The 115,033-nt window shown below is 68.4% G+C and carries 94 protein-coding genes and 2 tRNA genes (1 of these 96 running past the window's edge); 65 read left to right on the top strand and 31 right to left on the bottom strand.

Annotation, left to right across the window (positions count from 1 at the left end; translation table 11 throughout):
• Positions 1 to 16: 16 nt before the first annotated feature.
• Positions 17 to 91, top strand: a tRNA-Cys gene (locus LIN44_RS01095).
• Between the two features lie 327 nt (positions 92 to 418).
• Positions 419 to 862 (top strand): GNAT family N-acetyltransferase, encoded by a 444-nt coding sequence (locus tag LIN44_RS01100; RefSeq protein ID WP_227313189.1) that lies wholly within the window; start codon positions 419 to 421, stop codon positions 860 to 862.
• Positions 863 to 898: 36 nt separating this feature from the next.
• Here the strand turns inward: LIN44_RS01100 and dmeF are convergent, their stop codons facing one another.
• Together dmeF and LIN44_RS01110 are read right to left on the bottom strand one after the other, a co-directional pair.
• Positions 899 to 1,885, bottom strand: coding sequence for a CDF family Co(II)/Ni(II) efflux transporter DmeF (gene dmeF / locus LIN44_RS01105; protein ID WP_227313190.1), 987 nt, complete (start codon positions 1,883 to 1,885; stop codon positions 899 to 901).
• Between the two features lie 430 nt (positions 1,886 to 2,315).
• Positions 2,316 to 3,776, bottom strand: a complete 1,461-nt coding sequence (locus LIN44_RS01110; RefSeq protein WP_227313191.1) for a PLP-dependent aminotransferase family protein — start codon at positions 3,774 to 3,776, stop codon at positions 2,316 to 2,318.
• A gap of 324 nt (positions 3,777 to 4,100) precedes the next feature.
• Here LIN44_RS01110 and LIN44_RS01115 point away from each other — a divergent pair, with 324 nt between their 5' ends.
• The 4 genes from LIN44_RS01115 to LIN44_RS01130 all read left to right on the top strand — a co-directional run bounded on the left by LIN44_RS01115 (position 4,101) and on the right by LIN44_RS01130 (position 9,010).
• Positions 4,101 to 5,432, top strand: a complete 1,332-nt coding sequence (locus tag LIN44_RS01115; protein ID WP_227313192.1) for an aspartate aminotransferase family protein — start codon at positions 4,101 to 4,103, stop codon at positions 5,430 to 5,432.
• Positions 5,433 to 5,553: 121 nt separating this feature from the next.
• Entirely contained in the window at positions 5,554 to 7,071 is a 1,518-nt protein-coding gene (locus LIN44_RS01120) for a CoA-acylating methylmalonate-semialdehyde dehydrogenase (protein ID WP_370641595.1), read from the top strand.
• Positions 7,072 to 7,088: 17 nt separating this feature from the next.
• Positions 7,089 to 7,439, top strand: a complete 351-nt coding sequence (locus tag LIN44_RS01125) for a VOC family protein (RefSeq protein ID WP_227313193.1) — start codon at positions 7,089 to 7,091, stop codon at positions 7,437 to 7,439.
• A 173-nt stretch (positions 7,440 to 7,612) separates the two neighbouring features.
• Positions 7,613 to 9,010, top strand: coding sequence for an amino acid permease (locus LIN44_RS01130; RefSeq protein WP_227313194.1), 1,398 nt, complete (start codon positions 7,613 to 7,615; stop codon positions 9,008 to 9,010).
• A 14-nt stretch (positions 9,011 to 9,024) separates the two neighbouring features.
• On the opposite strand, the gene LIN44_RS01135 is transcribed toward LIN44_RS01130, so the two are convergent.
• A complete protein-coding gene (locus LIN44_RS01135; RefSeq protein ID WP_116294121.1) occupies positions 9,025 to 10,434 on the bottom strand; it encodes a PLP-dependent aminotransferase family protein in 1,410 nt (469 codons plus the stop codon).
• A 202-nt stretch (positions 10,435 to 10,636) separates the two neighbouring features.
• Here LIN44_RS01135 and LIN44_RS01140 point away from each other — a divergent pair, with 202 nt between their 5' ends.
• From LIN44_RS01140 to LIN44_RS01160, 5 genes are all read left to right on the top strand, one after another.
• Complete coding sequence (locus tag LIN44_RS01140) at positions 10,637 to 10,975, top strand: DUF2917 domain-containing protein (RefSeq protein WP_227313195.1); 339 nt, start codon at positions 10,637 to 10,639, stop codon at positions 10,973 to 10,975.
• 282 nt (positions 10,976 to 11,257) lie between these two features.
• Complete coding sequence (gene icmF, locus LIN44_RS01145; RefSeq protein ID WP_227313196.1) at positions 11,258 to 14,557, top strand: fused isobutyryl-CoA mutase/GTPase IcmF; 3,300 nt, start codon at positions 11,258 to 11,260, stop codon at positions 14,555 to 14,557.
• 140 nt (positions 14,558 to 14,697) lie between these two features.
• Positions 14,698 to 15,135, top strand: a complete 438-nt coding sequence (locus LIN44_RS01150; RefSeq protein ID WP_227313197.1) for an HIT family protein — start codon at positions 14,698 to 14,700, stop codon at positions 15,133 to 15,135.
• Between the two features lie 45 nt (positions 15,136 to 15,180).
• Entirely contained in the window at positions 15,181 to 16,035 is an 855-nt protein-coding gene (locus tag LIN44_RS01155) for a 3-hydroxybutyryl-CoA dehydrogenase (protein WP_227313198.1), read from the top strand.
• Between the two features lie 517 nt (positions 16,036 to 16,552).
• Complete coding sequence (locus LIN44_RS01160) at positions 16,553 to 16,894, top strand: hypothetical protein (protein WP_227313199.1); 342 nt, start codon at positions 16,553 to 16,555, stop codon at positions 16,892 to 16,894.
• Positions 16,895 to 17,288: 394 nt separating this feature from the next.
• Here LIN44_RS01160 and LIN44_RS01165 read toward each other — a convergent pair whose 3' ends face one another.
• The 3 genes from LIN44_RS01165 to LIN44_RS01175 all read right to left on the bottom strand — a co-directional run bounded on the left by LIN44_RS01165 (position 17,289) and on the right by LIN44_RS01175 (position 19,626).
• Positions 17,289 to 18,311 carry an IS110 family transposase gene (locus LIN44_RS01165; protein ID WP_227312327.1) on the bottom strand — a complete coding sequence of 341 codons (1,023 nt, stop codon included), beginning with the start codon at positions 18,309 to 18,311 and terminating at the stop codon, positions 17,289 to 17,291.
• Between the two features lie 222 nt (positions 18,312 to 18,533).
• The gene (locus LIN44_RS01170; protein WP_227313200.1) at positions 18,534 to 18,956 is read right to left on the bottom strand and encodes a DUF3293 domain-containing protein; all 423 of its coding nucleotides are present in this window, start codon (positions 18,954 to 18,956) and stop codon (positions 18,534 to 18,536) included.
• 1 nt (position 18,957) lies between these two features.
• Positions 18,958 to 19,626: a Crp/Fnr family transcriptional regulator gene (locus LIN44_RS01175; RefSeq protein ID WP_171514353.1), complete on the bottom strand. Its 669-nt coding sequence runs from the start codon at positions 19,624 to 19,626 to the stop codon at positions 18,958 to 18,960.
• Positions 19,627 to 19,906: 280 nt separating this feature from the next.
• Here LIN44_RS01175 and LIN44_RS01180 point away from each other — a divergent pair, with 280 nt between their 5' ends.
• The 7 genes from LIN44_RS01180 to LIN44_RS01210 all read left to right on the top strand — a co-directional run bounded on the left by LIN44_RS01180 (position 19,907) and on the right by LIN44_RS01210 (position 28,757).
• On the top strand, positions 19,907 to 21,865 hold the full coding sequence (locus LIN44_RS01180; RefSeq protein WP_227313201.1) for a long-chain fatty acid--CoA ligase: 1,959 nt from the start codon (positions 19,907 to 19,909) through the stop codon (positions 21,863 to 21,865).
• 22 nt (positions 21,866 to 21,887) lie between these two features.
• The gene (locus LIN44_RS01185; protein WP_227313202.1) at positions 21,888 to 22,850 is read left to right on the top strand and encodes an ABC transporter ATP-binding protein; all 963 of its coding nucleotides are present in this window, start codon (positions 21,888 to 21,890) and stop codon (positions 22,848 to 22,850) included.
• 91 nt (positions 22,851 to 22,941) lie between these two features.
• Entirely contained in the window at positions 22,942 to 23,856 is a 915-nt protein-coding gene (locus LIN44_RS01190) for a branched-chain amino acid ABC transporter permease (protein WP_227313203.1), read from the top strand.
• Positions 23,857 to 23,880: 24 nt separating this feature from the next.
• On the top strand, positions 23,881 to 24,957 hold the full coding sequence (locus LIN44_RS01195; RefSeq protein ID WP_227313204.1) for a branched-chain amino acid ABC transporter permease: 1,077 nt from the start codon (positions 23,881 to 23,883) through the stop codon (positions 24,955 to 24,957).
• 110 nt (positions 24,958 to 25,067) lie between these two features.
• Positions 25,068 to 26,405 carry an ABC transporter substrate-binding protein gene (locus tag LIN44_RS01200; protein ID WP_227313205.1) on the top strand — a complete coding sequence of 446 codons (1,338 nt, stop codon included), beginning with the start codon at positions 25,068 to 25,070 and terminating at the stop codon, positions 26,403 to 26,405.
• A 203-nt stretch (positions 26,406 to 26,608) separates the two neighbouring features.
• On the top strand, positions 26,609 to 27,424 hold the full coding sequence (locus LIN44_RS01205) for an ABC transporter ATP-binding protein (protein WP_018003769.1): 816 nt from the start codon (positions 26,609 to 26,611) through the stop codon (positions 27,422 to 27,424).
• An 82-nt stretch (positions 27,425 to 27,506) separates the two neighbouring features.
• Positions 27,507 to 28,757: a phenylacetate--CoA ligase family protein gene (locus LIN44_RS01210; protein ID WP_227313206.1), complete on the top strand. Its 1,251-nt coding sequence runs from the start codon at positions 27,507 to 27,509 to the stop codon at positions 28,755 to 28,757.
• 197 nt (positions 28,758 to 28,954) lie between these two features.
• On the opposite strand, the gene LIN44_RS01215 is transcribed toward LIN44_RS01210, so the two are convergent.
• The 8 genes from LIN44_RS01215 to LIN44_RS01250 form a co-directional block, all read right to left on the bottom strand.
• Positions 28,955 to 29,398, bottom strand: coding sequence for a YbaN family protein (locus LIN44_RS01215; RefSeq protein ID WP_227313207.1), 444 nt, complete (start codon positions 29,396 to 29,398; stop codon positions 28,955 to 28,957).
• Positions 29,399 to 29,440: 42 nt separating this feature from the next.
• Positions 29,441 to 30,418, bottom strand: coding sequence for a nitronate monooxygenase family protein (locus tag LIN44_RS01220; protein ID WP_227313208.1), 978 nt, complete (start codon positions 30,416 to 30,418; stop codon positions 29,441 to 29,443).
• Between the two features lie 107 nt (positions 30,419 to 30,525).
• Positions 30,526 to 31,974, bottom strand: coding sequence for a two-component system sensor histidine kinase CreC (gene creC, locus LIN44_RS01225; protein ID WP_227313209.1), 1,449 nt, complete (start codon positions 31,972 to 31,974; stop codon positions 30,526 to 30,528).
• Between the two features lie 9 nt (positions 31,975 to 31,983).
• Positions 31,984 to 32,679 carry a two-component system response regulator CreB gene (gene creB, locus LIN44_RS01230; protein ID WP_304524181.1) on the bottom strand — a complete coding sequence of 232 codons (696 nt, stop codon included), beginning with the start codon at positions 32,677 to 32,679 and terminating at the stop codon, positions 31,984 to 31,986.
• Positions 32,680 to 32,685: 6 nt separating this feature from the next.
• Positions 32,686 to 33,810, bottom strand: a complete 1,125-nt coding sequence (locus LIN44_RS01235) for an NAD(P)/FAD-dependent oxidoreductase (RefSeq protein ID WP_227313211.1) — start codon at positions 33,808 to 33,810, stop codon at positions 32,686 to 32,688.
• Positions 33,811 to 34,039: 229 nt separating this feature from the next.
• A complete protein-coding gene (locus LIN44_RS01240; RefSeq protein WP_227313212.1) occupies positions 34,040 to 35,365 on the bottom strand; it encodes a sigma-54 dependent transcriptional regulator in 1,326 nt (441 codons plus the stop codon).
• Positions 35,366 to 35,373: 8 nt separating this feature from the next.
• Positions 35,374 to 37,371 (bottom strand): ATP-binding protein, encoded by a 1,998-nt coding sequence (locus LIN44_RS01245; protein ID WP_227313213.1) that lies wholly within the window; start codon positions 37,369 to 37,371, stop codon positions 35,374 to 35,376.
• 76 nt (positions 37,372 to 37,447) lie between these two features.
• Positions 37,448 to 38,749 carry a dicarboxylate/amino acid:cation symporter gene (locus LIN44_RS01250; protein WP_227313214.1) on the bottom strand — a complete coding sequence of 434 codons (1,302 nt, stop codon included), beginning with the start codon at positions 38,747 to 38,749 and terminating at the stop codon, positions 37,448 to 37,450.
• Between the two features lie 390 nt (positions 38,750 to 39,139).
• Between LIN44_RS01250 and LIN44_RS01255 the strand changes: the two genes are divergently transcribed.
• From LIN44_RS01255 to LIN44_RS01280, 6 genes are all read left to right on the top strand, one after another.
• Complete coding sequence (locus tag LIN44_RS01255; RefSeq protein WP_012351580.1) at positions 39,140 to 39,460, top strand: ferredoxin; 321 nt, start codon at positions 39,140 to 39,142, stop codon at positions 39,458 to 39,460.
• Positions 39,461 to 39,628: 168 nt separating this feature from the next.
• Positions 39,629 to 40,282 (top strand): alpha/beta hydrolase, encoded by a 654-nt coding sequence (locus LIN44_RS01260; RefSeq protein WP_227313215.1) that lies wholly within the window; start codon positions 39,629 to 39,631, stop codon positions 40,280 to 40,282.
• A gap of 63 nt (positions 40,283 to 40,345) precedes the next feature.
• Positions 40,346 to 41,545: a D-alanyl-D-alanine carboxypeptidase family protein gene (locus LIN44_RS01265; protein ID WP_227313216.1), complete on the top strand. Its 1,200-nt coding sequence runs from the start codon at positions 40,346 to 40,348 to the stop codon at positions 41,543 to 41,545.
• Between the two features lie 61 nt (positions 41,546 to 41,606).
• Positions 41,607 to 41,915: a YbeD family protein gene (locus LIN44_RS01270; protein WP_012351583.1), complete on the top strand. Its 309-nt coding sequence runs from the start codon at positions 41,607 to 41,609 to the stop codon at positions 41,913 to 41,915.
• Positions 41,916 to 42,138: 223 nt separating this feature from the next.
• Entirely contained in the window at positions 42,139 to 43,335 is a 1,197-nt protein-coding gene (locus LIN44_RS01275) for a class I SAM-dependent rRNA methyltransferase (protein ID WP_227313217.1), read from the top strand.
• Positions 43,336 to 43,478: 143 nt separating this feature from the next.
• Positions 43,479 to 44,591: an IS481 family transposase gene (locus tag LIN44_RS01280; RefSeq protein WP_227312018.1), complete on the top strand. Its 1,113-nt coding sequence runs from the start codon at positions 43,479 to 43,481 to the stop codon at positions 44,589 to 44,591.
• Between the two features lie 157 nt (positions 44,592 to 44,748).
• On the opposite strand, the gene LIN44_RS01285 is transcribed toward LIN44_RS01280, so the two are convergent.
• Together LIN44_RS01285 and LIN44_RS01290 are read right to left on the bottom strand one after the other, a co-directional pair.
• Positions 44,749 to 45,435: a response regulator transcription factor gene (locus tag LIN44_RS01285; RefSeq protein ID WP_227313218.1), complete on the bottom strand. Its 687-nt coding sequence runs from the start codon at positions 45,433 to 45,435 to the stop codon at positions 44,749 to 44,751.
• Complete coding sequence (locus LIN44_RS01290) at positions 45,432 to 46,838, bottom strand: cache domain-containing protein (RefSeq protein WP_227313219.1); 1,407 nt, start codon at positions 46,836 to 46,838, stop codon at positions 45,432 to 45,434. The genes LIN44_RS01285 and LIN44_RS01290 overlap by 4 nt, the downstream gene beginning before the upstream one ends.
• 403 nt (positions 46,839 to 47,241) lie before the next feature.
• Here LIN44_RS01290 and LIN44_RS01295 point away from each other — a divergent pair, with 403 nt between their 5' ends.
• From LIN44_RS01295 to LIN44_RS01305, 3 genes are all read left to right on the top strand, one after another.
• On the top strand, positions 47,242 to 49,314 hold the full coding sequence (locus tag LIN44_RS01295) for a carbon starvation CstA family protein (RefSeq protein WP_227313220.1): 2,073 nt from the start codon (positions 47,242 to 47,244) through the stop codon (positions 49,312 to 49,314).
• Between the two features lie 24 nt (positions 49,315 to 49,338).
• Positions 49,339 to 49,533 carry a YbdD/YjiX family protein gene (locus LIN44_RS01300; protein WP_012354346.1) on the top strand — a complete coding sequence of 65 codons (195 nt, stop codon included), beginning with the start codon at positions 49,339 to 49,341 and terminating at the stop codon, positions 49,531 to 49,533.
• Positions 49,534 to 49,756: 223 nt separating this feature from the next.
• A complete protein-coding gene (locus LIN44_RS01305; protein WP_227313221.1) occupies positions 49,757 to 50,215 on the top strand; it encodes a hypothetical protein in 459 nt (152 codons plus the stop codon).
• A 269-nt stretch (positions 50,216 to 50,484) separates the two neighbouring features.
• On the opposite strand, the gene LIN44_RS01310 is transcribed toward LIN44_RS01305, so the two are convergent.
• The gene (locus LIN44_RS01310) at positions 50,485 to 50,775 is read right to left on the bottom strand and encodes a hypothetical protein (protein WP_227313222.1); all 291 of its coding nucleotides are present in this window, start codon (positions 50,773 to 50,775) and stop codon (positions 50,485 to 50,487) included.
• 200 nt (positions 50,776 to 50,975) lie between these two features.
• On the opposite strand from LIN44_RS01310, the gene LIN44_RS01315 reads away from it, so the two are divergent.
• Complete coding sequence (locus LIN44_RS01315) at positions 50,976 to 51,917, top strand: LysR family transcriptional regulator (RefSeq protein ID WP_227313223.1); 942 nt, start codon at positions 50,976 to 50,978, stop codon at positions 51,915 to 51,917.
• A 78-nt stretch (positions 51,918 to 51,995) separates the two neighbouring features.
• On the opposite strand, the gene LIN44_RS01320 is transcribed toward LIN44_RS01315, so the two are convergent.
• From LIN44_RS01320 to LIN44_RS01335, 4 genes are all read right to left on the bottom strand, one after another.
• Entirely contained in the window at positions 51,996 to 54,695 is a 2,700-nt protein-coding gene (locus LIN44_RS01320) for a DNA topoisomerase III (protein WP_227313224.1), read from the bottom strand.
• Between the two features lie 158 nt (positions 54,696 to 54,853).
• A complete protein-coding gene (locus tag LIN44_RS01325; protein ID WP_227313225.1) occupies positions 54,854 to 55,258 on the bottom strand; it encodes a thioredoxin family protein in 405 nt (134 codons plus the stop codon).
• A gap of 81 nt (positions 55,259 to 55,339) precedes the next feature.
• The gene (gene dprA / locus LIN44_RS01330; RefSeq protein ID WP_227313226.1) at positions 55,340 to 56,530 is read right to left on the bottom strand and encodes a DNA-processing protein DprA; all 1,191 of its coding nucleotides are present in this window, start codon (positions 56,528 to 56,530) and stop codon (positions 55,340 to 55,342) included.
• A gap of 7 nt (positions 56,531 to 56,537) precedes the next feature.
• Positions 56,538 to 57,719 (bottom strand): LysM peptidoglycan-binding domain-containing protein, encoded by a 1,182-nt coding sequence (locus tag LIN44_RS01335; protein ID WP_227313227.1) that lies wholly within the window; start codon positions 57,717 to 57,719, stop codon positions 56,538 to 56,540.
• Between the two features lie 160 nt (positions 57,720 to 57,879).
• Here LIN44_RS01335 and def point away from each other — a divergent pair, with 160 nt between their 5' ends.
• The 11 genes from def to LIN44_RS01390 all read left to right on the top strand — a co-directional run bounded on the left by def (position 57,880) and on the right by LIN44_RS01390 (position 68,791).
• Complete coding sequence (gene def / locus LIN44_RS01340) at positions 57,880 to 58,386, top strand: peptide deformylase (protein ID WP_018005004.1); 507 nt, start codon at positions 57,880 to 57,882, stop codon at positions 58,384 to 58,386.
• A gap of 153 nt (positions 58,387 to 58,539) precedes the next feature.
• A complete protein-coding gene (fmt, locus tag LIN44_RS01345; protein ID WP_227313228.1) occupies positions 58,540 to 59,553 on the top strand; it encodes a methionyl-tRNA formyltransferase in 1,014 nt (337 codons plus the stop codon).
• A 178-nt stretch (positions 59,554 to 59,731) separates the two neighbouring features.
• Positions 59,732 to 60,592, top strand: a complete 861-nt coding sequence (gene htpX, locus LIN44_RS01350; RefSeq protein WP_018005006.1) for a zinc metalloprotease HtpX — start codon at positions 59,732 to 59,734, stop codon at positions 60,590 to 60,592.
• Positions 60,593 to 60,734: 142 nt separating this feature from the next.
• A complete protein-coding gene (gene rsmB / locus LIN44_RS01355) occupies positions 60,735 to 62,174 on the top strand; it encodes a 16S rRNA (cytosine(967)-C(5))-methyltransferase RsmB (RefSeq protein WP_227313229.1) in 1,440 nt (479 codons plus the stop codon).
• A 9-nt stretch (positions 62,175 to 62,183) separates the two neighbouring features.
• A complete protein-coding gene (locus tag LIN44_RS01360; RefSeq protein WP_227313230.1) occupies positions 62,184 to 63,080 on the top strand; it encodes a DUF4390 domain-containing protein in 897 nt (298 codons plus the stop codon).
• Positions 63,077 to 65,509 (top strand): PAS domain-containing sensor histidine kinase, encoded by a 2,433-nt coding sequence (locus LIN44_RS01365; RefSeq protein ID WP_227313231.1) that lies wholly within the window; start codon positions 63,077 to 63,079, stop codon positions 65,507 to 65,509. The genes LIN44_RS01360 and LIN44_RS01365 overlap by 4 nt, the downstream gene beginning before the upstream one ends.
• A gap of 52 nt (positions 65,510 to 65,561) precedes the next feature.
• On the top strand, positions 65,562 to 66,272 hold the full coding sequence (locus tag LIN44_RS01370) for a response regulator (protein WP_227313232.1): 711 nt from the start codon (positions 65,562 to 65,564) through the stop codon (positions 66,270 to 66,272).
• 60 nt (positions 66,273 to 66,332) lie between these two features.
• Positions 66,333 to 66,408 (top strand) — tRNA-Phe (locus LIN44_RS01375).
• A 325-nt stretch (positions 66,409 to 66,733) separates the two neighbouring features.
• Complete coding sequence (locus tag LIN44_RS01380) at positions 66,734 to 67,084, top strand: BrnA antitoxin family protein (protein WP_227313233.1); 351 nt, start codon at positions 66,734 to 66,736, stop codon at positions 67,082 to 67,084.
• Positions 67,085 to 67,285: 201 nt separating this feature from the next.
• The gene (locus tag LIN44_RS01385) at positions 67,286 to 67,777 is read left to right on the top strand and encodes a hypothetical protein (protein WP_227313234.1); all 492 of its coding nucleotides are present in this window, start codon (positions 67,286 to 67,288) and stop codon (positions 67,775 to 67,777) included.
• A gap of 297 nt (positions 67,778 to 68,074) precedes the next feature.
• Positions 68,075 to 68,791 (top strand): MIP/aquaporin family protein, encoded by a 717-nt coding sequence (locus LIN44_RS01390; protein ID WP_227313235.1) that lies wholly within the window; start codon positions 68,075 to 68,077, stop codon positions 68,789 to 68,791.
• On the opposite strand, the gene LIN44_RS01395 is transcribed toward LIN44_RS01390, so the two are convergent.
• On the bottom strand, positions 68,775 to 70,421 hold the full coding sequence (locus LIN44_RS01395) for a carbohydrate porin (RefSeq protein WP_227313236.1): 1,647 nt from the start codon (positions 70,419 to 70,421) through the stop codon (positions 68,775 to 68,777). The two genes, LIN44_RS01390 and LIN44_RS01395, sit on opposite strands and share 17 nt — an antisense overlap.
• Before the next feature lie 500 nt (positions 70,422 to 70,921).
• Between LIN44_RS01395 and LIN44_RS01400 the strand changes: the two genes are divergently transcribed.
• From LIN44_RS01400 to dinB, 3 genes are all read left to right on the top strand, one after another.
• Positions 70,922 to 72,058, top strand: a complete 1,137-nt coding sequence (locus LIN44_RS01400) for a TRAP transporter substrate-binding protein (protein ID WP_227313237.1) — start codon at positions 70,922 to 70,924, stop codon at positions 72,056 to 72,058.
• 164 nt (positions 72,059 to 72,222) lie between these two features.
• Positions 72,223 to 73,128 (top strand): EamA family transporter RarD, encoded by a 906-nt coding sequence (gene rarD / locus LIN44_RS01405; protein WP_227313238.1) that lies wholly within the window; start codon positions 72,223 to 72,225, stop codon positions 73,126 to 73,128.
• A 58-nt stretch (positions 73,129 to 73,186) separates the two neighbouring features.
• Positions 73,187 to 74,266 (top strand): DNA polymerase IV, encoded by a 1,080-nt coding sequence (gene dinB / locus LIN44_RS01410; RefSeq protein ID WP_227313239.1) that lies wholly within the window; start codon positions 73,187 to 73,189, stop codon positions 74,264 to 74,266.
• A 75-nt stretch (positions 74,267 to 74,341) separates the two neighbouring features.
• Here dinB and LIN44_RS01415 read toward each other — a convergent pair whose 3' ends face one another.
• Entirely contained in the window at positions 74,342 to 75,361 is a 1,020-nt protein-coding gene (locus LIN44_RS01415; RefSeq protein WP_227313240.1) for a DUF2272 domain-containing protein, read from the bottom strand.
• A gap of 240 nt (positions 75,362 to 75,601) precedes the next feature.
• Positions 75,602 to 75,880 (bottom strand): HU family DNA-binding protein, encoded by a 279-nt coding sequence (locus LIN44_RS01420; RefSeq protein WP_012354324.1) that lies wholly within the window; start codon positions 75,878 to 75,880, stop codon positions 75,602 to 75,604.
• Between the two features lie 1,159 nt (positions 75,881 to 77,039).
• On the opposite strand from LIN44_RS01420, the gene LIN44_RS01425 reads away from it, so the two are divergent.
• The gene (locus tag LIN44_RS01425) at positions 77,040 to 77,558 is read left to right on the top strand and encodes an SET domain-containing protein (protein WP_227313241.1); all 519 of its coding nucleotides are present in this window, start codon (positions 77,040 to 77,042) and stop codon (positions 77,556 to 77,558) included.
• A 25-nt stretch (positions 77,559 to 77,583) separates the two neighbouring features.
• On the opposite strand, the gene LIN44_RS01430 is transcribed toward LIN44_RS01425, so the two are convergent.
• The 4 genes from LIN44_RS01430 to phhA form a co-directional block, all read right to left on the bottom strand.
• Positions 77,584 to 79,212: a sensor histidine kinase N-terminal domain-containing protein gene (locus tag LIN44_RS01430; RefSeq protein ID WP_370641597.1), complete on the bottom strand. Its 1,629-nt coding sequence runs from the start codon at positions 79,210 to 79,212 to the stop codon at positions 77,584 to 77,586.
• Positions 79,213 to 79,364: 152 nt separating this feature from the next.
• Entirely contained in the window at positions 79,365 to 80,069 is a 705-nt protein-coding gene (locus LIN44_RS01435) for a response regulator transcription factor (RefSeq protein WP_012354320.1), read from the bottom strand.
• Positions 80,070 to 80,227: 158 nt separating this feature from the next.
• Positions 80,228 to 80,527 (bottom strand): 4a-hydroxytetrahydrobiopterin dehydratase, encoded by a 300-nt coding sequence (locus LIN44_RS01440; protein ID WP_026164049.1) that lies wholly within the window; start codon positions 80,525 to 80,527, stop codon positions 80,228 to 80,230.
• Between the two features lie 176 nt (positions 80,528 to 80,703).
• Complete coding sequence (gene phhA / locus LIN44_RS01445) at positions 80,704 to 81,633, bottom strand: phenylalanine 4-monooxygenase (RefSeq protein WP_227313243.1); 930 nt, start codon at positions 81,631 to 81,633, stop codon at positions 80,704 to 80,706.
• A 169-nt stretch (positions 81,634 to 81,802) separates the two neighbouring features.
• Between phhA and LIN44_RS01450 the strand changes: the two genes are divergently transcribed.
• The 5 genes from LIN44_RS01450 (at position 81,803) to LIN44_RS01470 (ending at position 92,438) form a co-directional block, all read left to right on the top strand.
• Positions 81,803 to 82,288: an Lrp/AsnC family transcriptional regulator gene (locus tag LIN44_RS01450; RefSeq protein ID WP_227313244.1), complete on the top strand. Its 486-nt coding sequence runs from the start codon at positions 81,803 to 81,805 to the stop codon at positions 82,286 to 82,288.
• A gap of 107 nt (positions 82,289 to 82,395) precedes the next feature.
• Entirely contained in the window at positions 82,396 to 88,467 is a 6,072-nt protein-coding gene (locus LIN44_RS01455; protein WP_227313245.1) for an MG2 domain-containing protein, read from the top strand.
• Positions 88,464 to 89,168 (top strand): lysoplasmalogenase, encoded by a 705-nt coding sequence (locus LIN44_RS01460; RefSeq protein WP_227313246.1) that lies wholly within the window; start codon positions 88,464 to 88,466, stop codon positions 89,166 to 89,168. Before LIN44_RS01455 ends, LIN44_RS01460 begins: the two co-directional genes overlap by 4 nt.
• Positions 89,165 to 91,390, top strand: a complete 2,226-nt coding sequence (gene pbpC / locus LIN44_RS01465; protein ID WP_227313247.1) for a penicillin-binding protein 1C — start codon at positions 89,165 to 89,167, stop codon at positions 91,388 to 91,390. The genes LIN44_RS01460 and pbpC overlap by 4 nt, the downstream gene beginning before the upstream one ends.
• 94 nt (positions 91,391 to 91,484) lie before the next feature.
• A complete protein-coding gene (locus LIN44_RS01470; protein WP_227313248.1) occupies positions 91,485 to 92,438 on the top strand; it encodes a delta(1)-pyrroline-2-carboxylate reductase family protein in 954 nt (317 codons plus the stop codon).
• On the opposite strand, the gene LIN44_RS01475 is transcribed toward LIN44_RS01470, so the two are convergent.
• Positions 92,439 to 93,101 (bottom strand): TetR/AcrR family transcriptional regulator, encoded by a 663-nt coding sequence (locus LIN44_RS01475; RefSeq protein WP_227313249.1) that lies wholly within the window; start codon positions 93,099 to 93,101, stop codon positions 92,439 to 92,441.
• Positions 93,102 to 93,286: 185 nt separating this feature from the next.
• On the opposite strand from LIN44_RS01475, the gene LIN44_RS01480 reads away from it, so the two are divergent.
• Both LIN44_RS01480 and LIN44_RS01485 read left to right on the top strand, forming a co-directional pair.
• Positions 93,287 to 95,272, top strand: coding sequence for an alkyl/aryl-sulfatase (locus tag LIN44_RS01480; RefSeq protein WP_227313250.1), 1,986 nt, complete (start codon positions 93,287 to 93,289; stop codon positions 95,270 to 95,272).
• Between the two features lie 269 nt (positions 95,273 to 95,541).
• A complete protein-coding gene (locus LIN44_RS01485) occupies positions 95,542 to 96,264 on the top strand; it encodes an OmpW family protein (RefSeq protein WP_227313251.1) in 723 nt (240 codons plus the stop codon).
• A gap of 65 nt (positions 96,265 to 96,329) precedes the next feature.
• Here LIN44_RS01485 and LIN44_RS01490 read toward each other — a convergent pair whose 3' ends face one another.
• Positions 96,330 to 96,530 carry a heavy-metal-associated domain-containing protein gene (locus tag LIN44_RS01490; RefSeq protein WP_112775950.1) on the bottom strand — a complete coding sequence of 67 codons (201 nt, stop codon included), beginning with the start codon at positions 96,528 to 96,530 and terminating at the stop codon, positions 96,330 to 96,332.
• A 216-nt stretch (positions 96,531 to 96,746) separates the two neighbouring features.
• On the opposite strand from LIN44_RS01490, the gene LIN44_RS01495 reads away from it, so the two are divergent.
• From LIN44_RS01495 to LIN44_RS01505, 3 genes are all read left to right on the top strand, one after another.
• Positions 96,747 to 99,272 (top strand): heavy metal translocating P-type ATPase, encoded by a 2,526-nt coding sequence (locus LIN44_RS01495; RefSeq protein ID WP_304524182.1) that lies wholly within the window; start codon positions 96,747 to 96,749, stop codon positions 99,270 to 99,272.
• Entirely contained in the window at positions 99,272 to 99,691 is a 420-nt protein-coding gene (gene cueR, locus LIN44_RS01500; RefSeq protein ID WP_227313252.1) for a Cu(I)-responsive transcriptional regulator, read from the top strand. The genes LIN44_RS01495 and cueR overlap by 1 nt, the downstream gene beginning before the upstream one ends.
• Positions 99,692 to 99,793: 102 nt before the next feature.
• On the top strand, positions 99,794 to 100,726 hold the full coding sequence (locus LIN44_RS01505) for an alpha/beta hydrolase (protein WP_227313253.1): 933 nt from the start codon (positions 99,794 to 99,796) through the stop codon (positions 100,724 to 100,726).
• Here the strand turns inward: LIN44_RS01505 and LIN44_RS01510 are convergent.
• Positions 100,723 to 101,610 (bottom strand): LysR family transcriptional regulator, encoded by an 888-nt coding sequence (locus tag LIN44_RS01510; RefSeq protein WP_227313254.1) that lies wholly within the window; start codon positions 101,608 to 101,610, stop codon positions 100,723 to 100,725. The two genes, LIN44_RS01505 and LIN44_RS01510, sit on opposite strands and share 4 nt — an antisense overlap.
• A gap of 286 nt (positions 101,611 to 101,896) precedes the next feature.
• Between LIN44_RS01510 and LIN44_RS01515 the strand changes: the two genes are divergently transcribed.
• The 12 genes from LIN44_RS01515 to LIN44_RS01570 form a co-directional block, all read left to right on the top strand.
• The gene (locus LIN44_RS01515; protein WP_370641635.1) at positions 101,897 to 103,393 is read left to right on the top strand and encodes a CoA-acylating methylmalonate-semialdehyde dehydrogenase; all 1,497 of its coding nucleotides are present in this window, start codon (positions 101,897 to 101,899) and stop codon (positions 103,391 to 103,393) included.
• A 26-nt stretch (positions 103,394 to 103,419) separates the two neighbouring features.
• Complete coding sequence (locus tag LIN44_RS01520; protein WP_227313255.1) at positions 103,420 to 105,111, top strand: GMC family oxidoreductase; 1,692 nt, start codon at positions 103,420 to 103,422, stop codon at positions 105,109 to 105,111.
• Between the two features lie 349 nt (positions 105,112 to 105,460).
• Positions 105,461 to 106,237 carry an ABC transporter ATP-binding protein gene (locus tag LIN44_RS01525; RefSeq protein WP_227313256.1) on the top strand — a complete coding sequence of 259 codons (777 nt, stop codon included), beginning with the start codon at positions 105,461 to 105,463 and terminating at the stop codon, positions 106,235 to 106,237.
• A gap of 16 nt (positions 106,238 to 106,253) precedes the next feature.
• On the top strand, positions 106,254 to 106,979 hold the full coding sequence (locus tag LIN44_RS01530; RefSeq protein WP_227313257.1) for an ABC transporter ATP-binding protein: 726 nt from the start codon (positions 106,254 to 106,256) through the stop codon (positions 106,977 to 106,979).
• Positions 106,980 to 107,058: 79 nt separating this feature from the next.
• The gene (locus tag LIN44_RS01535) at positions 107,059 to 108,267 is read left to right on the top strand and encodes an ABC transporter substrate-binding protein (protein ID WP_227313258.1); all 1,209 of its coding nucleotides are present in this window, start codon (positions 107,059 to 107,061) and stop codon (positions 108,265 to 108,267) included.
• A gap of 283 nt (positions 108,268 to 108,550) precedes the next feature.
• Entirely contained in the window at positions 108,551 to 109,435 is an 885-nt protein-coding gene (locus LIN44_RS01540) for a branched-chain amino acid ABC transporter permease (protein WP_227313259.1), read from the top strand.
• The gene (locus tag LIN44_RS01545; RefSeq protein ID WP_227313260.1) at positions 109,435 to 110,490 is read left to right on the top strand and encodes a branched-chain amino acid ABC transporter permease; all 1,056 of its coding nucleotides are present in this window, start codon (positions 109,435 to 109,437) and stop codon (positions 110,488 to 110,490) included. The genes LIN44_RS01540 and LIN44_RS01545 overlap by 1 nt, the downstream gene beginning before the upstream one ends.
• A gap of 317 nt (positions 110,491 to 110,807) precedes the next feature.
• A complete protein-coding gene (locus LIN44_RS01550) occupies positions 110,808 to 111,344 on the top strand; it encodes a hypothetical protein (RefSeq protein WP_227313261.1) in 537 nt (178 codons plus the stop codon).
• Positions 111,345 to 111,433: 89 nt separating this feature from the next.
• Entirely contained in the window at positions 111,434 to 112,195 is a 762-nt protein-coding gene (locus LIN44_RS01555) for a TSUP family transporter (protein WP_227313262.1), read from the top strand.
• A 290-nt stretch (positions 112,196 to 112,485) separates the two neighbouring features.
• Positions 112,486 to 113,634: an ABC transporter substrate-binding protein gene (locus tag LIN44_RS01560; protein WP_112777012.1), complete on the top strand. Its 1,149-nt coding sequence runs from the start codon at positions 112,486 to 112,488 to the stop codon at positions 113,632 to 113,634.
• Between the two features lie 256 nt (positions 113,635 to 113,890).
• The gene (locus tag LIN44_RS01565) at positions 113,891 to 114,943 is read left to right on the top strand and encodes a branched-chain amino acid ABC transporter permease (protein WP_227313263.1); all 1,053 of its coding nucleotides are present in this window, start codon (positions 113,891 to 113,893) and stop codon (positions 114,941 to 114,943) included.
• Positions 114,944 to 114,946: 3 nt separating this feature from the next.
• Positions 114,947 to 115,033, top strand: the 5' portion of a protein-coding gene (locus LIN44_RS01570) for an ATP-binding cassette domain-containing protein (protein ID WP_227313264.1). Its footprint extends 1,755 nt past the window's final position; only the first 87 of its 1,842 coding nucleotides appear in the window; it begins with the start codon at positions 114,947 to 114,949; its stop codon lies off the right edge, out of view.

Raw genomic sequence — 115,033 nt, forward strand, 5'->3', positions numbered from 1 at the left:
CCGGCGCGAGGTCAGCGGCGGGGTGGCAGAGTGGTTATGCAACGGCCTGCAAAGCCGTGTACGACGGTTCGATTCCGGATCCCCGCCTCCATCTTCCCGGCCGGGCGCATCGCGCCCGGCGCCATCGCGCATGCGCGCGCGATCGCTTCTACGTCCTCTTCGCTGTCCTTTTTTTCACGCGCCTGTCATCGGCCTGCGCCATGACTGCGCCCGGCCGTGCCGCGCGTGCCCTGACCGTATGCCGCATGGGTTTCGGACACCCGCTTATCCCCAATAGATCAACGACAGCGAATCGGGTAATGTTGCCCGACAGGCCGCTGGCCTGCATGCAACCCGTGCCGCCAGTTGGCGGCACCGCCATGTCCGGGCTTCCATGGCGTTTCCCCTAGCGAGGCAGTGTGACAAAGAGAGGCTCCAGATGATGAAAGACCTGCGCATCCGCGTGGCCGTGGCGACGGACGCAGCGGCCGTGGCAGAGGTGCTGGAACGGTGCGGGCTGCCGGTGGACGGCGTGCCGCGCCTGCTCGAACATTTCCACGTTGCCATCCTTGGCGCGCAGATCATCGGCTGCGCCGCCGGCGAGCGCTGCGGCGACACCGTGGTGATCCGTTCCGTGGCCGTGCTGCCCGAACACCGCGACCAGGGCGTGGCCACCCATGTGGTGCGTGCCGCGCTGATGCGCGCCCGCGCCAACGGCGCGCGGCGCGCGGTGCTGCTGGCCTCGAGCTGCCCCAGCTACTTCGCGCGCTATGGCTTTACGCTGGTGCCGGCCGCGAAGCTGCCGCCCGAGGTCATGGCATCGAGCGAATTCCACCGCGCCGCGGACACGCCGCCGCTGTGCATGTGGTGCGAGCTGAGCTGATCCCCTGCAAGCCGATGGCGAGCTTCTATGCTCGCCTCAGTGAACACCGTCGCAGCGGCTGATCTCCACCGTCACGTGCACCAGTTCCTCGTGCACCGACAGCGCCTCGCGCACGCGCTGCGGCGTCAGCGCGGCATCATGCGTGACCAGGCAGACGATGCAGGCAAAGTGCTGCCGGCCCACGCGCCACACATGCAGGTCTGACACGCGGGTGCCTTCATCGCCGTGATCCAGGCCGGCCAGCACCTCGCGCACTTCGTCGACCACCGGGTGGTCCATCTCGCGGTCCAGCAGCACCGTACCGGTCTGGCGCAGCAGGCCGATGGCCCAGCGGCCGACCAGCACCGCGCCCACCAGTCCCATCACCGGGTCCAGCCAGTTCCAGCCCAGCCACCAGCCGCCCGCGAGCGCGACGATCGCCAGCACTGAGGTCGCGGCATCGGCCAGCACGTGCACATAGGCGGCGCGCAGGTTGAGGTCATGGTGGTGGTGATGATCATGGCCGTGATGGTGACCGTGATGGTGACCGTGGTGATGGCCATGGTCGTGTCCATGGTCGTGGCCATGCGCATGGCCGCCGAGGATCAGCGCGCAGCCGAGGTTGACCAGCAGCCCCAGCGCGGTCACGCCCATCGCCTCGCGATAGTGGATGGCCTGCGGCGCGAACAGCCGCTCGACCGATCCCGCCGCCATCAACGCGGCAATGCCCAGCAGGAATACCGCGCTGGCAAAGCCCGCCAGCACTTCGATCTTCCAGGTGCCGAAGGCAAAGCGCCAGTCGCCGGCGTAGCGCCGCGCGGCGGCGTAGGCGAAGGCGGACAGGCCGATGGCGAGCGCGTGCGAACTCATGTGCCAGCCATCGGCCAGCAGCGCCATCGAGTTGAACCAGAGCCCGGCGGCAATCTCCGCCACCATGGTGATGGCGGTGATCACCATGACCAGGCGCGTGCCGCGTTCGGCGGCGCGGTTGCCCGCGTCGAAGGCGTGGGTGTGGGTCCAGGCGGACAGGTCTTGGCTATGCATGGGGAAAACGTGCGTTGCGCTTGAGTTCTGGGTGAGTCGTCTGGCACGGGGCCGGGCAGGCCCAAGGGTAGCAGAGACCCGTGCGCATGCCGCGGCATCCCCCGATGGCATCAGGGGCGGGTGCCATGGCGCAGGTGTGCCTTATGCACAACAAGATGCCCGTGATAGTGGTAAGGAATCTTTTCTTTCGCTTACATACATTCATGAATGGATGTATGATTCGGCGAAAAAATTCACGTCCCCGTCATATCTTTGTTGACCGTACCGAGATGAGCTATCGCTTTATTGCCACATGTCTTGCCGCCTGGGTCGGCGTTTGCGCCACCGCCGGCTGGCTGGTCGAGCGTCTCTGGAGCTGAGCGCCGGCCTGGCAGCGGACCGGTCGCGGCCTGGTCTTTTCCGCGCCGTCGCCGGTCCGCCACCTTCCACCTCAAGCCGCCTGCCGCGCCTGCGCCAGGCTGTCAAAGAACTGCCACAACTGCGGCGCATCGCCGGTGGCCACGTTGAAGCGGATCCACGGCGAGTCGGTTTCGTCCGGCTCGAAATACGATCCGGGCGCCAGCCAGATGCCATGCTCCAGCGCCAGCGTGGCGAGGCCGTTGCCCAGCAGCGGGCCGCCGCGGCGCCTGGCCAGCCAGCGCGCCTGCACCGCCTCGTTCAGGCGCGCCCACGCGAACATCCCGCCTTCCGGGCGCAGCAGCACCTCCAGCCCATGGGCTTCCATCTTTTCCGTGACGCGGTCCTGCTGCGCGCGCAGCCGCTCGGACAATGCCGCCACATGGCGACCGTAGTGGCCGCTGGTCAGCACCGAATACACCAGCCGCTCCGTCACCTCCGATGAGGTCAGGCCGACCGCCATCTTGGTGCGCGCGAAGGCCTTGGCCAGGTCCGGGCTGGCCGCCAGGTAGCCGACCCGCAGCGACGGCGTGATGGTCTTGGAAAAGCCGTTGACATAGACCACCTGCGACAGCCCGTCCATGGCCGCCAGCATCGGCGAGCCGGCCGGCGCCAGTTCGCGGTAGATATCGTCCTCGACCACCAGCAGCCGGTGCTGCTCCGCCAGCTGCAGCACGCGGAAGGCGTTCATGCTGGTCAGGCTGGCGCCGGTCGGGTTCTGCAGCACGGTGTTGACGAACAGCGCGCGCGGCGCGTGGGTGCGCAGCGCATCCTCCAGCGCGTCGGTGTCCAGCCCCGCCGCCGTGCGCGGCACGCCCACCACGCGCAGCCCGGCCAGGCGCAGGATCTGCAGCAGGTTGCAGTAGCAGGGCGATTCCACCAGCACGGTATCGCCGGCGCGCAGCAGCGTGCGCACCACCAGGTCCAGCGCCTGCGTCGCGCCCTGGGTCAGCACCACCTGCTGCGCCTGCAGCGGGATGCCGTACTGGCCCAGGCCCGCGGCGATGTGCTCGCGCAGCGGCGCAAAGCCATAGGGATGGCCGTAGCCCGACAGCTGCGCCGCCGGCACGCGGGCCGAGGCGCGCATGGCCTGGTGCAGGCCTTCCTCGTTGAGCCAGTCACCCGGCAGCCAGCCCGCGCCGGCCTTGATCGGTACCGAATGGTCGGCAAAGACGTCCGACAGCAGCCAGGCCGCGTTCAGTCCCGGCGCCTCCCATTGCGGCGCGCGCGCATGCCCGGGGGGCGCGTGGCGGTGCGCCACGGTGTAGCCCGAGCCCGGCCGCGCGGCCAGGTAGCCGAGCGCGGTGAGCCGCCCGTAGGCCTCGGCCACGGTGAAGGTGCTGACGTGGTGGTGTTGCGCAAAGCGCCGCACCGACGGCAGCGCCGCGCCGGCCCGCAGCGCGCGCTGCTCCACCAGCGCGGCGATGCCGGCGACGATCTGCTCGGTCAGGGTGTCGCCGTCGCGGCGGCTGCGGGTCAGGTTCAGGGTCAGCATCGGGCACTCGGGCGGGCGTGAACCTGTACAGTTTAGCGGCTGCCGGCATGCGCGCGGCCGATGGCGTTCCATCACCCGAACATTGCCGCAGTGCAGCGTCGCATGCCATGTGGCTGGAGGGGCGGCTGGCGAAGGAAGCGTCCGGGACTGGCATCGGCTCGCCGCTTGCCTGTACGGTTTGGCGTGCTCAAACTGTACGGTAAGGCGCGCTTGTCCGGACTGTATATTTTGTCGGCCAGTCGGCGCCGGTAGAGTGGCCCTCATCGTCGCCGCCGTGCTCAGGGCGGCGCCGCCAACCGACCCGATTTCCCCCAAGGAGAACGTATGGACGCCGCCAAGACCGTGATTCCCGATCTCGATGCGCTGTGGATGCCCTTCACCGCCAACCGCCAGTACAAGGCGGCGCCGCGCCTGCTGGCGTCGGCCAGCGGCATGTACTACACCACCCACGACGGCCGCCAGATCCTGGACGGTTGCGCCGGCCTGTGGTGCGTGGCGGCCGGCCACTGCCGCAAGGAAATCGCCGAAGCGGTGGCGCGCCAGGCGGCCACGCTGGACTATGCGCCGCCGTTCCAGATGGGCCATCCGCTGTCGTTCGAGGCCGCCACCAAGGTGGCGGCGATCATGCCGCAGGGGCTGGACCGCATCTTCTTCACCAACTCAGGCTCGGAGTCGGTCGACACCGCGCTGAAGATCGCGCTGGCGTATCACCGCGCGCGCGGCGAAGGCCAGCGCACGCGCTTTATCGGCCGCGAGCGCGGCTACCACGGCGTCGGCTTCGGCGGCATGGCGGTGGGCGGCATCGGGCCGAACCGCAAGGCCTTCTCGGCCAACCTGATGCCCGGCACCGACCACCTGCCGGCCACCTTCAACCTCGCCGAGGCCGCCTTTTCCAGGGGCCAGCCGCAATGGGGCGCGCATCTTGCCGACGAACTGGAGCGCATCCTCGCGCTGCATGACCCGGCCAACGTCGCCGCGGTGATCGTCGAGCCGCTGGCGGGCTCCGCCGGCGTGCTGGTGCCGCCGGTCGGCTACCTCGAAAAGCTGCGCGAGATCACCAGCCGCCACGGCATCCTGCTGATCTTCGATGAAGTGATCACCGCCTTCGGCCGCCTCGGCGCGGCCACCGCGGCCGAACGCTTCAAGGTGACGCCGGACCTGATCACCATGGCCAAGGCGATCAACAACGCCGCGGTGCCGATGGGCGCCGTCGCCGTGCGCCGCGAGGTGCATGACGCCGTGGTCAATTCGGCCGCGCCGGGAACCATCGAGCTGCTGCACGGCTATACCTACTCGGGCCACCCGCTTGCGGCGGCGGCGACGATCGCCACGCTGGACCTGTACCAGCGCGAAAACCTGTTCGGCCGCGCCGCCGAACTGGCGCCGGTATTCGAGGCCGCGGCGCATGGTGTACGCGGCGCGCCGCACGTGAAAGACATCCGCAACTACGGGCTGGTGGCGGGCATCGAGCTGGAATCGCGTCCCGGCCAGCCGGGTGCGCGCGCCTACGAGGCCTTCCTCAAGTGCCTGGAGCTGGGCGTGCTGGTGCGCTACACCGGCGACATCCTGGCGTTCTCGCCGCCGCTGATCATTTCGGAAGCGCAGATCGGCCAGCTGTTCGATACGGTGAAGCAGGCGCTGCAGGACATCAAGTAAGGGACATCAAGCAAGCGGCCCGCGCCGCCTCCCATTGCCGCCGGGCCCGCGGGCCCGGCCTCCCTGATTGCACGCCGGGGCGCGCTGTGTTGCGCGCCGCGGCCATCGAAGGAAACCCCAAGTGAGCATCGCAGAAAACCGGCAACTGGCCGAAATCCACCATTTCATCGGCGGCACCGTGCGCCGCGCCGGCGGCCAGCGCCAGGCGGATGTGTTCAACCCCGCCACCGGCGCAGTGTCCGCGCGCGTGGCGCTGGGCACCGCGCAGGACGTGGCCGATGCCGTCGCCGCCGCCAAGGCCGCCTTCCCGGCGTGGGCGGATACGCCGCCGCTGCGCCGCGCGCGCATCCTGTTCAAGTTCAAGGAGTTGCTGGACCAGCACCACGACGACCTCGCCGCGCTGATCACGCGCGAGCACGGCAAGGTGTTCTCCGATGCCAAGGGCGAGGTCACGCGCGGCATCGAGGTGGTGGAGTTTGCCTGCGGCATCCCCAACCTGCTCAAGACCGATTTCACCGACAACATCGGCGGCGGCATCGACAACTGGAACCTGCGCCAGCCGCTGGGCGTGGTGGCCGGCATCACCCCCTTCAACTTCCCGGTGATGGTGCCGATGTGGATGTTCCCGGTGGCGCTGGCGTGCGGCAATACCTTCGTGCTCAAGCCGTCCGAGCGCGATCCGTCGCCGAGCCTGCTGATCGCCGATCTGCTGCGCCAGGCCGGCCTGCCCGACGGTGTGTTCAACGTGGTGCAGGGCGACAAGGAAGCGGTCGACGCGCTGCTGGCGCACCCGGACGTGCAGGCGCTGTCGTTCGTCGGCTCGACTCCGATCGCCGAATACATCTATACCGAAGGGACGAAACACGGCAAGCGCGTGCAGGCATTGGGCGGCGCCAAGAACCACCTGGTGGTGATGCCCGACGCGGATCTCGACCAGGCCGTCGATGCACTGATCGGCGCCGCCTATGGTTCGGCCGGCGAGCGCTGCATGGCGATCTCGGTGGCGGTGGCGGTCGGCGAGGTGGCCGACCAGCTGGTGCCGCGGCTGGCCGAACGCGCCCGCGCGCTGAAGATCCGCAACGGCATGGACGCCGATGCCGAGATGGGCCCGCTGGTGACCGGCGCGCACAAGGCCAAGGTCGAAGGCTACATCGCCAAAGGCGTGGAAGAGGGCGCGACGCTGGTGACCGATGGCCGCGGCCACCAGGTCGACGGCCACGAGAATGGCTTCTACGTCGGCGGCACGCTGTTCGACCACGTGAAGCCCGACATGACGATCTACAAGGAAGAGATCTTCGGCCCGGTGCTGTCGGTGGTGCGCGTGCATGACTTTGCCGAGGCGGTGGCGCTGATCAACGCGCACGAGTATGGCAACGGCGTGTCTTGCTACACCAGCGACGGCGGCATCGCGCGCGCGTTCGCGCGGCAGATCCAGGTGGGCATGGTCGGCATCAACGTGCCGATCCCGGTGCCGATGGCGTGGCATTCGTTCGGCGGCTGGAAGCGCTCGCTGTTCGGTGACCACCATGCCTATGGCGAAGAGGGCGTGCGCTTCTACACGCGCTACAAGAGCGTGATGCAGCGCTGGCCGGACTCGATCGCCAAGGGCGCCGAGTTCACCATGCCGGTGGCGAAGTAAGCGCCGGGGCCCGGGGCATGAAGGTCAACCGCATCGTTGCCAACATCGGCACCGCCGACCCCGGCCAGGCCCGCGTGTTCTACCAGGACGTGCTGGGCCTGGAGCTGCTGATGGACCACGGCTGGATCCGCACCTACGGCAGCGATGCCGCGGCGCGGACCCAGGTCAGCTTTGCCGTGGAAGGCGGCAACGGCACGCCGGTGCCGGCGCTGTCGATCGAAGTCGACGATGTCGACGAAGCCCACCGCCGCATGGTGGCCGCCGGCTTTGCGGTGGAATACGGCCCGGCCGACGAGCCGTGGGGTGTGCGGCGCTTCTTTGTGCGCGATCCGTTCGGACAGCTGGTCAATATCCTCGCGCACGCCTGAGGGCGGGCCTTGTCTGCCATCAGTGCCGGCCTGGGCCGGCTTTCCTATCATTCCTGCAACGTGCTGGCCGCGCGCAAGTGATGTATGCGCCCGGCCAGCGGCGTACACTAGCGCCCTTTTTTCCGGGCCCGCGCGTTGCCGCCGCGGCCCGGCCATTGTTGCAGGGAGTCTGAATGAGCTTGTTCCGCACCAAGGACATCGACGCGATGCTGGCCGTCGCGCGCGATGACGGCCTGAAAAAAGTGCTGGGTCCGGTCGACCTGGTGCTGATGGGCATCGGCGCCATCATCGGCACCGGCATCTTCGTGCTGACCGGCACCGGCGCGCTGACCGCCGGGCCGGCGCTGACGGTGTCGTTCGTGATCGCGGCGCTGGCGTGCGGGTTTGCCGCGCTGTGCTACGCGGAGTTCGCCTCGGCGATCCCGGTATCGGGCTCGATCTATACCTACAGCTATGCCACGCTGGGCGAGATCGTCGCATGGATGATCGGCTGGGACCTGCTGCTCGAATACGGGCTGGCGACGTCGGCGGTGTCGGTGGGCTGGTCGGGCTATTTCCAGTCGCTGATGGCGGGCTTCGGCATGAAGCTGCCGGCGGCGCTGAGCGCGGCGCCGGGCTCGGTGCCGGGCGTGCACACCGTGCTGAACCTGCCGGCGTGCCTGATCATGCTGGCCATCACCTGGGTGGTGTCCTACGGCGTGCGCGAGTCCGCGCGCGTCAACAACCTGATGGTGGCAGTGAAGATCGGCGTGGTGCTGCTGTTTATCGCGGTGGGCGTGTGGCACGTGCAGCCGGCCAACTGGCAGCCGTTCGCACCGTTCGGCTTTGCCGGCATCTTCAATGCGGCGGCGCTGGTGTTCTTCGCCTTCATCGGCTTCGATGCCGTGACCTCGGCCGCGGAAGAAGTGCGCAACCCGCGCCGCGACCTGCCGATCGGCATCATCGGCTCGCTCGCGGTGTGCACGGTGCTGTATGTGGTGGTGGCGGCGATCATGACCGGCATCGTGCCGTTCGCGAAGTTCGCCGGCGTCGACCACCCGGTCTCGCTGGCGCTGCAGTTTGCCGGGCAGAACTGGGTGGCGGGCTTTGTCGACCTGGGCGCGATCCTGGGCATGACCACGGTGATCCTGGTGATGACCTACGGCCAGACCCGCGTGATCTTCGCCATGTCGCGCGACGGGTTGCTGCCCGAGCGGCTGTCGTCGGTGCATCCGGTCCATGCCACGCCGTATTTCGCCACCTGGACCGTCGGTGTGGTGTTTGCCGCGATTGCCGCCTTTGTGCCGCTGAAGGTGCTGGCGGAGCTGATCAATATCGGCACGCTGGCCGCCTTTACGCTGATCTCGGTCGCGGTGCTGGTGCTGCGCAAGACCCGGCCCGAGCTGCCGCGCGCGTTCCGCTGCCCGGGCGTGCCGGTGGTGCCGCTGCTGTCGATCGGCTTCTGCCTGTTTCTGATGGCACACCTGCAGGCGCTGACCTGGGCCGCCTTCCTGGTGTGGCTGGCGCTGGGGCTGGTGATCTACTTTGCCTATGCGCGGCGCAATGCCGTGCTGCATAACCACGGCGGCTGACCGGTGGCGCAGCGTCAGCGCGCGCCGCGCTCCGCTGCCGCCTTCATGAACGCCACCGCGCGCGGCTCGTTGGCATAGGCGGCGTTGATGCGGATCCACGCCGAGGTCTCGCCGCCCGGGCGGAAGTAGTTGCCGGGCGCCAGCGTCACGCCGAATTCCTCGCCCAGCGTCACCAGTTCGCGCGAATCCTCGATGCCGGGCGGGCGTGCCCACAGGAAGTTGCCGCCAGAGGGCTGGCAGAACACCTCCCAGCCGTTGCCGTGCAACTGGCGCACCGCGTTGGCGACGGCTTCGCGCACGCGCAGCCGCAGCCGTTCCACGTATTTGCGGTAGCCGCCGCGCTCCAGCAGCGCCGCGGTCACCGCCTCGGCAAAGTGCGAGCCGGCCACGCTGGTCAGCACCTTCACATCGACCAGGTCCTTGACCAGCGCCTTGTCGGCCACCAGGTAGCCGATCCGCAGCGACGCCGACACCGTCTTGGAAAAGCCGCCGATGTAGATCACGTGCTCGAGCTGGTCCAGCGTCGCCAGCCGGTCGGTGAAGTGGGTCTGGAAGTCCGAGAAGATATCGTCCTCGACGAAGCGGAAGCCATGCCGGCGCGCCAGCTCCAGCAGCCGGAACGCCACCGGCGGCGCCAGCGTCGAGCCGGTCGGGTTCTGCAGCACGCTGTTGGTGAAGAACAGCTTGGGCTTGTGCTGGCGCAGCAGCGCTTCGGTGGCGTCGGGGTCGGGGCCGTCGGGCGTGTGCGGCACGCCCACCAGCTGCACGCCGTGCAGCCGCAGCAGGCCGAACAGGTTGTAGTAGCCGGGGTCTTCGACGAACACCGTGTCGCCCGGCTTGAGCAGGTGCCGCACCACCAGGTCCAGCGCCTGGCTGGCGCCGGTGGTGATCAGCACCTGCGGCAGTTCCGCGGCGATGCCGAGCTGGCGCACGCGCAGCAACACCTGGCGGCGCAGTTCCGGATGGCCCATCGGGGTGGCGTAGTGGATCACGCTGTCGATCTCGTTGCGCGAGATCGCGCGGATCGCCTGCGTCAGGCCTTCCACGTCGCGCCAGTTCTCGGGGACGAAGCCGCCCGCGAGCTTCAGCGTGCCGCTGGGATGGTTGAACTGCTCGAGGATATGGTCGGACAGGTCCTCGGCCAGGCTGGGGTCCGACCAGCCGCGCGCCGAGCGCCCCGCCAGCGGACTGTCCGCCACATAGAAGCCCGAGCCCTGGCGCGAATCGAGCAGCCCCTGCGACACCAGCCGGTCATAGGCCTCGATCACCGGGAAGCGGCTGATGCCGTTCTCCGCGGCCAGCTGCCGGATCGACGGCAGCCGCGCACCGGGGCGTGCCTCGCGGTTGCCGATCCACGCCTTCACGCCCTCGACGATCTGCTCGGTCAGCGGAATTCCGGTGGAAGCATCTAAGATGAGTTTCATGAGCGGAGCTGCCGGGGAGGGCTGGCGAGGGCGCAACTGTCAGGAAAAACTACTGAACAGTTCATCGAAAACTGTTCACAACTGTACATGGGATTGTAGTGAGGGATGCGAATAATGGAAGCGTGGCGGAGGAAGGCGCCGGCATCCGCGTCCAGCAGAGCCCGGCACCCGAGATGACCGCCGGGCTGACAAGGAGTGCAACATGCGCGAACTACGGACTTTCGAACTGGACCAACCCGGACTGCCGGTAAGCTGGCGCGCCGGTTACGGGCAGACGGTCTGCGCGGTGGCGGGCAAGCTGTGGGTGACGGTGGAAGGCAATCCCAACGATATCTGGCTGGCGCCGGGCGACGAACTGGCGCTGCCGGAGGGCTACCGCGTGTGGCTATCGGGCGACGGCGCCGGGTCGCGCTTCACGCTGGCACAGGTGCCGGCGCCGTGGTCGCTGCGGCGCCTGCTGGCCTGGCTGCGCGCGCTGCGCCATCGGGTGGACGAGCACAGCACCGATGCATTCGGCGAGTGCCCGCGGATCTGGGCCTGAGCAGCGCCCGCTTCCTGCCGGAACAGGCCACCTGCGGGTGGCCTTTTGCTTGGCGGTGGCGCCTACTCTATAAGGACGGAGCGAGGCGGCGCTCGGGGTTCCGCCCCATTGCTTTACGTTAACGTCAACGTCATATAATCGATCGGCCCCGGATCCCGGGGCAACAGCCCGCGCGCTTGCCGCCAAGCCGGCACAGAACGGCACAATGCGGCACAGAACGGCACCAGACAGCATGACGGCGCACGCCGCGGTGGCAGCGAAACACCAGAGACGGTGGAGACAATGACCGACCTTTCCGATGTCCATGATGTGCGCCGCGGTGCGCCCCAGCCCAAGCCGGCGGTGCCGGGCACCGGCCCGGCCAACAAGGTGCGCTTCGTCACGGCGGCGTCGCTGTTCGACGGCCACGATGCCTCGATCAACATCATGCGCCGCATCCTGCAGTCGCACGGCTGCGAGGTGGTCCACCTTGGCCACAACCGGTCGGTCGAGGAGATCGTCACCGCGGCGCTGCAGGAAGACGCGCAGGGCATTGCCATCTCCAGCTACCAGGGCGGCCATGTCGAGTACTTCAAGTACATGGTCGACCTGCTGCGCGAACGGGGCGGCGAACACGTGCAGGTCTTCGGCGGCGGCGGCGGCGTGATCGTGCCCGACGAGATCCGCGAGCTGCAGGCCTATGGCGTGGCCCGGATCTACAGCCCCGAGGACGGCCAGCGCATGGGCCTGGCCGGCATGATTGCCGACATGGTGCAGCGCTGCGACATCGACCTGTCGCGCTACGCGCCCACCTCGCTCGACCCCGTCGCCGCCGGCGACCGCCGCGCGCTGGCGCAACTGATCACCGCGCTCGAAAACGGCAAGGCCGATGCGGCGCTGGTGGCGGCGATGCATGCGCAGGCGCAGCAGGCATCGATTCCCGTGCTCGGCATCACCGGCACCGGCGGCGCCGGCAAGTCGTCGCTGACCGACGAGCTGATCCGCCGCTTCCGGCTGGACCAGCAGGATGCGCTGTCGATCGCCGTGATCTCGATCGACCCGTCGCGGCGCAAGTCGGGCGGCGCGCTGCTGGGCGACCGCATCCGCATGAACGCGATCAACCACCCCAACATCTTCATGCGCTCGATGGCGACGCGCGAGGCCGGCTCCGAGATCTCGCAGGCGCTGCCGGACGCGATCGCCGCGTGCAAGGTGGCGGGCTTCGACCTGGTGATCGTCGAGACTTCCGGCATCGGCCAGGGCGACGCCGCGATCGTGCCGCACGTGGACCTGTCGTTGTACGTAATGACGCCCGAGTTCGGCGCGGCGAGCCAGCTCGAGAAGATCGACATGCTCGACTTCGCCGACTTCGTCGCCATCAACAAGTTCGACCGCAAGGGCGCGCAGGATGCCTGGCGCGACGTGGCCAAGCAGGTGCAGCGCAACCGCGAGCAATGGCACGGCAGGCCCGAGGACATGCCGGTGTACGGCACCCAGGCCTCGCGCTTCAATGACGACGGCGTCACCATGCTGTACCAGGGCCTGCGCGAGGCGCTGGCCGGACATGGCCTGAAGGTGAAGGCGGGTACGCTGCCGGTGCTCACGGGCCGCATCTCCACCGGCCAGAACGTGATCGTGCCGCCGGCGCGCAGCCGCTACCTGGCCGAGCTGGCCGACACCGTGCGCGCCTACCACCGCCGCGTGGCCGAGCAGAGCCGCATTGCGCGCGAGCGCCAGCAGCTGCGCGAATCGAGCCGCATGCTGCAGGCGGTGCAGGGCCAGGGCGATGTCGGCGCCGCGCTCGATGCACTCGCAGCGGAACGCGACAGCGCGCTCGGCCAGGTCGAACGCAAATTGCTTGCGATGTGGCCGCAGATGCGCGAGGCCTACAGCGGCGACGAATACGTGGTGAAGATCCGCGACAAGGAGATCCGCACCGGGCTGGTCACCACCACGCTGTCGGGCACCAAGGTGCGCAAGGTGGTGCTGCCGCGCTTCGAGGACGACGGCGAGGTGCTGAAGTGGCTGATGCGCGAGAACGTGCCCGGCAGCTTCCCGTACACCGCCGGCGTGTTCGCCTTCAAGCGCGAAAACGAAGACCCGACGCGCATGTTCGCCGGCGAGGGCGATGCCTTCCGCACCAACCGGCGCTTCAAGCTGGTATCCGAGGGCATGGACGCCAAGCGCCTGTCGACCGCATTCGATTCGGTCACGCTGTACGGCGAAGACCCGCACGTGCGCCCCGACATCTACGGCAAGGTGGGCAACTCGGGCGTGTCGATCGCCACGCTCGACGACCTGAAGGTGCTGTACGACGGCTTCGACCTGACCAGCCCGAGCACGTCGGTGTCGATGACCATCAACGGCCCGGCGCCGACCATCCTGGCGATGTTCATGAACACCGCCATCGACCAGCAGCTCGACAAGTTCCGCGCCGACAACGGCCGCGACCCCACCGCCGACGAAGAGGCCAAGATCCGCGCCTGGGTGCTGCAGAACGTGCGCGGCACGGTGCAGGCCGATATCCTGAAGGAAGACCAGGGCCAGAACACCTGCATCTTCTCCACCGAGTTCTCGCTCAAGGTGATGGGCGATATCCAGGAGTACTTCGTCCACCACCAGGTGCGCAACTTCTACTCGGTGTCGATCTCCGGCTACCACATCGCCGAGGCCGGCGCGAACCCGATCTCGCAGCTCGCCTTCACGCTGTCCAACGGCTTCACCTATGTCGAGGCCTACCTGGCGCGCGGCATGCACATCGACGACTTCGCGCCCAACCTGTCGTTCTTCTTCTCCAACGGCATGGATCCGGAGTACAGCGTGCTGGGTCGCGTCGCGCGCCGCATCTGGGCCGTGACCATGCGCGACAAATACGGCGCCAACGAGCGCAGCCAGAAGCTGAAGTACCACATCCAGACCTCGGGCCGCTCGCTGCATGCGCAGGAGATCGACTTCAACGATATCCGCACCACGCTGCAGGCGCTGATCGCGATCTACGACAACTGCAACTCGCTGCACACCAATGCCTACGACGAGGCCATCACCACGCCCACCGGCGAATCCGTGCGCCGCGCGCTGGCGATCCAGCTGATCATCAACCGCGAGTGGGGCGTTGCCAGGTGCGAGAACCCCAACCAGGGCAGCTTCCTGATCGAGGAGCTGACCGACCTGGTGGAAGAAGCGGTGCTGCAGGAGTTCGAGCGCATCGCCGAGCGCGGCGGCGTGCTGGGCGCGATGGAGACCGGCTACCAGCGCGGCAAGATCCAGGAGGAATCGCTCTACTACGAGCAGCTCAAGCACGATGGCACGCTGCCGCTGATCGGCGTGAACACCTTCCGCAATCCGGACGGCGACCCGGTCCCGCAGAAGCTGGAACTGGCGCGCTCCAGCGAGGCCGAGAAGCAGAGCCAGCTCGACCGCCTGCAGGCGTTCCAGCAGGCGCATGCCGATGAAGCCCCGGCGATGCTGCAGCGGCTGCGCCAGGCCGTGATCGACAACCAGAACGTGTTCGCGGTGCTGATGGACGCGGTGCGGGTCTGCTCGCTGGGGCAGATCACGCATGCGCTGTTCGAGGTCGGCGGGCAGTATCGCCGCAATATGTAGACCCGCCGGCACCGCGCAGAAAGCGTGCCCGATTACCGCGCAGGGCGGCCGCAGTGACGAGCCGCCCTGCGTTACACTCGAAGGCTGCGCCGGCGGCCGCGCCGCGGCTATCGTATTCCAGACAACGCAAGCCCGAAACCATGGACACCCAGTACAGCCCGAACAACATCTTTGCCAAGATCCTGCGCGGCGAAATGCCGTGCATCAAGGTGTACGAGGACGACGACACCATCGCCTTCATGGACATCATGCCGCAGGCCGACGGCCATACGCTGGTGGTGCCCAAGGAAGCCGCGGTCAATCTGTTCGACCTGTCGGAGCGCGGCGCCCAGGCCGCCATTGTCGCCACGCAGCGCGTGGCGCGCGCGGTGCGCGCGGCCTTCAGCCCCGACGGCATCTCGATCGGCCAGTTCAACGGCGCGGCGGCGGGCCAGACCGTGCCGCACATCCATTTCCATATCGTGCCGCGCTACAACGACCAGGCGCTGCGCGGCCACGCGCGCGACATGCAGGAGCCGGAAGTGCTCAAGGGCCATGCCGAACGCATCATCGCCGCGCTGCGCGAGCAGGGCGTCTGAGGCCCCGCATCCAGGCATTCAACCAAGCAAGCAGAGGAAGACAAGATGGCAATCAAGACGGTAGGCATCGTGGGTGCCGGCACCATGGGCAACGGCATTGCCCAGGCCTGCGCAGTAGTGGGCCTGAAGGTGGTGATGGTCGATATCAGCGACGCCGCGGTGCAGAAGGGCGTGGCCACGGTGTCGGGCAGCCTGGACCGGCTGATCAAGAAGGAAAAGCTGACCGAGGCGCAGAAGGCCGACGCGCTGGCGCGCATCCAGGGCAGCACCGCGTATGACGACCTCAAGGCCGCCGACATCGTGATCGAGGCCGCCACCGAGAACTACGACCTCAAGGTCAGGATCCTCAAGCAGATCGACGGCATCGTCGGCGACAACGTGATCATCGCGTCGAACACCTCGTCGATCTCGATCACCAAGCTGGCCGCCGTGACCTCGCGCGCCGACCGCTTTATCGGCATGCACTTCTTCAACCCGGTGCCGGTGATGGCGCTGGTCGAACTGATCCGCGGCCTGCAGACCAGCGACGCCACCCACGCCGCCGTCGAAGCGCTGGCGAGGGACCTGGGCAAGTATCCGATCACGGTCAAGAACAGCCCGGGCTTCGTCGTCAACCGCATCCTGTGCCCGATGATCAATGAAGCCTTCTGCGTGCTGGGCGAAGGCCTGGCCTCGCCGGAAGAAATCGACGAAGGCATGAAGCTGGGCTGCAACCACCCGATCGGGCCGCTGGCGCTGGCCGACATGATCGGCCTGGACACCATGCTGGCGGTGATGGAGGTGCTGTACGCCGAATTCGCCGATCCGAAGTACCGTCCGGCGATGCTGATGCGCGAGATGGTGGCGGCGGGCTACCTGGGGCGCAAGACGGGGCGTGGGGTGTACGTGTACAGCAAGTAAGTCGGGACCTGGACCCGCCCCGCTAGCGGGCGGGTCTTGCCTGAGCGAGGCCGGCGGCTGGACTTTGAGTCAGCGCCGGCCTTTTACGTTGCTGGCGCCGATGGCGTATCGGAACGCCACATTCCATAACAATCCTGTCGGTTGATTCGGTTAGTCTATTGCACTGGCATTGCGCAGGGGCCTGATTGAAACTTTTCGGGATCGTGCGAACAAGGAATTTGTAGAAGACCTCAGTCTATGACTACTGGCGAACTGATTCTGTACACCACCGAGGATGGAGGGACTCGGATCCGGCTGCGGGCGAGCGCCTGGCCGCGGACGCTGAGGATGTCGCGGCGCTGGAACGGCTAGAGCAGCAGCTTGACCCTACCGTGGTCAAGAAACGGTGACCATCGCCTCCTTCCCCGGCTCGCCGTAATCCCGCTTACACCGCGTTATATGCCGAAACACTCCGCCGCATCTGGTAACAGGAATGCGCGGTAGAGTGCACCCATTCCGTTTACGACAACACCGCATCATGGCTCATCCGGTTCTCTTTGCAGCGCTGCTCGCCGGCGTCATGTCCCTGCTGGCGGCGCGTTCGGCGATGGCGCATGTGGATGTGGGGGTGCATATCGGCGCACCGGTCTATGCCGCGCCGGCGCCGGTCTATGTGGCGCCGCCGCCGCCCGTGGTGTACGCGCCGCGCTATCACGGCTGGCATGGCGACCGCTATTGGGACGGCCGGCGCTGGTATGGGCGGCACGAATGGCGCGGCCGGCATCACCATTACCGGCACCATCATCATCACCGTCACCACCACCGGCATCATCACTACCGTCACCATGGGCGCCACGGGCACCACGGGCACGGCCATTGAGTGCTGGCGGTTTTCTCCCCTCTCCCGCTCGCGGGAGAGGGGCCGGGGGTGAGGGCAGGCGGCGGCATACCGCCGGTCTGACTTCATGGAGAAGGCTGGCCCTCACCCAGCCCTTATATGAACACCGCCCCGGTTGCAAGGTTTTGGAACCAGCTTGACGTCGCAGGATGGGGCTGCTGCCTTATATCCGGCCTGGAGCGAGTACTTGTTCTCGCGGGCCACAATGGAAGCTGCTGAGAACCGTCCTCAATCTCTCGCCACGGGCTTGTAAGCCGCTTGGGTTGGGGCAGGTTTGGGTTCCCACGGTCCTACCTGTTTCGTCATTGCTGTTTCTTGCCTGTGCAGCCGTGAAGGTTAATCAAGCGCTGGTTAAGGGAAGGTGATGCCCCCCGGCTCAGGCCGGGCGCAAGCTCACATGTCCGGGATCGTATTGGCGCCCATGGGCCATTAATGCCCAGGCTGTCCGGGCGATCTTGTTGGCCAGCGCCACGACCACCACGTTCTTGGGGCGCCGCTGCAGCATGGACAGTGCCCAGGCCGGCGGATGTTTGGTGCGCGTGAGCATCGTGCGTCCGGCGTTGACCAACTGTCGTCGCACGTAAGCGTCGCCGCGCTTGCTGATGTGACCGAGCCGTACGTTGCCGCCCGTGCCGGTCTGCGCGGGAACCAGTCCCAGGCTTGCAGCGAAGGCTCTGCCTGAGCGGAAGGCCTGGGCACAGCCCATGGTCGCGACCAAGGCGGTGGCGGTAATGGGGCCGACGCCGGGAATCTTCTCCACGATCTGCGCGGCCGGATCAGACCTCAGCCATTCCTGGAGGTCACGCTCAACCAGTTGGATCTGTTCGTCGAGTTCGCGCAGCGCACAGACCTGCCGCTCCAGCGCGCGCATCAACAAGGGCGGTACGACCTGAGCGACCTCAGCCCAGCGCTGGCGCAGCTCGGCCCGGAAGGCCAGCCGCCCCGTGCGGAAGTGCAGGCCATATTCGCCCAGCAGCCCGCGCATCTGGTTGCTCTGCCGGGTGCGCGTCTTGACCAGCCCGTCCCGTATACGATGCAACGAGAGCACAGCCTGCTGCGCTTCGGTCTTGACCGACACGACCGGCATGTCGGGTTGCCGGGCTGCAGTCCAGATGGCTCGGGCGTCCGCCGCGTCGTTCTTGTTCGTACGCACGAAGGCGCGTACGTAACCCGGGTTGAGCAACACCACTTCGTGGCCAAGGCTCTGGATCTTGCGCGCCCACCAGTGGGCACCGCCACAGGCCTCCAGTGCGATCTGCCCAGGCTGGCAATTGGACAGGAATTCGATGAGCGCGGTGCGGCTGAATCGCCGGTTCTGGGGCTTCCCCGTAATGGGGTCTATCCAGTACATCTGGAACACTGTCTTTGCAATGTCCAGCCCATATGTCATAGCATTCATTTGGGCTCTCCTCGACCTTGAGTGTTGGATCGAACTTTCACTCTGGCACATCGATGCCGTCGGTCAAGCGAGAGCCCCTTTGTTTTCTAGGCCGCGGCCTGGCTTGGCGGTAGATGGGCGGTGTTCATTCCATCTCTCCCGCAAGCGGGAGAGGGAGCACGCAACGGTTAGTGGAAGACCGTGGTGCTGTTGCCAATTGCGGTGGGCAACCGGTTGCAATGCTCAGCGCAACAGCACCAACCGCGGCACCGCGTCGGCGCCGCTCCAGACCACGGCGTTCTGCTGGTAGGCCTGGCCCAGGGCCCGCGCCTCGGCCAGCGGCAGCCCGGGCACCAGGAAGCTCGGTTCGGCCGGCCAGCCATTATCGGGATGCGCGCCGGCGGCCTCGATCGCGCGCCAGCCCAGCGCGCTCAGATCCTGCGCCAGGGCCTGTTGCCGGCGCGCGTTGGCGGCGTCGTCGCAGCGCTGGCTGAACGGGTTGGCCGCGGTGAGGAAGGCGCTGCAGTCCACCCCCAGCGCGCGGTGCAGCGCCGCCAGTGCGGCGCTGGGCTGGTCGATGCGCAAGGTCATCGGCGTGTCGCCCAGCACCCGGTAGTGCGTTTCGCGATACGCGCGCAGGGTCTCGGCGTCGATGGCGCTGGCCACGCTACTCCCCGTACTGGCGCAGTCCCTCGAGGTCGAGCACCTCGATCACGCCATAGTCCACCCGCACCAGACCCTGCTGTTCCAGCACCTTGAGCGCCTGGTTGGCGCGCTGCCGAGAGATGCCGGCGAGCAGGCCGATTTCTTCTTGCGAAATCTCCAGCGTCTTGCCGATGCCGGGATACAGGTGCTCGTTGAACAGTGACGACACCGCTCGCGCCACGCGCGAATCGATGTCGAGCAGCCGTTCATATTCCACCGCCGCAATGAACTGCCCCAGGCGCTCGTTGAACTGCGTCAGCAGGAAGCGCGTGAACGGCAGGCTGGTATCCAGCAACCACTGAAAAGTGTCGCGCGGCAGGAAGGCGATGGTCGAGCGGCGCAGCGCCATCACGTCGTACTTGCGGATCTCCGACTTCAGCACCGCGCCTTCGCCGAACCAGCCGCCGGTGGGCACGCCGGTGAAGGTCACCGACTTGCCCGACGGCGATACCGTGGTGATCTTGACGATCCCTTCGAGCACGCCCATCCAGTGCTCGGCCTTGTCGCCCTTGTGGCAGACGTAGTCGCCCTGGCTGTACTCGTGCACGAACATGGCGCGGCGCACGCGCTCGCGCTGTGCCGGACTCAGGTCTGCTGCCCACACGCAGCGGTCGACAAAATCGTTCAGCATGGCCTCGCGAAAGCTCCGGTAGGGATTAACCCGGAATTGTCACCGGCGTGACAACCGGGGGTGTTGGCATGGGCTATCGTACGATCACAACGGAACCGCGGGTGCCACCAAGGGCACGCCGGGAAGGCAGAAGACGCTTCTCCCGGCCCCTGAAGACAAGGCACAGACGGGCTTGATGCAATGCGGCAGATGCCGCCGGGCAAAGCAAGCCAAGTATAACGACCGGACCGGCGCTTGACACCGGGCGTGGACCCCCACGCCGGAGGGACAGGAGACAGCGATGCAGGAATCGTCGGCGACGACCTTTCCGCGATGGCTGCTGGCGCACGCCCAGCAGCGGCCGGACCATCCGGCCTACCGCGAAAAGGATCTCGGCATCTGGCAGACATACAGCTGGGCCCAGGCGGCACAGCAGGTGAGGGCGCTGGCATGTGGCCTGGCCGCGCTCGGTTTCAAGCGCGGCATGAACCTGGCAGTGGTGGGCGACAACCGTCCGCGCCTGTACTGGGCCATGACCGCGGCACAGGCGTTGGGCGGCGTGCCGGTGCCGCTGTACCAGGACGCCATCGCCAACGAGATGGTGTACGTGCTCAACGATGCGGAGATCGAGTTCGCCATCGTCGAGGACCAGGAGCAGGTCGACAAGCTGCTCGAGGTCGAAGCGCAGCTGGCCGAGTCCGGCCGCGCCGTGCGCCACGTCATCTTCGAAGATCCGCGCGGCCTGCTCGACTACGACCATCCGTCGCTGATGTCGTACGAGCGCCTGCAAGAGCTGGGGCGCGAATTCGACCAGGCCCACCCGGGCTTCTATGACGAGGCCATCGCCGCCGGTCAGCCCGACGACACCGCGATCATCCTCTATACCTCGGGCACCACCGGCAAGCCCAAGGGCGTATGCCATTCGCACCATGGCCTGATCGGCTCGGCGCGCAACGGCTGCGCCTTCGACAAGCTCAGCGCCGACGACGATGTGCTGTCGTACCTGCCGATGGCGTGGGTCGGCGACAACCTGTTCTCGTATGCACAGGCGATGGTGGCGGGCTTCACCGTGAACTGCCCCGAGTCGCGCGAAACGGTGATGACCGACCTGCGCGAGATCGGCCCGACCTATTACTTCGCGCCACCGCGGATTTATGAAGGCCTGCTGACGCAGGTGATGATCCGCATGGAGGATGCCGGCTGGATCAAGCGCAAGCTGTTCCACTGGGCCATGGACGTGGCGCGCCGCTGCGGCACCGCCATCCTCGACGGCCAGCCGGTATCGCTCGCCGAGCGCGCACGCTATGCGCTGGGCGAAGCGCTGGTCTACGGCCCGCTGCGCAACGTGCTGGGCATGAGCCGCATCCGCGTGGCCTATACCGCGGGCGAGGCGATCGGCCCGGACCTGTTCCGCTTCTACCGCTCGATCGGCGTGAACCTGAAGCAGTTCTACGGCCAGACCGAGACCTGTGCCTATGTGTGCCTGCAGCCCGACGGCAAGGTCAAGTTCGATTCGGTGGGGCCGGCCGCGCCGGGCATGGAAATCCGCATCGCCGACAACGGCGAGGTGCTGGTGCGCGGCGTGGGCCTGCTCAAGTCCTACTACAAGCGCGACGACGCCACCCGCGAGGCCATCAACGACGAGGGCTACTTCATGACCGGCGACGCCGGCGTGATCGACGCCGACGGCCACCTGAAGATCATCGACCGCGCCAAGGACGTCGGCAAGCTCGCCGATGGCTCGATGTTCGCGCCCAAGTACATCGAGAACAAGCTCAAGTTCTTCCCGTACATCAAGGAGGCGGTGGCGTTCGGCAACGGCCGCGACCGGGTCTGCGCCTTTATCAACATCGACTTCGAGGCGGTGGGCAACTGGGCCGAGCGCCGCCACCTGCCATACGCGGGCTACGTCGACCTGGCCGCGCAGCCGGACGTGCTGGAGATGATCGGCGAGTGCGTGAACCAGGTGAATGCGGACCTTGCCAACGACCCGATGCTGGCGGGGTCGCAGATTGCGCGCTTCCTGGTGCTGCACAAGGAGCTGGACCCGGACGACGATGAGCTGACCCGCACGCGCAAGGTGCGGCGCGGCTTTATCGCGGAGAAGTACGGGGTGCTGGTCGACGCGCTCTATGCGGGCAAGTCGGAGCAGTTCATCGAGACGCGCGTCAAGTTTGAAGACGGGCGCGAGGGCAGCGTGTCGGCCACGCTGAAGCTGGTCGATGCCAGGCGGCTGCCGGTAGCGGCGCGCGCGGCATAAGAGCACAGGTGGAGGCAGCAACATGACACAAGTGGCCTGGCAAGGCGCCGGCAAGCGCGATTGGAGCGCGGCGGCACGCACCGATGCGAGCGGCGCCGGCGGTGGTGGTGCGATGGCGCCGGCAGGACCGCTGCCCCCGGCGGGGCTGGCGGATGACAGCGGCGTGCATCCCGGCACGCGCCATGCGCAGCGCACCGGCGCGCAGGCGCGCACCGGCGGCGAGGTGATCCTGGACCTGCAGCACATCTCGCTGTCGTTCGGCGGGGTCAAGGCGCTAACCGATATCTCGTTCGACGTGTGCGAGCACGAGGTGCGCGCCATCATCGGCCCGAACGGCGCCGGCAAGAGTTCGATGCTGAACGTGATCAACGGCGTCTACCACCCGCAGCAGGGACGCATCGTGTTCCGCGGCGAGGAGCGCAAGCAGATGCACCCGACCGCCGCGGCGCGCCAGGGCATCGCGCGCACGTTCCAGAACATCGCCTTGTTCAAGGGCATGACGGTGCTGGACAACATCATGACCGGACGCAACACGCAGTTCCGCACCTCCTGGTTCGCGCACGCGCTGTGGTGGGGCCCCGCGCGCAATGAAGAGATGCGCCACCGGCAGAAGGTGGAGGAGGTGATCGACTTCCTCGAGATCCAGTCGATCCGCAAGACGCCGGTCGGGCGCCTGCCGTACGGGCTGCAGAAGCGCGTCGAGCTGGCGCGAGCGCTGGCGGCCGAGCCATCGATGCTGCTGCTCGACGAGCCCATGGCCGGCATGAACGTGGAAGAGAAGCAGGACATGTGCCGCTTCATCCTCGATGTGAACCGGCAGTTCGGCACCACCATCGTGCTGATCGAGCACGACATGGGCGTGGTGATGGATATCTCGGACCGGGTGGTGGTGCTGGACTACGGCAAGAAGATCGGGGATGGCACGCCGGAAGAGGTCAAGGGCAACCCTGACGTGATCAAGGCGTACCTCGGCACTTCGCATTGAGCGCGGTGTTGCTCCCCTCTCCCGCGCGCGGGAGAGGGGAGCAACACCCGGGCGTGAGCAATGCTGTTTGGTAAGCAAGCAAAGGCAAACCATGACGTTCTTCTTTGAAATCCTGCTCGGCGGCCTGCTGTCGGGACTGATGTACTCGCTGGTGGCGCTGGGCTTCGTGCTGATCTACAAGGCCTCGGGCGTGTTCAACTTTGCCCAGGGCGCGATGGTCTACTTTGCCGCGCTGGCGGTGGTGGGGCTGATGGACAAGGGCATGCCGATGTGGGCGGCGGTGATCGGCGCCTTCGTGGTGATGATCCTGGTCGGCATGAGCACCGAGCGCTTCGTGCTGCGCAAGCTGGTCAACCAGCCGCCGATCACGCTGTTCATGGCAACCATCGGGCTGTCGTTCTTCCTCGAAGGGCTGGGACCGCTATTGTTCGGCAACGAGGTGCGCCCGATCCACCTGGGCATCGTCGACGAGCCGATCGAATCAATCCTGACCAATTTCAACATCGTCATCTCCAAGTTCGACCTTGCCGCCGCCGCCATCGCCGGCGTGCTGGTGGGATCGCTGGCGCTGTTCTTCCAGTACACCAAGGTGGGACGCGCGCTGCGCGCGGTGGCGGACGACCACCAGGCCGCGCTGTCGCTGGGCATCCCGCTGCAGAACATCTGGGCCATCGTGTGGGGCGTGGCGGGTTTCGTCGCGCTGGTGGCGGGCATGCTGTGGGGCTCGCGCAATGGCGTGCAGTTCGCGCTGACGCTGACCGCGCTGAAGGCGCTGCCGGTGCTGATCCTGGGTGGCTTCACCTCGGTGCCCGGCGCCATCGTCGGCGGGCTGATCATAGGCGCGTCGGAGAAGCTGGCCGAAATCTATATCCCGCCGGTGTTCCAGTCGATGTTCGGTGGCAATTTCGGCGGCATCGAAGGGTGGTTCCCGTATGTGTTTGCCTTGCTCTTCCTGCTGGTGCGGCCCGAGGGGCTGTTCGGTGAGAAGCACATCGACCGCGTCTGACCGACTTCGCACAGGAGACTTGCCATGTTTTATCGTGAAGCCGGCCAGTTCAAGACCAGCTACGTCACCGACAGCCAGATCTTCCCGATCCGCCAGGACCGCATCGGCTTTGCCGTGCTGATGGCGGTGGCCTTCGTGGCGATCCCGTTCATCGGTTCGGAATACTGGTTCTCGGCCATCCTGATCCCGTTCCTGATCTTCTCGCTGGCGGCGCTGGGGCTGAATATCCTGACCGGCTATGCCGGCCAGTTGTCGCTGGGCACCGCGGCCTTCATGGCGGTGGGCGCGTACGCGGCCTACAACTTCCAGCTGCGCATCGAAGGCATGCCGGTGCTGCTGACCTTTATCCTGGCGGGCCTGTCGGCGGCGCTGGTGGGGGTGGCGTTCGGGCTGCCGTCGCTGCGCATCAAGGGTTTCTACCTGGCGGTGGCGACACTGGCGGCGCAGTTCTTCGTGGTGTGGGCGCTGACCAAGTTCCCCTGGTTCTCCAACAACAGCTCGTCGGGCGTGATCACGGCGCAGCGGCTGGACCTGTTCGGCTTTGCCATCGACACGCCGGTGAAGAAGTACCTGTTCGTGCTGGCCATCGTCACGGTGCTGGCGCTGGCGGCCAAGAACATGGTGCGCTCGGCGACCGGCCGCGCCTGGATGTCGGTGCGCGACATGGACGTGGCGGCGGAAGTCATCGGCATCCCGCTGATGCGCACCAAGCTGCTGGCGTTCGCGGTCAGCTCGTTCTACTGCGGCGTGGCCGGCGCGCTGTACGCGTTCTGCTACCTGGGCTCGGTGGAGCCGGACGGCTTCTCGCTGGACCTGTCGTTCCGCGTGCTGTTCATGATCATCATCGGCGGCGTGGGCAGCATCCTGGGCTCGTTCCTGGGTGCCGCCTTCATCCTGCTGCTGCCGATCTTCCTGGACAACGTGCTGCCGCCGCTGGCCTCGCTGCTGCACCTGCCCTTTACCAATGCCACCGTGTCGCACATCCAGCTGATGGTGTTCGGCGGGCTGATCATCTTCTTCCTGATCGTGGAGCCGCACGGGCTGGCCCGGCTGTGGCAGATCGCCAAGGAGAAGCTGAGGCTGTGGCCGTTCCCGCACTGACGGAGCGGGGTTCCCGATGTACCTGACTTATCTGGCTTACCGCAGTTCCTGTGTGAAGTACTGAAGCTTACGCATAACGAAACGCTCCACCGAGGGCGAAGGAGACTGTCATGACCAACCTGATCCGCAATGTGCAACGCGCCGCCCTGGTGGTCAGCGCCGCGGCTGCACTGCTGGCGCCGGCGGTGCCGGCACTGGCGCAAAGCAACGAGCAGTTCATCGCGCTGCCGAGCTATCGCGTGGGGCCCTACGGCGCCAACGGGCAGTCCTGGTATGGCGGCTTCATCGACTACCTCAACTACGTCAACCTGAAGGATGGCGGTGTCAACGGCGTCAAGCTGAGCTGGGAAGAGTGCGAGACCGAGTACAACAACGCCAAGGGGGTGGAGTGCTACGAGCGCCTGAAGGCCAAGAACGCCACCACCAAGGGCACCGCGTACCACGCCATGTCGACCGGCATCTCGTATGCGCTGGTCGACAAGACCGCGGCCGACAAGGTGCCGCTGGTGATGATGGGCTACGGCCGCACCGACGCGGTCGACGGCTCGGTGTTCCCGTACGCGTTCCCGCTGGTGACCACGTACCAGATGCAGGTCTCGGCCATCGTCAAGTACCTGGCCAGCAAGAGCGGCGGCTCGCTGGCCGGCAAGAAGATCGTCTACCTGTACCACGACTCGGCCTACGGCAAGGAGCCGATCGTGGCGCTGCAGGCCGAGGCACGGCTGGGCAAGTTCAACCTGGTCGAGATCCCGGTGGCGCACCCGGGCAACGAGCAGGGCGCGCAATGGCTGAAGATCCGCCAGGAGAACCCTGACTACGTGATCTTCTGGGGCTGGGGCGTGATGAACCAGACCGCGCTGAAGGCGGCGCAGAAGGTGGGCTTCTCGCGCGAGAAGATGATCGGCTCCTGGTGGGCGGGCTCCGAGGAAGACACGGTGCCGGCCGGCGATGCCTCCAAGGGCTACATGAGCGCGACCTGGAACGTCGCGGGCAAGAACGTGCCCCTGATCGCCGATATCGAGAAGGTGGTCTACGGCGCCGGCAAGGGCAACATGCAGGACAAGAACAAGGTCGGCTCGGTGCTGTACAACCGCGGCGTGTCGGCGGCGGTGGTGACGGTGGAAGCGGTGCGCGTGGCCCAGGCCAAGTTCGGCAAGGGCAAGCCCATGACCGGCGAGCAAATGCGCTGGGCCTTCGAGAACCTGAACCTGACCAACGCCCGCCTGCAGCAGCTGGGCGCTACCGGCCTGCTGCCGGAGATCAAGACCAGCTGCGAGAACCACGAGGGCTCGGGCAAGGTGAAGATCCAGCAGTGGGACGGCAGCAAGTGGGTGGTGGTGTCGGACTGGATCGAGGGCAACAAGAGCCTGATCCACCCGCTGTTCAAGGCCACCGCGGCGCAGTACGCGAAGGAGAAGGGGATTACGCCGGCGTGCTCGAAGAGCTGATTGCCCTCGACGCCCGACGGTTTGCTCCCCTCTCCCGCTGGCGGGAGAGGGGTGGGGGTGAGGGCGGGCGCTGGCAATAGCGAGGCCATTCACTGCGTGGCAACGCCCGCCCTCACCCCAACCCTCTCCCAGAGGGAGAGGGAGTACACCGACAGCAAGCTGCAAGTCCAACGCAACATCGCCACACCAACCCGACCCGCACCATGAGCCTCCTGTCCGTCAACAATATCGAAGTCATCTACGATCACGTGATCCTGGTGCTCAAGGGCGTTTCGCTCGAAGTGCCGGAGGGCAAGATCGTGGCGCTGCTGGGTGCCAACGGCGCGGGCAAGACCACCACGCTCAAGGCCATCTCCAACCTGCTGCAGGCCGAGCGCGGCGATGTCACCAAGGGTTCGATCGAATACCGCGGCGACCGCGTCGACCAGCTGACGCCCAATGACCTGGTGCGTCGCGGCGTGATCCAGGTGATGGAAGGGCGCCACTGCTTCGCCCACCTGACCATCGAGGAGAACCTGCTTACCGGCGCCTACACGCGCGGCCTGTCGCGCGGCCAGACCCGCGACGAGCTGGAAAAGATCTACGAATACTTCCCGCGCCTGAAGACGCGCCGCAAGTCGCAGGCGGGCTACACCTCCGGCGGCGAGCAGCAGATGTGCGCGATCGGCCGGGCCATGATGGCCAAGCCCGCGATGATCCTGCTGGACGAGCCGTCGATGGGGCTGGCGCCGCAGATCGTCGAGGAGATCTTCGAGATCGTGCGCGGGTTGAATTCACGCGAGAACGTCAGCTTCCTGCTGGCCGAGCAGAACACCATGGTGGCGCTGCGCTATGCCGACTACGGCTACATCCTGGAGAACGGCCGCGTGGTGATGGACGGCGACGCCGAGTCGCTGCGCACCAACGAGGACGTCAAGGAGTTCTACCTGGGCGTGGCCGCCAATGACGCCGATGGTCCAGGCCGCAAGTCGTTCCGCGACGTGAAGAGCTACCGCCGCCGCAAGCGCTGGCTCGCCTAGCAAGCGACCGTTCCACCCGGCTTGCCACCACGCGCACCGCAGCGCGGGGCAGGCCGCATCCCATTCCCTGACGCACAGCACCATGCCCGAATACTTCGATCCGCTCGAAACCCGCGCGCCGGAAGTCCGCGAGCGGGCGCTCCTTGCCGCCCTGGCAAGCCAGGTGGCCCATGCGCGCGAGCACGCGCCCTACTTTGCCGAGCTGCTGAGCGGCGTCGATCCGCGCCTGCTGACTTCGCGTGCGGCGCTGGCCGAACTGCCGGTGACGCGCAAGTCGGACCTGAGCGCGCGCCAGCGTGCGCTACCGCCGCTGGGCGGACTCAACGCGACGCCGCTGGGCAAGCTGCGCCACGTGTTCCAGTCACCCGGGCCGATCCACGAGCCCGACGGCCACGAGGCGGACTGGTGGCGCACCGCGCGCGCCATGCACGCCGCGGGCTTTCGCGCCGGCGACCTGGTCTACAACACCTTCTCCTATCACTTCACCCCGGCCGGCATGATGATGGAAAGCGGCGCGCACCGGCTGGGCTGCTGCGTGTTCCCGGCCGGCGTGGGCCAGACCGATTCGCAGGTGCAGGCGCTGGCCAGCCTGCAGCCGGCGGCCTATGCCGGCACGCCGTCGTTCCTCAAGCTGCTGCTCGAGCGCGGCGATGAACTCGGCACGCCCTGCACCAGCCTGGCCAAGGCGCTGGTCTCGGGCGAGGCGCTGCCGCCGTCGCTGCGCAACTGGTTCCAGGCGCGCGGCGTGCGCGTGCAGCAGATGTACGGCACCGCCGATGTCGGCCTGATCGCGTATGAAACCGAAGGCGGCGACGGCTGGGTGGTGGACGAGGGCGTGCTGGTCGAGATCGTCGAACCCGGCGGCTCGCGGCCCATGCCCGAAGGCGAGACCGGCGAAGTGGTGGTGACGGTGCTGGGCAATGGCGACTACCCGCTAATCCGCTTCGGCACCGGCGACCTGTCGGCGGTGGTGGCGGAGTCCTCGCGGCGGCCGAGCCCGTGCGGGCGCACCAATATCCGGCTCAAGGGCTGGCTGGGGCGCGCGGACCAGGCGACCAAGGTCAAGGGCATGTTCGTGCATCCCGGGCAGGTGGCCGACGTGCTGCGGCGCCATCCTGAAATCCGCGCGGCGCGGCTGGTGGTGACGGGCGATCCTGGGGCCGACGTGATGACGCTGCGCTGCGAGGCAACGCGCGAGGATGCCGACCTGCAGCGCGCGGTGGCCGAGTCGCTGCGCGAGGTGATGCGGCTACGAGGTGAGGTGGCGTTCGTCGCGGCGGGGTCGTTGCCGCAGGATGGGAGGTTGATCGAGGATGCGCGCAGCTACGATTGACGGAAGGACTTCGTGGGCACGCCTGCCCTCACCCCAACCCTCTCCCGCAAGCGGGAGAGGGAGTCCACAAGCGGGAGTTGCAAGGCTCGAAGCAATGATGCCGCTGCGGGTTTGCTCCCCTCTCCCGCTTGCGGGAGAGGGGCGGGGGTGAGGGCCGCAGCATCAACGAAGTAAAGACCGTCGACAGGCCATAACCCTCAAGACTCCCGCCCGCCTTCCCCCCGCGTCGGCAACCGCACCATCCACACACTCACCCCCACCGCACACGCCAGCAACGCCGCCGACACCAGCGGCCGCCCGCGCAGCAGCCACGCCGTGGTCCCCATCGACAGCCACATCATCGACAGCGCCAGGCATTTCGCCTTGAACGGGATGCTGCGGTGGCGCTGCCAGTCGCTGACCAGCGGGCCGAAGCGCGGATGCCCCAGCAGCCATTCATGGAAGCGCTGCGAGCCGCGCGCGAAGCAGGCCGCGGCCAGCAGCACGAACGGCGTGGTCGGCAGCACCGGCAGGAAGATGCCGACCACGCCCAGCAGCAGGCACAGCCCGCCCAGTGCCACCCAGACGGCGCGCAGCACGCGCTGGCGGTGGCTCAGCACGGCGTCGGGATCGGGCGAAAGGTCGGGATTGGATGGCGGCAAGGGGCGGACAAAGGGCCGCAACGCGGCCCGGTGAGGGATCGGTCAGCGCGCGATACCCAGCCGCGCCTTGGCGGCATCGTACTCCGCCTTCATGCGCGCGACGATTTCGCCGGCGCCGGGGATGTCGTGGATCTGGCCCACGCCCTGGCCGGCGCCCCAGATATCCTTCCATGCCTTGGCCTTGGAGCTGCCGCTGGAGAAGTCCATCTTGGTCTTGTCGGCCACCGGCAGGTTGTCCGGGTCCAGGCCCGCGTTGCTGATGCTTTCGCGGATGTAGTTGCCGTGCACGCCCGTGAACAGGTTGGTGTAGACGATATCGGCGGCGGCCGAGCTGGTGATCGACTGCTTGTACGACTCCGCCGCATGCGCCTCCTGCGAGGCGATGAAGCGCGTGCCCACGTAGGCAAAGTCGGCGCCCATGGCCTGCGCGGCCAGCACCGCCTCGCCGGTGGCGATCGAGCCCGACAGCGCGATCGGGCCGTCGAAGATCTTGCGTACCTCGCCCACCAGCGCGAACGGCGATAGCATCCCGGCATGGCCGCCGGCGCCCGCCGCGACCAGGATCAGGCCGTCGACGCCGGCCTCGATCGCCTTCTCGGCATGGCGCAGGCTGATCACGTCGTGCAGCACGATGCCGCCGTAGCTGTGCACGGCGTCGATCAGTTCCTTGGGCGGCGCGCGCAGCGAGGTGATGAAGATCGGCACCTGGTGTTCGACGCAGACCTTGACGTCATGCTCCAGGCGCGCGTTGGAGCTGTGGACGATCTGGTTGACCGCGACGGGGCCTACCGGTGCGCCGGGGTTGGCGGCCTTGAACGCGGCCAGTTCCGCCTCGATCCGGGTCAGCCATTCGTCGAGCAGCTCGGCCGGGCGCGCATTGAGCGCCGGGAACGAGCCGACGATGCCGGCCTTGCACTGCGCCAGCACCAGTTCCGGGTAGCTGACGATGAACATGGGCGAGGCAATCACGGGCAGGGCCAGGTTCTGCAGGGCCTGGGGCAGTTGCTTGGCGGCGGGCATGGTGTCTCCTGAACTACGGGCGGGCACGTTGGCGTGCCCTAAATGAACGGTCGTTCGATTATAGGGAGTTTCAGCGCGGGCACGTTAGAAGCCCAAGTCTATGCCGGTCAGGCAGGCGTGTGGCGCGATGCCGCCGGCAGGACCAGCTCGGCCAGCGCGCCGCCGCCGGGGCGGTTGGCCAGCGTCACGCCGCCATGATGCAACGTGGCGACTTCGCGCGCAAAGCACAGGCCCAGGCCGGTGCTCTTGTCCGCACCATGCGGGCGCGGCAGCGAGTAGAAGCGCTCGAACACGCGCGGCAACGCGTAGTCGGGGATGCCGGGCCCCTGGTCGGCCACGGTGATGGCGAGCGCGTCGCCGCGGCGCTCCAGGCCCACCGTGACCGCGGTGTCCGGCGGGGCGAAGTCGATCGCGTTGTCGAGCAGGTTGGCGATAGCCTGGCGCAGCAGGAACGGGTCGCCGGCGACGTGCCCCGTGCCGCCATCGGCAGCGCACTGCAAGGCGACGCCGCGCTGCCGCGCGCGCGGCTCCAGTTCGGCGCACAGCTGCGCCAGCAGCGGCGCCAGCGGCACCGGCTCGCGCACTTCCAGGCGCTGGCGCTGTTCCACCTCGGCCAGCGCCAGCAGCTTGCGGATCATGGTTTCCAGCCGTCCCGACTGGGTCCGGATATTGGCGACGAAGCGCTGGCGGTCCGCCGCCGGCATCTCTTCCTGCAGCAGCTCCGCCGCGCCGCCGATGGCGGCCAGCGGGCTCTTCATCTCGTGGGTCAGCGTATGGATGTAGTGCTCGACATACTGCTTGTCCTCCAGCCGCTCGCGCATGCCCTGCACCGCGCGGCCCAGCTCGGCCAACTCGCCCGCGCCACGCAGCGGCATCTCGGCGCGCTCGCCGGCCGCCACCGCGCGCGCATAGCCGCGCAGCCGGCTCAGTCCGTGCACCAGCCACAGCGTGCAGGCCAGCCCGATCACGCACGCGGTGCCGATCAGCAGGCCGCCGTAGAGCAGGATCTTGTGCTGGCTGCGCGCGATGAACGGCGCCATCGCCGCATTGGGCTTGGCCACGGTCAGCACGCCGATGATGCGGTCGCCATCGCGCACCGGCGCGGCCACGTGCATCACCGTGCTGGCCTCGTCGGCAGGGTCGGATCGCGTGCTGCGCGCGCCGTACTGGCCGCGCAGCGTCAGGTAGACGTCGTTCCAGCGCGAATAGTCGCGGCCGACGTCGGTGCCGGTCGAGTCGAAGCGCACGATGCCGCTGGCATCGGTCACGTAGACGCGGTAGCCGATGCTGTCCTTGTGCAGGCCCGAGACCTCGGCATTGACCGGCACCTCGCGCAGCGCCGCCATATGCCGCGCGAACGCGCCGTCGGCGATGCGGCCGGCCTTGAGGTCGTCGGCGGCCAGCGCGGCCAGCACGTGCGCGGTATCGATGAGCGTGTCTTCCATCGCCTGGCGCACGCCGGGCTTGACCTCCTGCACGAACACGCGCAGCGTCAGCACGGTGGCCAGGCCCACGATCAGGAAGAAGCCGAAGAAGATGCGCAGGCCGATATGCATGGCGCGCGCTCAGGGCTCCAGCGAATAGCCCATGCCGCGATGGGTGCGGATGCGCCCGGCGCCTTGCGGGGACACCTCGCGCAGCTTGGCGCGCAGGGTCTTGATATGGGTGTCGACGGTGCGGTCGCTGGTGTCGAGCGCGCCCGCCCACACCCCGTCCATCAGCTGCGCGCGCGAATAGATGCGGCCCGGATGCGCCACCAGCCACGCCAGCAGCAGGTATTCGTAGCGCGTCAGCGCCAGCCAGTGGCCGTGGTAGGCCAGGCGGGCGCCGTCCGGGTCGTGCGTGAATCCGGCGGCCTGGCCGGGTTTTGCCGGGGCGCCGCCGCCGCGCGCCCGGCGCAGGATGGCGCGCACGCGCGCGGCCAGCTCGCGCGGCGAGAACGGCTTGACCACGTAGTCGTCGGCGCCGATCTCCAGCCCGACGATGCGGTCGATTTCTTCATGGCGCGCGGTCAGGAAGATCACCGGCGCATCGCAGAAGGTGCGCAGCGTGCGGCAGACCTCGAAGCCGCTCAGGTCAGGCAGCCCCACGTCAAGGATCACCAGGTCCGCCGGCGCGGCGCGCAGGCACGCCAGCGCGTCGCCGCCCAGCGTGCAGTGCTCGGCCAGCATGCCGTCGGTGCGCAGCGCATAGAGGATGGTATCGGCGATGGCCTGCTCGTCTTCCACCACCAGGATCCGCGGTTGTTCCATGCCCGGCATTTTAGGTCAGGCGCTGGCCGCCGCGCGCGCCGGCGGCGCCGGTTCCGTGCCGCGCCAGTGGAAATAGATCTGCTCCGCGGCCCAGCGCAGCGGCGGCGAATACAGCATCAGGTCGAACGGCCAGTCGCACTGGAAGCGCTCGAACATCCAGCGCAGCGCGCGCTTGGCGCGAAAGCGCGGCGCGCTGGCGCTGGCCACGGCCTCCGGCGCCGGCCCGCCGCGCAGCAGGTGCGCGGCCACGGCCTGGCCCACCGCTTCGCCATGGGCAAAGGCCTGGTGGATGCCGCCCGCGGTAAGCGGCGACACGATGCCCGCGGCATCGCCGGTCAGGATCACGCCGTCGCGCGCCAGCGGCAACACCGGGCCGCCGCACGGGATCAGTCCCGCGCGCGTCGCCGCCGGCCGCGCCAGCTGCGGCAGGCCGGCGCGGCCGCGCACGTGCGCCAGCAGCCCGTCCAGGTCCGGCGCGCGGCCGCGCCGCGGCAGGTAGCGCAGCGCCAGCCCGGCCTGCACGCCGGCGGGGTTCTGCGCGATCCAGCCGATATAGCCGGGCGCGAAGCGGCGCGTGATGAAGCAGTGCAGCGCGTGCGGCTCGGGCAGCGCCAGTCCCGGGAATTCGTACTCCACGCCATACAGGAAGCTGTGCGCGCGACCCAGTCCCGCACATTGCGCCACGCGCGACTGCGCGCCATCGGCGCCGACCAGATAGCGCGCCAGGCCCACACCGGTGACATGCCAGCCGCCGTGGCGCGGCACGGCGCCGACGAAGGCCTGGCCCAGCCGCAGCTCGACCCGGTGGCGCACCAGCTCCGCCGCCAGCCAGCGCATCAGGCGCGGCGTATCGGTGGTATGGAAGTAGTAGCCGGGCGCGCTCAGGTCAATGCTGCGCAGCCGCGGCGCGTACAGCTTCACCTGCTCGACGCGGTGCACGCAATCGGCCGGGGCCTGGCCCAGCCAGGTCTGCTCGATCGCTTCCTTGACCAGGATGCCGGTGGTGTGCAGCTTGTCGCCCGGATCGGTCTTGCGTTCCAGCACCAGCACGCGCAGGCCGGCGCGCGCGCCGGCCAGGGCGCAGGCGGCGCCGGCGAAGCTGGCGCCGGCGATGACGAGGTCGTAGTCGAAGGAGGGCATGGCGGTTTCCGGAGAGCGAAGGACTCCAGTCTGGCCAGCCGGGGTGAGGGCAATGTGTGGCGGGTGTGAAGCGGCGCGGCGCTGCAAAAAAATGCCCCGCATGCGCGGGGCCATCAATTACCACGAAGACTGATACACACGGCGGGCACCTGCCAATGCCGCAACCGCCCTCGAAGCATAGGCCGCCAATGTGACGGCGCCGTGGCAGCGCGATGAACCGCCCATGACATCACAGCCCGTAGCGCTTGATCTTGTCGTAAAGCGTGGCCTTGCCCACCTGCAGCAGGTCCGCCGCCTGGCTGACCGCGCCGCCGGTGCGCGCCAGCGCGTCGGCGATCACGGCGCGCTCGAAGTGCTCCATGCGCTCGCGCAGCGGCGCGGTCTCGTCGGGGCCGGCCGCCTGCCCACCGGCCTGGCCGCCTTCGGGCACGCCCAGCACCATGCGGTCGGCGGCGTTGCGCAGCTCGCGCACGTTGCCCGGCCACGGGCGCTGGGCCAGCGCCTGGCGCTGCGCCTCGGACAGGATCGGCGCGGGCCGCTGGTAGCGCACCGCCGACACCAGCGAGAAATGCTCGAACAGCGGCACGATGTCCTCGCGCCGCTCGCGCAGCGGCGGCAGCGCGATGGTGACGACATTGAGCCGGTAATACAGGTCTTCGCGGAAGGTGCCCTGCGCCACCAGCGCGTCCATGTCGCCCTTGGCCGCCGCGACGATGCGCACGTCGATCTTCACCGACGCGTTCGACCCCAGCCGCTCCAGCGAGCCTTCCTGCAGCACGCGCAGCAGCTTGACCTGCAGCGCCAGCGGCATGCTTTCGATCTCGTCCAGGAACAGCGTGCCGCCCGAGGCATGCTCGAGCTTGCCGATGCGGCGCTTGCCGGCGCCGGTGAAGGCGCCGGCTTCGTGCCCGAACATCTCGCTCTCGAAGATGGCCTCGGGCACCGCGCCGCAGTTCAGTGCGATAAAGGGCCCGTCGGCGCGCCCGGACAGCGCGTGCAGGCTGCGCGCCACCAGTTCCTTGCCGGTGCCGGTCTCGCCGTTGATCATCACCGGCACGTCGGTGGGCGCGACATTGGCCACCAGCGCGCGCACCTGCTCGATCGCCGGCGAGCGGCCGATGATGCGCGTGCCGGCCGCGGGCCCGGCCAGTTCCCGGCGCAGCGCCTGGTTTTCCAGTTCCAGCGCGCGGCGTTCCAGCGCGCGGCGCACGGTGTCGGTGAGGCGATCGGCGCCAAACGGCTTTTCGATGAAGTCATAGGCGCCTTCGCGCATCGCCTGCACCGCCATGGTGATGTCGCCGTGGCCGGTCACCAGGATGACCGGCACGCCGGGCGCGGCATTGCGGCAGTGCTGCAGCAGGTCCAGCCCGCTGGCGCCGGGCAGGCGCACGTCGGTCACGACAACGCCGGCAAAGGCGCCGTGCAGGTGCGGGATCGCGGCCTCGGCCGAGGGCAGCGCCAGCACGCGGAAGCCGGCCAGTTCCAGGCTTTGCGCGGTGGCCTGCCGCACCAGCGGCTCGTCTTCGACAAACAGGACACGCAGACCGTCTTGCATGGCAGTACTCATGGTGACGCGGAAACCGATGGCGCCGGATCGACGGCGGGCGCGCGCGCCAGCACCAGCGTGAACTGCGCGCCGCCGCCGGGGACGTTGGTGACGCTGAGCTGGCCGCCGAACTCGCGCACGATCGACGACGAGATCGCCAGCCCCAGGCCCAGTCCCTGGCCGGTTTCCTTGGTGGTGAAAAAGGGTTCGAACAGGCGCGGCAGCGCTTCCGGCGCGATGCCGGTGCCGTTGTCGCGCACGACGATGGTGACGGCATGCTCGCCGGCCTGCACGTCCAGGTCGATGCGGCCCTGCGCCGGCGCGGCCGCGGCGATGGCATCGAGCGCATTGCCGAGCAGGTTCAGCAGCACCTGTTCCAGCTTCAGCTCGTCGGCGCGTACTGCCAGGCCCGGCACCGCATCGAGCCCGGTGAGGTCGATCGTGACCGCGCCCAGCCGCGGCGCCAGCAGCGCCAGCACGTGGTCGACCGCCGCGCGCAGCGCCACCGGCCGCTGCACCGGGCGCGCCTTGCCGGCAAACAGCTTGAGCTGGCCGGTGATCTTGCCCATGCGCTCGGTCAGGTCGGCAATCGCCGTCAGGTTGCCCTCGGCCGCGTCAAGCTGGCCGCGCGCCAGCAGCACGCGGGTGTTGTCCGAGAACGTGCGCAGCGCCGCCAGCGGCTGGTTCAGCTCATGCGTGATGCCGGCCGCCATCTGTCCCAGCGCGGCCAGCTTGCTGGCCTGCACCAGCTCGTCCTGGGCCGCGCGCAGTTCGCTTTCGGCGCGGGTGCGCTCGGCCACTTCGTCTTCCAGCTTCTCGTTGATCGCCATCAGGTCAGCGGTGCGGGCCTCGACGCGGCGCTCGAGCTGGTCGTAGGCGGCCTCCAGCAAGCGGCGGCTGTACTGCATGTCGCGCGCGCGCTGGCGGCGCTGGCGCCAGTTGACCAGCAGCAGGCAGATGCAGGCATAGGCCAGCGCCGCGGCCACGGTGGCGTTGCGCGCGTTGGCCAGCACCGGGTCCAGCGGCGCCATCACCTGCATGGTCCAGCCGGCCGGGCCGACGGTGCGGTTCAGTTCCAGGTAGCGTTCGGCGCGTTCGGCCCCATCCGGCGCGAAAGTGGTGCGGCTGGCCGCGGCCTCGTCACGCATGCGCACCAGGCGCGCGCCGTGCTGCAGCGTGGTGTCGGCCAGCCAGCGCGTGAGCGGCGACGCCAGCGGTTCCAGCGGCAGCGGCGTCACGGCGCGGCCGTGGTACTGGCGGGTCCGCTCCAGTTCCGCGCGCAGCGCCGGCGGCAGCGGGCGCAGCGTGCGGTACTGCCACGCCGACACCGACGACAGGAAGATCACGCCGTGGTCGTCGCTGACCATCAGCGGCTCGGCGCCGCTGCCGGCGCGCTGGAACCATTCCAGGTTGAGCTTGACCACGGTCACGCCGATGACCTTGCCGCCGGCCTCGACTGGCTGCGCGATGTAGTAGCCGGGCTCGTCGCTGGTGATGCCGATGGCGTAGAAGCGCCCCATCTTGCCGCCCGCGGCGGTCTGGAAGTAGGGGCGGAAGCGGTAGTCGGTGCCGACGAAACTGCCGGGCTGGCCGTGGTTGCTGGCCGCCAGCGCGATGCCGTTGGCGGCGATCACATAGGTGGCCGACGCATGCGCGCGCCGGTTGACCTCGGCCAGGTACTGGTTGGCGTCGGCGACGCGTTGCGCGTCGTCGGGGGCCGCTAGCAGCCCGCGCACGAAGGGATGCAGCGATACCAGCGCCGGCAGGAACTCGTAGCGGTCGAGCGTGCTTTCGAGCGTGGCGGCGTAGCGGTCGGCGCGCGTCGCGGTGCCTTGCTGCAGGCTGGCCAGGCCGCGCTGGACCGAGACCAGCCAGGTCAGCGCGCACAGCAGCAGCAGGCCCGCGGCCAGCGCGACGGCAAAGCCCCACCAGCGCCCGCTGCCGGTCTCCGGCGCGTGCACCGGGCGGGTGGCGGCGGGGTCATGCACGGCGAGAAAGTCGTCGGAGTGTGGCATCGGCGCGCGCGAGGGGTGTCGCGCCGATGATACCCGCTGGCGCGCGGCCGCAGGTGCGGTCGGAGGTGCGGCCGCTTCAGGCGGCGCGCTGGCCGGCTTCGCCAAGCGCGTCGGCATCGTCGCCGGCACCGTGCTGCAGCACGCGCGCCAGGCGCTTGCGGTCCAGCTCGCGTTCCCACGCCGACACCACCACCGTGGCCACGCCGTTGCCGATGATGTTGGTCAGCGCCCGGCACTCGCTCATGAAGCGGTCGATGCCCAGGATCAGCACCATGCCCGCCACCGGGATGGTCGGCACCACCGCCAGCGTCGCCGCCAGCGTGATGAAGCCCGAGCCGGTCACGCCGCTGGCGCCCTTCGAGGTGATCATCGCCACCGCCAGGATGGTCAGCTGCTGCATCAGCGTCAGCTCGATGCCGGTGGCCTGCGCGATGAAGATCACCGCCATCGTCATGTAGATGTTGGTGCCGTCCAGGTTGAACGAGTAGCCGGTCGGCACCACCAGGCCCACCACCGACTTGGAGCAGCCCAGCTTCTCCAGCTTTTCCATCATGTGCGGCAGCGCCGCCTCGGACGAGCTGGTGCCCAGCACGATCAGCAGCTCTTCCTTGATGTACGAGATAAAGCGCACGATGCTGAAGCCGGTCATGCGCGCGATCGTGCCCAGCACCACCAGCACGAACACGATGGCGGTGAAGTAGAAGGTGCCGATCAGCTTGAGCAGCGGCACCAGCGAGCCCAGGCCGTACTTGCCGATGGTGAACGCCATCGCGCCGAAGGCGCCGATCGGGGCCACCTTGGTGATCACGTGGACGATATGGAAGAACACCTTCGAGACCTGCTCGACCAGCTGCACCACGATGCGGGCGCGCTCGCCCAGCACCGCCAGCGCGGCGCCGAAGAACAGCGACACCAGCAGGATCTGCAGGATGTCGCCGTTGGCGAAGGCGCTGAACACGGTGTCGGGGATGATGTGCATCAGGAACTCGACCGTGCTCTGGCCGTGCGCCTTCGACACGTACTGGGCGATGGCCTTGGTGTCGAGCGTGGCCGGGTCGATGTTGAAGCCCACGCCCGGCTTGAGCAGGTGCGCGGCGCCCAGCCCGATCAGCAGCGCGAAGGTCGACACCACCTCGAAATACAGCAGCGCCTTGCCGCCGACGCGGCCGACCTTCTTCATGTCGCTCATGCCGGCGATGCCGGTGACCACGGTACAGAAGATGATCGGGCCGATGATCATCTTGATCAGCTTGATGAAGCCATCGCCCAGCGGCTTCATGGCGACGCCGGTGTCGGGCCAGAAATGGCCGAGCAGGATGCCGATGCAGATGGCGAACAGGACCTGCACGTACAGGATCTTGTAGAAGGGTTTCCTCATGATGTCGTCCTCGGTGTTGACCGTACCCGGGCGGGTCCGCGCGGGCGCGCGCCGTCACGCTTGCGGCGCGTTCAGGGGCGGGAATTTGCAACCGGCATGCCAGTCCAACCGGTATTGCTAACTGGTTGATTCACAAGGAAAGGCTGGCGGCGGGCGGGCGCCGGGCCTCCGGGATTCCGGAATCCCGGACGGGGCGGCTCCGGCGATCCGGAATGGCGGGGCGGCATAGGGTGCGCGAGGCGCCACCTGGCAGCGGCGCGGGGTGCATGGCAGTGTGCGCAAAGCTGCCGCATATCGCGGCCGCGCCCTCGCGACGCCGTATAATTCCAGGCTTCCGTTCAATGCCGTCCGGGCCGTGCCGCCGTCCGGGGCCGTCTTCACACCGTACGCATGCGCAGCTACTACCAGCACCACGTCTTTTTCTGCCTGAACCAGCGCGAGGCCGGCGAGAACTGCTGCGCCAACTACAACGCCAAGGCCATGCAGGAATACGCCAAGAAGCGCTGCAAGGAACTGGGCATCGCCGGCGGCGAAGGCCGCGTGCGCATCAACAAGGCCGGCTGCCTGAACCGCTGTGAACTCGGCCCGGTGCTGGTGGTCTACCCCGAGGCCATCTGGTACACCTATGTCGACGAGCACGACATCGATGAAATCATCGACAGCCACCTGCTCAAGGGCAAGCCGGTCGAGCGGCTGATGGTGGACCGCTGATGGCGGCGCACTGAACGAACCGAAGCCGGCCTATGCCGGCTTGTTGCTTTACTCCTGTTTCAACCGTTGCAACCGCCATGCCCCGCCGCCCGCACGCCGGACGGTTTTTTCATTTTTGCCCGGGCCTTGCGCCGGGCGCTTGCCTGACCGCCATCCCGACCGTCCATCATGAACGCGCATACCCAGGTACTTTCCATCGCCGGCCCCGCCGGTGCGATCGAGCTCTCGGTAGACCTGCCGCAAAACCTGCCGGACGTGCCCCTGCGCGGCCTGGCGCTGGTGGCGCATCCGCACCCGCTGTTCGGCGGCACCAAGGACAACAAGGTCGCGCAGACGCTGGCGCGTGCCTTCGTGCAGCTGGGCTATGCCACCGTGCGCCCCAACTTCCGCGGCGTCGGCGCGAGCGCCGGCACGCATGACAACGGCATCGGCGAACAGGACGACCTGCTCGCCGTGGTGGCCTGGATGCGCCAGCAGACCGCGTGGTCGGCGCAGGCCGCGACGCTGCCGCTGGCGCTGGGCGGGTTCTCGTTCGGCAGCTTCGTCAGCACCCATGTCGCGCGCCGGCTGGCCGAGGCCGGCACGCCCGCGCAGCGCCTGGTGCTGGTGGGCACCGCCGCGAGCCGCTGGGAAGTGGCCCAGGTGCCGGCCGACACCATCGTGATCCACGGCGAACAGGACGACACCGTGCCGCTGGCCAGCGTGTTCGACTGGGCCCGCCCGCAAGAGCTGCCGGTGATCGTGATCCCCGGCGCCGACCATTTCTTTCACCGCAAGCTGCACCTGATCAAGCAGCTCGTCGTCAATGCGTGGGACCGGTAAGGCCGGCACGCCGCCAGCCCGGAACCTTCCCGCGTCACCTTCTTACTGTCGGAAAACAGAAACATGCTGAATCGAGCCACGACACGCCTTTCGTCCGCCTTTGCTCCCGCCGCCATCGCCGCCGCCGTCGTGCTGGCCACCGCGCCCGCCGCCGTGCTGGCGCAGGGCGTGCCGATGCCGCAGGTCGCAGCCAAGTCGTGGATGCTGTATGACGTCACCAGCGGTCAGGCCCTGGCCTCGCAGAACGCCGATGCGCGCATCGAGCCGGCGTCGCTGACCAAGCTGATGACCGCCTACCTGGCGTTCGAGGCACTCAAGGAAAAGCGCCTGACGCTGGACCAGGCGGTGGTGCCGACCAACCTGGTGCTCAAGGTCAAAAGCGACGAGTCGCGCATGTTCATCGAGCCCAACAAGCCGGTCACCGTGCAGGACCTGCTGCTGGGCCTGATCGTGCAGTCGGGCAACGACGCCGCGCTGGCGCTGGCCGAGGCCGTCGGCGGCTCGGAAGAGGGTTTCGTCGCGATGATGAACCGCGAGGCCCAGCGCATGGGCATGAAGAACACCCACTTCACCAATACCGACGGCATCCCCGACCCCAACCACTACACCACCGCGGTCGACCTGGCGACGCTGACCACGCGCCTGATCAAGGACTTCCCCGAGTACTACAGCATGTACTCGCAGAAGGAGTTCACCTATAACAAGATCAGGCAGCCCAACCGCAACCGCCTGCTGTACATCGACTCGACCGTCGACGGCGTCAAGACCGGCCACACCAAGTCGGCCGGCTATTGCCTGATCTCGTCGGCCAAGCGGCCGCTGGCCAACGTGCCGGACGGCTCGCGCCGCCTGATCTCGATCGTGATCGGCACCACCACCGAACAGGTGCGCACCCAGGAAAGCCTGAAAATCCTCAACTACGGCTTCCAGTTCTTCGACACGCTGCGCCTGTACGACAAGGGCCAGGTGCTGGCCACGCCGGACATCTACAAGGGCAAGCACGGCACGGTCAAGATCGGCGTGCAGAACGAGACCTTCGTCACCGTGCCCAAGGGCACCGGCGGGCGCCTGAAGCCGGTGCTGGAGCGCCAGGAACTGCTGATCGCGCCGATCGCGGCGGGCCAGCAGGTGGGCATGGTCAAGCTGATGGACGGCAACAACAAGGTGGCCGAATTCCCGGTGGTGGCGCTGGAAGAAGTGCCCGAGGCCGGCTTCTTCGGCCGCCTGTGGGACACCATCCGCCTGTGGTTCAAGCGCAAGTGACCTGAATGCGCGCGAGCCGGTGCGCCCCGCGGCGCGCCGGCCTTGCGCCGGAGAATCTGAGATGACGACCGACAACCAAGGCAGCGGCAACAAGCCCGGCGATATTCCGCCGGAGCAGTCGCTGATCGAATACCCCAGCCACTTCCCGATCAAGGTGATGGGCGCGATGCAGGACGGCTTTGCCGAAGCCATCGTCGCGCTGGTGCAGGAGTTCGATCCTGACTTCCACGCCGGCAAGATGGAAATGCGCCCGTCGAGCAAGGGCAACTACCTGGGCCTGACCGTGACGGTATGGGTCACCAGCCGCGAGCAGCTGGACGACCTGTACCGGGCGCTGACTTCGCATCCGATGGTGAAGGTGGTGTTGTAAGGCAGACTGCTTTAGGCCTTTCTCTCCCGTATTGTTCGCTCCCCTCTCCCGCTTGCGGGAGAGGGGCGGGGGTGAGGGCAGGCGTTGGCAATTGCGGCGCCCGTCACTACGTTGATGCTCTCGCCCTCACCCCCAACCCTTCTCCCGCGCGCGGGAGAGGGGAGCCACTCCCGCAGCGTGTAAAGCGCAACGGGGCGCGGCACGCTCTCTCCCCCATACCAACATGAACACCATCACCCTGAAACCCGGCAAGGAAAAATCCCTGCTGCGCCGCCACCCGTGGATCTATGCCACCGGCATCGCCACTACCGAAGGGCGCTGCGAGCCGGGCGCCACCGTGATCGTGCGCGCCGCCGACGGCCGCTTCCTGGCCAAGGCCGCCTACAGCCCCGAATCGCAGATCCGCGCGCGCGTGTGGACCTTCGACGAGAACGAGCCGGTCGACCACGCGCTGTTCAAGCGCCGCGTGGCGGCGGCCATCGCCTACCGGCGCCAGTGGGTGCGGGACAGCGACGCGGTGCGGCTGATCTTCGGCGAATCCGACCGGCTGCCCGGCCTGATCGTCGACTGCTACGGCAACGGCGCCTCGGGCCAGCTGGTGTGCCAGTTCAATTCAGCCGGCGTCGAGCACTGGAAGACCGCGATCGTGCAGGCGCTGGTCAAGGAGACCGGCTGCCCCAACGTCTATGAGCGCTCCGACGCCGCGGTGCGCCAGCGCGAGGGCCTGGAGCTGGTGACCGGCGTGCTTGCCGGCGCCGAGCCCGATCCGGCGCTGTCGGTGACCGAGCACGGCGTGCGCTATTACGTCGACGTGCGCAACGGGCACAAGACCGGCTTCTATGTCGACCAGCGCGACAACCGCAAGCTGGTCGGCGACCTCGCCGAAGGACGCGAGGTGCTGAACTGCTTCTGCTATACCGGCGGCTTCTCGCTGGCCGCGCTGCGCGGCGGGGCGCAATCGGTGACGTCGATCGATTCGTCGGGCGAGGCGCTGAAGATCGCCGCGGGCAACGTGGCGCTGAACGGGTTTGATCCGGAGCGCGCGACCTGGCTCGACGCCGACGTGTTCAAGACGCTGCGCGAATTCCGCGCCGAGGGCCGCCAGTTCGACCTGATCGTGCTGGACCCGCCCAAGTTCGCGCCGTCGGCCCAGCATATCGACCGCGCCGCGCGCGCCTACAAGGAAATCAACCTGGTCGGCACGCAGCTGCTGCGCCCGGGCGGGCTGCTGTTCACGTACTCGTGCTCGGGCGCGATCAGCATGGAGCTGTTCCAGAAGATCGTGGCCGGGGCGGTGACGGATGCGCGGGCGGATGCGCGCATCCTGCGGCGCCTGTCGGCCGGCACGGATCATCCGATGCTGGCGGCGTTTCCGGAAGGGGAGTATTTGAAGGGGTTGCTGCTGGAGAAGGTGGGGTAAGGCTGGATCAATGAGCGGCTGTGGCGCTGGCCGTTCGCTTGTTTTCTCCCCTCTCCCGCTTGCTGTATAGACCGGGGACATAGGTAACAGGTGTGCCAGGACATGGGTAACACTTTTCCCGCTTAGTCAGCGGGAGGACAACGTTGCCCTGGAGCCAAAACACCGTGAAGCAGCAAAGAGAAGAGTTCGTCCGCCTGGCACGCCAGGCGGACGCCAATATTGCGGAGCTTTGCCGCCGCTTCTGCATCAGTCGCAAGACCGGTTACAAGTGGTTGAACCGAGAGGATCTGGACGACCGAACTCGGCGGCCACATAGCTCTCCCGGCCGAACTCCAGCTGCCGTCGAAGAGGGCGTGCTAGCGATCCGAGCCGAACATTCGGCCTGGGGCGCCCGCAAGATCGCACGCGTACTGGAGCGTGACCACTGCGTCCAAATCGCCCCGAGCACAGTCAATTGGGTGCTGCGCCGCCATGGCTTGATCGATCCGGCCGCCAGCTCGGCCGCTACAGCCTGGCAGCGCTTCGAGCACGACCGGCCCAATGCACTATGGCAAATTGACTTTAAAGGCCACTTCGCTACCGACACGCAGCGGTGCCACCCACTCACGGTCTTGGACGATCACTCCCGGTTCAATGTGCTGCTCAGGGCCTTGGGCAACGAACAGTTTGAATCCGTACAGGAAGCGTTAGAGAAGGCTTTTGCGCGCTATGGGCTGCCCGAGCGCATCAATGCAGACAACGGCCCGCCCTGGGGTTCTCCAGTGCCCCGTGCACTTACCACGTTGGGTGCTTGGCTGATCCGCCTGGGGGTGCGGCTCAGTCATAGCCGACCTCGCCATCCGCAGACCAACGGTAAGGACGAGCGCTTCCATCGAACCATGCAGGCAGAGCTGTTGGCCAACCAGCGCTTCCGGGATCTGGACGATGCGCAGCATCACTTCAGCCATTGGCGCCACGTGTACAACTTCAAGCGCCCACACCACGCCCTGGATATGGAGACACCCGCAAGCCGCTATGCGCCTAGTCCACGGACGATGCCGCGCGAGCTCCCGCCTATCGAGTACGGCAGCGATGACATCGTGCGAAAGGTAGGCGACGGCGGGCGCATCTGCTTCCGAGGAAAGACGTTCCGGGTCGGACGAGCCTTGGTCGGAACGCCCGTAGCGCTGCGCCCTCGCGTGGATTTGGACGGCACCTTTGATGTCTACTTCTGCCATCAGAAGGTGGCCACAATAGACCTACAGGAGGCCAATTAAACTGGAGACTGGACTGTTACCCATGTCCTGGCACATGTGTTACCCATGTCCCCGGTCCATACACATGAGGGGAGAGGGAGAACACCTTGATTAGGCAAGTCCGGGCGGATTGGGGGCACCCAATACCGCTCTTCTCGCTTGCGTCGCGGGCGTTTATTCACCCCGCCTCGCTATCCCCCAGCGTCTCCACCGCATACTTCACCAACCCCGCCCGCCCCTCGATCCCCAGCTTGCGCTTCAGGTTCAGCCGATGGGTTTCGACGGTGCGCACCGACACCCCCAGCTGCGCCGCGATCTCCTTGTTGGCCAGGCCGCGGCCAATGCCGCGCAGGATATCGCGCTCGCGCGGCGTGAGCGCATCGAGCGGGCCGGCCGCGGGGCTTTGCTCGGCGATGCCGCGCGCGATGCGGGCGCTGTAGAACACGCGCCCGGCCAGCACCGAGCGGATCGCCGCGATCAGCTCGTCGGCCGGGGCGTCCTTGAGCACATAGCCGCGCGCGCCGGCGCGCACCGCCTGGCGCACGTATTCCAGGTTGTCGTGCATCGACACGATCAGCACCGCCAGCTCGGGATAGCGGTCATGCAGCGCCGCCGCCAGCGCAATCCCGCCCATGCCGCGCATGCCGATATCGGTGATCACCAGGTCCGGCATCTCGGCCGCGCCGGCGCGGTCCAGCCACGCCAGCGCGGCTTCGCCGTCATCGGCTTCACCCACCACGCGCAGCCCGGGCTGCAGCGCCAGGTGCATGCGCATGCCGTCGCGCACCAGCGCGTGGTCGTCGATCAGCAGCACGCGCGCGGGCGCTTCGCTGGCTTCGCTATCTTCGGCAAGAAACTGGATCATGACTGCGAGGGTCCTGCGGTAATGGCATCGCGCGCGGCGGCGGCGGGGCGGGCCAGCGGCAGCGAGGCGATGATCTGGGTGCCGCCCAGGCCGGAAACGATGTCGAACTGCCCGCACAGCGCGGCGATGCGCTCGCGCAGGTTGCGCAGGCCGATGCCACGCTGCGGATCGGCCTGCATGCGCGCGACGTCGAAGCCGTGGCCGTCGTCGCGCACGGCCAGGCGCGTGGCATCGGCATCGAAGGCCAGCGACACGGCAACGCGCCGCGCGCCGGCGTGGCGCTCGACGTTGGTCAGCGCTTCCTGCGCAATGCGGAACAGCGCCGTGGCCTGCTCGTCGGGCAGCTCGCGCGGGGTGCCGCTCTGCGTCACCACGATCTCGAGGCCGCTGCCGCCCTGCATCTCGCGCGCCAGGTGCTGGAGCGCGGCGAACAGCCCCAGGTCGTCCAGCAGCGCGGGGCGCAGGTTGCGCGCCACCCGCCGCACTTCATTGAAAACGGTGTCGAGCCGGTTCAGCGCCATGCCCAGCACCGGCGCCACCGCCGCGCCGTCGGCCGGGGCCAGGCGCAGCCGGTTGGCGGCGGTCTCCAGCACCAGCTTGACCGACACCAGCAACTGGCTGATGCCGTCGTGCAGCTCGCGCGACAGCCGCGCGCGCTCTTCTTCCTGCGACTGCACCACGCGTTGCGCCAGCTGGCGCAGCTTGGCGTCGGCCTCGCGGTGTTCGCTGACGTTCAGCGCCAGCCCGCTCGCTGCCACCAGCAGGATGCTGATGCCGGCGATCACGCCGATCCACGCCATGGTCTCGCGGATATCGGTCTCGGCACGCGCGTCGAGCTGGCGCAGCGTGCTTTCGACGTCATCCAGGTAGATGCCGGTACCGAGCATCCAGCCCCATTCGGGCACCGCCACCACGTAGCCAAGCTTGGGCGCCAGCTGCTGCGACGAGGGCTTGCGCCACTGGTAGCGCACCGCGCCGCCACCGCCCCGGGCGGCGGCGATCAGTTGCTGGATGGTGGGCGCGCCCTGCGGGTCGCGCAGCGTCCACAAGTCCTGGCCGACCAGCTCGGGCTGGCGCGGATGCATCAGGTTGCGGCCCTGCAGGTCGTACAGGAAGAAGTAGCCGTCGGGACCATAATCCAGCCGCGCCAGCGCTTCCATCGCCGCCTGGCGCGTGGCGGCGTCGTTGCGGCCGGAGCGCACCAGCGGCGCGATCGCACTCTGCGCCAGTTCCACGTAGTGGCGCAGTTCGGTCTCCTTGCTCTGCAGGTAGGCGGCCTCGACCAGCGCGCGCTCATGCTGCGCCAGCTGGGTGGCCTGGAAGCGCACGGCAAGGGCGATGCCGAGCATCGCCACCGCAAGCGGCGCCACGGCGAGCAACAGGATCTTCTGGCGGAGTTTCATACAGGACCGGGGGGATCGGGGGTAAACACCGATGCCGCGCAGGCGGCATGCCACCGTCGACTTGCGTAGTACTACGCAGAAGTGCTGCGTAGTTACGCGCTTGTGCGGGGTTTGGCGGGTGTCAATACTACACGCCGAAAGCGCCGCCGCCCCAGCAGGGCGCATGCGCCGACGCAGCTGGTGCACCGTCCACACCCGGACGGTGCATCGCCTGCCTGCAAGACGAGATCCGGAAACGACGACACAACCGGGCGAGCAGCAGCATCCCAGGAGACACCCTCACCGCCGGATTGCCCCGCTGCCCGCCCTCGGCGCACCCCCGCTGCCGATCCTGCCCGTTGCCAGTTGCCAGTCCTTCGCCGCCGCAGGCTTTTCAAATCCCGGTCTGAGGAGACCCTTCACTATGAATCGCATCGGAGAACACCTGGTGTGGCTGGCCGTCGCCGTCCTTGGCGCGTTTGCCTTCGGCACCGTCGCGCTGGCGCGCGGCGAAGCCGTCAGCGCGCTGTGGATCGTGGTTGCCGCGCTCTGCATCTACCTGATCGCCTATCGCTACTACAGCCGCTTTATCGCCGACAAGGTGATGCAGCTCGATCCCAAGCGCATGACGCCGGCGTGGCGCCATAACGATGGCCTGGACTACGTGCCGACCAACAAGGCGGTGCTGTTCGGCCACCACTTCGCCGCGATTGCCGGCGCCGGCCCGCTGGTGGGCCCGGTGCTGGCCGCGCAGATGGGCTACATGCCCGGCATGCTGTGGCTGCTGGCCGGCGTGGTGTTCGCCGGCGCGGTGCAGGACTTCATGGTGCTGTTCATCTCGACGCGCCGCGACGGCCGCTCGCTGGGCGACCTGGTCAAGTCCGAGATGGGCACGGTGCCGGGCATGATCGCGCTGTTCGGCTGCTTCATGATCATGATCATCATCCTGGCGGTGCTGGCGCTGATCGTGGTGAAGGCGCTGGCGGACTCGCCGTGGGGCACCTTCACCGTGGCGGTGACGATCCCCATCGCGATCTTCATGGGCATCTACACCCGCTACATCCGCCCGGGCCGCATCGGCGAGGTCTCGGTGATCGGCTTCGTGCTGCTGATGCTGGCCATCATCGGCGGCCAGTACGTGCATGAAAGCGCGACGCTGGCGCCGCTGTTCACCTACGACGGCAAGGCGCTGACCTGGATGCTGATCATCTACGGCTTTGTCGCCGCCGTGCTGCCGGTGTGGCTGCTGCTGGCCCCGCGCGACTACCTGTCGACCTTCCTGAAGATCGGCACCATCATCGCGCTGGCCGTCGGCATCCTGATCGTCGCGCCGGAACTGAAGATGCCGGCCTTCACGCAGTTCGCCGCGGGCGGCGGGCCGGTGTGGTCGGGCAACCTGTTCCCGTTCCTGTTCATCACCATCGCCTGCGGCGCGGTGTCGGGCTTCCACGCGCTGATCTCGTCGGGCACCACGCCCAAGCTGCTGGAGAACGAAACCCACGCGCGCTTCATCGGCTACGGCGCGATGCTGGCCGAGTCCTTCGTCGCGATCATGGCGCTGGTCGCCGCCGCGGTGATCGAGCCCGGCGTGTACTTCGCCATGAACAGCCCGGCGGCGGTGATCGGCACCACGCCCGAGGCGGTGGCCCAGGCGGTCTCGACCTGGGGCTTCGTGATCACGCCCGACGTGCTGGTGCAGACCGCCAAGGACGTCGGCGAGAACACCATCATCTCGCGCGCCGGCGGCGCGCCGACGCTGGCCGTGGGCATCGCCCACATCCTGCACCAGGTGGTCGGCGGCCAGGCCATGATGGCGTTCTGGTACCACTTCGCCATCCTGTTCGAGGCGCTCTTCATCCTGACCGCCGTCGACGCGGGCACCCGCGCCGGCCGCTTCATGCTGCAGGACCTGCTGGGCAGCTTCGTGCCGTCGATGAAGCGCACCGACTCGCTGCCGGCCAACCTGATCGCGACCGCGCTGACGGTGGCGGCCTGGGGCTACTTCCTGTACCAGGGCGTGGTCGATCCGCTCGGCGGCATCAACACGCTGTGGCCGCTGTTCGGCATCTCCAACCAGATGCTGGCCGCGGTGGCGCTGGTGCTGGGCACCTGCGTGCTGGTCAAGATGAAGCGCGGCCAGTATGCCTGGGTCACGCTGGTACCGACCGTGTGGCTGCTGATCTGCACGCTGACCGCCGGCTGGCAGAAGCTGTTCCATGCCGACCCGAAGGTCAGCTTCCTGACCCACGCCGCCAAGTTCAGCGCCGCCATTGCCGAAGGCAAGGTGCTGGCGCCGGCCAAGTCGATGGAGCAGATGCACCGCATCGTCTTCAACGACTACCTGGACGCGGGCCTGTGCGCGCTGTTCATGGTGGTGGTGCTGTCGATCGTGTTCTACGGCTTCAAGACCGCGCTGCAGGCCCGCGCGGTGAACCGCCCGACCGACAAGGAAACGCCGTTCGAGCCCCTGCCGGGCGCCGCTTCGGCCCAATCCTGATCCTGAACCCGACAAGGAGCCGCCATGCTGGAACAACTCGGCACCATGGGCCGGTACCTGGGGCAGTCGCTGCGGCTGATGGTCGGGCTGCCCGATTACCAGACCTATGTGGCGCACATGGAAAGCACGCACCCTGACCGGGCGCCGATGAGCTACGAAGAGTTCTTCCGCGAGCGCCAGGAGGCACGCTACGGCGGCGGGCAGGGCAAGTGCTGCTGAGCGCACGATAGCCTTTGCTGCCGAACCGATCGGGCGGCAGACAATGCAGACAGGCGATCACATGATCGCCTGTCTTTTTATTAAGTGTTGTATTTTCACCGCGCCTTGTAATCGCCCGATACCGTTTCTGCAGGGGGTTACAGGGCTTTACAGGTGGTTACAGCAACGGCGCAGCTCCTTATCTACACTTGCGACACATCATGGCAATTCGAGGAAAAAACATATGACTCGCCATCCCGTTCGCAACCTGACCGTTGCCCTTGCCCTGGCGGCCTGCGCGCTGCCGGCCATCGCGGGCGACATGAACAATGCCCTTGGCGGCGCACTGGGCGGGGTCGCCGGTGCCGCGGTCGGCGGCGCGCTCGGTGGCAGCACCGGCGCCGTGATCGGCGGTGCGGTGGGCGGCGGCGCCGGTGGCGCGGTCACGTCAAACCGCCGCGAGCGCACCGGCGCCATCATCGGCGGCGCGCTGGGCGGTGGCGCCGGCACTGCGGCCGGCAACGCCATGGGCGGGCGCACCGGCGGCCTGATCGGTGCCGGCCTGGGTGGCGGCGCGGGCGCGGCGCTGGGCGGCAATATCTCGCGCAACAACTCGTACGACGACGATCGCCGCTACTACAACAAGAGCCATTACAAGCGCAAGAAGCACAAGCACCATCATCGCCACCGCTACGACGATTAAGTCGCAGCGGGGTCAGCAAAACGGGCCGTCATGGCCCGTTTTTATTTTGGCGCCGCCACCGCTGGGTATCTTTGAGTATCCGCCCGACCTTGTTGCGTTGCGGCGTCTGGCATAATCGGTCACAGTTCAGGGCCGGATCTGCCGGCGCCAGAAACAAAGAAGCCCGCACCGGGACCGGTGCGGGCTTCTTCTCCAATAAAGCGGGAGAGGCGCGGGGCGCTCTCCTAAAGACCTGTGGAGACCAGGTTCAAGCAGTGGACCGCGCCGGCTCAGAGCGGCGCGCGGTCGGTTGTGGTGTCGTACTTCGCGCCTTCGGAGAAGGTGTCGAACTTGCCGGTACGGGCACCGTCGGTGAAGGTGTCGAACTTGCCGGCCTTGGCACCGTCCGTGTACGGGTCGAACTTGCCAGTGCGGGCGCCGTCGGCGTAGACGTCGAAGCTGGCCACCTTGGCGCCGTCGGTGTAGACGTCGAACTTGCCGTTCTTGGCAAAGGCCGGCGCGGCGGAGAGGGCGGCGGCGACGGTGGCGACAGCGATGAGGGCGTAGCGGTTGGTTTTCATGATTCAGGCCTTTCTTGTAGCTTGGATGCCTGATTCAGCACCTTCAGGTGAAGGCATGTTGCATTGCGGCATCCGATGGCTAGATATTAGGCATTTCCCTCATATCAATAAATATCAGGATCCACAATGATTAGTTTTGATTCGGACAATAAAATAGGCTGATTGCGTAAGAATTCAGCATAGAAACGGGAGACTATGTCATGGATCGCTTGCAGTCGATGCGTGTGTTTTCCAAAGTGGTGGAGCTCGGCAGCTTCGCGCGTGCAGCGCAGCAGCTGGAAATGTCCAACGCAGTGGTCACGCGCTACGTGGCCGACCTGGAAAGCCACCTCGGCACGCGCCTGCTCAACCGCACCACGCGCAGCCTGTCCTTGACCGATGCCGGCGAAACCTACCTGCAACGCTGCCAGCAGATCCTGGAAGACGTGGAGGAAGCCGAGAGCGTAGTCACCGCCCGCAGCCAGTCGCTGTCCGGCACGCTGCGCCTGGTGACGCCGGTGATGTTCGGCCTGCACCTGCTGCCCGAGCTGCTGTCGCGCTTCCAGCAGCTTTACCCGGACGTGGTCTTCGACGTGATCCTGTCGGACCGCAATGTCGATATCGTCGAGGAAGGCCGCGACGTGGCCGTGATGCTGTCCGACCTGGGACTGGGCTCGCACCTGGTAGCGCGCCCGCTGTTGTCGGCCGAAGTGATCCTGTGCGCCTCGCCCGGCTATGTCGCGGCGCATGCACCGATCCGCCACGCCCATGAGCTGAGCCACCATCGCTGCATCGCCATGCGGCTGCCCAACGCCGAGCACGAATGGACGCTGCTCGGGCCCGAAGGCGAGGTGACCGTGCCGATCCGCCCGGGGCTGCTGTGCAGCAACGCCGAGCTGGCGCACCAGGCCGCGCTGGCGGACATGGGCGTGGCCATGCTCTCGTCCTACCTGGCACGGCCCAATATCGAAGCGGGCCGGCTGGTGCACGTGCTGCCGCAGTACCAGCTGCCCCGGCGCGATGTCAGCGTGGTCTATCCGAGCCGCAAGTTCCTGCCCACCAAGGTGCGCGCCTTTATCGACTTCCTGCTGGAGGAAGGGCAGGTGCGGGGCAAGGAGGCGCACCCGGTCGCCAGCCTGGGCGCCCACGCCTTGCGTACCTGAACCGCCGCGCCCGTGTGGCGCGACGCAAAAGACAAAACGCCCGGCCATGCCGGGCGTTTTTTGCGTGGGCGGCCGCGCTTACTCGCCGGCCGCTGCCGCGCGCGTCTTCTTTGCCGCGGCGGTCTTGGCGGGTGCCTTCTTTGCCGCGGCCTTCTTCGCCGGCGCCTTGGCGGCAGCGGTCTTGGCCGCGGTCTTGCCGGCAGTCTTGGCGGCCGTCTTGGTTGCCGGCGCCGCTTCGGCTTCCGCCGTGCCGCGCGATGCCGCCTTGGCCGGAGCCTTGGCCGCCGTCTTGGCGCCGGCCTTGGGTTCGCGCGCCTCGAACTCGAAGCCGATCTTGCCGTCCGGCTGCTTGACCAGGAAGGCCTTGAAGTTGCGGCCGGTGCGCGACGACTTGAAGCCGGTCAGCAGGTCGGTCTTGCCTTCGTTGAGCAGCTTGCCGATCTGCTCGCGGCTGATTTCCTGCTGCAGGATGATCTTGCCGGTGGTGAAGTCGCAGCTCTTCGGGCTGGTGGTGCTGTTCTCGCAGACGTACTTCATGCCGTGCTCGAACACCGAGCCGCCGCACTTCGGGCACGTTCCCACCGGCTGCTGGCCGCTGAAGTCGACCGGCTCGCCGTCGTTGTCGTCGTCACTCTGGCCGAAGTCGAACTCCATCTTGTAATGGCCTTCGTCGTCCTTGCCGAGCTTGAGGATGGCGGCGAACGGGCGGCCCATCTTGCTGCGGAAGCCCTGCAGCGGACCGATCTCTTTCTTCTGCAGCAGTTCCTCGACTTCCTCGATCTCGAACTGGCGGCCGCCCGGGATCTTGCTGATCGAGAATTCGCACGCGGTGCAGGCAAAGCGGCGGTAGTTCTCCTTGACCTGGCCGCCGCACTGCGGACACGGCGTGTCCAGCGTGGCGTAGTCGCCGGGGATGGTGTCGCTGTCGTATTCCTTGGCGCGCTTGACGATCTGCTGCGTCATCTGCGCGATCTCGCGCATGAACTCGTCGCGCTTGAGGCGGCCGCGCTCAATCTGCGAGAGCTTGTGCTCCCACTCGCCGGTCAGCTCGGCCTGCGTCAGTTCCTGCACGCCCAGGCCGCGCAGCAGCGTCATCAGCTGGAACGCCTTGGCGGTGGGGATCAGCTCGCGGCCTTCGCGCACCAGGTATTTCTCGGTCAGCAGCCCTTCGATAATGGCGGCGCGCGTGGCCGGCGTGCCCAGGCCCTTGCCGGCCATGGCTTCGCGCAGCGCGTCGTCGTCGACCAGCTTGCCGGCGCCTTCCATGGCGGACAGCAGCGTCGCTTCGTTGTAGCGCGCAGGTGGCTTGGTGGTCAGGCCGACGCCTTCGACCTTGTCGGTCTTGACCTTCTCGTCCTTCGCCACCGGCACCAGGTTGGCGGCGTCGTCCTTCCCATCCTTGCCCTGCGCCTCGCGGCCGTAGATCGCCAGCCAGCCCGGGTTGACCAGCACCTTGCCTTCGGTCTTGAAGTGGTGCCCCGCCACTTCCGTGATGCGGGTGGTGACCTGGAACTCGGCCGCCGGGAAGAACACCGCCAGGAAGCGGCGCACCACCAGGTCGTACAGCTTCTGCTCCGGCTCGGACAGGTTCTTGGGCGCCTGCAGCGTCGGGATGATGGCGAAGTGGTCGCTGATCTTGCTGTTGTCGAAGATCCGCTTGTTCGGCTTGACCCAGCCCTGCGCCAGGATCTTCTTGGCGTGCGGCAGGTAGTTGGGCGAGCTGTCGGCGAGCATGTCCATGGTCTGCTTGACCGTGTCCATGTAGTCCTCGGGCAGCGCGCGCGCGTCGGTACGCGGGTAGGTCAGGACCTTGTGCTTTTCATACAGCGCCTGTGCCAGGCCCAGCGTGTTCTTGGCCGAGAAGCCGAAGCGCGAGTTGGCCTCGCGCTGCAGCGTGGTCAGGTCGAACAGCGCCGGCGACTGCTGCGTCGACGGCTTGGATTCCTCGGTGACGGTGCCCGGCTTGTCGCGGCAGGCGGCGACGATGCTCTTGGCCTCGGCCTCGCTCCACAGCCGCGACTCGCGCGCCTCGGGGTCGAACTCGTTCTTCTTGAACTTGGGGTCGAACCAGCGGCCTTCATACAGGCCGGCGGCGGCGATGAACTCGGCGCGCACTTCCCAGTAGTCGCGCGGCACGAAGTGCTTGATCTTCTCTTCGCGCTCCACCACGATCGACAGCGTCGGCGTCTGCACGCGGCCCACGGTGGTCAGGAAGAAGCCACCGCCCTTGCTGTTGAAGGCGGTCATGGCGCGCGTGCCATTGATGCCGACCAGCCAGTCGGCCTCGGAGCGGCAGCGCGCGGCGTCGGCCAGCGGCAGCATGTCTTCGTCTTCGCGCAGGGCGGCAAAGCCGTCGCGGATCGCCTGCGGCGTCATCGATTGCAGCCACAGCCGGCGCACCGGCTGCTTGGCCTTGGCCTGCTGCGCGATCAGGCGGAAGATCAGTTCCCCTTCGCGCCCCGCGTCGCAGGCGTTGATCAGCGCGGTCACGTCCTTGCGCTTGATCAGCCGGTTCAGCACTTTCAGGCGCGACTCGGTCTTGGCTATCGGGCGCAGGTCGAAGTGCGGCGGGATCACCGGCAGGTTGGCGAAGCTCCACTTGCCGCGCTTGACCTCGTATTCGTCCGGCGCGGCGATCTCGACCAGGTGGCCGACGGCGGAGGACAGCACGTAGTCGTCGCTCTCGAAATACTCGTCGTGCTTGGTAAACCCCCCGAGGGCACGGGCGATATCCGCCGCGACCGACGGTTTTTCCGCGATGATGAGGGCTTTTGACATGGGAAGGGTCCTTGCGGGCTGCATCCGGCAACCCGCTAATTGCACTGCAAACGTAGTAATCAGAACGCCGGGGGGCTATGAGGCGCCAATAATAAGCGCGGTTTCGACGGCGGTGCAAGCCAGCCTCATGGCGGCTCGCCTGCCTTCGCGCGCGCCGCCTAGGCGCCGCCGCGCCCCCCGTCAAGCAACCAGTCCAGCACCTCCGGCACGTCTTCCGCGGGCGCCGGCATGGCCGCGCCGCGCGTGAGCATGCGCTCGAGCACCTCGATATGCGGCAGCAGGGTGCCATAGAACTGCGGCGTGCCACCGGCGGCCGGCTGCACCAGCACGGTCGGGAAATTCTCGATATCGATATCGCCGAGCGCATCCGCATGGGTCTCGATATCGATCCAGACAAAGCAATCGTCCGGATGGCGCGCGGCCAGCGCCGTCAGCGCCACCAGGTAATCCCGGCACGTGCCGCACCACTGCGCGCACAGGCACGCGACCAGGCGGCCTTGCGGCCGCGCCGCCAGGCACTCGGCAATGGCGCCGGCATCACGTTCAGGAAAGTAAACGGTCATGGCATCGGAAACATGAGCTGCCCGCGACACACGGACAGCCGGCGATTGTATCGGTATTGCGCGCGCTCCCCGGCGAGGCCTTCACGCCAGGCGCCGGAAGAGGTTTCCCGGTAGACGCTCGGCATGCCCGGCCAGTTCCAGTTCCAGCAGGCGCGCCGCGGCCGCATCCGGGGGCTGGCCGCTGCGCTCGCACAGCGCATCCAGCGTAACCGGATCGTAGCCGAGGGCGGCCAGCAGGGGGTCGGCGGGATCGGCAAATTCAGACTGGTCCGAAGCCACCGCCGGCGCGGTCGGCTCGCCGCGGACCGGTGCGGCCGGCCCAAGGTTGATTTCTTCGAGCACGTCGCCGGTACGCTCGACCAGCTTGGCGCCCTGACGGATCAGCAGGTGGCAACCCTGTGACAACGGCGCGTGGATCGATCCGGGCACCGCGAACACCTCGCGCCCGAGTTCCGCGGCCAGGCGCGCGGTGATCAGCGAGCCCGATCTTGCCGCCGCCTCCACCACCAGCACCCCGTGCGCCAGCGCCGCGATGATGCGGTTGCGGCGCGGGAAGTTGGCCGGCATGCCCTGCATGCCGAGCGGAAATTCCGTGACCACGGCGCCGCGCCCGGCGACCTCGTGGGCCAGGTCCAGGTTGTCGGCCGGGTAGACCCGGTCGGCCCCCGTCCCCGTGACCGCGATGGTGCCGCCGCAGCCCTGCAGGCCGCCGGCATGGGCGGCGGCGTCGATGCCCAGCGCCAGGCCCGAAATCACCGTCAGGCCCGACTCGGACAGCTCGCGCCCGAAAGTTTGCGCATCGCGCTTGCCCTGCTCGGTGGCATTGCGCGCGCCGACGATGGCGACCGCGGGGCGGGCCAGCAATGCGGGATCGCCTTTGATATATAGCAGCGGCGGCGGATCGTGCAGGTCGAACAGGCGGCGAGGGTAGGCGTCATCTGCCAGCGTCAGCAGGCGGTTGCCGGGCGTGCCGAGCCACGCCAGCGTGCGTTCGACCAGCGCCGGCAGCCGCGCGCCCGGCCGGGCCAGTACCGCGCGGGCCAGCTTGGCCGGGACCACGGCGGACAGCGCCGTCACGCTCTGCGCCAACACCTGCTGCGGCAGCCCGAACGCCGCCAGCAGCAGGCGCACCGCGACCGGGCCGACGCCGGGGGCACAGGCCAGCTGCAGCCAGGCCTTCAGGTCGTCGGCATCGCGGATGACGGCCGGCGCGCCGGCACCGGCATGGCAAAGGGATGCGGCGCCGACGGGCGCCGCCGGGGAGGTCGGCAAGAGCGGCTCAGCGCGGCGAGGTGGCCCGGTCGCCGACCGCGATCACGTTGGAAGCGTCGGTGACCAGCGCATACGAGACGCCGGGAAACACGCGGAAGACAAAGGCCAGCCCGTAGCGCTCGTCCGGCAGCCGGATGGCGCGGTTGCTGTCGGTCTTGTCGGTCACGGTTTCGCCGGTGCGCGACAGCGCCAGCACATGGCCCGGTTCCACCCCGGCCTGGCTGCCGAGGTTGAGCACCACCACCTGCCTGGCGCCACCGAACTCCACCCCGCCATAGACCTTGGCGACGCGGCCGTCGAGCTGCGCATCGGGCGCGTGCGGCACGTAGCGCAAGGCTTCGCGCGCGGGCTGCGGCATCAGCAGCGTGCCGACGCCCATTTCTTGCCTGGCCTGCGTCACCTGCATGGTCGAGACCGCGTCCGGGCCCTGCGCGCCGCGCGCCAGGCGCACATTGCCTTCATATTCGGCCTCGTAGCCAAGCACGGCCTGGGTCACGGGATCGCGCACCGGGGTAAGCGGGCGGTAGGCCTGCCAGTCGCTGCCCTGCGGTGCGTCGGCGGGGATGCCGCGTGCATAGCCGGTGTCGTCGCGGCCCAGGATGACGCGCGATTCCGACACCGCCACGATGCGGGCCGAGGTGTCGAGCGTGCCCTGGTCGACCACCAGCGGCCGGATCAGGAAGGGCTCGATATCGGCGGCCGGGATGCTCAGGATGGCGGCGCTGTCGGCGGCGCCGCTGCGCATCTGCGGCGACAGGCGCACGGTGTCGCTGCCGCCCGGCGTGGTCGACAGCCAGGCACGGCCGTCGCGCTGGATCAGGTACAGGATCTGGCCCGGGTAGATCAGGTGCGGATTGCGGATCTGCTGCCGGTTCATGCCCCACAGTTCGGGCCAGCGCCACGGCTGGCGCAGGAAGCGGCCGGAGATGCCCCACAGCGTGTCGCCGGCGCGCACGGTATATTGCGATGGCGCGTTGGCGGCAAGGTCGGACACGGGAATGCCGTGCCGGGCGGTGCGCTGAGCTTCGGCCTGCTGCGCCGGCGTGACCGTCAGGTCCGCCGCCAGCGCCGGCAGCGCGGCCGCGGCGGTGAAGACCGCGGCACTCAATAACGGATAAGCAAAAGTGGGGATGAACGCGTGCAGCCTGCGGCCCGACGCCGCCTGGTGTTCTTTGGTAAGATCGCGCATTTTCCTGACCGGCCGGTGGTTCGGCCGGATTGACCCGGGAGAGCGTGCCTGTTGCGGCGCGCCTTGAATTTTTGTACTTGCGCCCCGATTCTGCATGTAAACATCCGCCGCCGCAACGCGGCCCGGTTGCCGGCAGCAGCCGGCGTTGCGCCCCAGCATCATGGCAAAACTCGACATCCTGACCTACCCCGATCCCCGCCTGCACACCGTTGCCAAACCCGTGGCCGCGGTGGACGACCGCATCCGCCAGCTGGTCAAGGACATGGCGGAAACCATGTACGAAGCGCCCGGCATCGGCTTGGCCGCGACCCAGGTCAACGTGCACGAGCAGGTGGTGGTGATCGACGTCTCGGAAACGCGCGACCAGCTCCAAGTCTTCATCAACCCGGAAATCGTCTGGGCCAGCGACAACCGCAAGGTGTGGGAAGAGGGCTGCCTGTCGGTGCCCGAGGTCTACGACCGCGTCGAGCGCCCCGACCGCGTGCGCGTGCGCGCGCTCAACGAGAAGGGCGAGAGCTTCGAGCTCGACGCCGACGACCTGCTGGCGGTGTGCATCCAGCATGAGATCGATCATCTGCGCGGCAAGGTCTTTGTCGAGTACCTGTCGCCGCTCAAGCTCAACCGCATCAAGAGCAAGCTGCAGAAGCGCGAACGCACCCGCATGTAAGCCGCCGCAGCGGCAATAAAGATGTAACAGCCCGCCGGAATCCGGCCAGCCGCGTGCGGCATCGGCGCGGGGTCTGTTATCTTTATGACTTCCGAAGAACCACGATACCGGCCGCTATAGCGGCCGGTGCCATTTCAGGCCACGGAACCTGCCATGTCCCAAGCCAGCCCCTTGCGTGTCGCCTTTGCCGGCACGCCCGAGTTTGCGCGCGTCGCGCTGGAAGCCATCCACGCCGCCGGATTTCCGGTCGTCGCCGTGCTGACCCAGCCCGATCGGCCCGCGGGCCGCGGCATGCAGCTGCAGGCCAGCCCGGTGAAGCAGTTCGCCGTCGCCAATGGCCTGGCGCCGGTGCTGCAGCCGCGTTCGCTGCGCCGCCAGGGCAAGTATCCGGAAGAGGCTGCCGCGGCCATCGAAACACTCGCCGGCATCGCCCCGGATGTCATGGTGGTGGCGGCCTACGGCCTGATCCTGCCGGCCGAGGTGCTGACGCTGCCGCGGCTGGGCTGCCTGAATATCCATGGCTCGCTGCTGCCGCGCTGGCGCGGCGCGGCGCCGATCCACCGCGCCATCGAGGCGGGCGACGCCGAGACCGGCATCACCCTGATGCAGATGGACGAGGGGCTCGATACCGGCGACATGCTCACGCGCGAAGCCGTGCCGATCGGCGCGGACGACACCACCGGCACGCTGCACGACACGCTGGCCGCGCTCGGCGCACGCATGATCGTCGACGCGCTGCGGCAACTGGACGCCGGCCGGCCGCTGGCGGCCACGCCGCAACCCGAGCACGGCGTCACCTACGCCGAAAAGATCGCCAAGGACGAAGCGCCGCTGGACCTGCGCCGCCCGGCCGCCGAACTGGCCAACCAGGTGCGCGCCTTCAACCCGTTCCCGGGCGCGACCGTGCAGGTGGGCGATACCGTGATCAAGTGCTGGCAGGCCGTGCCGCTGGCGGCGGCCAGCAGCCTGCCGCATCCTCCCGGCACAGTGCTGGCGGCCGACGCCACGGGCATCCTGATCGCCTGCGGCGAGGGCAGCGCGCTGCAGGTTACCGAGCTGCAGAAGCCGGGCGGGCGCCGCCAGCCGGCGCAGCAGTTCCTGCAAGGCCTGCCGCTGCCGCCGGGTACGCGCTGCGCGGTGCCAGGTAACGGCGCCGCGGCGGCGTGAGCCGGCAGCCCTTTGCCGCACATGGCGCCTGAAGTGCCGCGCACAGCGCCCTGCTGCGCGGGTGTGCAGCATTGCGGATGCCGTTGAACGGCCGTTGAATTTTCTACGATCGGCCCCTATCTAACGGGCATCGCGTCAGCTTTTCCGGGCGCGTCACGATTACACGGAGATCACCGCAATGTTCAACTGGGTCAAGACCTTCATGCTGATGGCGGCCATCACGGCGCTGTTCATCGTCATCGGCGGCATGATCGGCGGGCGCAGCGGCATGATGTTCGCGTTGCTGATCGCGCTGGGCATGAACTTCTTCTCCTACTGGTTCTCGGACAAGATGGTCCTGCGCATGTACAACGCGCAGGAAGTCGATGCCGGCAGCGCGCCGCAGTTCTACGGCATGGTGCAGGACCTGGCGCAGCGCGCCGGCCTGCCGATGCCGCGCGTCTACCTGATCAATGAAGACGCGCCCAACGCCTTTGCCACCGGCCGCAATCCGGAACATGCCGCGGTCGCGGCCACCACCGGCATCCTGCGCGTGCTGTCCGAGCGCGAGCTGCGCGGCGTGATGGCGCACGAGCTGGCCCATGTGCGCCACCGCGACATCCTGACCTCGACCATCGCCGCCACCATGGCCGGCGCGATCTCGGCGCTGGCCAATATGGCGATGTTCTTCGGCGGGCGCGACGAGAACGGCAACCGCACCAACCCGATCGCGGGCATTGCCGTGGCCATCCTGGCGCCGCTGGCGGCCTCGCTGATCCAGATGGCGATCTCGCGCGCGCGCGAATTCGAAGCCGACCGCGGCGGCGCCGAGATCAGCGGCGATCCGCAGGCGCTGGCCAGCGCACTGGACAAGATCCATCGCTATGCGCAAGGCATCCCGTTCCAGGCCGCCGAGGAGCATCCGGCCACGGCGCAGATGATGATCATGAACCCGCTGTCGGGCGGCGGCATCGCCAACCTGTTCTCGACCCATCCGGCCACCGAGGAACGCATCGCGCGCCTGATGCAGATGGCACAGACCGGCACCTACCCGGCCTGAGCCGCCGGAAATCCGGGGCGCGGCCCCGGCACAAGGTAAACTGCCCGCTGTTCCGCCTGGACCGGCGGGCTTTTTTTGGCCCGCGCCCCACGCCTTCCCGATTCACCGCCTCATTCGCTGCCTGATCCGCCGCCTGACCGATATGCGCCTGCCTCCCGATTCGCTTGCCTTCCAGATGCTTGGTGCCGCCGCCGCGGTGCGCGCCGTCAGCGAAGGCACGGCCTTGCCCCAGGCGATCGAGGACGCCGCCGCGCAGCTGAAGCTGGACCGCGTGCGCGACGCCGCCACGCGCGGCGCGCTGCAGGACATCGCCTACCGCACCATGCGCCAGTTCGGCACCGCGCGCGCGCTGGTGACCAGGCTGGTGACGCGCCCGCCCGGCGCGCAGGTCGATTCCCTGCTGGCGGTGGCACTGGCACTGTTGCTGGAACATGCCCCGGGCCCGCGCGAGCGGCATGACGGCGCCGACCCGGCGCGCCACGACGCCGACGCCGGGCGCCCTGGCTACAGCACCTTCACGGTGGTCGACCAGGCCGTGAGCGCGGCCGCGTCCGAACCCAAGACCGCGCATGCGCGCGGCCTGGTCAACGCGGTGCTGCGCCGTTTCCTGCGCGAACGCAAGGCGCTGCTGGCCGAAGTCAACCGCGACGAGCAGGCGCGCTGGAACCTGCCGCCGTGGTGGCTGCGCATGCTGCGCGAGGCCTACCCCGACCAGTGGATGGCGCTGGCCGCCAGCGCCAACGTGCGCCCGCCGATGACGGTACGCGTCAACACCGCGCGCGTGTCGGTGCAGCAGTACCGCACCGACCTGGCCAACGCCGGACTCGCCGGGCACGTGGTTGGTCCGCAGGCGGTGCGCCTGGTGCGCGCGGTGCCGGTGCACCAGTTGCCGGGCTTTGCCGAAGGCGTGGTGTCGGTGCAGGACGCCGGCGCGCAACTGGCCGCGCCGCTGCTCGAGGTGGCCGACGGCATGCGCGTGCTCGATGCCTGTGCGGCGCCCGGCGGCAAGACCGGGCATCTGCTGGAACTGGCCGATATCGACGTGACCGCGGTCGAGAGCGATGCGCAGCGTGCCACCCGCATCGGCGAGAACCTGGCGCGCCTGGGCAAGTCCGCAAAGATCGTGGTGGGCGATGCCAGCCGGCCCGCCGACTGGTGGGACGGGCAGCCCTTCGACCGCATCCTGGCCGACGTGCCGTGCTCGGCCTCGGGCATCGTGCGGCGCCATCCCGATATCCGCTGGCTGCGCCGCGAAACCGATATCGCCAAGCTCATCACCGAGCAGCGCCGCATCGTCTCGCAGCTGTGGCCGCTGCTCAAGCCGGGCGGCATCCTGGTCTATGTCACCTGTTCTATTTTCCCAACGGAGGGCGAGGAGCAGGCGCGCTGGTTTGGTGAGCAACTGGCAGATGCGATACGATTGCAGGCGCCGGGACAGCTGCTGCCCGGCACCCATGCAACGCTTGCCGCGGGCGCGGACGGTGACAAGGCCACCCTTGACAGCACTGGCCGCACCGACGGTACCAGCCTGCCATCCGATCACGATGGCTTCTTCTACGCCCGCTTCCAGAAACGCGCCTGATCTGATCCGATGCCGAGCACGCCGCGCCTGTCAGGCTTTCGCGTTGAAGTGGACCGCCGCGCCGGCACTGGCGCGCACGCCGTGCCCGACCCGCGCAGACTGCTGGCGCGCTGGGCCCTCGCGCTGCTGCTGGCGCTGGCCGCCGCGCTGTGGCTGCCGCGCGCCGCGCAGGCACAGGTGATCGAGGCCACCGAGGCCCGGGTCGAATACCAGGACGGCGGCTTCGAGCTTGCCGCCAGCTTCGACTTCGACCTGCCGCCCGCGCTCGAGGACGCGCTGCACAAGGGCATCTCGCTGTATTTCGCGGTCGACTTCCAGCTCTCGCGCTCGCGCTGGTACTGGTTCGACGACAAGCCGGTCAACACCACCCGCAGCGTGCGGCTGTCTTACCAGCCGCTGACGCGCCAGTACCGCATCTCCACCGGCGGCCTGCAGCTGCCGTTCACGCGGCTGAAGAGCGCGCTGCAGTTTATCCAGCGCGTGCGCGGCTGGCGCGTGTTCGAGCGCAACGCGGTCAAGCCCGGCGAGACCTACAACGCCGAAGTGCGCATGCGGCTGGACCTGTCGCAGTTGCCCAAGCCGTTCCAGATCAATGCCGTCAACACGCGCGACTGGAACCTGGCGTCCGACTGGCGGCGTTTCTCCTACACCGTGCCGACCGACCTGAACGCGCAGCCCGCGCCGCCGCCGCAGCCACCGGCACCGCCGCCCGCGTTGCCCGCGTTGCCCGCATCGCCCGCGCTGCCGGCCTCGCCGGCCATGCCCGCGCCCGCACCGTCCCCGGCCTCCATGCCTGCCGCGGCCAACGAGCGCGGCCTGACGGAAGGACGCGGTCTGTACCTGCAGGCCGTGTCGTACGCGCTGTCGCCGGCGATGCTGGCGCAGCCCGCTTCGAGCCAGCCATGAGCAACCCGTTGTGGGACAGCCGGTTCCGGCGCGTGCTGTACCGCGTCGTGGCCGGCATCATCGTGTTCCTGGCGCTGGTGCTGGTGGGCCTGCTGGCCGGCGCATCGGCCAATACCGAATTCTTCGATCGCTATTTCACACTGCTGTTCAAGGTGAACCTGGTGATCGGCGCGCTGCTGGTGCTGACCGTGGGCGCGCTCGCCGTGACGCTGTGGCTGCGCTATCGCCGCGGCAAGTTCGGCACGCGGCTGATGACCAAGCTCGCGGTGTTCTTCGGCGTGGTGGGCGTGCTGCCCGGCGTGCTGATCTACCTGGTGTCGCTGCAGTTCGTCTCGCGCAGCATCGAGTCCTGGTTCGACGTGCGCGTGGAGACCGCGCTCGAGGCCGGACTGAACCTGGGCCGCTCCACCATCGACAGCTCGCTTGCCGACCTGCAGGTCAAGGCACGGCTGATGTCCGAACAGCTGGCCGGCGCCTCCGGCGTGGCCACCTCGCTGCAGCTGAACCGGCTGCGCGAGCAGTACGGCGTGCAGGAAGCCGCCATCTTCACCGGCAGCGGCCGCGTGCTGGCCAGCGCTTCCAGCAACTATGCCTCGCTGGTGCCGGACCTGCCTTCCGGCGTGCTGGCGGAACAGGCGCGGCTGGCGGGCGGCTATGCCGCGGTCGAGGGCGGCACCGATCCGTCGAGCGACGTCGGCCAGGCGCCCGAACGCGTCGACAGCAGCCACCTGTACCGCCTGCGCGTGATCATCCCGCTGGGTGCGGCGCCAGGGCCGGCGCAGGACACGGTCAGCGCCGCCAGCGCACCGCGGGCGCTGTCCCGCCCGCCGCGCTGGGCCGGCTCGGGCCTGTCGGTGGAGCGCAGCCCGGAGGATTCGCCGTCGAGCGGCTTCGGCCTGGTCGGCGAGACCGTGCGCGAAGAGCGCTACCTGCAGGTGCTGCACCCGGTGCCGGCGGTGCTCGCGCGCAACGCCGACGAGGTCCAGCGCGCGTACCAGGAGTACCAGGAGAAGGCGCTGGGCCGCACCGGCCTGCGCAAGATGTATATCGGCACGCTGACGCTGACGCTGTTCCTGGCGGTGTTTATCGCGGTGATGCTGGCGCTGCTGCTCGGCGGCCAGCTGGCGCGGCCGCTGCTGATGCTGCTGCAGGGGACCAAGGAAGTGGCCGAGGGCGATCTGTCGCCCAAGCGCGAGCTGAAGAGCCGCGATGAACTGGGCATGCTGACGCAGCAGTTCAACCAGATGACGCGCCAGCTGGCCGAGGCGCGGCTGGCGGTGGAAGAAAACCGCGCCGCGCTGGAGCAGTCGAAGGCCTACCTCGAAAGCGTGCTGCAGAACCTCACCGCGGGCGTGCTGGTGTTCGACCGCCGCTTCGTGCTGATCACCGCCAACCCCGGCGCCGAGCGCATCTTCCGCCAGCCCTTCGGCGCGGTGATGGGCCTGCCGATCGAACAGATCCCCGGCATGGGCCCGTTCGGCGAAATCGTGCGCCAGGCCTTCTCGGACCAGAACACCAGCGAGGTGCTGGGCGGCGCCGAGCACTGGCAGAAGCAGATCGAACTGCCGCAGGGCGAGGAGCAGCCGCTGACGCTGCTGGTACGCGGCGCGCGCTTGCCCGGCGGCGAGCGTGACGAGCCCGGCTATGTGATCGTCTTCGACGATATTTCCGATGTGATTTCCGCTCAACGCTCGGTGGCGTGGGGCGAAGTGGCACGGCGCCTGGCGCACGAGATCAAGAACCCGCTCACGCCGATCCAGCTGTCGGCCGAGCGCCTGCAGATGAAGCTCTCGCCCAAGCTCGAGGGCACCGATGCCGACGTGCTCAAGCGCGGCGCCGCCACCATCGTCAACCAGGTCGCGGCGATGAAGCGCATGGTCGATGATTTCCGCGACTACGCGCGCACGCCGCCGGCGGTGCTGCAATCGCTGCAGCTCAACAGCCTGGTGGCCGAGGTGCTGCACCTGTACGGCATCGACGATCCGGCGGTGCACGAGCACCCGGTGATCCATCCGACGCTGGGCACTGCGCTGCCCGAGATCAAGGGCGATCCCACCCAGTTGCGCCAGGTCATCCACAACCTGCTGCAGAACGCGCAGGACGCGGCCGCGGAGAACGTCGCGGCCGGTAGGGCCGCGCCCCATATCACTCTGCACACCGAGACTGTAGAATACAAAGATTCTGCCGGCGAGAACCGGCAGGCCGTCAAGCTCACCATTGCGGACAATGGTCCCGGTTTTGCACCACGCATCCTGAGCCGTGCGTTCGAGCCCTATGTGACCACCAAAGCCAAGGGCACGGGTCTCGGGCTCGCGATGGTAAAGAAGATCATTGACGAACACGGCGCGCGCATCGAACTGCGCAATCGCATGGAAGGTGCCGAGATCGTCGGTGCGCAGATCTCGATCCTGTTCGTTAAACTGGCATAGTCAACATTGGCGTCCGGTCCCGGAACGCTGCGGTGGGGTTAAGAGGGGAAGTATGGCAACCATCCTCGTAGTCGATGACGAAATGGGAATCCGCGAGCTGCTCTCGGAGATCCTCAGCGACGAAGGCCATGTGGTCGAACTCGCTGAAAACGCGCAACAGGCGCGCGATTACCGTGCGGCGGGCACGCCCGATCTGGTGCTGCTCGATATCTGGATGCCCGATACCGATGGCGTCACGCTGCTCAAGGAGTGGTCCGCGCAGGGACAGCTGACCATGCCCGTGATCATGATGTCGGGCCACGCGACCATCGATACCGCGGTCGAGGCCACCAAGATCGGCGCGCTCAATTTCCTGGAAAAGCCGATCGCGCTGCAGAAGCTGCTGTCCGCGGTGGAGCAGGGCCTGGCCCGCGGCATCGAACGCCCGCGCACCACCACCACGGCCGCCGCCGCACCCGCCACCGCACCGGCGGCGGAACCCGGCACAGCCGCCACCGCGCCCGAAGCCACGGCAGAAGCCGCCCCCAATGGCAGCCCGGCGCGCGTGCCCGAAGCCGAGATGCAGTTCTCGTTCGACATGCCGCTGCGCGAGGCGCGCGACCTGTTCGAGCGCGCCTATTTCGAGTACCACCTGCTGCGCGAACACGGCAGCATGACCCGCGTGGCCGAGAAAACCGGGCTGGAGCGCACCCACCTGTACCGCAAGCTCAAGCAGCTCGGCGTCGAACTGGGCCGCAACAAGCCGGAGCCGGCGGAACACTGAAGCAGTGCCCTACATGACGCTTGACTGGTCTTGAGAGACCAGTTATAGTTTCGCTTCTTTGGCCCGGTAGCTCAGTCGGTAGAGCAGAGGATTGAAAATCCTTGTGTCGGCGGTTCGATTCCGTCCCAGGCCACCAGAACAGGAAAAGCCCGGCTCTTGCAGCCGGGCTTTTTGCATTGGGCGCTCACTGGGCGCGCCATGCCTTCCGCGCCGTCCGGCGACACATCTGCATTCCACCCACATCGCATTCCCCGAACCGCTCGACACGGCTGACACGACTGACACGACTGACCGGAGTCAAGGTTGCCTTGCGCGTGTGGGCACATCGTGACGCCCGACAGCAGGAAGTTTTGCCCGCTGCAGCCGACAGGGGGTTTTCGCACGGCCAAATATTCCTTGTCCCGCCTATTTAATGTCTATACGATAAATCGATGCCGCCAACCGCCGCGAGGTACTGAAGTATGTCAACGAAACGCAAGGTTCATATCCCGACTGATGCCGAAGACAAGGCACTGACCCGCGCAGCGCAGGCCGATCGCGACAACCCGCCGCTGACGGATGCCGAGCTGGCGCGCCTGCGGCCGGCGCGTGAAGTGCTGCCGCGGCTGGTCGGCGAGAAGGCAGCGCAAGCGCTGTTGCGGCCCCGCGGACGTCCGGCGCTGCCGGAAGGCCAACGCAAGGTCACGCTGAACATGCGTTGCGACCGCGACGTGGTCGAAGCCTTCAAGGCCACCGGCGAGGGCTGGCAAACACGCATCAACGACGTGCTGCGTGCCTACGCGAAGTCGCACCGCATGCTGCCCCTCCGCTGACGCGACCTTTCGTTTTGCCAGGCGCGCAACACCCAATCCAGAAGTAAAAATCTTCTACTTGGCAGCCGATCCATGTCTCTCTACGATGCCCTGACGCACCGCCGCCAGGCGTGGCGGGCCAGGCCGGTCAAGCCGCATTCCAGTTCGCACCCATAACGCGGATACCCCGGCCCGGGCCGATCCTTTCTCACCGGGGGTTCGATGGACACATTGATCGGGACGGACAAGCGCTGGCCACAGCAAACCACGGCCGGCGAACGCGGCTTGTGGAAGAGCACCATGGCCGCGGCCAGCCAGGCGCTGGGGGCGGCGGGGCGGATGCAGCAGGCGGTGTCGCAGACCCTGAAGCTGCAGAACAAGATCCGCGCGCTGCGTGACGAGTTGCACCAGATGGAAGCCGAGCGCGACGTCTACCGCGAGCTGCACGCGCGCACGGTGGAAGAACTGCACCAGGCCATCGACCGCAGCCCGGCCGAGATCAAGCGGCTGCGCGCCGAGACCGAGGCCATGCAGGTGCGCCATCGCGCCTACAAGCTGCTGGTGCAGCACTACATGCGCCTGGGCACGCCGATCGATCCCTCCGTATTTGCCGAGCAGCGCAGCCGCGTGCAGCAGCACATCCTGTTCCAGCGCCGCAAGGGCATCCCGGTGGCGAATATCGTGGTCGAGGATATTGCGTTCCTGTTGCGCTGAATTGCGCTGAAAGGCGCGATTCGAAACCCGGCGTCAGCACACAACATCGTCGGCGCGCATTGACGCGTCCGGGCCGCGGCGGAACACTGTCGCGACCGCGCGCGCAGCCGCTGCGCCGCGGCGTTGCCAGCCCCATGGCAACGACCTGCCACCGTTCGAGGCGTCGTCTCAGGCGACGTTGTCCATCTTGTTGCTGCTCGCTTTTCCCATCGTTTCCCTTATCGCCTGCGATCCATCGCCACGGGCTGGCCTTGGCCTCGCCCAAGCTTCGCGCCGCTGCGCCGGCGCCGCGCAGCGATGAGTACGCTGGCGCGCCGCCTGGTGGCGGAGGGACTCGGCACCGCGCTGCTGGTGGCGATCGTGGTCGGCTCCGGCATCCGTGCCGAGCGTCTCGCCGCTGGCGATACCGCGCTCGCGCTGCTGGCGAATTCGCTCGCCACCGGCGCCGGGTTGGTGGCCTTGCTGGTGTCGCTGGGTCCGGTCTCGGGCGGGCATTTCAACCCGGTGGTGAGCCTGTCGGCGCTGGTGCAGGGCACGCTGGCGCCGCGCGATGCGCTGCGCTATGTGCTGGTGCAGCTGGCGGGCGGCGTCTGCGGCGTGCTCGCGGCGCATGCCATGTTCGGCGAGCCGGCACTGGCGTGGTCGGCGCAGAGCCGCACGGGCGCGTCGATGTGGTGGAGCGAGTTCGTGGCAACCTTCGGCCTGGTCGGCGTGGGTATCGGCACGCTGCGCAGCCGCCCGCAGCTGGTGCCGTTCGTGGTGGCCGGCTATATCACCGCGGGCTACTGGTTCACGTCGTCGACCTCGTTCGCCAATCCCGCGCTGACGCTGGCCTGCGCGCTGACCGATACCTTCACCGGGATCCGGCCGCAGGACGTGCCGGGCTTCGTGCTGGCGCAGATCGGCGGCGGGCTGGCGGCCACGCTGCTGTTCCACTGGCTGTTCCGCAAACCCGCCGCCGTGGCACCGGCGCCGGCCGGTAACCTGACCGGGGCGACTACCAGCGCCGATTGAGCTGCACGCCGAAGATCGAGCCGCTCGGCTGCGAGGCCCACGCGTCGGCCGGCGCGGTGTAGCCGATGCCATCGACGTCGCTGGCACGGCTGTAGGTGTAGAAGGCGCGCAGGTTGGCATTGCCGGCCGACTTGCCCAGCGTCAGCGTCGGCGCCACCGTCAGCGCGGTGCGCTGGCCGCTGACGCCGAAGCCGGACGAGATCTGGTCGTGCGACACCTCGAAATTCAGCCGGAACTGGCTGCTGGCGACGTAGGCGGGGCGCAGGCGCGTGGTGGTCCACTGCAGCGTGCCGACCGGCGAACGGTCGAACTGCAGGCTTTGCTCGACCGCGCCGCTCAGCCCCCAGCGGCTCTTCCATTCGATCGAGTCGGCCACGCGCGTGCGCGACAGCGACGGTCCCATGCCGGTATAGCCGGTCATGGCATTGCGCGAGCCCGAGCCGAACTGCACCCCCAGCCGGTTGGTGCCGAACAGCACGCCTTTCTGCTCGTGCAGCGCCGACGCCCACCACGCCCCGCCCGAGTCCTCCACCAGCGGCTGCGCTTCCACCCGGGTGAAGCCGAGCTGGACCGAACCCAGTTCATTGGTGGGGATCGGCGCGGTGCGCAGCGAGTGATAGCTGGGCAGGTTCTGGCCGTTCTGGTCGGCGCGCGCGGTGTACTGGTAGTTCAGGCCGATATCGCCGATCAGCCTGGCGTTGTCCACGCCAAAGCGCATTGCCGTGGAATTGGGCGGCAGCAGCCCGGATGACATCAGGAAGGGCGCGTTGTCGCGCCGGCCGGCCCACATGGTGGCGCCGTCCAGCACCGCCAGCCCGCTGACCGCCGTATAGAACTGCGGCACCAGGGCATAGGGATCGATCGCCGCCGGGCGGCCATTGACGGTGGTGGCATCCGTGCCGCGCGCCTGCGCGATCAGCATCACCTGCGCGCCACCGTCGAGGTCCAGCACGGATTCGCGGATCCGGACCTCGCCCGTACTGCGGCAGGCCAGCCCGCTGCCGATGCCGGTCGACAACGCGCCGCCGGGGCAGGCGCGCATGGTGGACGGGCGATCCTCGACCGCGGCGCGTCCGCTGTAGCTCAGGCGCCACACGGACTCGCCCGCCGGGTCTTCGGCGGGCAACTGGGAATGCAGTACCGGCGGTGCGTCCGACGGGGTGCCGGCGTCCGCGCCTGGCGCCGGGGCGGCGGGCGCCTCGGCCTGGAACTCGCCAAGCCGGGGCGGGAACAGCACCAGCGGCGGCGGCGGCGCGGCCGGGGGTTCGGGCGGGCCGACGAAATCGGGATCGACCGGCGGCGGGGTCGCGGCAATGCTGGTGTCCGCCGCAGCGGGTACGGTGACGCTCGCCGCGGGCGCCGCTTCGCCGGCGATCAGCGCGGCGAGCGGATCGTCGGTCGCGGCCGGCGCGGCCGATGCCGACGTTTCACTGTGCGGCGCTACCGCCGGCGGGGTGGGCGCCGCCGTGGACGCGGTGACCGTTGCCGGCACCGCCGGCCGCGGCGCGATGCGCGGCGGCTGCAAGGCTGTCGCGGATTCGGCGGCGCCCGTGGCCGTGTCGCCAGTCTGCGCGCATGCCGCCAGGCCCCAGGCGGCCAGCACGGCAAAGCCGAGGCGGCGCAGCGGCACGCGGCGGCCTGCGCAAGCGCCGGGCGGCTTCAGGGAGAGTCGACGAGAACAAGCGGGCAATTGGTACGGCAACGAGGCAATTCAGCGGGCAACAACCATATCCGGCAGGCAGGGCTCCGGAGGCGGGACTGTTTTTTATCAGCCGAGACCATTTGACCGCAAGCCGGGTTACAAAATCCATCACACTGTGCGGCGTCTCACCATGCGAAAAAACGGCGGCAATGTCGCAATCGACTAGCGAAAACCCGCACTTGCGCGGGGCCCCGTGCCGAAAGGGCCACCGCTATAATCGGCTGGCTTGTCTTTCGGGTAAGACAGCCCTCGGCCGTGAGCGCAGACAGCGTCCGGCCTGCAGGGCACGCCGCCGTGCCCGTTCGCCACAGGCACTGCGCTGCGCAGGCCGCCGTACCCCGGCGGCCGGTGCGTCACGGTCCGGCGCGCGGCCTCATGCAAGCCGTGCGCCCGCATCCGAATCAATATCTATAAGAGGAGAAGTGGAGATGGAACGTCGTTCCTTTCTGTTGAAAGCGTCGGCCGTGGCTGCCACCGGGGCACTGGCCGCGTGCGGCAAGGGTGAAGAGAAGGCAGCGCCTGTCGCCGCCAGCGGCCCGGCCGCGCCGGCCGTGGTGGGCAGCAACCCCGCCGTGGAATGGCGCCTGGCCTCGAGCTTCCCCAAGTCGCTCGACACCATCTTCGGCGGCGCCGAGACGCTGTCGGCCCGTGTGCGCGAACTGACCGACGGCAAGTTCAATATCAAGGTCTTCGCCGCCGGCGAAATCGTGCCGGGCCTGCAGGTGCTGGACGCGGTGCAGAACAACACCGTGCAGATCGGCCACACCGCCGGCTACTACTATTTCGGCAAGAATCCGACGCTGTGCTTCGACACCACCGTGCCGTTCGGCCTGACCACGCGCCAGCAGAATGCCTGGATGCTGCAGGGCAACGGCATGAAGCTGATGCGCGAGTTCTTCAAGGAATACAACGTCGTCAATTTCCTGGGCGGCAACACCACCGCGCAGATGGGCGGCTGGTTCCGCAAGGAAATCAAGACCGTGGCCGACCTGCAGGGCCTGAAGTACCGCATCGCCGGGTTTGCCGGCGTGGTGCTGTCGCGCCTGGGCGTGGTGCCGCAGCAGATTGCCGGCGGCGACATCTACCCCGCGCTGGAGAAGGGCACCATCGACGCGGCCGAGTGGGTGGGCCCGTACGATGACGAGAAGCTGGGCTTCTACAAGGTGGCGCCGTACTACTACTATCCGGGCTGGTGGGAAGGCAGCGCGCAGCTGTCGTTCTACGCTTCGGCCAGCGAGTTCGAGAAGCTGCCCACGCTGTACAAGCGCGCGCTGGAAACCGCCACTATCGAGGCGCACACCGCCATGACGGCCAAGTACGACACGGTCAACCCGCAGGCGCTGGCACGCCTGCTGGAAAACGGCGTCAAGCTGCGTCCGTTCTCCAAGGAGATCATGGAGGCCTGCTTCAAGGCGACCCAGGAGTCCTACGCCGACGAAACCGCGAAGAACCCGTCGTTCAAGAAGATCTACGACGACTGGCGCGTGTTCCGCAACAACCAGGCCGCCTGGTTCAACGTGGCCGAGCAGGGCTTCGCCCAGTTCAGCTTCGCGCGCAAGCTGTAAGCCGCGTGGCGCCCGGGCAACCGGGATAGCGGGCGGGCGGGCCCGCCGCAAACCCCATGGTCCCCCGGGAGCATGGGGTTTTTTGTTGGCGGCGCGTGTTCGCGGCACGCGCCGGCGGGGATGGCGCGGCCCCGGTAGAATCGCCGGCATCGATCGGAAAACCTATGCAACTCGGCATTCTCTACGCCTTGCTGGCGTACCTTATCTGGGGCCTGCTCCCGCTCTACATCAAGTCGCTCCCCGGCATCGCGCCGGTGGAGATCCTGCTGCACCGGATGGTGTGGTCGCTGGTCTTCCTGGGGCTGATCCTGGCCTGGCGCCGCCAGTGGGCGTGGCTGGGCCAGGTAGTCAGGGACCGGCGCCTGTTGCTGTCGTTTGCCGCCAGCGCGGCGCTGCTGTGCGCGAACTGGTTCCTGTACATCTGGGCGGTATCGGCCAACCGCGTGGTCGACGCCAGCCTGGGGTATTTCATCAACCCGCTGTTCAGCGTGCTGCTCGGCGTGGTGTTCCTGCATGAGCGCCTGCGCCGGGTGCAATGGCTGGCGATCGCGGTGGCGGCGGCAGGCGTGGCGTGGCTGACGGTGGCGGCGGGGCAGCTGCCGTGGATTGCGCTGGGCCTGGCCGCCAGCTTTGGCGGCTACGGGCTGCTGCGCAAGACCGGTGCACTGGGCGCGCTCGAAGGGCTGTCGCTGGAAACACTGCTGCTGTTCCCGCTGGCCGCAGCGGCGCTGGGCTGGCTGTTCGCCACCGGCCAGGACAGCTTTACGCACGCAGCGCCGGGTACGCAGTGGCTGCTGTTGCTGGCCGGACCGGTGACGGCGGTGCCGCTGCTGTTCTTTGCCGCCGGCGCACGGCGCATTCCGTTGTCGCTGCTGGGCCTGCTGCAGTACACCGGCCCGACGCTGCAGCTGCTGCTGGGGGTGTGGCTGTGGCACGAGCCGTTCCCGGCGCAGAAGCAGGTGGGGTACGCGCTGATCTGGCTGTCGCTGGCGTTGTATGCGGCCGAAGGGTTGTGGATGAATACCCGGCAGAAGCCCGCCGCCATCCAGTCGATCAATGAGACTACGTGAAAACCGATAGCATTCATTCATCCCACGGATAATCCGCAGTTAGCCGATCCCGGCCCTCATGTCCGCCCCGCCTGATGCCAGTCCCGCGGTCCAGCGCAAGATCATCCATTGCGACTGCGACTGCTTCTACGCCTCGGTCGAAATGCGCGACGACCCGTCGCTGCGCGGCCGGCCGATGGCCGTGGGCGGCGCACCCGACCGGCGCGGCGTGATTGCCACCTGCAACTACGAGGCGCGGGCCTACGGCGTGCGCTCGGCGATGGCCTCGGCACAGGCGCTCAAGCGCTGCCCGGACCTGCTGATCGTGCGGCCCGCGATGGACAAGTACCGCGAGGTCTCGCGCCGCATCTTTGCGATCTACCGCGAATACACCGCGCTGGTCGAGCCGCTGTCGCTGGACGAGGCCTACCTCGATGTCAGCCTGTGCACGCACCATGCCGGCAGCGCCACCCGCATTGCCGAAGAGATCCGCCAGCGCGTGCGGGAGGAAGTCGGGGTGACGGTGTCGGCCGGCGTCGGCCCCAGCAAGTTCGTCGCCAAGATCGCCAGCGACTGGAACAAGCCCGACGGCCTGTTCGTGGTCAGGCCGGCCGCGGTCGACGCCTTTGTCGCCGCGCTGCCGGTGGAGCGCATCCATGGCGTGGGCAAGGTCACCGCGGCCAAGCTGCGCCGGCTGGGGGCCGAGACCTGCGGCGACCTGCGGCCGTGGTCGCCGGACCGCCTGCATCGCGAGTTCGGCGTGTTCGGGGCGCGGCTGTACAAGCTGTGCCGCGGCATCGACGAGCGCGCGGTCACGCCCGAGCGCGAGCGCAAGTCGATCAGCGTGGAAGAGACCTATGCCGACGACCTGCCCGACCTGCAGGCCTGCCTGGCCGAGCTGGAGCCGCTGATCGCCATGCTCGAGGCGCGCATCGCGCGTGCCCAGGCACACGGCACCATCGACAAGCTGACGGTAAAGCTGCGCTTCTCGGACTTCCGCCAGACCACGGTCGAATGCCGCGGCCACGCGCCGGAACGCAGCGTCTATGCGCGGCTGCTGGCCGAGGGCCATGCGCGCCGGGGCCTGCCGGTACGGCTGCTGGGGGTTGGGGTGGGCACCAGCGACCGGGATACCGCGCAGCTGGAGTTGTTCGACTGAGCGTCAGTTTATTTATTCGATTTATCGATACAAAGAAATAAACCGACCATCGATAAATCACATCGATAAGCAGACCTACTGCAAGTCGTTGCGCATCACCAGCAGCCACGGCATGTGGGAATTGGTGACACCGTCGAGCCGGCCCGAATCGCCCAGTTCGATCTCTTCCATCGATACCGATTGCTGGACATTGCCGCCGATGGCGCGCACCACGCGCGCTGCCGGATCCACGGCGACCACGATGTCGCAATGCATCGGCGTGGTGCCGAAACCGATCTCGGCGATGTCCTCGAGATAGCGGTCGCGCCCGCGGCCGGCGCAGATGATGTCGCCGGGGCGGGGCATCGCGGGTACGGGCTCGATGCGGAATGCGGGGCGCGGCAGGATGCCGTCGCGGGCATCGACCACGTACATCGAGTGCGACTGGCCGGTCAGGAACTGGCGCTCGTCCAGGCCCGCCTTGCGCAACACCCATGACACAAAGACCGCCGACCAGGCCCAGGCGCCCTGCGTGACCTGCCTGCAGCTGGGCGTTTCGCCCACGATGCCCCAGTAGCGGCGCGCCAGCGTGCACCCCAGCGGCGTGGCCTCCATGCCAGTGCCATCGGGGAAAGACAGGCAGCTGGCTGCCGGTGGCGGGTTGCCGTTGGTCTTGGACTCGGTATCGGTGGTGGCCACGGCAGGCGCTGCGGCGTCGGTGGGCGACGCCGGCGGCAGCTCGGGCGGCAACTCAGATGGCAATTCCGGCGCCGGCACCGGGCTGTAGGTCACGCAAGAAGTATCGTCGCGGCCCAGCCGCACCACCTGTCCGCCCCAGCGGGCCCATTCCTGGGTGGCGATCTCGACAATGCGCTCGCGCGGCGTGGCGCCCGGGCTGGTCACCGGCCGCTCGCTATCCGGCAGCGCCCGTGCCTGCGGGCGGGCCGGTTCGACGACCGTGGTGCAGGCGCTCAGCAGCGCGGCGGCGCAGGCCGCGCAGGCGGCGCGCAGCGGCAGCAGCGGCGTGGGCGCCTGTGGAGAACGCTGTGGAATCAGCTGTGGAAAGCGTTGTGCATAACGCTGTGGAAAGCTGTGGCGCTGCGGACGGGCAAACATGTTGGCCCCACATGGCACGGCGCCCGGCATGGCGAGTTCTGGCCAAGGCTGGACGCCTGTTGGAAGACTTGGCGCGCGATCGCCCAAGCGCGGAGCGGGCGATGCGGCGGATACTGCAGGAGATTCAGGTCACGACTGTGGATAACGTCCCCGCCTGGCGCACGCCTGCGCCCTCGGGCACCGGGGCGGCGGCATGGCGGGGTCAGGCAATGCCGGGCTCTGCAGTGCAGCCCGTCAGGATCACTGGTTGACAGCGTCCTTGAACTTCTGGCCAGCCTTGAACTTCACGGTCTTGGCGGCTTCGACCTTGATTTCCTCACCGGTACGCGGGTTGCGCGCCATGCGCTCGCCACGCTCGCCCTTGCTGAACGTGCCAAAGCCGATGAGGCTCAGCGTGTCACCCTTGGCCACTGCGTCCATGATGGCCGACAGGGTCACGTTCAGTGCCTGTTCAGCCTTGGCCTTGGTCAGACCGTCCACCCCGGCTGCGATAGCGTCGATCAGTTCGGTTTTCGTCATGCTTCACTCCGTATCGAGTTGATAAAACACAGGCGTCCGCGGCCGGGCGGCCAGGCTGGCACCGCTCCGGCAAAGACGCCGCGGGCCACATGATACCGTGTCGGACAAGGCGCACCGGGAACAGATTGTTACCTGGCAGTTTCCGGGAGGCCGCGCCAGCACGGGGCTGGAAGCAAATCGAGGGGGTCAGCAGGGGGGCCCGCCATGGGCGGGATCGAAGCGTAAACGGCAAATCGTCCTACGTCAGGTACCTGGACTGCCGTGACCGGCCTGGCACGGTATACCCGCATGCCACGGGCCTTCAGAAGCCCGCAGACGGCCTTCAGACCCGGGCATAGGGTCTGGGCAGCCCTGAGCTCCTGCGCGGGCTGGAAGCGCTGTACGGCTGCAAAGCCGGGAGCTGCACTATGGTGCATGTCCGGATCCGCGCCGCCGCAGGCAGCGCTCCTGCGCTATTCGGCGCATGCATGGATCGTCAGCCGTCCGCACGACCCCGTTACCTGCCGGCAGGCGCGTATACCGCTGCGATCGACACCTTGATGCCGCGTATACCTCGCCGGCGTATACGCACCGACCAACGGGCAAAGAGAAAGTCTCTCGCAAACCCGCCGTTTACGCCTGCCGCCTTTTGGACGATGCCCCGGGGCCGGGGGTCGTTCTTTCGGTTTACCTTTTTCTTTCATGTATACAGATAGTAGTAGTAGGTAAACACCCGCAGCCGCTGTGGAAAACCCCGTAAACCTCTTTGCCTTCAAAGGTTTACGTAAACGAGAAGTGGTCTCATCGAGTGTTGGCCGAGGTGGAAGACTCAGCCCAATGGATGAGGCGCCAGCCGAACCCCCTCCGACTTATGCCCGAGGCATCCCCATGCCAGCCCCAGGCAGCCCACACCCAATCCGCGTGCTTGTCCACAGATCGGGGCGGGGTTATCCACACGCGGGGTGGTAAACGGTTGCCGCGTATACGGGGGCGGCCGCAGGGCGAGGTGGGACGTATACGGTGCCGGTCCGTGGTTCCGGTCCGTGGTTTGGGCCGGTAGCGGCCAGGCAGCGAAGTGTTGCCACGTATACGTGTCGCGGCCGCCCCGGTATCATCCCCGATCGCGCCGGGCGGCCGGCCCGGCCACCCAGGCACAACAGGCGAACGCACGGAAAGGCAAATGGCGGACAAGGCAAAGCGCAAGGCAGCGGGCGAGGGCAGCAAGAAAACGGCGAGCGACCGGATCGAGGTGCGCCAGTCAGGCGTGCACGGCAAGGGCGTCTATGCCATCGCGCCGATTGCCGAGGGCGAGCGCGTGATCGAGTACAAGGGCGAGCACATCTCCTGGAAGAAGGCGCTGGAGCGCCATCCGCACGATCCCAGCGATCCCAACCACACCTTCTACTTCAGCCTGGACGATGGCAGCGTCATCGACGCCAAGTACGGCGGCAACCGCGCGCGCTGGATCAACCACGCCTGCGAGCCCAACTGCGAAGCGCGTGAAAAGAAGGGCCGCGTCTTCATCCACGCGCTGCGCGACATTGCCCAGGGCGAGGAGCTGTTCTATGACTACGGCCTGGTGATCGACGCGCGCTATACCGCCAAGCTGAAGAAGGAATTCGAGTGCCGCTGCGGCAGCCCGCAATGCCGCGGCACCATGCTGGCGCCGAAGGAAAAGAAGAAGAAAAAGGCCAAGTAAGGCGCGCCCCGCGCACCAGCGCGGTTCAGGCCACCGACCCTGCCGGCTCGCAGGGGATCCGGATAACGAAGCGCATCACCGCGCGCCGCTCGGGCGCGCCGTCCGTGGCGGACGGTTGTGCCGCCGCGCCCGGAGCGGGAGGTACGTCCTCGATGCGGATGGTGCCGTGGTGCAGGGTCACGATTTCATGCACGATGGCCAGCCCCAGGCCGGCTCCGCCCGCCTGGTCGGCGCGGCCGCCGCCCGGCTCGGGGGCGCGGTCGCCGCGGAAGAAGCGCTTGAACACTTCCTCGCGCCGCTGCGGCGGGATGCCGGGCCCGTTGTCTTCCACCATCACCACCGCCATGCCGCGGTGACCCATGGCCTCGCCGCCGGCGCGCACGGTGATGCGCCCGCCGGCGGGCACGTATTTCACCGCATTGTCGATCAGGTTGGACAGCGCTTCGCGCATCAGCAGCCGGTTGCCGCGCACCACCGCCGGCGCGCTGCCGGTGAAGGTGGGCCCGGGCAGGATCTCGAAGCCCAGGTCGATGCGGCGCGCCAGCGCCTGCGGCACCCACTCGGCACCGATCTCGAAGGCCAGCTCGGCCAGGTCGAAGTGTTCCACCGGTCCCAGCCGTTCCAGCGACAGCCCGGGCTCGGCCCGCGCCAGCGACAGCAGCTGGTTGGACAAGCGCACCGCGCGGTCGGCCGCGGTCTGCACCTCGCGCAGCGCATGGCGCGCCACTTCCAGCGAATCGGCGCTTTGCGCGCGGTCGGCATGCAGCTTGACCGCGGTCAGCGGCGTGCGCAGCTGGTGCGCGGCATCGGCAATGAACTTGCGCTGCGCGTCGAGCGCATCGCGCAGCCGCGCCAGCAGCGCGTTCAGGCCCCGGATCAGCGGCGCCACCTCGGCCGGCACCTGGGTTTCATCCAGCGCGGCCAGCGAGCGCGCGGTCTGCCGGTTGAGCTTGTCGGCCAGGATCTGCAGCGGCACCAGCTCCTCCTTGAGCACGTGCGACAGGATCAGGCTGCCGACCAGCAGCAGCAGGATCAGCGGCACCGATACCGACAGCAGGATCTCGTTGGCCGCGGTCTCGCGCCGGTCCAGCAGCTCCGCCACTTCCACCACGATCGGGCCGCGTGCGGGCTTGCCGGCCTCGCTGGTGCCGAGTTCATCGACCGCGGCGCTGGGCAGCATCACCGGCAGCCGCACCGCGCGCACCTGGCGGCCGCTGAACCACGCATAGAACAGCCGCGCGTCGTGCAGCGTGGTCTGGCCGGTGCCGTAGCCCAGCCAGGTATCCATGCCGCCGATCAGCCCGTCGGGGCCGTGGATGCGCCAGTAGATGCGATCGGTGCCCTCGGCCTCGACCAGCGTCTGCGCAATCATCGGGATGTCCTGCTCCAGCCGTGGGCCGGCGATGCGGATCTGCTGGGCGATGTTGTTGGCCACCCCATACAGCGCCCGGTCGAACACCTGCGTGGTGTAGTGCGCCGCCAGCCAGTACGACAGCGAGCCGCTGGTCAGCACCAGCGCGAACAGCGGCGTGGCCAGCGCGCGCAGCAGGTGCACGCGCAGGCTGATGTTGGAGCCGGTGCGGGACGGCTGGCGCGTCGCCGTGGGCGCAGGGTTGAGTCCCGCGGCGTCAGCCGCAGCGGAAGATGGGGGCACGTTCCGCGTGGCGATGCGGGAGGCCGTGCGCCAGGAAACCCGGGAGGAGGTGCGGGAGCGAGGCCACATTGCGGGCTAGGCCAAAGGACAGGGCCGCGTGTGGGACAACTGCGGGGATAACCGCGGGGATAGCCACGGCGGCCGGAGCGGTTTCATTGTCCGGCGCGGATCTGCAGCAGGTAGCCGAAGCCGCGCACGGTGACGATCTCGACGTCGCTGTCCTCGAGCTTCTTGCGCACGCGGTGCACGTAGACCTCGATCGCGGTGTCGCCGACGGTATCGCCGCCCTCGCCGGCGGGGTGGGCAAAGGTGGCCAGGTGGTCCTGCAGCTGGGCCTTGCTGACCACGCGGCCCTGGCGCTGCAGCAGCAGCTCCAGCACCGCGAACTCGCGCGGCGACAGCTCCAGCGGGCGGGCGTCGATAAACATGCGGCGGTCGTTGCCGGACAGCCGCAGCCGGCCCAGCCGCACGTCGCGCTCGGGCGCGGCCTCGCCATGCTGGCTGCGGCGCAGCAGCACGCGCACCCGCGCTTCCAGCTCGGGCAGGGCGAAGGGTTTGATCAGGTAGTCGTCGGCGCCGGCGTTCAGGCCCGAGAGCTTGTCTTCGAGCTCGTCGCGCGCGGTCAGGATGATGACCGGCGTGGTGCGGTTGCGGGCGCGGTAGCGCGCCAGCAGGGTCATACCGTCGATGCCGGGCAGGCCCAGGTCGAGGATGACCAGGTCATGCTGCTCGCGCAGCAGGTGTTCGGTGGCATAGACGCCGTCGTGGACGACGCGTACCTGGTGGCCGGCGCGGGACAGGCCGGCTTCGACGCCGCTGGCAATCTGGCGGTCGTCCTCGATCAGCAGGATACGCATGGCGGCAGCTCGGGAAGGACGTTGGGCATGGCTGGCAGGCGGGCAGGCAGGATGGGCCGCACCGCGCACACGGCGATGCGGGCCTGCCGCAGATTGTACTAGGCGCCGCCCCCGGCTTCCTTACGGTTAGCCTACAGCCGCCGCCGCGGCCGGCCGGGTCAGTTGGTCACCGCGTCGGCGGCGCGCTCGATGAAATGGGCCAGGTCGATGTCGCGCTGGGTCAGGCCGTTGGCGTCGTGCGTCGACAGCGTGATGTCGACGCGGTTGTAGACGTTGAACCATTCCGGGTGGTGGTCGGCTTTCTCGGCCTGGATCGCCACGCGCGTCATGAAACCGAAGGCGGCGTTGAAGTCGTGGAAGGTAAAGCGCTTGAAGATCGCATCGCGGTCGGCGACGGTGGTCCAGCCGGGCAGTTCGGCGAGCAGCGTGGCACGGGCTTGCGGGGAAAGAGGGGTCATGGTGGGCTCGATCTGGATCTTGGAAAAAAGAAGGTCGCGCAGTGCGCAGGGGGCGCACCAGGCGGACAGCCGGCCCGCCCGCGCCGGGGCGGCGGGCATGCCGGCATTGTTTCACAAAGCGGGAAATGGAGCAGGGTTGGGGCAGGGCGCCCCGGGGTTTGGCCGGGCGCGCCGGATCAGATGTCTTCGGTATCGGCCCAGCCTTCGCGGGTGCCGGCGTTGAGCACCTGGTCGCCCTCGGCGATATCGCCGGCGCCCAGCGTCGGCTGCGCGCGCAGCGCTTGGTACAGCGGCGCGAAATCCGGGCGGGTGGCGTCGAACAATTGCTCGAAGCTGTCGATCACGAAGTAGGTCTTCTGGAAGGTGTCGATGCGATAGCGCGTGCGCATGATGCGGCGCACATCGAAGCCGATCCGGTTGGGGCTGGCCGAGTCCAGGCTGTAGATGGACTCGCCCTGGCTCGAGACGATGCCGGCGCCATAGATGCGCAGCCCTTGCGGGGTGCGGATCAGGCCGAACTCGACGGTGTACCAGTACAGCCGCGACAGCATCTCCAGCGCGCCCAGCCCCGCAGCTTTCAGGCCGCCCTTGCCGTAGGCTTCCATATAGTCGGCAAAGACCGGGTTGATCAGCAGCGGCACATGGCCGAACACATCGTGGAAGCAGTCGGGCTCCTGCAGGTAGTCGAGCTGCTCGGGCTTGCGCATCCACCAGCTGGCCGGGAAGCGGCGGTTGGCCAGGTGCTCGAAGAACACCTCGTCGGGCACCAGGCCGGGCACGGCGACGACCTGCCAGCCGGTGGCGCGCATCAGGGTCTGGTTGAGCTGGTCGAAGTCCGGCACGCGGTCTTTTTCCATGCCCAGCGTGGCCAGGCCCTGCAGGAATTCGTCGCTGACGCGGCCGCGCAGCATCGCGGCCTGGCGTTCGTACAGCTTGCGCCAGATGGCGTGGTCCGTGCTGGTGTAGCGGTGCACCGGCTGGGCGATGGTGAAGTCCGGGCGCAGTTCCTGGCCGGACAGCAGGCCGGCGTCGAACTGTTCCTTGAGTTTGTCGGTCAGGGTGCCCTGGAAGGCGCCGGGGGCTTCGTTGGCCATGGCGATGGACATTGGCTTGCGTCTCCTTGAATGCGTGCTGGCTGCATCGGCGCCAGCATGAATGCGGATTTACTGCGTAGTTTAGGCGCCAAAAGCCGCAATCTGTCCGCATAGTCCGCTCGATTACCGAGGATCATGCATATAATGCGCATATATCGACGTATGGATGCGGGATTCATGTATGGCTGCCCAAAGTATTTCCCTCGACGCGTATGACCTCGCCCTGCTGAGCGCGCTGCAGGCCGACGGCCGCACCACGCACCAGCAACTGGCCGAGCGCGTGCACCTGTCGCCGAGCCAGGTCGGACGCCGGCTGGCGCGGCTGGAAGCCGACGGCGTCATCACGGGATACCGCGTCAGCCTGTCCTCGCAGGCGCTGGGGCTGGGCGTGGTGGTCTTTGTCAGCGTCAAGCTGGCGCATCACGGCGACACCATCATCGAGCGCTTCCGCGAAGAGATCCTGCTGCTGGAAGAAGTGCAGGAGTGCTATTCCGTCGCCGGCGAGGCCGACTACCTGATCCGCGTGGTGGTGCCGGACCTGCCCACGCTGGCCGAATTCACCATGAAGCGGCTGATGCGCGTGCCCGGCGTGGAGAGCGTGCGGTCGAACATCGTGCTGACCGCGATCAAGTGCGAGGGGCCGCTGCCGCTGTCGCACCTGCGCTGAAATTGCCTGCGTAGCGCCTTGCCGGCGCGTGCCGGTCTTGCACTCCTGTGGCGTGCGTGTCACCCTCGCCGGGTGCCGCAAACGTGGCGGGAACGGAGGATGGCAGGATGAAGGGGATCGTCGCCCGAGTCGATCGGGGTCTTGGCAGTTCGCTACAGCAATCGCACCTGGCGCGGGCCTCTGCGACGGTGGCTTTGGCGGCCGCGCTGGCCAGCCTGGCCGGCGGCGCACTGGCAGCGCAGGTGACCCGTTTCTCGCCGGAAGGCACGGTGGGCCAGGTGCGGCAGGTGGCGATCCGCTTCGACGAAGCCATGGTGCCGATGGGCGATGTCCAGGCCACCGCGCCCGCGGCGGTCTCCTGTACCGGCGCCAGCACCAGCGGCCAGGCGCGCTGGATCGACGCCAGGAACTGGGTCTACGACTTCGCCAGCGACCTCCCTCCCGGCGTGCGCTGCACCGTGCGCATGCGCGCCGGCCTGCGCAGCGAGGCCGGCACCGCCTATGCCGGCAAGGCGGAATACCGCTTCGAGACTGGTGGGCCGACCGTGGTCTCGAGCCGGCCTTCCGGCGGCGAGATCGAGGAAGACCAGGTCTTCGCGCTGCGCTTCAACGGCGCCGCCACCGCGGCCTCGGTGCGCGAGCACGCCTGGTGCCAGGCGCAGGGGCTGGGCGAGCGCATCCCGGTGCGGCTGCTGGCCGGCAAGGAGCGCGAGGCCGTGCTCGAGGCGATCCGCTGGGACCGACTCGCCAAACCGGCGCCCGATGCGGTGCACCTGCTCGCCTGCCAGCAGCGGCTGCCGGCCGCGGCGCGGGTGCAGCTGGTGCTGGGCGCGGGCATCGCCACGCCGTCGGGCGTCGCCACGCGCGAGGAACGCCGCTTCGACTACACCGTGCGCGAACCATTCACCGCCAGCTTCAGCTGCGAGCGCGAGCACGCGCAGTCGCCCTGCACGCCGCTGCGGCCGATGTCGGTGACGTTCTCCGCGCCGGTGCCGCGCAAGCTGGCCGAGGGCGTGGTGCTGAAGACGCCGTCGGGCCCGCGCGCGCCGCAGTTCGACCCTGATCTGGCGCCGGACGCGAGCGTCACTGCGCTCACCTTCGCCGCGCCGTTCGCCGAGAAGGCCCAGTTCACCATCGAAGTGCCGCGCAAGCTGCAGGACGACAGCGGCCGCGCGCTGGCCAATGCGGACCTGTTCCCGCTCAAGGTGGCCACGGCCGCGATGCCGCCGCTGGCCAAGTTTGCCGCGGCGCCGTTCGGCGTGGTCGAGCGCTTCGGCGAGCTGCCGCGCGGCAAGTCGGCGGTTGACTATCCGCCGCTGCTGCCGGTGACGCTGCGCAATGTCGAAGCCGATCTTGCCGTGCGCGGCGTGCAGGCCCGGGCCGGCACCGTGATGAAGCTGCGCGTCGACGACGACGCTGCCGTGATGCAGTGGCTGGGCCTGGTGCGCCGCCTGCACGAGGCCAGCTATACGCGCGGCGAACTCGACGCGGTGCTGGCGGGCCGCTCGCCATACCGCGTCAACAATCCGCGCAACGCGGTGTCGATCGAAACCCGCTCGGTGTCGCTGCTTGAGCGCGCGCCGGGTGTGCAGAAACTGGCGGTGCCCAAGCCGTCGGGCGATGCGCCGCGGCCGTTCGAGGTGGTCGGCATCCCGTTGCCGGAGCCCGGCTTCCATGTGGTCGAGATCGCCTCGCCGATGCTGGGCGAGGCGCTGCTGGGCAAGCGCGCGCCGATGTACGTGCGCACCGCGGCGCTGGTCACCAACCTGGGCGTGCATTTCAAGCTGGGCCGCAGCAGCGGCAATGAGGACGACGGCAGCCGCAGCGGGGTGGCCTGGGTCACCGCGCTGGACGACGGCAAGCCGGTCCGTGATGCCGCGGTGGCGGTGCGCGATTGCAGCGGGCGCCTGCTGGGCGAAGGCCGTACCGATGCCAGCGGCTTGGCGCGCTTTGCCAGACTCGCCGCGGCACCCGGGAGCGCGTGCGACCAGAATGGCCTGTCGGGCTATTTCGTCTCCGCCCGCATCGCGGCCACCCACCCGCAGGCGCGCGGCAAGGCCGACATGGCCTTCGTGATGTCGGACTGGAATCGCGGCATCGAGAGCTGGCGCTTCAACGTGCCGACCGACACCAGCGCCACGCCCACCGTGCGCGCCCACACCATCTTCGACCGCACCCTGCTGCGCGCCGGCGAAACCGTGTCGATGAAGCACCTGATCCGCGCCGAGACCGCGCAGGGCTTTGCCTTGCCGCCGGCGAGCCGACCGTTGCCCACGCGCGTGATCATTCGCCATGAAGGCAGCGGCCAGAGCTACGAGCTGCCGCTGCAATGGCGCCAGACCGCGACCGGCGGGCGCAGCGCGGAAAGCACCTTCCAGGTGCCCGCGGCGGCCAAGCTGGGGGTCTATACGGTCGAGCTGGAAACGCAGAAGGGCGACGGTGCGCAAGACGATGGCGGCGCGCGCAGCTACACCAGCGGCAGTTTCCGGGTCGAGGCCTTCCGCCTGCCGGTGCTCGCCGGCACGCTGCAGGTGGCAGGCAAGGCCGGGCCCGTGGTGGCGCCGGCCGAACTGCCGGTGGGCGTCGAGATCCACTATCTGTCAGGCGGCGGTGCCGCCGGGCTGCCGGTGCGCGTGTCCGCGCTGCTGCGCGACAAGTACGTCAGCTTCCCCGGCTACGACGAGTTCTCGTTCAACCCGCCGCGCGCGCAGCGCGAAAGCGGCGGCGACGAAGAGATGGACGAGGACCAGCAGGGCGATGCCAGCGCCGATGGCCAAAAGCTGGTCGCCGACAAGCTGCCGCTGACGCTGGACAAGAACGGCAACGGCAGCGTGACGCTGCGCAAGCTGCCCAAGACCGAGGCCCCGCGCGACCTGGTGCTCGAGGCCGGCTTTGCCGACCCCAACGGCGAGATCCAGACGCTGCGCCAGACCGTGCCGGTATGGCCGGCGGCAGTGGTGGCCGGCATCCGCACCGACGACTGGGTCTCGGTCAGGCAGAAGCTGGCCGTGCATGGCGTGGTGCTCGACGTCAACGGCAAGCCGGTGGCGGACGCGCCGGTCAAGATCAATGCGCGCGCGCGCCTCACCACCTCGGCGCGCAAGCGCGTGGTGGGCGGCTTCTACCGCTATGACAACCGTACCGAGACGCGTGACCTCGGCACCGTGTGCGAAACCCGCACCGATGCCCAGGGCCGCGCGCGTTGCGAGGTGGCGCTGGAGCAGGCCGGCCAGATCGAGCTTGTAGCGAGCGCGCGCGACAAGGACGGCCGCACCGCGCAGGCCGCCTCGACGGTGTGGGTCACGCGCCAGGGCGAGCTGTGGTTCGGCGGCGAGAACCATGACCGCATCGACCTGCTGCCGGAGAAGAAGTCCTATGCGCCGGGCGACACTGCGGTGTTCCAGGTGCGCATGCCGTTCCGCCACGCCACCGCGCTGGTGGCGGTGGAGCGTGAAGGCATCTACCAGACCCAGGTGGTGGAGCTGCACGGCAGCGATCCCACCGTGCGCGTGCAGGTGAAGCCGGAGTGGGGACCCAACGTCTACGTGTCGGTGCTGGCCTTGCGCGGGCGCCTGCACGAGGTGCCGTGGTATTCGTTCTTCACCTGGGGCTGGCGCCAGCCGGGCGAGTGGTGGCGCGCATTCCGCAGCGAAGGGCGCGAGTATGCGGCGCCCACCGCGCTGGTCGACCTGTCCAAGCCGGCCTTCCGGCTCGGGCTGGCCGAGATCCGCGTCGGCAACGCCGGCCACCGGCTCGACGTCGCCGTGACCCCGGACAAGACCAGCTACCCGGTGCGCGGCAAGGCGCGCGTGGCAATCCAGGTGAAGCTGCCCGACGGCAAGCCCGCCGCCAACGGCGAAGTGGCGCTGGCCGCGGTCGACCAGGCACTGCTGGAGCTGATGCCCAACACCAGCTGGGACCTGCTCGACGCGATGCTGCAGCGGCGCGGCTACGGCGTCGAAACCGCGACCGCGCAGATGGAGATCATCGGGCGCCGCCACTACGGGCGCAAGGCGGTGCCGGCGGGCGGCGGCGGTGGCAAGAGCCCCACGCGCGAACTGTTCGACACGCTGCTGCTGTGGAACCCGCGCGTGCAGCTCGACGCAGAGGGCCGGGCCAGCGTCGAGGTGCCGCTCAACGATTCGCTGACCAGCTTCCGCATCGTCGCGGTGGCGGATTTGGGGCTGGGCCGCTTCGGCACCGGCAGCGCCACCATCGCCGCTACGCAGGACCTGCAGGTGATTTCCGGCCTGCCGCCGCTGGTGCGCGAGGACGACCGCTACCGCGCCATGTTCACGCTGCGCAATACCACCAAGCGTGCGATGACGGTGCAGGCCAGCGCGCGCGGCACGCTGCTCGGCAATGAAGCCGGCCTGGCGGCGCAGACCGTGCAGATTCCCGCGGGCGAAGCGCGCGAGATCGGCTGGGACGTGACCGCGCCAGCGCTGCTGGCCTACGCGCGCACCGGCACCGTGATGTGGGAAGTGCAGGCCAGCGAGCAGGGCACGGGTAGCGCCGCGGACCGCATCAAGGTGTCGCAGCAGATCGTGCCGGCGGTGCCGGTCACGGTGCAGCAGGCCACGCTGGCGCAGGTGGCGCCGTCGCTGTCGATCCCGGTCAAGGCGCCGCCGGGCGCGCTCGCCGATCCGGCCGGCAAGGTGCGCGGCGGGGTGCAGGTCAGCTTCCAGTCGTCGCTGGCGGGCGGCATGCCGGGCGTGCGCGAGTGGTTCCGCAACTACCCGTTCACCTGCCTGGAGCAGCGCGCCTCGAAAGCCATCGGCCTGAACGACAGCGCCGCGTGGGATGCGCTGATGGCGCAGTTGCCGTCCTACCTGGATGCCAACGGCCTGGCCTCGTACTTCCCGCTGAACAGCGACAGCGACTATGGCAGCGAAGTGCTGACCGCCTACCTGCTGGCGGTGACCGACGAAGCCGCGCGCGCGGGGCTGGCGCTGCGCATTCCCGACGCGCAGCGCGCGCAGATGGAGCGCGGCCTGACCGACTTCGTCGAAGGCCGCATCCGCCGCGACAGCTGGTCGCCGGTGGGTGGCACGCAGTATCTGGAGGTGCGCAAGCTGGCCGCGCTCGAGGCGCTGTCGCGCACCGGCCATGCGCAGGCGCGCATGCTCGGATCGATCCAGATCCTGCCGGCGCAATGGCCGACCTCGGCGTTGCTGGACTGGGCCTTGCTGCTCACGCGCGTGCACGACATCCCGCAGCGCGAGCAGCGCCTGGCCGAGGCCCAGCAACTGCTGCGCTCGCGCCTGACGGTGCAGGGCACGCGCCTGGCGTTCTCCACCGAGCGCAACGACAACTGGTGGTGGATGATGGCCGGCGGCGACGTCAACGCCGCGCGCCTGCTGGCGCTGGCGTCGGAGCTGCCGGGCTGGAAGGAAGATGCGCCGCAACTGGCCACCGGGCTGCTGGGACGCCAGGTGCACGGCGCCTGGGGCACCACCACCGCGAACGCCTGGGGCATGCTGGCGGTGACGCGCTTTGCGCAGGCCTTCGAGAAGACGCCGGTGGCCGGCACCACGCGCGCCAGCCTCAGCAATGCCGGCGACGCCCAGCGCAGCTTCGACTGGGCGCGCGCGCAGCGCAGCGACGGCGTGGCGCAGGGCAGCGTCGACCTGCCGTGGCCGGCCGCGGCCGAGGGCGGCACGCTGCAGGTGGAGCAGGTGGGCGCGGGCCAGCCGTGGGCCACGGTGCGCGCCATGGCGGCGGTGCCGGTGACCGCGCCGCTGGCCGCCGGCTACCGCATCCAGCGCACCGTCACGCCGCAGGAGCAGGCGGTGCCGGGCAAGTGGTCGCGCGGCGACGTCTATCGCGTCAAGCTGGAGATCGATGCGCAGGCCGACATGACCTGGGTGGTGGTCAGCGATCCGGTACCGGCGGGCGCGACCATCCTGGGCAGCGGCCTGGGCCGCGACTCGGCCATCGCCACGCGCGGCGAGCGGCGCCAGGGCGCGGCGTGGCCGGCCTATGTCGAGCGCACGCCGCAGGCCTATCGCGAGTACTTCGGCTACCTGCCCAAGGGCAAGGTCTCGGTCGAATACACGGTGCGGCTGAACAACGCCGGCGAGTTCGCGCTGCCGCCCACGCGGGTCGAGGCGATGTACGCGCCCGATGTATTCGGCGTGGCGCCCAATGCGCGCCTGGCAGTGGGGGCGCGCCCATGAGCTGGCTGGCGATGATGATGCCGGCGCGCGTGCGCGAGTGGTGGCTCGCGGGCGCGATGGCCGGCCTCATCTACGGCGCGCTGCTGGTGCAGGTGGCGCTGGACCTTCCCGAGGGCGCGCCGCTGACCGGGCATATCGCCATGCAGCCGGCGTGGAAGACGGCGATGGCGCTGCTGCTGGCGCGCGCCGCGTGGTTCCACCGCGTCCCCGGCGAACGCCGCTGGCTGGTCACCGCGCTGCTGTGCTCGGCGCTGGGCGATTTCCTGCTGGCGCTGCCGACGCTGTCATTCTCATTCATGGGCGGGCTCGGCGCCTTCCTGCTGGCGCACTTGGCCTACCTGCGCCTGCTGGTGCCGCTGGCCGGCGACACCCGCCCGCACCGGCTGGTTGCCTGCGGCGCCATGCTCGGCGTGGCGGGCACCATGCTGGGCCGCTTCTGGCCCAACCTCGGCACGCTGGCCGTGCCGGTCACGCTGTATGTGGGGGTGCTCGCGGCCATGGTGTGCAGCGCGCTGGTGGCGCGCCTGCCGACGCCGCTGGCGGCGCTGGGGGCGCTGTGCTTTGCCGCGTCCGACCTAATGATCGGCATTGCGCGCTTCCTGGTGCCGTTCGAATCGTTCCAGCTGGGCATCTGGTGGACCTACGCCGCGGCGCAGGTGCTGCTGGTGGCTGGGCTGGTATCGGGGCGTCCGCAGCCATGAAGCGGCGCGTGGCTGTCGTGGCGCTGGCGGCGGCGCTGGCGTGGGCCGCGCCGGCCGCGGCCTTGCCCACGTTCGCGCAGGTGCGCGCCGACTGGCGCAGCGCCGACGTGGTGGTGCTGGACCGCCACGGCGAGCCGGTGGGCCGCGTGCGCGACGACTTCCGCGCGCGCCGCGGCGACTGGGTGGCGCTGGCCGACACCTCGCCCGCGCTGCGCACGGCGATCGTGCTGTCGGAGGACCGGCGCTTCTATGCGCACAGCGGCGTCGACTGGCAGGGCGTGGCCGCGGCCGCCTGGGCCAACCTGTGGAACACGCGCACGCGTGGCGCCTCCACGCTGACGATGCAGCTGGCCGGCCTGCTCGATGAAGACCTGCGCCGCCCCGGCGCGCCGGGGCAGGGGCGCAGCCTGACGCAGAAGCTGGGGCAGGCGGCCAGTGCCGCGGTGCTGGAACGCAGCTGGAGCAAGGACCAGATCCTGGAGGCCTACCTCAACCTGGTGCCGTTCCGCGGCGAACTGGTGGGCCTGTCGGCGATGTCGCAGGTGCTGTTCGGCAAATACCCCGAGGGGCTCGATGCGCGCGAAGCGGCGCTGGCGGTGGCGCTGGTGCGCGCGCCCAATGCGCGCGCGGCGCAGGTGGCCAGCCGTGCCTGCGGCATCCTGCGCGAGATGCGCCTGCCGCGCGAATGCGACGGCCTGGAAGGTTTTGCGCAACTGGCGCTGCTGCGCACCGGGCCGGTGGCGCAGCGCGCCGCGGCGGCCGCGCCATCGGCGGGGTTCAGGCCGCTGGCGCCGCACCTGTCGCGGCACCTGGTCAGCGAGACCCGCACGCAGCTGCCAGCCGGCGCCGCCATGCCCGCGCGCATCGCATCGACGCTCGACGCCCGGCTGCAACGCGCTGCCGTCGCCAGCCTGGACCGCCACCTGCGCGAACTGGCCGGACGCCATGTCGAGGACGGCGCGGTGGTGGTGATCGACAACGCCAGCGGCGACGTGCTGGCCTACGTCGGCTCGTCCGGCGCGCTGTCCGGCGCCGCGCAGGTCGACCACGCCGCGGCGCTGCGCCAGGCGGGATCGACGCTCAAGCCTTTCCTCTATGAGCAGGCGCTGGAAGAGAAGCGGCTGACCGCGGCCTCGCTGCTCGACGACCGGCCGGTGAACCTGCCGGTGGGCGGCGGGCTCTACGTGCCGCAGAACTACGACCACCGCTATGCCGGCTGGGTCAGCCTGCGCGCGTCGCTGGCGGCATCGCTGAACGTGCCGGCGGTGCGCACGCTGGTGATGGTGACCCCGCACCGCTTCCACAAGCGCCTGGTGGCGCTGGGGCTGCCGCTGACCGAGGCGGGCGACTACTACGGCTACAGCCTGGCGCTGGGCAGCGCGGATGTGTCGCTGCTGGCGCTGACCAATGCCTACCGCGCGCTCGCCAATGGCGGCAGCTATGCGCCGCCACGATTGCGGCAAGGCGTGCCGGCTGTGCCGGCAAAGGCCGTGATGCAGCCGGGCGCGAGCTACGTGGTCGCCGATATCCTGTCCGACCGCCATGCCCGCGCCCGCACCTTCGGCCTCGACAGCCCGCTCACCACGCGCTTCTGGACCGCGGTGAAGACCGGCACCAGCAAGGACATGCGCGACAACTGGTGCATCGGCTGGTCGCAGCACTACACCGTGGGCGTGTGGGTCGGCAATGCCAGCGGCGCCAGCATGCGCGACGTCTCCGGCGTGTCGGGCGCGGCGCCGGTGTGGCACGACGTGATGGAAGTCCTGCACCAGGGGCGCGCCAGTCTCGCGCCCGCGATGCCCGCCGGGGTGGAGCGCGTGGCGCTGCGCTTCGACGACGGCCTGGAGCCCGCGCGCGAAGAAGTGTTCCTGGCGGGCACCGCGATCCGGCGCGTCAGCGTGGGCGCGCCCGCCGCGCGCGCAGGCACGCCCATGATCGCCACGCCGGCCGACGGCACCGTGTTTGCGCTGGATCCCGACATGCCGCCGGCCTCGCAGCGCGTGTGGTTCCATGCGCAGGGCGTGGCTGGCCAGTCGGCGCGCGCGGTCAGCTGGCGCATGGACGGCAAGCCGCTCGGACGCGGCGGCGAGGTGGCATGGCTGCCCTGGCCGGGACGCCACCAGGTGGAACTGCTCGATGCCGCCGGCAAGGTGGTGGACCGCATCGGCATCGAGGTGCGCGGCGCTTCGGTGCGCGCGCCCGTGCCCGCGGCCCGGCACTGAGGCCCGCATCGACGTGTTCGGACCCGCGCCGCGGCCAACCGCCGGTGGCGGTGGGCAATAATGGCGCTTCGCCATATCCCGCAGGAGCCCGCGCATGTCCCTCGTTGCCCTCGATGCCGCCGCCACCGCGGCACGCCTGCCGTATCCCGAACTGGCGCAAGCCATTGCCGACATGCTGGCCGAACTGCGCGACGGCACCGCCATGGCGCCGCCGCGCATCGCGCTGCCGGTCGGCGATGCGCAGCAGGGCGCGGGCACGCTGCTGGTGATGCCGGCGCGCAACCGCCAGTTGGTGATGACCAAGAACATCACCGTGCATCCCGGCAACCCGCAGCGCGGCCTGCCCAGCATCCTCGGTGAAGTGGTGGTGGCCGACGCGCACACCGGCGCGCGCCTGGCCATGCTCGACGGTCCCACCGTCACCGGGCGGCGCACCGCGGCGGTGTCGCTGCTGGCGGCGCAGCGCTTTGCCGCGCGGCCCGATGGCGAACTGCTGATCGTCGGCGCGGGCGTGCAGGCGCTGACGCACCTGGAGGCCTTCGTCGCCGGACTGGGCGTGCGCCGGCTGTGGCTGCATTCGCGCACGCGCGACAAGGCCGAGGCGCTGGCCGCGCATGCGCGCACGCTGGGGGTGGAAGCGCAGGTGGCGGAGTCGGTCGCGGCGGTATTGCCGCGCGTGTCGATGGTGGTCACGGTGACGTCGAGCCGCAGCCCGGTGCTGCCGGATCTCGACAGCGGCCTCTGGCGCGACCAGCACTTCATTGCCGCGGTCGGTGCGTTCCGTCCCGACATGTGCGAGCTGCCGCCGGCGCTGTGCCACGCCGCGGCGGACCACGGCCGCCTGCTGGCCGATACGCTGTTCGGCATCGAGGACGAGGCCGGCGACCTGCTGCAGGCCGGCATCGACTGGGCCGACGTGCAGCCGTTCGAGAGCGCGATCCTGCAGGCCGACGCCATCCGCGCGCGCACCGGCAGCCCGCTGGTGTTCAAGAGCGTGGGCTACGCGCTGTGGGACCTGGCGGCGTGCGTGCTCGCCAGCCGCGCCTGATCAGCGCTCGCGTTCGCGGTCGCGTTCGCGGTCGCGACTGCGCAGCCAGTCACCGAACAACTCGCGCGCCGGCGCCAGGAAGGCGGCGATCGGTTCGCTGCGGTCGCTGGCGTACCAGTGGCAGTAGCAGCCATGGATGGTCGCGATCATCAGCCGCGCCATCGGCGCGGGCAGCGGACGGCCGGGGGACGACAGCGCCGCCACCAGGTCTTGCACGTGGCCGTCCCAGCTGCGGCGGATTTCCTCGCGCACGCTGGCCGGCACGCTGCCGGAGAACAGCAGGGCCAGCACGACGCCCTTGGCCTCGGGATTGGCGGTGAGATAGCCGGCGACCCGGTCGAAGCTGTTCTCGAGCCGCCGTGCCGCCGTCCTGCCGCGGTGCGGCTCTGCGCCCAACTCGTTGCCGATCTGGCGGAACAGGCTGGTGGCGGCCTCCGCCAGCAGCATTTCCTTGCTGCCGAAATGCCAGAGCAGGCTGCTCTTGGCCACGCCGGCCTCGGCCGAAATCTGGTCGAGGGTCACCTCGGCATAGCCATGCGCGCTGATCAGCCCGCGCGTGACCGCGAGCACGCGTTCGCGGGTGTCCAGCCCGCGCCGGTTCTTGGCGATCGGCGCGGAAGGGGTGGGGGCGGCGCGTTCGGCGGACTGTCGGGTTGGTGGCATGGATGGGGGCGGCAAAAAAGGCGGTGCAGCAAAAAGTGGGCGCAACGCGGCGTCGGCGGCCGGGCTCTATTTGACAGTAGACGAGCTCTGCCAGCAAACTCCTGAATTGTACTGAACGTTCAGCACAATGACATAAGCGCTGCCGGCCACCTGCCCGCGCCGGGCGCAGGATCCAGGAGACCAGGATGCCGAATCCGACTGCCTTTGCCGCCGCCGCCACCGCGCTGGCTGCCGCCTTAAGCCTTGCCGGGACCGCCGGTGCCGCTTCCGCCGCGGCCAGTGCGGGCAAGCCCGCCACCGACGCCACCGCCCGCGCCAACGCCGCCGTCCTGCAGCAACTGCCGTTCCAGGACCGGCGCGACTTCGACGCGGCGCGCCGCGGCTTTATCGGCACGCTCGACAAGACCGAGATCCGCGACGCCAGGGGCAACGTGGTGTGGACCCTGGAGCCTTACGACTTCCTCAAGCCCGAGACGGCACCCGCCACGGTCAATCCCAGCCTCTGGCGCCAGGCCCGGCTCAACCTGCACCACGGCCTGTTCCAGGTGACCGACCGCATCTACCAGCTGCGCGGCTTCGATATCGCCAATATGACCATCATCGAGGGCGAGTCCGGCCTGATCGTGATCGACCCGCTGACCGCGACGGAAACCTCGCGCGCCGGCCTCGAGCTTTACTTCCGGCACCGGCCGAAGAAGCCCGTGGTGGCGGTGATCTATACCCATAGCCATGGCGACCACTTCGGCGGCGTCAAGGGCGTCGTCAGCGAGGAAGACGTCAAGGCGGGCCGGGTCAAGGTGCTGGCGCCGGAAGGCTTCATGGAAGAAGCCGTCAGCGAGAACGTCTTCGCCGGAAACGCCATGAGCCGCCGCGCGCAGTACATGTATGGCTTCAACCTGCCGCGCTCGGCCACCGGCCAGGTCGACGTGGGGCTGGGCAAGGCCGTCGCGCACGGCACGCTGACGCTGATCGCGCCGACCGACCTGATCCACAAGACCGGCGAAACCCGCACCATCGACGGCGTGCAGATCGAGTTCCTGATGGCGCCCGGCACCGAAGCCCCGGCCGAGATGCTGATGTACTTCCCGCAGTGGCAGGCCCTGTGCGCGGCCGAGGACGCCACCCACAACCTGCACAACCTCTACACCATCCGCGGCGCCCAGGTGCGCGACGCCAACCAGTGGTGGCGCGCGCTCGACCAGACCATCGACCGTTTCGGCGCGCGCACCGAGGTGCTGTTCGCCCAGCACCACTGGCCCACCTGGGGCCGCCAGGAGATCGTCACCTACCTGGGCAAGCAGCGCGACGGCTACAAGTACATCCACGACCAGTCGCTGCGGCTGGCCAACCTGGGCTACGTGCCGGCCGAGATCGCCGAGCGCGTGAAGTTGCCGCCGTCGCTGGCGCGCGAATGGCATCTGCGCGACTACTACGGCACCGTCAGCCACAATGCCAAGGCGGTGTACCAGCGCTACCTGGGCTGGTATGACGCCAACCCGGCCAACCTGAACCCGCTGCCGCCGGAAGAGGCGGGCAAGCGCTACGTCGAATTCATGGGCGGCGCGGCACGCGTGCTGGAGCAGGCCCGCGCCGCCTACGCGCGCGGCGAGTACCGCTGGGTCGCCGAGGTGGTCAAGCACGTGGTCTTTGCCGATCCGTCCAACCAGGCGGCGCGCCAGCTCGAGGCCGATGCGCTGGAGCAGCTTGGCTACCAGGCGGAATCGTCGACCTGGCGCAACGCCTACCTGAGCGGCGCCGCCGAGTTGCGCGCCGGGCCGCCCAGGACCGGCCGCCGCGCCGGCAGCCCGGACGTGCTGCGCGCGATGACCGACACCATGTTCCTGGACTACCTGGCGATCAGCCTCAACGGCGACCGTGCCGCCGGCAAGACGCTGGCGCTGAACTGGGTGCAGCCGGACACCGGCAAGCGTTTCGCGCTGACCGTCGAAAACGGCGTGTTCCGCTACAAGGCCGACGCGCAGCACGCCGCGCCGCAGGCCACGCTGACCATGCCGCGCGCCGTGCTGATGGGCGTGCTGGCCGGCCAGACCACGCTGGCGGCGGAAACCCAGGCGGGCCGCGCGCGCGTTGAGGGCGACCCGCAGGCGCTGGCGGCGTGGGCCGGGCTGATGGACAAGTCCGAGCCGAACTTCGCCATCGTCACGCCCTGACGGCAGCGGGCGGGGCCGGCGCGCGTGCGCTGTTGCGCGTCTGGCCTATAAAACCGCTTCCATGTGAGGGTTTTTTCCGCCTTGCGGGATAAACCGTTGCGTGGACGCTGCGGACCCGCGTCCCCGGCGGGCCGCTGCCGCCGCTTTTTTCATGGTTAACCCTGCCTTTAGGGGGCGTCCTCTACGAATCTGTGTCATTGATGAAACAACCGCGCGGGGGCTGGCCGGATAATGCACGCGGCAGTTACCGAAAGAGGAGTAAGAGGATTATGAAATCGACTTATAAGAAGATGCTGGCCGCCGGCGCCGTGATGGCGCTGACCGGAGCCGCACACGCGCAGTCCGCGGGCAGCAATATCGTCAGCCTGGGCTGGTTCCGCGTGATGCCGAACAGCTCCGCCGATCCGCTCACCGTGGACAGCATCGGCGGCCGCCCGGTCGGCATGACCCGGCCGAACACCGGCGCGGAAATCGAGTCCGCCGACACGCTGGGCCTGGCCTTCAGCCACTACTTTACCGACAACATCTCCGGCGAGATCGTTGCCGGCATTCCGCCCAAGCATGACGTCAAGGGCACCGGCAACTACGCCCAGTATGGCAAGCTGGGTTCGGTCAAGCAGTGGAGTCCGGCGCTGGTGGTCAAGTACCACTTCTTCGACGCCAAGACCAAGTTCCGTCCCTATGTCGGCCTCGGCGTGAACTACACCTGGTTCACCGACGAAACCATCACCAACCAGAACTTCGTCAACCGCGAGTTCGCGCCGGGCGCGCGCATGACCGCGAGCGCCAAGCCGTCGTGGAACCCGGTGTTCAATATCGGCGCCAACTACGCCATCAACGACAACTGGTTCGTCGGCCTGTCCGTGTCCTATGTCCCGATCTCGACCCGGGCCTCGTTCACCACCCAGGCGGGGCCGGTGACGATCCAGTCGCACACCAAGATCAAGATCGATCCGGTGGTGACGTACCTGAACGTGGGCTACCGCTTCTGAGCGGCACACGGCAGGCTGAACAAAAGGGCGTCCGTGGGGCGCCCTTTTTGCTGCGTGGCGACGGCTTACGCCACCGACCTGACCGGATAGCCGGCTTCCTCGATGGCCTCGCGCAACGCCTGCGTGTCGGCGCCGCTGTCGACGCGAACGGACTGGGCCGGCACATCCGCGCTGACGCGCGCGGCGGGGTCGACGGCGAGCACGGCGCGCGTGATGGCGCCGACGCAGTGGTTGCACGTCATGCCTTCTACCTGGAACTGGATCATGCTGGAACGCTCCTGAACGGGATGGAAACGCGACCTCGGGCGACCTCGGGCGACCTCGGGCCGCGACAGACACATTGTGAACCTTGCCACGATGGGAAGCACAAGGGGAAATTTCCGCGGTCGACGTGAGGCTGGCGCCATCGGCAGCGGGCCTTGACCTTCCAATGATGGTAAGGTCCATGATGCTGACATCGACACTGTGGATGACTCAGAACCATGCCAGATTCCAGCGCTGTGCTCGCTTCGCAACCGGTCCGCACGGACCTTAAGCCGCCCGCCGACGCCATGCCCGAGTGGCGGCTGCCGGTCGAAGGCATGACCTGCGCCTCGTGCGTGGGACGCGTCGAAAAGGCCCTGGCCAGGGTGCCGGGCGTGCGCGACGTGGCCGTCAACCTGGCGACCGAGGCCGCCACGCTGCGCGCGGCGTCCGCCGCGGTGCTGCCCGCCGCCGCGCGCGCCGTGGCCGAGGCCGGCTACGCCGTGCCCCACGACACCCTCGAACTGAATATCGCCGACATGACCTGCGCCTCGTGCGTGGCCCGCGTGGAAAAGGCGCTGCGCGCCGTGCCGGGCGTGGTCGAGGCCACCGTCAACCTGGCCACCGAGCGCGCCAGCGTGACGCTGCTGCGCGGCGCCACCGATACCGCGGCGCTGGTCAGCGCGGTCGCGCGTGCCGGCTATGGCGCGACACCGGTGGCGCAGGCGGCGCAGGCCGGCGCCGCGGCCCGGGCCGGCGAGCCGGGGCAGGCCACGCCCGCGGCGTTCTGGGACGGCCCGTGGCCGGTGGCGATCTCGGCGGCGCTGTCGCTGCCGCTGGTGGCGCCGATGGTGCTGGAATGGTTCGGCGTGCACTGGATGCTGCCGGCGTGGGTGCAGTGGCTGCTGGCGACGCCGGTGCAGTTCGTGTTCGGCTGGCGCTTCTACAAGGCCGGCTGGAAGGCGGTGCGCGCCGGCGCGGGCAATATGGACCTGCTGGTGGCGCTCGGCACCACCGCCGCCTACGGGCTGTCGCTGTGGCTGATGTGGCGCACCCCGGCCGATGCCATGCCGCACCTGTACTTCGAGAGCGCGGCGGTGGTGATCACGCTGGTGCGCCTGGGCAAGTGGCTGGAGACGCGCGCCAAGCGCCAGACCGCCGATGCCATCCGCGCGCTGGCGGCGTTGCGTCCCGATACCGCGCGGGTGCGGCGCGGCGGCGTCGAGCACAGCGTGCCGCTGTCCGCCGTGACCGTCGGCGACGAAATCGTGGTGCGCCCCGGCGAGCGCATCCCGGTGGACGCCGAGGTGGTCGAAGGCACCAGCCATGCCGATGAATCGATGCTGACCGGCGAAAGCCTGCCGGTGCCGAAGCAGCCCGGCGACCGCATCACCGGCGGCGCCATCAATTTCGAAGGCCTGCTGGTGGCGCGCACCGTGGCGGTGGGCGCCGAGACCGTGCTGGCGCGCATCATCCGCATGGTCGAGCACGCGCAGGCGGCCAAGGCGCCGATCCAGCGCCTGGTCGACCGCGTCAGCGCGGTGTTCGTGCCGGTGGTGCTGGCGATTGCGCTGGTGACCGTGCTGGGCTGGGGCCTCTTTGCCGGCGACTGGGAAGCGGCGCTGCTCAATGCCGTGGCGGTGCTGGTGATCGCCTGCCCGTGCGCGCTGGGGCTGGCCACGCCCACCGCGATCATGGCCGGCACCGGCGCCGGCGCGCGCGCCGGCATCCTGATCAAGGACGCCGAGGCGCTCGAGATCGCGCACCGGGTCGGGGTGGTGGCGTTCGACAAGACCGGCACGCTCACGGTGGGCAAGCCCGAAGTGGTGGCGCTGCATGCGGCCGATCCTGCCGACGCCGACGGCAGCGCGTTGCTGGCGCAGCTGGCCGCGCTGCAGGCCGGCAGCGAGCATCCGCTGGCGCGGGCGGTGCTGGCCGCGGCGCAGGCGCGCGGCCTCGCCGTGCCGCAGGCCGGCGAAGTGCAGGCGCTGCCGGGCCGCGGCATTGCCGGCGTGGTCGGCGGCCAGGCCCTGCAACTGGGCAGCGAGCGCCTGCGCGCGTCGCTGGGCGCGCCGGCCGGCGCGCTGGCAGCGGTCGCGGACCGGCTACAGGCCGAAGGCCGCACCGTGTCGTGGCTGGTGCAGACCGCGCCGCCGCGCGTGGCCGGGCTGGTCGCGTTCGGCGATGCCATCAAGCCGGGCGCGCCGGCGGCGATCGCCAGGCTGCGCGCCGCCGGCGTGCGCACGGTGATGCTGACCGGCGACAATGCCGGCGCCGCGGCGCGCGTGGCGCAGGGGCTGGGGCTCGATGACGTGCAGGCCGAAGTCCTGCCCGAGGACAAGGCCGCGCGCGTGCAGGCGCTGGGCCGCGATGGCGCGGTGGTGGCGATGGTGGGCGACGGCATCAACGATGCGCCGGCGCTGGCCGCGGCCGACGTGGGCATCGCCATGTCGACCGGCACCGACGTCGCCATGCATGCCGCCGGCATCACCCTGATGCGCGGCGACCCGGCGCTGGTGGCCGATGCGCTGGCGGTCTCGCACCACACCGTGCGCAAGATCCGCCAGAACCTGTTCTGGGCCTTTTTCTATAACGTGGTGGGGATTCCGCTGGCCGCGGCCGGGCTGCTCAATCCGGTGGTGGCGGGCGCGGCGATGGCGTTTTCCAGCGTCAGCGTGGTGGGCAATGCGCTGCTGCTGCGCCGCTGGCATGCGCAGGCGGGCACCGCGCCGGGCGCGTCGCCCGCGGCGCGAGGAGGCGAGTGATGAATATCGGCGAAGCGGCACAGGCCTCGGGCGTATCGGCCAAGATGATCCGCCACTATGAATCGATCGGGCTGGTGGCGGCGCCGCCGCGCACCGACGGCGGCTACCGCCGCTATGACGAACGCGCGGTGCATAACTTGCGCTTCGTGCGGCGTGCCCGTAATCTGGGCTTCTCGCTCGACGAGATCCGCAACCTGCTGTCGCTGTGGCACGACCGCGGCCGCGCCAGCGCCGACGTCAAGGCGCTGACGCTGCGGCACGTGGCCGACCTGGAGCAGCGCATCGCCGAACTGGCGGCGATGCGCGACACGCTGCGCGAACTGGCGCAGCACTGCAGTGGCGATGACCGGCCGGACTGCCCGATCCTGGCCGACATGGCGCAGCCGGACGCACCGGCCCGGCCGGACTGCCACGGCTGAAGCCATAGCAGGGCCGGCGCAGGCCGGCGCAGCGGACTCCATAACAACAACGATAGCTGGCGCCGCATCTGGCTCGCGTGCGCCGGCAGGAGACCTGTGCAAATGGAACAGCCGATGACCGACGATCCGGCCGTGGCCGGCGTTGCCAGCCCACCCGCCGCGAGCCCGGCGGGGACCCATGCGCCGGTGCAGAGCCGCCAGCGCATGCGCGACGGCACCGAACTGTTGCTCCGTACTTGGCAACCCGATCCGGCGCGCTTTGCCGAACCGCTCGGCTCGGTGCTGCTGGTGCACGGGCTTGCCGAACACGCCGGCCGCTACCAGCATGTCGCCGAGGTGCTGTGCGGGCTGGGACTGCGGGTGCGGGCCTTCGACCTGCGCGGCCACGGCGCCAGCGGTGGCGCGCGCATGGTGGCGGAGCATCCGGACGCCTACCTGAACGACCTGGCCGAGATCTACGATGCCGCGGTGCCGGGCTGGCACGAACTGCCGATCCTGCTCGGCCACAGCATGGGCGGGCTGATCGCGGCGCGCTTTGCCACCGCGCGCGTGCGGCCGGTGCGCGCCCTGGTGCTGTCGTCGCCGGCGCTGGCGCTGCGGCTGTCCCGGCCGGCGCTGGCGCTGCACCGCGTGCTGCTGACGCTGGCGCCGCGCCTGCGCGTGCCCAATCCGATCGATGCGCGCCACCTGTCGCACGATCCGGCGGTGGTCGCCGCCTATCGCGCCGATCCGCTGGTGCAGACCACCATTACCGCCGGCGTGCTGGAAGGCATGATCCGCGGCATGGCGCAAGCGCAGGCCGACGCGGCGCTGCTGGAGGCGCCCACGCTGATGCTGGTCGGCGGCGCCGACCGCGTGGTGGACCCGGCCGGCAGCCGCACCTTCTTCGACAATGCGCCGCCCGACCTGCGCGAACAAGTCTGGTTCGACCACGGCTACCACGAGATCTTCAATGAAGCGCAGCCGCTGCGCGGCGAAGTGTTCGCGGCACTGACCGGCTGGCTGCAGCGCCGGCTGGCCAGCCCGCAGCGCTAGGTCCGGAACACCGACTCGGCCACGCCGAACGCGGCCGCGACCACCGGGTCGTCGCGGCGCGCGGCCAGGCAGACCAGGGTCAGCTCGGTCTGCACCGAGACCCCTTCGACGATCACCAGCCCGTGCGCATGCGACTCGCGCAGCGCGATCGCATCGCGCACCAGCGACAGCCCCACGCCGGAGCGCACCAGGTCGCGCATCGACGCTTCCTGGTCGACGTGCGCCACCTTGGGCACGCTCGCCGGATCCACGCCCGCCTGCGCGAAGTGCGCCGACAGCAGCCGGTTGTGCGCGGATTCGGGCGGGGTCCAGATCCACGGCAGCGTGGCCAGCTGCGCCCATGAGCGCAGTGCGGTGCGCTCCTTCCAGCCCTTGGGCGCGACCACGTAATACGAGAACGGCGTCAGCGTCAGCGTGTGGAAGCCGGGCTCGGACGGCTGGCCCAGGTAGAAGCCGACGTCGAGCGCGCCGCTGCGTACCTGCTGCAGCACCCAGCCCGACATGCCGTGGCGCAGCTCCGTGCCGATCTGCGGGTGGCGCTCGACCAGCGTGCGCAGCATCGGGCCCAGCCGCGTGAATTCGGGATCGAGGATGGTGCCGATCGCCAGCCGCCCGCGCACGGTGTGATGCATGGCGTTGACGGTGTGCTGCAGGTCGCCCACGCCATCGAGGATGCGTTCGGCCAGCGGCAGCAGCGCGGCGCCATCGGCGGTCAGCGTCAGCCCCGCCGCGGTGCGCTCGAACAGCCGGATGCGCCACGCCGACTGCAGCGCCTTCAGCTGCAGGCTGACCGCGGGTTGGGTCAGGTGCAGGCGCTGCGCCGCGCGGGTCAGGTTGCCTTCGCGCGCGACGGCAACAAAGGCGCGCAGGTGATGGAGGTCCAAGGGGGGCGGCGGCAGGTGGTGGGTGGTGCGTCGCAATATTTTGCGCGGCTTATATTGCGATTGACGATAAATCATTGGACGGGGCCGCGCAACTGCACCAAGCTTGCGCTCAACCATGGCCCGAAGTCTGGTGCCGCACGCCCTGCGTGCCGCGGCCGGTGCGCGGCGCAGCGTGGCAGCGTCTTCACCGGACGCAAAGATCGACGGGACCAGGCCCGGGCCGCATCGCCCGGGGAACCAGCATCCAGGAGCGGAAGTGGAAGACATTCTTGCAGAGGCCAGCGCAGTGCAGGCCATCATCGGCCACAGCATCGCAGGCCGGCAGACACGCGGCGCCTCGCAGCGCCAGGCCGACGTATTCAACCCCGCCACCGGCGCAGTCGCCGCGCGCGTCGCGCTGGGCACCGCGCAGGACGTGGCCGAGGCCGTGGCCGCCGCCAAGGCCGCCTTCCCGGCGTGGGCCGATACGCCGCCGCTGCGCCGCGCGCGCATCCTGTTCAAGTTCAAGGAGTTGCTGGACCAGCACCACGACGACCTCGCCGCGCTGATCACGCGCGAGCACGGCAAGGTGTTCTCCGATGCGAAGGGCGAGGTCACGCGCGGCATCGAGGTGATCGAGTTCGCCTGCGGCATCCCCAACCTGCTCAAGACCGATTTCACCGACAACATCGGCGGCGGCATCGACAACTGGAACCTGCGCCAGCCGCTGGGCGTGGTGGCCGGCATCACGCCGTTCAACTTCCCGGTGATGGTGCCGATGTGGATGTTCCCGGTGGCGCTGGCGTGCGGCAATACCTTCGTGCTCAAGCCGTCCGAGCGCGATCCGTCGCCGAGCCTGCTGATCGCCGATCTGCTGCGCCAGGCCGGCCTGCCCGATGGTGTGTTCAACGTGGTGCAGGGCGACAAGGAAGCGGTCGACGCGCTGCTGGCGCACCCCGACGTGCAGGCGCTGTCGTTCGTCGGCTCGACCCCGATCGCTGAATACATCTATACCGAAGGCACCAAGCACGGCAAGCGCGTGCAGGCATTGGGCGGCGCAAAGAACCACCTGGTGGTGATGCCCGATGCGGACCTGGACCAGGCTGTCGACGCGCTGATCGGCGCCGCCTATGGCTCGGCCGGCGAGCGCTGCATGGCGATCTCGGTGGCGGTGGCGGTCGGCGAGGTGGCCGACCAGCTGGTGCCGCGGCTGGCCGAACGCGCGCGCGCGCTGAAGATCCGCAACGGCATGGACGCCGATGCCGAGATGGGCCCGCTGGTGACCGGCGCGCACAAGGCCAAGGTCGAAGGCTACATCGCCAAAGGCGTGGAAGAGGGCGCGACGCTGGTGACCGATGGCCGCGGCCACCAGGTCGACGGCCACGAGAACGGTTTCTATGTCGGCGGCACGCTGTTCGACCACGTGAAGCCTGACATGACGATCTACAAGGAAGAGATCTTCGGCCCGGTGCTGTCGGTGGTGCGCGTGCATGACTTTGCCGAGGCGGTGGCGCTGATCAACGCGCACGAGTACGGCAACGGCGTATCTTGCTACACCAGCGACGGCGGCATCGCGCGCGCGTTCGCGCGGCAGATCCAGGTGGGCATGGTCGGCATCAACGTGCCGATCCCGGTGCCGATGGCGTGGCATTCGTTCGGCGGCTGGAAGCGCTCGCTGTTCGGTGACCACCATGCCTATGGCGAAGAGGGCGTGCGCTTCTACACGCGCTACAAGAGCGTGATGCAGCGCTGGCCGGACTCGATCGCCAAGGGCGCGGAATTCACCATGCCGGTGGCGAAATAAACCTGACGACCACTACAACAAGCGCCATGGAGACATTCGACTACATCATCGTGGGGGCCGGTTCGGCCGGCTGTGTCCTGGCGAACCGGCTGACGCAGGACCCGGACGTCAACGTGCTGCTGCTGGAAGCCGGCGGCAAGGACGACTACCACTGGATCCATATCCCGGTGGGCTACCTCTACTGCATCGGCAACCCGCGCACCGACTGGCTCTACCGCACCGAAGCCGAAGCGGGGCTGAACGGGCGCTCGCTGGGCTATCCGCGCGGGCGCGTGCTGGGTGGCTGTTCGTCGATCAACGGCATGATCTACATGCGCGGCCAGCGCGAAGACTATGACGAGTGGGCGCGGCTGACCGGCGACGACGGCTGGCGCTGGGACAACGTGCTGCCGCTGTTCAAGCGCAGCGAAGACCATCACCGCGGCCCCAGCGAATTCCACGGCGCCGGCGGCGAATGGCGCGTGGAAGGGCAGCGGCTGCGCTGGGACATCCTGGAGCGTTTTGCCGATGCCGCCGAGCAAGCGGGCATCCCGCGTACCGACGACTTCAACCGCGGCGACAATTTCGGCGTCGGCTATTTCGAAGTGAACCAGCGCCGCGGCATCCGCTGGAACACGGCCAAGGCGTTCCTGCGGCGCGCCTCGGAGCGGCCCAACCTGACCATCGTCACCGGCGCGCAGGTGAGCGGGCTGAGCTTCGACGGGCGCCGCTGCACCGGCGTCAACTATTTCGGCGGCGGCCGCGCGCATGCGGCGGCGGCCACGCTCGAGGTGATCCTCGCCGCCGGCGCGGTCAATACCCCACAGTTGCTGGAGCTGTCGGGCATCGGCCAGGCCGAACGGCTGCAGGCGCTGGGCATTCCGGTGCGCCACGCGCTGCCCGGGGTGGGCGAGAACCTGCAGGACCACCTGCAGCTGCGCAGCGTGGTCAAGGTCGACGGCGTGCGCACGCTGAACACGCGCGCCGCGAGCCTGTGGGGCAAGTTCTGCATCGGCGTGCAGTACGCCTTCAACCAGAGCGGGCCGATGAGCATGGCGCCATCGCAGCTGGGCGCGTTCGCGCGCTCGGATCCGTCGCAGGCGCGCCCGAATATCGAGTACCACGTGCAGCCGCTGTCGCTGGACAAGTTCGGCGATCCGCTGCATGCCTTCAACGCCTTTACCGCCAGCGCCTGCAACCTGCGCCCGACCTCGCGCGGCAGCGTGCATGCCGGCAGCGCGGATTTCCGCCAGGCCCCGGTGATCGCGCCCAACTACCTGTCGACCGACGAGGACCGCAAGGTCGCCGCCGATGCGATCCGGCTCACGCGCCGCATCGTCGCCTCACCCGCGCTAGCGCCGTACCGGCCCGAGGAATGGCTGCCGGGACCGGCCTTCCAGAGCGACGAGGAACTGGCCGAGGCCGCCGGCAATATCGGCACCACCATCTTCCATCCGGTCGGCACCTGCAAGATGGGCCGCGCCGACGATCCCATGGCGGTGGTCGACCATCGGCTGCGCGTGCTGGGCGTGCAGGGGCTGCGCGTGGTCGATGCCTCGGTGATGCCGCTGATCACCTCGGGCAATACCAACTCGCCGACCATCATGATCGCCGAGCGCGCCAGCGACATGATCCGCGAAGACCGGAGGAATCATGCCGCGGCGGCGGAAGTGGCAGGCCCCGCGGCAACGCCTGTGCAAGCCACGCCGGCGCCGGCGACGGTCAGCGCAAGCGCATGAAGCGGCGCGCCGCATGACCGCCAGACGGGGGGATGTCATGCGGCGATTGCGGCGCTTTTGCGGCCGCCAAAAAACTGACACTTGGTTCATGTTTCATAGTGCAAACCCCGATGTTTTGCGATGCAACAGGCGCACACAATAGACGCCTCACAGGGTGCTTCGGCCGCACATCCCATGCCGCCGTCGCAACCACCGCGGGTGCCGCCCCGCACGATAAAACACCGCAGGCAGCGCCGCTATTACGGCGCGCCTGACGGACAAGCGGCAGCAAGGGCCTACAAGGCCGGTTCGGACCATTGTCAGTGCCGGGCATCACCCCGGCAGTTCAGCAAGAGGGCGGGCAGGAGACATGAACCAGCAGGAAACCATCCTGGAAACGCGGAACCTCACCAAGGAGTTCAAGGGGTTCACGGCGGTGAGCGACGTCAACCTGAGGGTGCGCCGCGGGTCGATCCATGCATTGATCGGCCCCAACGGCGCCGGCAAGACGACCTGCTTCAACCTGCTCACCAAGTTCCTGGAGCCGACCACCGGCACCATCCTATTCAACGGCATCGACATCACCCGCGAAAAGCCGGCGCAGATCGCGCGGCGCGGCGTGATCCGCTCGTTCCAGATCTCGGCCGTGTTTCCGCACCTGACGGTGATGGAGAACGTGCGCATCGGCCTGCAGCGGCAACTGGGCACCGCGTACCAGTTCTGGCGCAGCGAGCGCTCGCTCGACGTGCTCAACGACCGCGCCATGGAGCTGCTCGACCAGGTCGGCCTGACCGAGTTCGCGCATACGCTCACGGTGAACCTGCCGTACGGGCGCAAGCGCGCGCTGGAGATCGCCACCACGCTGGCGATGGAGCCGGAGCTGATGCTGCTCGACGAACCCACGCAGGGCATGGGCCACGAGGACGTCGACCGCGTCACGCAGCTGATCAAGCAGGTCTCGGCGGGCCGCACCATCCTGATGGTGGAGCACAACATGAGCGTGGTCTCGTCGATCGCCGACAAGATCACGGTGCTGCAGCGCGGCGCGATCCTGGCCGAGGGCCCGTATGCGGAAGTGTCGAAGGACCCGCGCGTGATGGAGGCCTACATGGGCACCGCCGACGCGGAATTGCAGGGCGCGCACTGAGGCAGGGGGACGACACATGAGCACAGCCAATACTCCCGCCCTGGAAATCAAGGGCCTGCACGCCTGGTATGGCGAATCGCACATCCTGCACGGCGTGGACCTGACCGTGAACGCCGGCGAAGTGGTCACGCTGCTGGGCCGCAACGGCGCCGGGCGCACCACCACGCTGCGCGCGATCATGGGCCTGACCGGCGCGCGCAAGGGCTCGATCCGGGTCAATGGCCACGAGACCATCGGCCTGCCCACGCACAAGATCGCGCACTACGGCATCGGCTATTGCCCGGAAGAGCGCGCCATCTTCTCCAGCCTCTCATGCGAAGAGAACCTGATGCTGCCGCCGGTGCTCAAGGGCGCCGACGCCAGCCAGGGCATGAGCGAGGCCGACATCTACGAGATGTTCCCGAACCTGAAGGAGCGCCGCCAGAGCCAGGGCACGCGCCTGTCGGGCGGCGAGCAGCAGATGCTGGCGGTCGGGCGCATCCTGCGCACCGGCGCCAACCTGCTGCTGCTGGACGAGATCTCGGAAGGGCTGGCACCGGTGATCGTGCAGGCGCTGGCGCGCATGATCCGGATGCTCAAGCAGAAGGGGTACACGGTGGTGATGGTGGAGCAAAACTTCCGCTTCGCCGCGCCGCTGGCCGACCGCTTCTACGTGATGGAGCACGGCACCATCGTCGAACGCTTCGCAGCCAGCGAGCTCGAGGCCAAGATGCCGGTGCTGCATGAATTGCTCGGGGTCTGATCCGCGCAACGCGGGTCGATGGTTGCTTGTTGGCAGGAACGGGTGGCGCGCACGCCGCCGCAAATCAGGAGACAGGGAAATGAAAAAGACTCGGCTCGCGGCCGCGATGGCGGCCATTGCCATGGGTGCGGTGTCCTTCGGCGCTGCCGCACAGGTATCGGGCGACACCGTCAAGATCGGCTACATCACCGACATGTCGGGCCTGTATGCCGATATCGACGGCCCCGGCGGCCTCGAAGCCATCAAGATGGCGATCGAGGACCGCGGCGGCAAGGTGCTGGGCAAGCCCATCGAGATCGTCTCGGCCGACCACCAGAACAAGGCCGACATCGCCGCCTCGAAGGCGCGCGAATGGATGGACCAGCAGGGCCTGGACATGCTGCTGGGCGGCACCAACTCCGGCACCGCGCTGGCGATGAACAAGGTGGCTTCCGAGAAGAAGCGCGTCTACATCAACATCGGCGCCGGCACCGCGCGCCTGACCAACGAAGAGTGCTCCCCTTACACGGTGCACTACGCCTATGACACGGTGGCGCTGGCCAAGGGCACCGGCAGCGCGGTGGTCAAGCAGGGCGGCAAGTCGTGGTTCTTCCTGACCGCCGACTACGCCTTCGGCCACTCGCTCGAAAGCGACACCGCGGCGGTGGTCAAGGCCAACGGCGGCACGGTCGCCGGGCAGGTGCGCCATCCGCTGTCGGCTTCGGACTTCTCGTCGTTCCTGCTGCAGGCGCAATCGTCCAAGGCGCAGATCCTGGGCCTGGCCAATGCCGGCGGCGACACCATCAACTCGATCAAGGCGGCCAAGGAATTCGGCATCACCAAGTCGATGAAGATCGCCGGCCTGCTGATGTTCATCAACGACATCCATAGCCTGGGTCTGAAGAACACCGAAGGCCTGCTGATGACCGACAGCTGGTACTGGGACATGAACGACGACACCCGCAAGTTCGCCAACCGCTTCTTCGGCAAGATGAAGAAGATGCCGAGCAGCCTGCAGGCAGCGGACTATTCGGCCGCCAGCACCTACCTGAAGGCCGTCGAAGCCGCCAAGACCGACGATCCGGACAAGGTCATGGCCGAGCTGAAGAAGATGAAGATCAACGACTTCTACACCAAGGGCTATATCCGCCAGGACGGCCGTGGCATCCACGACATGTACCTGATGCAGGTGAAGACCGCGGCCGAATCGAAGAAGCCGTGGGATTACCTGAAGGTGGTCGCGACCATCCCGGGCGAGCAGGCCTTCACCACGGTGGCCGAGTCGAAGTGCGCCATGTTGAAGAAGTAAGAGGGAAGGCCGGCTTGCGCCGTTGGCAAGCCGGCCGGTTTGCTCCCCTCTCCCGCGCGCGGGAGAGGGGCCGGGGGTGAGGGCTGGCCTTACCAAGGCCGCCATGCTGGAACACACCGAAGGCTTCGCTTGATGTGGTTCCTCGCTAAACCGCCCCTCACCCCAACCCTCTCCCCGTGAGGGGAGAGGGGGAACACCTTGCTTAGGCTAGCTCGGGCGGCTTTGGCGCACCCAAAACCGTTGGCTCCGCTTCGTGTCTGCCAACAACCAGCAATCGATGCCCATGGACATCTTCGGAATCCCCCTGCCTGCGATGCTTTCCCAGCTCTTGCTGGGGCTGGTCAACGGCGCCTTCTATGCGATGCTGAGCCTGGGCCTGGCGGTTATCTTCGGCCTGCTCAACGTCATCAATTTCGCGCACGGTGCGCTCTTCATGCTGGGCGCGGTGCTGGCCTGGATGGGCATGGAGTACGCCGGGCTGAACTACTGGATCATGCTGCTGCTGTCGCCGCTGGTCGTCGCCGCGCTGGGCGTGGTGATCGAGAAGACCATGCTGCGCTGGATCTACAAGCTCGACCATATCTACGGCCTGCTGCTGACGCTGGGTATCACGCTGGTGATCGAAGGCATCTTCCGCTCGGTCTACGGCGTCTCGGGCCTGCCGTACCAGACTCCGGACGCGCTCCAGGGCGCCACCGACCTCGGCTTCATGACCCTGCCCAACTACCGCGCCTGGGTCGTGGTGGCGTCGCTGGCGGTGTGCTTTGCCACCTGGTACGTGATCGAGAAGACCAAGCTGGGCGCCTACCTGCGCGCCGGCACCGAGAACCCCAAGATGGTCGAGGCCTTCGGCGTCAACGTGCCGCTGATGGTGACGCTGACCTACGGCTTCGGCGTGGCGCTGGCGGCGTTTGCCGGCGTGCTGGCGGCGCCGGTGATCCAGATCTCGCCGCTGATGGGGCAGAACCTGATCATCGTCGTGTTCGCGGTGGTAGTGATCGGCGGCATGGGTTCGATCATGGGCTCGATCCTGACCGGCCTCGGCCTGGGCGTGATCGAAGGCCTGACCAAAGTGTTCTATCCGGAAGCATCGGCGACCGTGGTGTTCTTCATCATGGTGATCGTGCTGCTGCTGCGCCCGGCCGGGCTGTTCGGCAAGGAGAAGTGATGAGCGCACCGTCCACATCATCGACGCCAGCCACCGTGGCGGCCAATGCAGGCAAGGCAGGAAAGGGACAAGGCGTGCACAAGAAACTGTTGTACGGATTGCTGCTGCTGGCACTGCTGGTGGCGCCGCTGGCCGGGGCGTATCCGGTGTTCGTGCTCAAGGTGCTGTGCTTCGCGCTGTTTGCGTGCGCCTTCAACCTGCTGATCGGCTACACCGGGCTGCTGTCGTTCGGCCATGCGGCTTTTTTCGGCGGCGCCGGCTACGCCGCCGGCCATGCCATGAAGGTGTGGGGCGTGACGCCGGAGGTGGGCCTGATCCTGGGCACCGCCACGGGCGCGCTGATCGGCTACGTGGTGGGCTCGCTGGCGATCCGGCGCCAGGGCATCTATTTCTCGATGATCACGCTGGCGCTGGCGCAGATGCTGTTCTTCATCTGCCTGCAGGCGCCGTTCACCGGCGGTGAGGACGGGCTGCAGGGCATTCCGCGCGGCAAGCTGTTCGGCGTGCTGCCGTTGTCGGATGACCTGACGCTGTACTACGTGGCGCTGGTGATCATCGTGGCCGCTTTCGCGCTGATCGTGCGCACCGTGCATTCGCCGTTCGGCCAGATCCTGAAGGCGATCAAGGAGAACGAGCCGCGCGCGGTGTCGCTGGGCTATGACGTCGACCGCTTCAAGCTGACCGCGTTCGTGCTGTCGGCGGCGCTGTCGGGGCTGGCCGGCTCGATCAAGGCGCTGGTGCTGGGCTTCGAGACGCTGACCGACGTGCACTGGTCGATGTCGGGCTCGGTGATCCTGATGACGCTGGTCGGCGGCCTCGGCACGTTGTCGGGCCCGATCGTCGGTGCGTTCGTGATCGTCGCGCTCGAGAACAAGCTGGGCGACATCGGCAACTTCCTGGCGTCGGTGACCGGCATCTCGTGGTTCGGCACGCTGGGCGAGTCGGTGACCATGGTGACCGGGGTGATCTTCGTGATCTGCGTGCTGACCTTCCGCCGCGGCATCATGGGCGAGCTGCTGGCGCGCTTCGGCGGACACGCCGGGCGCAAGGAGTGACCGCGGGTCGACATGCCCGATTCTGGGGCTAGGGTTTTTTCTAGCTTGTCCGCAATGCACCGCTTCGTTACATTCCATATACGGTTTTCGCAGGTTAAATGGAGGCGGAAGCGAGGAGACGACAGGCGCGCACCCGGTGTCGGGTAGCAGCGTTATAAATAAAGGGCGTTGCCGGGTGATCCTCGGCAACGCTTTTTTCATTGAGGCTTCGCACCCGTTAGTGACGCTTTCGCCCTGTTTTGGGGCATTCATGCCGCATCGGCATCACCTTGCGGCCTCACGCATGCGACAATGCGGGCGCTTCTTGCTGCTCGCCCATGTCCGCAACCGTTCCCCCTGATCCATCCCCAACTGTCCCGCGCGCGGGCGGCCATGTCCCGCCGCAGGTCCGCGTACGCGTGGGGCAGGGCGCCGACGCTGCCCTGGTGTCGGACTGGCTGGACCGGATCCAGCCCTTGCCCGTGCCCGACGCGCGCGCGCGGCAACTGATGCTGGGCGAACTGCTGGCCCAGTCCGGGCGCGGCATCTGCCTGCTGGCCAGCGACGCGCCGGACGGCGGCGCTCCGCTCGCCTGCCTGCCGGTGGCCTTGCTGCCCAGCCTCGAGCTGGCGGGCCTTGCGGCCTGCGCCACCGAATGGTGGGTACGACCAGAGCTGGACGCGGCCGCCCGCCGCGCCTGCCTGGAAGCCTGCTGCGCCACGCTGGCCGAGTGGGGCCGTGCGCACGGCATCCGCCACGCGCTGCTGGCGCCCGGGCTGGTGGCCGGCCACGGCGGCGCGCCGCCCGGCTTCCGCCTGCACGGCAACGGCATGTGGCACGGCAGTCTGGTGCCCGCGGCCAAGGTACTCGGCTGATCCGCTTTGCGCCGGTGGTGCGCCGGCGCCGCGGTTCCGGCCGTTGCTGGCCATCCTCCTTTCCTTTTCCCCCTTTTCGCTTTTCTGCAATGACGGAATTCGCATTCCTGGCGCTTGCCGCCTTTCTCGCCGGCCTGATCGACGCGGTCGCCGGCGGCGGCGGGCTGGTCCAGATCCCGGCGCTGTTCTCGGCCTATCCCAACCTGGCGCCGGCGACCCTGCTCGGCACCAACAAGGTCGGATCGATCGCCGGCACCGCCAGCGCGGCGCTGCGCTACGGCCGCAGCGTGCGCATCTACTGGGGCGCGACCGCGCCGGCGGTGGTGGCGGCCTTCGCGTGCTCGATGGCCGGCGCCTGGGCGCTGACCATGATCCCGGCCGAGCCGCTGCGCAAGGCGCTGCCGTTCGTGCTGGTGGCACTGCTGGTCTACACCGTCGCCAAGAAGGACCTGGGCGCCGAGCATGCGCCCACGCTGAGCGGCTGGGGCGAGCGCGGCGCGGCGCTGCTGGCCGGCGCCGTGCTGGGCTTCTATGACGGCGTGTTCGGGCCCGGCACCGGCAGCTTCCTGATGATCGTGTTCGTGCGGGTGTTCGGCTATGACTTCCTGCACGCGGCGGCGTCGACCAAGCTGGTCAACCTGGCCACCAACCTGGCGGCGCTGCTGCTGCTCGCCAGCAAGGGCCATATCTGGTGGCAGCTGGGCCTGGTGATGGCGGTGGCCAACGTCGCCGGCAGCCAGGTCGGCAGCAGGCTGGCGCTGCGCCACGGCAGCGCCTTCGTGCGCAAGGTGTTTATCGTGGTGGTGAGCGCGCTGATCCTGAAGACCGCCTGGGATGCCTTCGTGCGCTGACGGGACAGCGGGACGGGGCGGGCGATGCGGGTTAGTCCTCGCTGTTCGCGCCAGGGCCCTGTGATAGACTCGATCCGCATTCCCGACCGCACGGTCGGTGAATCACCGAAGCGCCTTTCCGGGGGGAGTGGCGTGGACGGGAAATTGGGGAGCGGCCTGTGTCGTTCCTGGTTGTAGCGCAGGTGCCGGCGCTGTGCCTGCGTTGACCCGAGGGGTCGAGCCAAAAAAGGGGCATCCGCCGGCGGACGCCGGACGGATGCCTTTCCGTTTCAGGAACCGAAGGAGACAAGATGGATTTCAAGCGCGCCAGCCTGCTGGCAATCGCTGCGGCCAGCCTGGTTGCCGGGGCCGCCCAGGCGCAGGTCAAGGTCGGGGTGACGGTATCGGCCACCGGTCCGGCGGCATCGCTGGGCATTCCGGAAAAGAACACCTTCACGCTGATGCCCAAGGAGATCGCGGGCAAGAAGATCGAGTACATCGTGCTGGACGATGCCTCGGACACCACCACGGCGGTCAAGAACACGCGCAAGCTGATCAGCGAAGACAAGGTCGACGTGATGGTCGGCTCGACCGTCACGCCCAACTCGCTGGCGATGGTCGACGTGGTCGCCGAGAACGAGACCCCGATGATCACCATGGCGGCCTCGGCCCGCATCATCGAGCCCATGGACGCCAAGCGCGCGTGGGTCTTCAAGACCCCGCAGAACGACTCGCACATGGCCACCGCCATTGCCGAGCACATGAGCAACAACAACGTGAAGACGGTGGCGTTCATCGGCTTCGCGGATGCCTATGGCGACAGCTGGGCGCAGGAATTCGCCAAGGTGGCCGAGCTGCGCAAGATCAAGGTCGTCGCCAACGAACGCTTTGCCCGTACCGATACCTCGGTCACCGGGCAGGTGCTGAAGATGATGGGCGCCAACGCCGACGCGGTGCTGATCGCCGGCTCGGGCACGCCCGCCGCGCTGCCGGCCAAGACGCTCAAGGAACGCGGCTACAAGGGCAAGGTCTACCAGACCCACGGCGTGGCCAATGCCGACTTCCTGCGCGTGTGCGGCAAGGATTGCGAAGGCACCTTCCTGCCCGCCGGACCGCTGCTGGTGGCCGAGCAGCTGCCCGACAGCAATCCGGTGAAGAAGCCGGCGCTGACCTACAAGACCGCCTATGAGAAGGCCTTCGGCGGACAGGTCTCGACCTTCGGCGGCCATGCCTGGGATGCGGGCCTGATCCTGCAGCACGCCATCCCGGAAGCGCTGAAGAAGGGCCAGCCGGGCACCAAGGAGTTCCGCAAGGCACTGCGCGACGCCATGGAGCAAACCAGGAACCTGCCGGTGTCGCACGGCATCATGAACATGAGCGCCACCGACCACCTCGGCTTCGACCAGCGCGCGCGCGTGATGGTGCAGATCGTCGACGGCAAGTGGAAGCTGCTGAAATAAGCGGCTGACCCGGGCGTCTGGCGCCGGCCGGCCAGACCTGCCGGCGTTTCAGTGAAGCAGGGCGCATGGCTGACCATGCGCCCTTTTTTCTGGCGCGCCGGCTCGCGTGTCCGCCAACCTAGGGTTGCTCTGTATTTCCGCAATGCGCAACCCGTTTACTATTTCGTAACCCGAAGCGAGCACCACCCTGTCGGCCCGTCGGCGCCCCGCTGACCCCGTTCGATGCAGGCAGGTTTTCCAACAAGACGGGGAGACAATGGACTTATCTATCGCCGCCATCCTGGCGCAGGACGGCATCACATCGGGCGCGATCTACGCGTTGCTGGCACTGGCGCTGGTGCTGGTGTTTTCGGTGACCCGCGTCATCTTCATCCCGCAAGGCGAATTCGTTGCCTATGGCGCGCTGACGCTGGCGGCGATGCAGGCCGGGCACGCCCCGCAGACCAGCTGGCTGTTGCTGGCGATGGGCGTGCTGACTTTCCTCTACGAGACCGTCACCGTGCTGCGCAGCGCCGAGCTGCGGCGCACGCTGGGCCAGCGGCTGGCGGTGCTGGCCGGCAAGTACCTGGTATTTCCACTGGCGGTGCACTGGGTGGTGCAGCAGTACGGCGCGCAGCCGCTGCCGATGCTGGCGCAGGTCGCCCTGACGCTGCTGATCATCATTCCGCTGGGGCCGATGCTGTACCGGCTGGCCTACCAGCCGCTGGCCGAGGCCAGCACGCTGGTGCTGCTGATCGTCTCGGTGGGCGTGCACTTCGCGCTGGTGGGGCTGGGGCTGGTGATGTTCGGCGCCGAGGGCTCGCGCACCAATCCGTTCTCGGATGCGCGCTTCGAAGTCGGCGCGCTCAGCATCTCGGGGCAAAGCCTGTGGGTGGTGGCGGTGTCGGGCCTGCTGATTGGCGCGCTCTACTTCTATTTCGAACGCACGCTGCAGGGCAAGGCGCTGCGCGCAACCGCGGTGAACCGGCTGGGCGCGCGCCTGGTCGGCATCGGCACCACGCAGGCGGGACGCCTGTCGTTCACGCTGGCGGCGGCGATGGGCGCGCTGTGCGGCATCCTGATCGCGCCGCTGACCACGGTGTACTACGAGTCGGGTTTCCTGGTCGGCCTGAAGGGCTTTGTCGGCGCCATCGTCGGCGGGCTGGTGAGCTATCCGGTGGCGGCGCTCGGCGCGCTGCTGGTGGGGCTGCTGGAATCGTATTCGTCGTTCTGGGCCAGCGCGTTCAAGGAGGTCATCGTCTTCACACTGATCATTCCGGTGCTGCTGTGGCGTTCGCTGACGAGCAAGCATGTCGAGGAGGAGGAATAAGCCATGACCATGCTGACCGACAAGCAGGCGCGCGTGGCCGGCGCCGAGGCCGGCAGCCGCGCGCGGCTGAACCGCAACCGGCTGCTGGTG

Source organism: Cupriavidus sp. MP-37, from assembly GCF_020618415.1.
Taxonomy (GTDB): Bacteria; Pseudomonadota; Gammaproteobacteria; order Burkholderiales; family Burkholderiaceae; genus Cupriavidus.

Bases quoted from the DNA above. Each gene is read 5' to 3' on its own strand.
- LIN44_RS01100 (WP_227313189.1), top strand. From the start codon at position 419: ATGATGAAAGACCTGCGCATCCGCGTGGCCGTGGCGACGGACGCAGCG.
- dmeF (WP_227313190.1), bottom strand. From the start codon at position 1,885: ATGCATAGCCAAGACCTGTCCGCCTGGACCCACACCCACGCCTTCGAC.
- LIN44_RS01110 (WP_227313191.1), bottom strand. From the start codon at position 3,776: ATGCTGACCCTGAACCTGACCCGCAGCCGCCGCGACGGCGACACCCTG.
- LIN44_RS01115 (WP_227313192.1), top strand. From the start codon at position 4,101: ATGGACGCCGCCAAGACCGTGATTCCCGATCTCGATGCGCTGTGGATG.
- LIN44_RS01125 (WP_227313193.1), top strand. From the start codon at position 7,089: ATGAAGGTCAACCGCATCGTTGCCAACATCGGCACCGCCGACCCCGGC.
- LIN44_RS01130 (WP_227313194.1), top strand. From the start codon at position 7,613: ATGAGCTTGTTCCGCACCAAGGACATCGACGCGATGCTGGCCGTCGCG.
- LIN44_RS01135 (WP_116294121.1), bottom strand. From the start codon at position 10,434: ATGAAACTCATCTTAGATGCTTCCACCGGAATTCCGCTGACCGAGCAG.
- LIN44_RS01140 (WP_227313195.1), top strand. From the start codon at position 10,637: ATGCGCGAACTACGGACTTTCGAACTGGACCAACCCGGACTGCCGGTA.
- icmF (WP_227313196.1), top strand. From the start codon at position 11,258: ATGACCGACCTTTCCGATGTCCATGATGTGCGCCGCGGTGCGCCCCAG.
- LIN44_RS01150 (WP_227313197.1), top strand. From the start codon at position 14,698: ATGGACACCCAGTACAGCCCGAACAACATCTTTGCCAAGATCCTGCGC.
- LIN44_RS01155 (WP_227313198.1), top strand. From the start codon at position 15,181: ATGGCAATCAAGACGGTAGGCATCGTGGGTGCCGGCACCATGGGCAAC.
- LIN44_RS01160 (WP_227313199.1), top strand. From the start codon at position 16,553: ATGGCTCATCCGGTTCTCTTTGCAGCGCTGCTCGCCGGCGTCATGTCC.
- LIN44_RS01165 (WP_227312327.1), bottom strand. From the start codon at position 18,311: ATGAATGCTATGACATATGGGCTGGACATTGCAAAGACAGTGTTCCAG.
- LIN44_RS01175 (WP_171514353.1), bottom strand. From the start codon at position 19,626: ATGCTGAACGATTTTGTCGACCGCTGCGTGTGGGCAGCAGACCTGAGT.
- LIN44_RS01180 (WP_227313201.1), top strand. From the start codon at position 19,907: ATGCAGGAATCGTCGGCGACGACCTTTCCGCGATGGCTGCTGGCGCAC.
- LIN44_RS01185 (WP_227313202.1), top strand. From the start codon at position 21,888: ATGACACAAGTGGCCTGGCAAGGCGCCGGCAAGCGCGATTGGAGCGCG.
- LIN44_RS01190 (WP_227313203.1), top strand. From the start codon at position 22,942: ATGACGTTCTTCTTTGAAATCCTGCTCGGCGGCCTGCTGTCGGGACTG.
- LIN44_RS01195 (WP_227313204.1), top strand. From the start codon at position 23,881: ATGTTTTATCGTGAAGCCGGCCAGTTCAAGACCAGCTACGTCACCGAC.
- LIN44_RS01200 (WP_227313205.1), top strand. From the start codon at position 25,068: ATGACCAACCTGATCCGCAATGTGCAACGCGCCGCCCTGGTGGTCAGC.
- LIN44_RS01205 (WP_018003769.1), top strand. From the start codon at position 26,609: ATGAGCCTCCTGTCCGTCAACAATATCGAAGTCATCTACGATCACGTG.
- LIN44_RS01210 (WP_227313206.1), top strand. From the start codon at position 27,507: ATGCCCGAATACTTCGATCCGCTCGAAACCCGCGCGCCGGAAGTCCGC.
- LIN44_RS01220 (WP_227313208.1), bottom strand. From the start codon at position 30,418: ATGCCCGCCGCCAAGCAACTGCCCCAGGCCCTGCAGAACCTGGCCCTG.
- creC (WP_227313209.1), bottom strand. From the start codon at position 31,974: ATGCATATCGGCCTGCGCATCTTCTTCGGCTTCTTCCTGATCGTGGGC.
- creB (WP_304524181.1), bottom strand. From the start codon at position 32,679: ATGCCGGGCATGGAACAACCGCGGATCCTGGTGGTGGAAGACGAGCAG.
- LIN44_RS01235 (WP_227313211.1), bottom strand. From the start codon at position 33,810: ATGCCCTCCTTCGACTACGACCTCGTCATCGCCGGCGCCAGCTTCGCC.
- LIN44_RS01240 (WP_227313212.1), bottom strand. From the start codon at position 35,365: ATGCAAGACGGTCTGCGTGTCCTGTTTGTCGAAGACGAGCCGCTGGTG.
- LIN44_RS01245 (WP_227313213.1), bottom strand. From the start codon at position 37,371: ATGCCACACTCCGACGACTTTCTCGCCGTGCATGACCCCGCCGCCACC.
- LIN44_RS01250 (WP_227313214.1), bottom strand. From the start codon at position 38,749: ATGAGGAAACCCTTCTACAAGATCCTGTACGTGCAGGTCCTGTTCGCC.
- LIN44_RS01255 (WP_012351580.1), top strand. From the start codon at position 39,140: ATGCGCAGCTACTACCAGCACCACGTCTTTTTCTGCCTGAACCAGCGC.
- LIN44_RS01260 (WP_227313215.1), top strand. From the start codon at position 39,629: ATGAACGCGCATACCCAGGTACTTTCCATCGCCGGCCCCGCCGGTGCG.
- LIN44_RS01265 (WP_227313216.1), top strand. From the start codon at position 40,346: ATGCTGAATCGAGCCACGACACGCCTTTCGTCCGCCTTTGCTCCCGCC.
- LIN44_RS01270 (WP_012351583.1), top strand. From the start codon at position 41,607: ATGACGACCGACAACCAAGGCAGCGGCAACAAGCCCGGCGATATTCCG.
- LIN44_RS01275 (WP_227313217.1), top strand. From the start codon at position 42,139: ATGAACACCATCACCCTGAAACCCGGCAAGGAAAAATCCCTGCTGCGC.
- LIN44_RS01285 (WP_227313218.1), bottom strand. From the start codon at position 45,435: ATGATCCAGTTTCTTGCCGAAGATAGCGAAGCCAGCGAAGCGCCCGCG.
- LIN44_RS01290 (WP_227313219.1), bottom strand. From the start codon at position 46,838: ATGAAACTCCGCCAGAAGATCCTGTTGCTCGCCGTGGCGCCGCTTGCG.
- LIN44_RS01295 (WP_227313220.1), top strand. From the start codon at position 47,242: ATGAATCGCATCGGAGAACACCTGGTGTGGCTGGCCGTCGCCGTCCTT.
- LIN44_RS01300 (WP_012354346.1), top strand. From the start codon at position 49,339: ATGCTGGAACAACTCGGCACCATGGGCCGGTACCTGGGGCAGTCGCTG.
- LIN44_RS01305 (WP_227313221.1), top strand. From the start codon at position 49,757: ATGACTCGCCATCCCGTTCGCAACCTGACCGTTGCCCTTGCCCTGGCG.
- LIN44_RS01310 (WP_227313222.1), bottom strand. From the start codon at position 50,775: ATGAAAACCAACCGCTACGCCCTCATCGCTGTCGCCACCGTCGCCGCC.
- LIN44_RS01315 (WP_227313223.1), top strand. From the start codon at position 50,976: ATGGATCGCTTGCAGTCGATGCGTGTGTTTTCCAAAGTGGTGGAGCTC.
- LIN44_RS01320 (WP_227313224.1), bottom strand. From the start codon at position 54,695: ATGTCAAAAGCCCTCATCATCGCGGAAAAACCGTCGGTCGCGGCGGAT.
- LIN44_RS01325 (WP_227313225.1), bottom strand. From the start codon at position 55,258: ATGACCGTTTACTTTCCTGAACGTGATGCCGGCGCCATTGCCGAGTGC.
- LIN44_RS01335 (WP_227313227.1), bottom strand. From the start codon at position 57,719: ATGCGCGATCTTACCAAAGAACACCAGGCGGCGTCGGGCCGCAGGCTG.
- def (WP_018005004.1), top strand. From the start codon at position 57,880: ATGGCAAAACTCGACATCCTGACCTACCCCGATCCCCGCCTGCACACC.
- fmt (WP_227313228.1), top strand. From the start codon at position 58,540: ATGTCCCAAGCCAGCCCCTTGCGTGTCGCCTTTGCCGGCACGCCCGAG.
- htpX (WP_018005006.1), top strand. From the start codon at position 59,732: ATGTTCAACTGGGTCAAGACCTTCATGCTGATGGCGGCCATCACGGCG.
- rsmB (WP_227313229.1), top strand. From the start codon at position 60,735: ATGCGCCTGCCTCCCGATTCGCTTGCCTTCCAGATGCTTGGTGCCGCC.
- LIN44_RS01360 (WP_227313230.1), top strand. From the start codon at position 62,184: ATGCCGAGCACGCCGCGCCTGTCAGGCTTTCGCGTTGAAGTGGACCGC.
- LIN44_RS01365 (WP_227313231.1), top strand. From the start codon at position 63,077: ATGAGCAACCCGTTGTGGGACAGCCGGTTCCGGCGCGTGCTGTACCGC.
- LIN44_RS01370 (WP_227313232.1), top strand. From the start codon at position 65,562: ATGGCAACCATCCTCGTAGTCGATGACGAAATGGGAATCCGCGAGCTG.
- LIN44_RS01380 (WP_227313233.1), top strand. From the start codon at position 66,734: ATGTCAACGAAACGCAAGGTTCATATCCCGACTGATGCCGAAGACAAG.
- LIN44_RS01385 (WP_227313234.1), top strand. From the start codon at position 67,286: ATGGACACATTGATCGGGACGGACAAGCGCTGGCCACAGCAAACCACG.
- LIN44_RS01390 (WP_227313235.1), top strand. From the start codon at position 68,075: ATGAGTACGCTGGCGCGCCGCCTGGTGGCGGAGGGACTCGGCACCGCG.
- LIN44_RS01400 (WP_227313237.1), top strand. From the start codon at position 70,922: ATGGAACGTCGTTCCTTTCTGTTGAAAGCGTCGGCCGTGGCTGCCACC.
- rarD (WP_227313238.1), top strand. From the start codon at position 72,223: ATGCAACTCGGCATTCTCTACGCCTTGCTGGCGTACCTTATCTGGGGC.
- dinB (WP_227313239.1), top strand. From the start codon at position 73,187: ATGTCCGCCCCGCCTGATGCCAGTCCCGCGGTCCAGCGCAAGATCATC.
- LIN44_RS01415 (WP_227313240.1), bottom strand. From the start codon at position 75,361: ATGTTTGCCCGTCCGCAGCGCCACAGCTTTCCACAGCGTTATGCACAA.
- LIN44_RS01420 (WP_012354324.1), bottom strand. From the start codon at position 75,880: ATGACGAAAACCGAACTGATCGACGCTATCGCAGCCGGGGTGGACGGT.
- LIN44_RS01425 (WP_227313241.1), top strand. From the start codon at position 77,040: ATGGCGGACAAGGCAAAGCGCAAGGCAGCGGGCGAGGGCAGCAAGAAA.
- LIN44_RS01435 (WP_012354320.1), bottom strand. From the start codon at position 80,069: ATGCGTATCCTGCTGATCGAGGACGACCGCCAGATTGCCAGCGGCGTC.
- LIN44_RS01440 (WP_026164049.1), bottom strand. From the start codon at position 80,527: ATGACCCCTCTTTCCCCGCAAGCCCGTGCCACGCTGCTCGCCGAACTG.
- phhA (WP_227313243.1), bottom strand. From the start codon at position 81,633: ATGTCCATCGCCATGGCCAACGAAGCCCCCGGCGCCTTCCAGGGCACC.
- LIN44_RS01450 (WP_227313244.1), top strand. From the start codon at position 81,803: ATGGCTGCCCAAAGTATTTCCCTCGACGCGTATGACCTCGCCCTGCTG.
- LIN44_RS01455 (WP_227313245.1), top strand. From the start codon at position 82,396: ATGAAGGGGATCGTCGCCCGAGTCGATCGGGGTCTTGGCAGTTCGCTA.
- LIN44_RS01460 (WP_227313246.1), top strand. From the start codon at position 88,464: ATGAGCTGGCTGGCGATGATGATGCCGGCGCGCGTGCGCGAGTGGTGG.
- pbpC (WP_227313247.1), top strand. From the start codon at position 89,165: ATGAAGCGGCGCGTGGCTGTCGTGGCGCTGGCGGCGGCGCTGGCGTGG.
- LIN44_RS01470 (WP_227313248.1), top strand. From the start codon at position 91,485: ATGTCCCTCGTTGCCCTCGATGCCGCCGCCACCGCGGCACGCCTGCCG.
- LIN44_RS01475 (WP_227313249.1), bottom strand. From the start codon at position 93,101: ATGCCACCAACCCGACAGTCCGCCGAACGCGCCGCCCCCACCCCTTCC.
- LIN44_RS01480 (WP_227313250.1), top strand. From the start codon at position 93,287: ATGCCGAATCCGACTGCCTTTGCCGCCGCCGCCACCGCGCTGGCTGCC.
- LIN44_RS01485 (WP_227313251.1), top strand. From the start codon at position 95,542: ATGAAATCGACTTATAAGAAGATGCTGGCCGCCGGCGCCGTGATGGCG.
- LIN44_RS01490 (WP_112775950.1), bottom strand. From the start codon at position 96,530: ATGATCCAGTTCCAGGTAGAAGGCATGACGTGCAACCACTGCGTCGGC.
- LIN44_RS01495 (WP_304524182.1), top strand. From the start codon at position 96,747: ATGCCAGATTCCAGCGCTGTGCTCGCTTCGCAACCGGTCCGCACGGAC.
- cueR (WP_227313252.1), top strand. From the start codon at position 99,272: ATGAATATCGGCGAAGCGGCACAGGCCTCGGGCGTATCGGCCAAGATG.
- LIN44_RS01505 (WP_227313253.1), top strand. From the start codon at position 99,794: ATGGAACAGCCGATGACCGACGATCCGGCCGTGGCCGGCGTTGCCAGC.
- LIN44_RS01520 (WP_227313255.1), top strand. From the start codon at position 103,420: ATGGAGACATTCGACTACATCATCGTGGGGGCCGGTTCGGCCGGCTGT.
- LIN44_RS01525 (WP_227313256.1), top strand. From the start codon at position 105,461: ATGAACCAGCAGGAAACCATCCTGGAAACGCGGAACCTCACCAAGGAG.
- LIN44_RS01530 (WP_227313257.1), top strand. From the start codon at position 106,254: ATGAGCACAGCCAATACTCCCGCCCTGGAAATCAAGGGCCTGCACGCC.
- LIN44_RS01535 (WP_227313258.1), top strand. From the start codon at position 107,059: ATGAAAAAGACTCGGCTCGCGGCCGCGATGGCGGCCATTGCCATGGGT.
- LIN44_RS01540 (WP_227313259.1), top strand. From the start codon at position 108,551: ATGGACATCTTCGGAATCCCCCTGCCTGCGATGCTTTCCCAGCTCTTG.
- LIN44_RS01545 (WP_227313260.1), top strand. From the start codon at position 109,435: ATGAGCGCACCGTCCACATCATCGACGCCAGCCACCGTGGCGGCCAAT.
- LIN44_RS01550 (WP_227313261.1), top strand. From the start codon at position 110,808: ATGTCCGCAACCGTTCCCCCTGATCCATCCCCAACTGTCCCGCGCGCG.
- LIN44_RS01555 (WP_227313262.1), top strand. From the start codon at position 111,434: ATGACGGAATTCGCATTCCTGGCGCTTGCCGCCTTTCTCGCCGGCCTG.
- LIN44_RS01560 (WP_112777012.1), top strand. From the start codon at position 112,486: ATGGATTTCAAGCGCGCCAGCCTGCTGGCAATCGCTGCGGCCAGCCTG.
- LIN44_RS01565 (WP_227313263.1), top strand. From the start codon at position 113,891: ATGGACTTATCTATCGCCGCCATCCTGGCGCAGGACGGCATCACATCG.